Source organism: Photorhabdus laumondii subsp. laumondii (assembly GCF_003343245.1).
GTDB classification, from domain to species: domain Bacteria; phylum Pseudomonadota; class Gammaproteobacteria; order Enterobacterales; family Enterobacteriaceae; genus Photorhabdus; species Photorhabdus laumondii.
Window position 1 is genome coordinate 4,959,052 of the sequence record NZ_CP024901.1, and the last position, 115,343, is coordinate 5,074,394.

Genomic DNA, 115,343 nt, shown 5'->3' on the forward strand with positions numbered 1-115,343 from the left:
GCCTTTCTTCAACAACCATTAATATTCATAATTAATCCAAATCAAGCGTTAATCATTTTTTTAGGATTACAAAAAAGTTGAGCATTTCGCTGATTTTAATAACCTATTCTGAAATAACCCATAAAATTATGAAACAGAATAATTAAGCCAGGGTAATTTCAGTGTCATACTCATTGTTAAAAATAAACCACAAACATTAAGGATAAATTATGGCAGATATACTTAAATATGGCGATACAGTAAGAATATTAAATGGTTACAATAACTGGCAAGGAGGATATCTCAGTACACATGGAAGTAACGACATCCCAGGAGCAAAACATAACGTATTAACTGTAGCTCCTTCCTTTTCTGATCTAGGGGTAATATGGCGAATACAATCAGGAACGGGAAAAGCTATCGGCAGCGAAATAATTAATGATGATATTATTTTGCTTCATAATCTGGCTTTCTGCGATGGTGGTTATTTGGGATATTATGATGGCCCAAATCAACCGGTACCAAGTGGAGAAATACATCCGATAGTCACATCTGATATAAATACATATTCTCCAAAAACATTAGAGTGGATTATTTATTGCGAGACACCTTATTCTATAAAGGGAAATATCATAGAAGGAGCAATTATCAGCCTACATAATCGATGGGGAAATAAAGGTTTCCTTAATAGTTATGGTAATGCCAACAAACCAAACACGTTATATGGTGTATCTCTTTCTGGTAATAGCGCTCGTAAAGTACATAAGGTAGACCAGTGGAAGATGGAAAAAATCAATGACCCTTGTCCGCCTACCAAACCCTCAAATTGTGGTGGAGAATGTGGTACTAGCGACACTGGTAAACACTGTTTCCAATTGCCTCAAAGTATTCGATTTGGCCTGACAGCTTACAATAATACGAACATTCAGCAAACGGTAAAAGTCTATATTGACGACCTTCTGGTAGACACATTAACCGGCAAAGGAACAAATAATCCGATGGCGACCAAAACCTACACATCAGGTACAGGAAAAGTTTGTATTGAAATTGAAGGAGATGGCAAACCTAGCAAACTGCGTTATTTCGATAACACCCTCGATGGAAAACCGGGAACAGCCATTATCGGCGCTGAAAATGGCACCAATAATAATTACAATGATTGCGTAGTAATATTAAATTGGCCGCTGGTGTGAATTAAAAATACTTTGAAAAATTTCACCACAAACGAAAATAATATTTACCAATCAATTAAAGCGGTATTATGCCGCTTTTTTATGCCACATTTAGCAACGCTAATAAAATTATCATCAAAATCATTTTTCGATATTACAATAATTAGGGGCTAATAAGGAAGCCCCTTGGTATATATCATACAAGATGGTTAAATAACGTTTCGTAATTATGCTACACATAGCCCCATCCAACCAATTGTTATACATAGAATTATGAGTGGTATAAGATGTAGCGCTATTTTGAAATCTTATTTAAATAATCAGACTCAGTATTCCATATTAAAAATCTTGAAAAAATATCGCTCGATCAAACGGTGTTCGGTAAAGAGAATTTTGTTGATCTATTGTAGTAGCCTGAGAAGACATACCAGAAATAATCCCTATTTGACCAGCCGCAAGATTTCCCGTCATCAGCGTGTTCATATTATATTGGCAAAGCTCTACCTTCCATTTATCTGCCACAACATTATACCACTCGACGATTAATGTACCATTATTTGCCGCAAGCAATCCAATTCGCCAGCGGGACCAAGTATTTTTTGGCCATTCATAACTCAGTGGAACACCATGAGCATCACCTAGCGTCGGTTGTCCTTTATAAATACCATCCGTTTGTTTACCAACAAAATTGACTGCCTGAATCAAATTAGCCTGAAGATTCCAAACCATGATATAAGGCGTCGCCGTGTCAATCGAAGTCCCTAACGAAATATTTGATGGCATCCATTGAGGCTTACCTTGATATCCCCCAGTCAAATGAATCGCCATATAGCCGTAACCAATATTTTGATATGTACCGCTTGCGCTCGTTTTCTTGGATAGCACACTTACTGAAATGTCAGGATATGGATTACAAAACAGGTCAAGTTCACAATAACAATGTCTGGCATCAACCGGTGTGTCTGTTGCAATCCCGAGACAGTGACTGCCAATATTGCCAAATTTAGACAAAGTTTGTGCCTTGAAAGCTTTCCTTCCCCCAACACTGATGATATCCCAAGCGCTAGTCCCGTAACCTGAGTCCTTAAACAACACACCAGCTCTCTGTGTTGTCGCATCTACCCACATCGACCTTCAGGATATAAATTTGGTTCCCATACCGTTATTGGAACCGCAGTGGAATTAGATGAACTTTCAATTGAGATTTGACGTTCATGTTGTTCTAATTTCATAACTAAAATATCTCCTATAAAAAATAAAATCACACTTCAATCTTATTTTTATACCTAAAATCAAGATTAATTTTAATTCTAAAATGAATAAAAACCCTCATGCTTATCAAAAAAACATTAAATTCACCAATGAATTGTTAATATATGAATTTACTTATAATCCATTAATGGCATTAATTTACCCATATGCAAAATAATTTTTCAAAACAGTAGATCACTTGGAGATAATTAAATCCAATTTCAATTATCTATCAGTTAAATATAAACATTGAGTTAAAATCAGAAAAAAATAATATAAATTATCTATCTATTAGTTGAGCCAGATCTTTATTTATAAAAAATAATGATGTTTGTTTAATTTTAAAAAAAGTAAATAATAGAGTCTTATGATAAGGTGATTTGTATAAATTAAGAATTAGGATAAGTATTTTAGAGGGAACTAAATAAGAAAAAACGAAAATAACTAACCTAGGAGTATTAATCATGTCAATTGTTTTTGCATCAATAGATCCACGTAGCAATCCGCTACAAACATCAAGTCAAAATTATGTTGATATACCCGGTTTGAAACTTGATGTTTCAAAGTATTCGAACTCACCATGCTTAACAGCATTAATCACGTTAAATATACCAACGCCCTATGCTTCAGGTAACAATTTTCCTGGAGGGAACTTTGCTATTGTAACTGATCAAGGCGAACAATTGGCTTACGGTGGATTTACTTACAGCAGTAAGATCCCAGAAAATTCTGGACGTATGCCATTCACACTGGTTGCCCGTTATTCTCTTGCATCTAATGTTTCTACTATAAAAGCTCAATGGAGTAATATACGTGGTAGTACGGTACATATCGATTCATATGCATCTATCTCTGCGGTTATTCAGTGCAATCAGTTAGTTTAGTTTCAATGATTAAGTGCTGTGTCATACACAGTGTATAGAATTAATTTGGAGTTAGGCCGCTACCGACATTTTCTATTCATAAATGGAAACATTAGTGGTGGCTTAACCTCAGAAAGATAATTTTTATCAACTCATAAAACAGCGATCAATTTTATTTCATACTCTCGCCTTTCAATGTAATATATATTTAAATGTATCATAATATAATATAATATAATATAATATAATATAATATAATATAATATAAACTTATATTAAAAACGACTATCTTCCCAGTAAGCCATTAATTATTCACATACTGATTATTTAAATTTTTCAAAACAGTAGATAACTTTGAAGTAACTTATTCCAATTTTTCCGATCTGTTTAATTGCAAAAAACCAAACTTTTATCATTAAAACCAATACATTTTGAAAGATAACGGATATATGGGGCTAATAAGAAAGCCCCTTGGTATATATCCTACAAGATAGTCAAATAACCAGATTCAATATTCCATATTAAAAATCTTGAAAAAATATCGCTCGATCAAACGGTGTTCGGTAAAGAGAATTTTGTTGATCTATTGTAGTAGCCTGAGAAGACATACCAGAAATAATCCCTATTTGACCAGCCGCAAGATTTCCCGTCATCAGCGTGTTCATATTATATTGGCAAAGCTCTACCTTCCATTTATCTGCCACACTATTATACCACTCAATAATTAATGTTCCGTTATTTGCCGCCAGCAATCCAATACGCCAACGTGACCAAGAATTTTTTGGCCATTCATAACTCAGTGCAACACCAGAATTAGCACTGCCTAGCGTCGGTTGCCCTTTATAAATACCATCTGTTTGTTTACCAACAAAATTGACTGACTGAATCAAATTAGCCTGAAGATTCCAAACCATGACATAAGGCGTCGCCGTGTCAATCGAAGTCCCTAACGAAATGTTTGATGGCATCCATTGAGGCTTACCTTGATATCCCCCAGTCAAATGAATCGCCATATAGCCGTAACCAATATTTTGATATGTACCGCTTGCGCTCGTTTTCTTGGATAGCACACTTACTGAAATGTCAGGATATGGATTACAAAACAGGTCAAGTTCACAATAACAATGTCTGGCATCAACCGGTGTGTCTGTTGCAATCCCGAGACAGTGACCAAATTTAGACAAAGTTTGTGCCTTGAAAGCTTTCCTTCCCCCAACACTGATGATATCCCAAGCGCTAGTCCCGTAACCTGAGTCCTTAAACAACACACCAGCTCTCTGTGTTGTCGCATCTACCCATCGACCTTCAGGATATAAATTTGGTTCCCATACCGTTATTGGAACCGCAGTAGAATTAGACGAACTTTCAATTGAGATTTGACGTTCATGTTGTTCTAATTTCATAACTAAAATATCTCCTATAAAAAATACAATTACACATTAATCTTGTATTTTATACCTCAAATAAGTTCATCTTTAATTCTTAAATAAAGTAATCCACATAAAATCCAACAATATTAAATCCATTAATGAGTTGTTAATATATAGTCTTGCTTATAACCTATCATCAGGATTAATTTAAATAATATAAATTTCCCTATTCACCAGACAGATGATCAATATGATAGAGTTAAATTAGCGTATCTTAATATTATTCTCACCCTATTTCAGTGGTAAAAAAATTCAAACGAAATATTAAATCCCAATCACCAAAAAGGATATATATAAATGAATACATCAAGTTATCTTTTTCTTGGCTCAGAAAATATTAGACACAATCAGAAGTCGTATGAATCTGATATCGGTTATCCCCAGCCTATAAATAACGATTGGCCTGATCTTCCTATTGAATTTCAAAGGCATATTGATGATGTGATTAATTTAAATGGTTTTTTGTATTTTTTTAAAGGCTCACAATATCTTAAATTTGATATCGCAAAAGCAAAAGTGATTGATGGACCAAAACCTATTATAGCAGGATGGCCGGGATTAGCCGGAACGGAATTTGAAAACGGGATAGATGTAGCCATAGAATGGCCCTATGTAGCAAAAATGGGTATGACAGATGTCGTCTGTTTCTTTAAAGGTAGTGATTGTATTGATTATACGGTGAGTTCACATACTGTTAGCAAGAAAACTATCGCAGACAGATGGGGGATAACAGAACAATACTCAGAATTTAGTGAAAATCTGGATACAGCTATTTTATGGATAAATATTGGTAGCCCTTTTCTTTTCCTTTTCAAAGACAATTCGAACATCAGGATTAATCTGAAATCGAATACCATCGATGGTCAAGCACCCATTGGTGCTAATTGGCGGGGTGTGACCTTCAAAAGAGTTCAAGCTGCGGTGCCAATTGATATGGATTTATTAGGCAGCGAGATGGGCAATGACAGTAATACCAATACCTATTTCTTCCTTAATTCAGAAAATATTAAATATAATGATCCATTAAATAACATCGATACCGGTTATCCTCAACCTATCCGTAATAATTGGCCTAATCTGCCTATTGAGTTTCAAAGGCATATTGATGATGTGATTAATTTAAATGGTTCTTTGTATTTCTTTAAAGGCTCGCAATATCTTAAATTTGATATTGCAAAAGCACAAGTGATTGACGGACCAAAACCCATTATAGAGGGATGGCCGGGATTAGCCGGAACGGAATTTGAAAACGGGATAGACGCCGCCACAGAGTGGATAGATGTAAAAGAAGATATCGTTTGTTTCTTTAAAGGCAAGGAATGTATTAATTACACTGTGAGTTCACACACCATTGATAAGAAAAATATCGCAGAAAGATGGAGAATTACCGGAGAATACGCAAAATTTAGTGCAAATTTAGATGCCGCTATTCTATGGCGGAACTCCGGTTATTTTATTTATCTTTTTAAAGGTAATGAGTATCTCCGCTTACATCTCATGTTGAATAGTATGTATGGTGAACCCGAGCTTATTCAAACTAAATGGAAAGGCGTCACTTTCAATAAAATTCAAGCAGCAGTGTCCGTTGATCCCAATGTATTGGGGAGTAATATCAATATAAAATGCGGTGGAACATGTGGGATTAATAATACCGGTAAACACTGCTTTCAATTACCTCAAAGTATTCGATTTGGCCTGACTGCCTACGTAAATAGTGATGTTCATCAACAATCAATCAATGTCTATATCGATGACCGATTGGTCGATACCTTAACCGGTAAAGGAATAAGTCACATAACAGATGTTAGGACCTACACATCAGGTACCGGCAAAGTCTGCATCGAGATGATAGGAGAGGGTAAACCCGGCAAACTCCGTTATGCCTATAACACTCTCGAAGCAAAACCCGGCACAGCCATTATCGGCGCTAACAATGGTTCCAATGACAATTATGATGATAGTGTGGTAGTGTTGAATTGGCCATTATCATGAGACAAAAATATATCGCAGTGATATCTGAAAATAGAAAATCGAGTAAACACATCAAAATGACATTCAAATTAACCATTATTAAGGATGTAAAAAATGAATTCAAACACCTATTTATTTCTTAACTCAGAAAACATTAGATATAACGACTCAGAAGATAAAGCAGACACGAGTTATCCCCAAACTATCAGCAATGATTGGCCTAGTCTCCCTATCGAGTTTCAAAAAGATATTGACGATGTGATTAATTTAAACGGCTCATTATATTTTTTTAAAGGCTCTCAATACCTTAAATTCGATATAGCCAAAGCCTTGGTGATTGATGGGCCAAAACCCATTATTGAGGGATGGCCGGGATTGAAAGGTACCGGATTTGAAAATGGTATCGACGCAGCCACAGAATGGGTGGATACAAAACAAGATGTTGTCTGTTTCTTCAAAGGCAGAGATTGCATCGATTACACCGTCAGTTCACATTCGATTAATAAGAAAACCATTTCAGACCGGTGGGGCACTATCGGGAAATATGCAGGATTTAGTGAAGACCTCAATGCCGTTATTTTATGGAAAAATACCGCCGGCGCTACTATTTACTTTTTCAAGGATAGTTATTACATCCAATACAATACAAAATCTCATGCTATCGATGGTGAACCCTCCTTTATTCAAGCTTACTGGAACGGAGTTACTTTCAAAAAAGTTCAAGCCGCCGTATCGGTTGATATTGATTCGTTAGGTAGTGAGTATAGAAACTGTGGCGGAATATGTGGCAGCACAAATACCGGTAAACACTGTTTCCAGTTACCTCACAATATAAAGCTTAGCCTGTCAGCCTATGGTAATACTGCCCACCAGCAAACGATAAAAGTGTATATTGACGATCAGTTAGTCGATACATTAATCAGCCAAGGTGCCAATAGTGTGTTGGGCTTTAAAAATTACTCATCGAGTACCGGCAAAGTCTGCATTGAAATGATAGGCGACGGCAAGCCCTGCAAACTCCGTTACGCCTATAACACCCTTGACGAAAAACCGGGAACAGCCATTATCGGTGCCAGCAATGGAGGCAATAATAATTACAATGACAGCATAGTCGTGTTAATTTGGTCACAGTCCTGAATAAAAAAGCCAAAATACACTACGCTGGCAACATCAGTAGAGATGACATTTATCAATAAATTAAAGCGGTATTATGCCGCTTTTTTCTGTATATCACGGCAGATATATCGGTAAAATGATACCGTTTTTGCTGATATGAACAGGGTTAAAAACAAAAAAAACATGGCTTACCTTTTCAAGTAACATGATAATAAGCCAAACTCACTCATCCTCCAAATAATCCCCTATCTGATAAAAATTAACTTTTTGATCTTTTCTTTTCCTATCTCCCATTGCTATGAATATTCAACAGTGCAGGAATTCAACCCTATTTTAGGCCCACAAGGGATCAGATAAAAGGCAAGATAACCTGTTGATGGCAATAACCGAATCCTGAAATGACACCAGAAGTTATGCACTAATAGCATAATCGGAGGGGAAGTCATTTCAGGGTAAGTATCAGTTGTTTGAAAGGCAATAACATATTTTCCGAGGAAATGATGGATATGGATAATGTACTTAAATATGGCGATACCGTGACAATATTAAACAGCTACAAGAATTGGAGCGGGGGGTATCTCAGTGTATTTGGCAACGGTAATAAACCCGGAACAAAATATGGCGTGGTAACTGTAGACGCTTCTTTAGCTATTTATGGCGGTGCCTGGCGAATTGAGTCAGCAACAGGAAAATCTGTCGGCAGTGAAATAATCAATAATGATATTATTTTACTGCACAACCTGTATTACTGTGATGGCGGTTATTTACGATATTATGATGTGGTGGAGCAAAATGAACAATTAACCGAAATACATCAAGTCTACACCTCAGATATCCGCAAAAAAGCGGCATTAGAATGGGTTATTTATTGTGAAACCACACCACCAAATGCAAACATCAGAGAAGGCGATAGTATCTCCCTCTATAATCGATGGGGAAATAAAGGTTTTCTTGATACCCATAATCATGCCGGCGATACAGGCTCGTTATATCAAGTCTTCATGTCCAATAATGCGGCCCGTAAAAGCCACACCGGTTTGTGGAAAATGGCAAAGGTGAATGATCCTTGCCCTCCCCCTGATGTGTTGACCAATATCATGCCATTGTGGCGTAAGATGCGGTAATAACGACTCACTTTATCGCTCAAGACAGATACTCGCCCAATGCGACATAAGTATCTCCATAATTTTCGTCAAAAATGGAATGGTATTGATATTCAGTATGCTTTCAACTTTTCTATCGCCGGGCTCAATGCCCGGCGGAGGAATGAAGAATATGATTCTATTGCGCTGTAACAGGCGATTATTAATCTGAATACCGCGTTCGATAACTTCTTTAATCCGAATTTAATCCGAAGTTGCGGGCAAAGTTTCCAACGTTTAAACGTCAACATGGAAAACAGTCAAATCATCATTGTGTTGGCGTGAAGGTACTGGATAATGCGATTAAACAAACGCGACTGGCAGTGTCCGATATGCCAAATTGAGCCTGATCGTGCTTGTCATACTCCAGCGGCGGCCTTTGAAGTGGGAAGCTTCTCGCGATAGGATGAGGAGCAGTCACCAAGATTAAACTTATTACCAACAAATAAGTGACCCACTGTCGCCAAGAAATAGCGACCACAACGACGCCCAAGGTGATAATCCCGACTCAGCGCTGGCAAACGGCTGCCTAATGCACTGGCAGTTAATGGTGCAGGCGGATAAATTTCAAAAATCTGCACATCATCAGGTGGATTTTCAATAAATTTCTGGGTGTGGTGGTAGCTTTTCGCATGTTGTTGTAGCATCCGTACCATCTTTTGCAGACCACTATCTCCCAACCAACGTTCCATTCGTTGCATCCAATCAGGCGTGTAATAGAGCTGTGAAGGGACCGTACGGATCACCACGATGGTATCTGCACCACGCCGATACGCCTCTTCTACTGGAATCGCATCACTGATGCCACCATCATAATAAACAACATCATTGATCGTCACACCATTGCGATAAAACCCAGGAATGGCACTTGATGCCTTAATCACTTCCAGCCAATTATTCTCATCAGGCTGGAAATAGGTAGGTTCAAAATTATCTGAACGACATGCGCACATGTAAAACTCACATCCAGCCTCAAATTTGCGTAAAGCTGTCGGGATATCCAATGGCAGTTCCTGTGAAGCGGCCTGCACAAACCAATCTAAATCAACTAAATGACCACCACGTACAAAACGCAAAGGGTTAAAGAAGGCTGGATTAGTTGTATAGCGACTGATCGCTCGCCGGGCATATCCACGCTGTCCACAAATATAAGCTGAAAGGTTCTGAGCGCCTGCCGAAGTGCCAAGCAGCAGATCAAATGGGTTGAATTCAACACGCATAAATTCATCCAGCACACCCGCAGTAAAAATGCCGCGTTGCCCTCCACCTTCACAAACCAGTGCAACCTTTCCAGATTTAATAGACGACTTATATTTATAGGATAATAGATCAATATTCCCCAACGTTATCGGTATACGTTTCCCCACACAGCCCCCAAGAAAATAAATGACGGATAGAGAGCATAACTTGGAAAGTTATTATCCGTCATTATATTATGGTGCTACGTAGCCAATATTTTGATAAAAGTACCCCTGGTGAGGGCGCATATCTGGTTAGTGCTATTCAGTTTAGTACAACGTAAAATTATCTGAATGGAAAACAACCACTCATAACAAAATATATTATTTTTTTATGGTCAGACCGTTTTGAATCGACTTGACCCCTTTCACTTTAGAGATAATCTCTATAATTTCTCTGGATTGTTTCTCGCTTTTCACAAAACCAGAAATATAGACAACTCTCCTCTCTGTTTTTACTGAGATATCACTACTGTTGATCCCTTTTGCTGCCAACAACTCACTTTTAATCTTCGCTGTGGTCGCACTATCACCCATATAACCATCGATGTTTTTCATTGAATCATCGATTTTCTGACCAGCACTGTCGAGTGCTTGTGTCGCTTTATTTTTAAAAGACTCCTCCGCCAGTACACTATTGCTAACGATAGCAGTACCCAAGGCAATAGCCACCAACAAATGGGCCAATTTAACATTCTTCATCCTATACCTTCCTTAATTGCCGGTTAGATTTCTGAATCTATAAAGCCATTCAAACCGTTTTTACGCAGTGTGCTTTTACACAGGTGTTTTTACACAATGCATCTTTACACAATGTATCTTTACACAATGTATCTAAGTAGAATCGTAATCTAAGCAGAATCACAATCTACATTAGAATTAAAAACAGGTTATCACTCCCAATAGCTGAGAGGCTAAATCGGGAAATAAGCACATCAATACAGCAAAGACCGAGGAAATAGTAACAGGAAAATAAAGCAAAGTGCTATAAAATAAGATGGATCTTACCCGACTAAATTATAAATTATTCTTGTGTTACATATATTTTTGTAAAGAAAAAGGCTAACTTGTTGTTAGCCTTAAAAATATTAATGTTCCCGTGTTTTACGGAAATTGATGTCAGGATAACGTTCACGGGTCAAATTTAGGTTAACCATCGTTGGGGCAATATAGGTCAGATTATCACCACCATCGAGCGCCAGATTTTGCTCACTCTTACGCTTAAACTCTTCCAGCTTCTTAGCATCATGACACTCAACCCAACGCGCTGTTGAGACATTTACTGGTTCATATAAAGCTTCAACGTTGTATTCGCTTTTTAAACGGGCAACAACCACATCAAACTGGAGAATACCAACGGCTCCCACAATCAAATCGTTATTTGCCAGTGGACGAAATACCTGTACAGCACCTTCCTCAGATAATTGAACCAATCCTTTCAGCAGCTGTTTCTGTTTCAGAGGATCACGCAAGCGAATACGACGGAATAATTCCGGCGCAAAGTTAGGAATGCCGGTAAATTTCAGATCTTCCCCTTGAGTAAAGGTATCACCAATCTGAATTGTCCCGTGGTTATGCAAACCGATAATATCTCCCGGATAGGCATGATCCACATGAGAACGATCACCCGCCATAAATGTCAGCGCATCAGCAATCACCACATCTTTCTTAATTCTTACCTGATGCAGCTTCATGCCTTTTTCATATTGACCTGACACCACACGCAAGAAAGCCACACGGTCACGGTGTTTAGGATCCATATTGGCCTGAATCTTAAAGATAAACCCGGTAAATTTATCTTCCTGAGCGGAGACTTCGCGAACATCTGTCTGACGCGGCATCGGCGCAGGTGCCCATTTAACCAAACCATCCAACATGTGATTTACGCCGAAGTTACCCAGTGCAGTACCGAAAAATACCGGTGTTAGTTCACCTTGCAAAAATGCCTGATGATCAAACTCATGAGAAGCCCCCTGCACCAGTTCCAGCTCCTGACGCAATTGTTCAGCCAGATCTTCACCAATCGCAGCATCCAGTTCAGGATTATTCAGCCCCTTAATTGCGCGGACTTCCTGAATCGTGTGCCCCTTTCCGGTCTGATACAGGTAAGTTTCATCAAGATAGAGGTGATAAACCCCTTTAAAAGACTTACCGCACCCAATCGGCCAAGTGATCGGGCAACAAGCGATATTCAACTCATTTTCCACTTCATCCATCAGTTCCATCGGATCACGGATATCGCGGTCAAGCTTGTTCATGAATGTTAGAATCGGGGTATCGCGCAGACGGGTCACTTCCATCAATTTACGTGTCCGCTCCTCAACCCCTTTAGCGGCATCAATGACCATCAAACAACAGTCAACCGCCGTCAATGTACGATAAGTATCTTCGGAGAAATCTTCATGCCCCGGCGTATCCAACAGGTTAACCAGGCAATCTTGATAAGGAAACTGCATCACAGAAGTGGTAATGGAAATACCACGCTGTTTCTCCATTTCCATCCAGTCAGATTTCGCGTGCTGGTTTGAACCACGGCCTTTCACCGTACCGGCTTTCTGAATCGCCTGCCCAAACAGCAATACTTTTTCAGTAATCGTCGTTTTCCCTGCATCAGGGTGAGAAATGATAGCAAAAGTTCGCCGTTTAGCGACTTCCTGCTGAAAAGGGGAATTTGACATCAATAACAATCTTCTGCTTTATATACGGGCTTGTATTCAACATCAGACGCTTCCCCGCAAGGAGAACAGTTGCCAAACCCGTGGGTGAATGAAAAATTGGCGCTCATTTTCGCTGAAATTGGTGCTATAAACAATCAATCAATTTTATAGCGCTTATTAGGCAAACAGCGGCAACGCCATGATGATGGCATCTTCTTTACCTGTCGCAGTAGGATAGTAATGCTTACGAACAGAGACTTGGTTAAACCCTGCTTGTTCATACAATCTAATAGCAGAATGATTCGATTGTCTGACTTCAAGCCATAAGGTATTCACCCCTTTGCCCGGTAAAATTGACATTAAATACGCTAATAATGCTTTACCATAACCCTTACCTTGGTAGTCAGGATCAATAGCAATATTAAATAGGGTTGCTTCATCTAATATCACTTGGGTTATGGCAAAACCAATAAGTTGTTCATTAATCGCTATTTTATAATTCAAATACCGCTCCCCCTGATTACCGAAAAATGTTTTTTCACTCCACGGGAACGCATGACTGGCTTTCTCAACCAGAAAAGCGGACGGGAGATCAGCGGGAGTTAATAGAGAAATGTTGTTCATGTTGAGAAATCTGTTGCCAAAGAGAACGTTTTGCCTGTCCATCACAATATAAATCATTTAATGCCGGGCTTCTCAAAGAAATTCCCGGCCATGATAGTGTAATATCCACCCCTAACAACCAATATGGGCACTTAACCTGTTCCGGTAACATCGCAACATTATTTGTTGTAATGCAGTAAACAGAGGATTTATCCAACCCCATAGCGGTGAAAATATCTATTAATAATGAATTAGTTAAATCAATGTGGTCATTGGTAATAATCAGCAGACGAGTGGTGTCAGGTAAGTGAACAGCTAATTCACCTTGCAAAACCGTAGGGTTACGTAAGGTCCATTGGGTAATCCCCAATTGAGCTAATAACCTGTCGCGCCGGGTTACCATATCTATATTACCTGCTGTAAAAAATAATCGGTAACATGTTATCAGAGGCCACGATCTGCGCCAATATTGGGTTGAGATTTATCACTATCTGATACTTGAGCACAGAACCATTGAAGGAGCTTATAGACAAATGTCTGCGTTAACCCCCGCCAGTGAAGTTATTTTACGTCACCGTGAGCAATTTAGCTCTCACCACCTGCTCTTCGCCGGTGATATTCAGGATACACTGGCAACCCAAATTGATGCTGCCAGTGTGCGAGTGCACACTAACCAATATCATCACTGGCAATCACTGATCCGCACGCTGGGTGAGAGTGCCTGGTTTGGCCTGGTAGCCGAAAAAGCATTTACTCAAGGTTGTGACACCCTGATCTACTACTGGCCTAAAAGTAAGCAGGAAGCTCGCTTTCAATTACGCAGCCTGTTCTCTGTTTTGCCAAAAGGTATCAATATTTTTATTGTCGGTGAAAACCGTAGCGGAGTACGTAGTGTAGACAAACTGATGGACGGCATGGCAACGTTTCGAAAAATCGATAGTGCCCGTCGTTGCAGCCTGTTCTACGGCCAGTTAGAACATGAGGTGCAGTTCGAACAGGATAACTGGTGGAACAGTTATCAGGTGGAAAACGTCATAGTGAATACGTTACCGGGTGTATTTAGCCAGGATGAATTGGATGTTGGTAGCCGTTTATTGCTTTCTACCTTTGACAAGCCTCTCTCCGGCAATTTACTGGATATCGCCTGTGGTGCGGGTGTACTGGCAGCGGTATTGGGTAAGAAAAACCCTGAGTTAGCACTGACGCTCAGTGATGTTAATGCAGCAGCGATTGCCTCCAGTAAAGCAACCTTAAAAGCCAATAAACTGGAAGGCCATGTTGTTGTCAGTAACGTTTATTCCAATATCGAAGATAAATTCGACTGGATTATCTCTAATCCTCCTTTTCATGAAGGATTAAAAACCAGTTTACTGGCAACCGATGATCTGATCCGCCAAGCTCCCAACCACCTCAAACCCGGAGGAAAATTGCGGATTGTTGCCAATGCTTTCCTGCCTTATCCCGACTTACTGGATAAAACTTTTGGTACTCATGAAGTCATTGCTCAGACGGGGAAATTCAAGGTTTATCAGGCAACAAAAAAATTCTAATTGACTCAGCCTGTCCTTGATTCAAGGACAGGCCATCTTTGATAACAAACAAAGAGGCAACTTGAAAGATAACGGGTATAAATAAATAATGATTGACGTCGGCTACAAAACCTCTAAAATGCGCCTCCGTATTATCAATGTATTATCAATCAACAGATTGATAATGTCTGAATTTGCGAGGGTGGCGGAATTGGTAGACGCGCTAGCTTCAGGTGTTAGTGTCCTTACTGACGTGGGGGTTCAAGTCCCCCCCTTCGCACCAAATCAGACAACCGCTGATTGAATTCGGCCAGTTTAGATTAAGCAATAAAAAGTAAAATGACAGTACCTGCGAGGGTGGCGGAATTGGTAGACGCGCTAGCTTCAGGTGTTAGTGTCCTTACGGACGTGAGGGTTCAAGTCCCTCCTTTCGCACCAATCTGTCTGTTTTTCTTATCGAACTTCTCTCCATTTATTCTGCTATAAAACGTCAAAAACAACCCAGTCGATATGCTCCAGCCAATAAAGCACATAACACAGCAAACCCTGATGGTATTAATAGAAAATGGCGTGACTTCTGGTTTAGCAGCATAAATAGCGTCAGCAACATCGCTAATACTACCCCAATTTTAAACTGCTCAATTCCGGGATTGATGATGACGAATAGCATGCCAGCCAAGCTAGATAAACCTATTCCCCACAAGCTGGTGATACCCTGCCAGAAAAGCGATCTCTCTCTGTCTTTAACCCTGATCATAACTTGCACCCAGACAAATGATAATGATTACCAATATCATATACAAAAAAGCGTGAAGTACAAGTCAGTTGAAATAGCTAATCTGGCAGATCAAATCAATATCTTGTGACACCCGTTCAAACTATTACGATTCAACATACTACAGAGTTGAAAAACCGTGGTTCGAAAATATCACAAAGCACTAACTCAAGCACTCAATATTGGGATGACAATTACACAGAATTAAGAAGAAGGCCGCTTAATGCAACTAATCTCCCTTTCTCTTAAATCCAACTTTGGATATTCCAAACGACTGTGGGTAAGACCAGCTCTTATCATCATCTGTAAATAACCCAATGCAACTGCTGTAGGATCAATTACTTGAATCGGCATTCCTACAGCCTTCATCTCTTTGGATAAGTACTTTGCCATCCCCATCATGCCGGTACAACCTAATACTATGGCTGTTACCTGCTCTTCTTTAATCAGCTAACATGTGATTCATCATTAATTCTCCTATTAACTACATTGTTTCGCAAATCAATTAAGACAAACAATGAAAATAACAACCCCATAGCAATTATTGATGATACTACAATTGCTGAATTAAACAGTTTTCCAGTAAATGCCCATCCTGAAATAAGGACACTGAAACTGAAGAAAATAAGTCGAAAAAAAGTTAATAAGGATGATGCTGAACCAACTAATTCAGGGTGCAACGCCAAAGAACGAGAAAACACCATACTATATTGAAAAGCAGAACCTATACAGATAACGGCCATCGACAGTGTAAAAAGTATTGCAGATTCGGGATAAATATGACTAAATATCATTAATGAACCACAACCTATCAAACAAATTATAATACTCAAATAGATACAATTAGCTGATCCAATCTTTCTATTCAAAGCACCTGAATAAAATCCAGCCACCGACAAACATATTCCTAATATCGCTTGATGCACTGCAAATATGTAGTAACTCATTCCCATTTTATCTATATATAAAAAGGGAACAACAGATACATATGCAATACATGCAGATACTAATAGCCCAGGTGTAAAAGAATATATTAAGAAACGCGTATTGAATATAAGTTGGCAATAATTTTTGATGACCTTATTTACACTCAACTTTACCGTATTACGATTTGTTTCAGGAACGATGAACACAGCCATAAGAGAAAGAAAGCTCAGTAAAGCCACTAAGTGGTAGGTAAATCTCCAATTATAATGTGCAACAATAAGAGAACCCGCAATGGGAGCTATAATGAGGGCCATTGATATTGCCGCGTTGAGAATGCCAAAAACCTGTACTGATTCCTCATCTTTATAAATATCCGAACAAATTATAAACCCGACAATCCAAATAGCACTGCATCCTGCCCCTTGGATAAATCTAAATAAATACAATTGATTAAGATCAACCACGGTTGAACAACCTATGCTCCCAATAAAGAACAGAGTAGCGCCGATTAAAATTATTTTTCTTCGCCCATATGATTCTGAAAGTGGGCCGAAAATAGGTGTGAATATACATAACCCTAAGAAATTTACTATTAGAGTAAATTGCACTGCCGATTCAGCTGCAGAAAAAAAATTTAGCATTTGGGGAAATGCTGGCAAAGTGATATCAACTTCTATAAATGATGGAACCATTCCAATGATAAGTATTATTGGTAATAACCTTAATATTAACGGTGGCATAAATCAATTCACCTCTGAACATTATGAATCCTATCTAATATAAACACAAAAAGCTGCCATCAAACAACACCTATACCCGTTATCTTTCAAGTTGCCTCTTTGTTGGCTGCACTCACTCACCCCAGTCATATACTCCCGGGGATTCGCTCCCTTGCCGTCGCGATGCATCTTGAAATCCATAGGGTATATATTTCCCTTGGATTACTGTTTTGCTGAAAATTTTATCTGCAATTTATATTGCCTTTTTATCAACAAAAAAATTAAGGCCAGAGAATATCCGGCCTTAACTCTTTATTCCTTAACTCTTTATTCCTCAACCACTTATTCCCCAACCACCCAAAAATTACTTTAACTTCATCGCATCACGTATCGTGAAGAATAGATCTGTCTGGTCAGTCAGACCTACAACATTGGCTGCCTGAGGGCCATAAGCGGCCACTCGTAGCTGAGTACCCGTATGTTCCTGTTCCTTACCCTCAGAAGTACCGTAGCTAACTGCCATCACCGAACCATCTTTCGTGATTAATGCCTGAGTCAGCCCCGGAGATTTTATATCAGCTTCAATAATCTGACTGGCGTGAGCATGATCAGCGGTGACAATAACTAATGTATCACCGTGTTTACGCGCATATTTCAAACCAACTTGTACCGCCTCATCCAATGCGACAGTTTCACCAATCTGCCCACAAGGATTAGCTTTGTGATCCTGCTTATCAATCGAAGCGCTCTCCACTTGTAAGAAGAAACCTTTCTGATTTTCTTTCAACAGATCAATGGCTTTCTCCGTCATCTGTGCCAACGTCGGCGCATCAGGATTCCGTTTCGAGTTGACTTTACAAGTCACTGGGGGATTATCAATATTACCGTGATAAACGGCTTTAGGTCCTTCCCAAGCAATGTCCATATTGTCTTCATGGAACAAGCCCAACAACGGTGTTTTCTGATCCGCTCTAGTCACGGATGCCAGTGACTTAGCATCCCTGACCAACTGATAACCCTGTTCCTGTGCCTGCTGTTCCAACGTTTTATCCTTGCCAGTACCAACAACCGATTTCTGGGCGAAAATCTTGGCACCTCCACCTAATGTGATATCAGCACGAGCCACTAATAATTGCTCGGTGATCGAACCACGCCCGCCATTTTCTAGCGCATTCGTTGGACATTTTTTTATCGTCTCTTGCGGACCATAACAGCCACGGTCAGTGACATGCGCATACAGTGCTGCTGGCGTGGCATCCTGCACCCTGGCCGTCGTTACGTTACCTGTTGCTTTACCATTCGCTTTTGCCAGCTCAAGCAGAGTTTGATGATCTTTACCAAATACATCAACACCCAATGCGCCATTATAGGTTTTTACACCAGAAGCCCAAGCGGTGGCAGAAGCGGCTGAATCCGTCGCATAGTTGGGTTTACGGCTCTTTTTATCCAGAGAATAGTGAGTGTATTGGCCGGTAAATGGCAAGGCATCAATTCCTTTGAAAAATCCACCCGCACCTTCTGCATAGTTACGGGCAATAGTAATCTCAGAATCTCCCATACCATCACCAATAAATAAAATAACATTTTTAGCTTTATGATTATTTATCGCCGCTTTTAATGCCTCAGTCTGATTTTGAGTCATACGGCGAGCACCACCAAATTCCGTAATATTACCTTTTACTGCCCGACCTTCCGCCATAATTTGATTTGCATTTTGATCATCAGCCGCCGATACCGGTAAGCTGACACTTGAAATTAAGGTTGAGACCATGACTGCAACCAAACTTTTCTTATACTTGTTTGACATTAAGGTTTCCTTATTAAAACGTAATCGGAGTAAAAATTATCTTTATCTGATAAAGGGATACTAAAGAAACTATGTGACAATTATGTGAAGAAAATAGAATTAACTTACCATTTCGTTACTAACGACCGTGTTCCATAGTACAAAGTTTCACACCACGAAATGTAATTGTGACCACTAGAAATTTCACTGGATTCAACCAGATAACCTTTCTGTAATAACGTCTGTTTCATGCGGCGATTATTATATAAAATACCTTCCAATTCCCCGCGATTGGTTTCAAATAATCCTGCCTGTAAATAGAAACGCAGTGGTTTTTTCTCTGCTTTAGCAAACTCACGGATCAACCATTCAGGCGCTTCTCCCTGAGGAGCCCACCAATATGAACCAGACATACTGAGAACATTGCCAAACAATTCAGGATGATTAAATGCCACCCATGAAGACGCCAATCCACCATAACTGGAACCTGAAATAATGGTACGCTCTGCCGGTGCTTTAATACCCTGAGCAGCCAGCCACGGTATTAATTCACTCGCCATAAATTCAGCAAAATTAGGATTAGGTGGTAATTCCTGACCTCGACGTGCACTATCCAGGCTATCAATAAACACCACATACATAGGTGGGATCTTGCCCTGTTCAATCAGGGAATCGAAAAATCTATCAATATAATACTGTTTACGGTAAATCTGCCCATCAAACAGCACCAACATAGCAGGCTGTTTCATCGGAGTAACCGGTTGATAAATCGCAATTTCTCGACTGTTACCCAAAATCTTACTCTCAAGCTGATGAAGTTTAGTCGCTCCCTGAAAAGGCGATTGCTTAAATTGTGCGATATCACATAGAGTTGGCCTTAGTGCCAGCAATGAATCATGGTTAAACACATCCTCTGATACAGCCGGCACAACCTTTTTATTCAATGGATCGGCCTGTGCCGTAATCAAAATCGATCGACGCTGTTCGTCAGCCGTGCCTTCGACTCGCGGTAAATCCGGTGCCAATCTATATTGCATCAAGGTATCTGACGGAACGATATAGCTGCGAAACCAAACATCAGTACCAACCAAATGTGACATCGGATCATGATCACCACTCGGTGCCCCCAGAATAAAGACATTCGCTTTTGCGCCGCGCCACAGGAAAGTGACTCGCTTATTTTTATCATCATAATCTTCAATTAACGGCGTACCCTTGCGGGTTATTTCCCGCCAGAAAGCATGGGTGCCTTTTCCTTGTGCGATTTCAGTTTGAAGTTGTTTCAGACGCAAACTTTCTGGCTGCTGCCGATAATCATTATCCTTGGGAATATAAGATGGAAATGACAATGTAAGCTGCCACGGTTCCCCTGTTTTGCCCTTGGCTGCCAACCGATATTTTCCTACCTGAGGAACGGTAAAGCCAATTGATTGACGAGCATCCACCGGGTTATCAGTAAATAGCGTACGAATATGTTGTTGATTACCCTTCTGTACCACCAATTTCTGCATACCCAATGCCAATCCACGTACATAATGTTCAGGCAGAATATTAAACTCAATACACGCTTCCCTCTGAGAATTAAAATTCCCAGTTATTGTTTGCTGATCTTGCTGAAATTTTATTTGGTGACACTGAGAAGCAAAGGCATTAAAGGAAGCCATAAGAGCACATATCATTATGTTTACTTTCATTTTTTTCTCTTCTTTAATTGTTGATTGTTGGTATTCAATTTTTTTGACACGGCAAATCATGCACTAAATTTTTATTTAATAATAAGAACAATTACTATTATTAATAGAATAAATTGTATGCTAACTTTCACTAATTACACGTAAATATGTCAAAACATTTCAGAGAAATGATTCTTTAACAAGATGCGATAGTTTATTAGCAGATATATAAATGGCTCGATACGTTGATATAATATTAGTCAAACCATCCCACATATTAAAAAATAAAATAGAAAAACGGGATATAATCTATCCCGCCACTTCAAATTTGATAAAAATAAAACAAGTTAGTTGCATCTGAATTAAATACAGAACTCAACTAACATCAATAGAATCTAAAATCCCTCGGCTCATATTCTTAGCAAAATCCCAATCATATTGATCATATAGACGAGACAGAGCAACATAATGCGCTCCTGAATAAAACATTTCATATTGAGTATGACGTGATGCAAACTCAGAACCGATAGCATCCCACACTAATTTCAGTAATTTCACACGTTCAATGGGTGGCAGTAGAGTTGAATATTGTGTTTTTTCTATTAAGTCACGGATTTCTGGATTTGCTAAATCAATATAATTTGACGGTAACATAATCACACCACCACCAGAAAGTTTTCTGATGCTTTCTATCACCTTTGGATAAGTTGACTGTAATGCAACCTGACAAGCATATAGTTGTAATCGATTGGGAATATAGTACTCATTATGTCGATCAGGATTGCTAATTAAACCACGAAACAGCCCTTCAATATTAGTGGCATAGCAAGCAAGCTCAGCTAATGATTCACGAACAGCAGGAAACTCATTGACGCCTGTAGTTTCAGTAAGCTGATGAGCCAAACCCGTTAAGAAATGCAGCTTAACGGCATACCGAGCCATACCCTGAACATCCATTAAAACGTCAGCGCCAGTTGCCAGAAATTGCCGGCGACACATATCCGTATTTTTATAAACAAAAACTCTTTCCCACGGAACAAAAACATCGTCAAAATAAATGACTGCATCATTCTCATCAAACTGATGCGCTAAAGGGGAATCAAATTTATTACTGCCTGTTTCATAGGATTTTCTGGAAAGAATTTTTATTCCTTTAGTATTCAACGGTAATGCAAAAGATAGAGCATATTTATCATCAACGCCCTCTTTGAGTGGATTAAACACGCCAACAACCACTTCCTCTGCAAGGACAGCCGCTGTTCCTAACATCTTTGCCCCGCGAACAATTATTCCTTGCGGTTTCTCCTCCAATACACCAAGAGTATGAAAGACGTTTTTTATATGTTCACTGGGCGTTTTGGATCGATCACCTTGTGGATTGACTAATGTAAAAGCCAAATAAATATCTTTATCACGGGCATATGAATAGTAATTTTTTAATGCCTCAGCCCTATCCTTAGAATATTCCTCAAAGACTTCCAGGTAAGTCATCATTCCGGTCAGAGCAGCAGAAACATGATCTGGGCTTCTACCTAACCAACCACAACTCTGCATTGCCCAGGCATACGCCGCCTCACCTCTGGCAATTAATTTCTCTCGGGTAGTAGGAAGTTCCCAATATAAACCAACGCGCTTACCACCAGATGTTTCGAACGTCATCTGATCAGCATGTGCTGCCTGATAATCATAAAGTGAAGCTACGGTTCTAATTGCATTCCGAAAAGCAGGGTGATCCACGTGATTAGTGATCTTTTCTCCATTCAGAAAAATAGTTCTTCCATCACGCAAGCTTTCAATATATTCCTCACCAGTTCTAGACATTAACAATTTCCTCCGAAATATATCCGTTATCTTTCAAATTGCCTCTTTGTTGGCTGCACTCTCTCACCCCGGTCACATCGTTCTCTATGCTCCCGGGGATTCGCTCCCTTGCCGTCGCGATCCATCTTGAAATCCATTGGGTATAGAATTGATTTTAGGTAAATCGATCTTCAAAGGCATGACAATTCCTTGCCCTATTGTCGGGCATTGCCATTTAAGGGCCGGTTGCCGGCTCCGGTATCATAATCCCACGCTGTACTGCGGGCCTTAAGGCAATACGATCATGCCAGGCACTTAAATATTCATGATGACTAAAATCAAAGTCAATAATTCTGGCAATATGGGTCCAGCCAAAATTAGCAATATCAGCAATGGAGTACTCATCTCCGGCGAAAAAGGGGCGATCACTAAGCCGTTTATTCAACGTAGAGAAAGCCTCTTCCGTTAAGCGACGATATCGTTGTATAGCCATATGATTTTTTTCAGTTACAAATAATTCAAAATGAACCCGTTGTCCCAATATTGGCCCGACGCTGGAAGAATGAAATGTTAGCCATGTAATCGCTTCCCAACGGCTTTTAAAATCCTCCGGCAACAGTTGCTGAGTTTTCGATGCCAGATAAAGCAGAATCGCCGACGATTCAAAAAGGGTCGTCTCAGTACTTTCATCAACAAGTACGGGTATACGCCCGTGAGGGTTTAATTGTAAAAACTCAAGCTCCCTATTTTCACCCTTTTCAATTCGTACATGCTTTAATGTGTATGGCAATCCCAACTCTTCCAAAGCAATTGTGATCTTATAGCCATTTGGTGAACTATCAGTGTATAAGTAGATCATCTCTATACCCGTTATCTTTCAAGTTGGCTCTTTGTTGACTGCACTCTCTTGCCGTCGCGATGCCTCTTGAAATCCATAGGGTATATATCTCCCCTCAAGACAAACGCTTAATAATTTAACTGCTAAAATATCACTCGCATTTAAAATATTACTAATAAAGAGCCAGCATTCAATTTCTCTCTATACCCGTCATCTTTCAAGTTGCCTCTTTGTTGGCTGCACTCTCACCCCGGTCACATAGTTATCTATGCTCCCGGGGATTCGCTCCCTTGCCGCCGCGATCCATCTTGAAATCCATAGGGTATATACCGCTAACTAAATGAAAATAACATTAATTCTCAGAAATTGAAAATGAATATCACGGTGTTCCTTGCTACACGCATAAATTACATTTATTGATTTATTGTGTTGTCAGTAAAGAATGCGAACATAAAAGTACACAAGAAAACTATTTATCTTCTTGTGGATCAATTAATCGTGAAAAACCGCAATAACATATCACAATGACTCAGATTGGTTCCAAGCTAATGAACATTCTCCCACGCAATCGTCAGACAAATTAGATTGCTCAACAAGCCAATCAATAATATTAACAATTTCAGGTCGGAACAAGGTTTCTGGCAATGTCACCGCATAATAAGCAAATCGGGAAGGCCATTTTTTTTCCAGTGCAACGTTAAGCCGACCGGAACGCAATTCCTCTTCAACGCAAAATTCAGGCACCAATGCTAAACCCTGACCGGTTAAAGCGGCGCGAGCCAGTAAAAAATCATCTTCGAAACTGGAGCCCTGTCTTGCTTTCGCCCCTTCATTAATTCCGTGTGCTTTTAACCATAAATGCCAATCAGATCTATCTGAATCCTGTAACAAAGGGTAATTCAGACAATCTTCAACATGGTTTATCGGTGGTCCTGATCCTAAAAGTTCCGGCGTACCCACGGGAATTAATACCGGTGCAATTAACCTGGTAGATATTAAACCTGGGTAATTACCAAGCCCATGCCGTACAGCAATGTCTGTAGAACTTCTTTTTAGGTCTACCAATTCATTGGAAGCTTCTATATTAACTTCAATATTAGGATATTTCTCATTAAAATTTTTTAGTCTGGGAATCAGCCACGATGCGGCAAATGACGAAGTGGTATTTATAGAGACTTTATGTTCGAACTGCATTGCTTTAAGAGACTTAATAGATTTGTCAATATTATCAAACGAAAGTAATAACGTCTCATAAACCCGATCCGCTTTAGCCGTAAGCTTTATACCTTTAGGCGTTCTTAAAAACAGCGCAAAACCAATTCTATCCTCCAAAATACGAATCTGTTGACTGACCGCCCCAGGAGATACACCCATTGCAGCCGCCGCAGCTTTAACACTGCCCCGTCGACCAACTTCAGTAAAAGCTCTGAGAGCTAACAGAGGCAAAATAGAACTCATATTTTATTCTCCAGTGTGCACTGTATGTCCTCTATACCCTTGGATTTCAAGATGCATCGCGACGGCAAGGGAGCAAATCCCCGGGAGCATAAAGAACGATGTGACCGGGGTGAGTGAGTGCAGCCAACAAAGAGGCAACTTGAAAAATGACGAGTATATATGACAAAGATACTACCATGCCAATTACAGATATCAATATATAAAACTGAACTTCAACACCCATACGGGAAAATGGTAAATGTAAACAGAATAAGACATGCAAATTTAGAAAAACTACGGTTGGCGTTTAAATAATATAGCTTTAATTCACTTACTTTTAATGCTAGTTTCTCGATAATTATTAATAACTGAAATAATTATTCAAGTCAGCTAAATGTTAAAATAGCATTGAGGATTTATTATGTTCAATTATTCAAAGCATAAGACGTATACCAATTTATTCAAGGAGAACAAAATCAGCATCGGCATGTTTTTACCTCTCAGAGCGTTAAATCAAGAAGCTGATATTAAACCTGAAATCGATCTCATTCGTGAAATCGAACAACAAAACTTTTCCGCCATTTGGCTAAGAGATATCCCGCTGTTCGATCCCAATTTTGGCGATATAGGTCAGGGCTTCGATCCATTTGTCTATGCCGCCTGGCTAGCCGCATTAACCAGCAAAATCGCCATCGGTTTCGGCAGTGCCATATTTACGCTGCGACACCCCATCGATTTAGCCAAGAAAGCAACGTCTATTGATCAATTATCAAATGGCCGGTTAATACTGGGTGTCGCCGCAGGAGACAGAATGTCAGAATTCCCTGCCTATAACATACCTTATAATGAAAAAGGGATGCGGTTTGTCGAATCAATCAATATGTTCAGAGCGCTGTTGGATAACAACAATCGCACCATTAATAGCCCATTAGGTTATATTGATGGGAATTTACGCCTAATACCCAAGGCGGTCAATGATTTTATCCCCCTGATAGTCACTGGGCGTGGGCAACAAGATATTAAATGGATCGCGGAAAATTCGGATGGATGGTTTACCTATCCTATTCAAACCCATAATAAAGAGGGCGTCGCCAAACTCGGTAAGAATATTAGCGAATTTAGACAAAATATCCCAGGAAATATGTTCAAACCGCACTTAACTAATGAATGGATTGATTTAGTTGAGGATAAATATTATCCCAGAACCCCCACGAATGGCGGATTTATCCTGAAAACCGGCCGCCTGGGACTGATTGAATTGTTGGAAGAGTGGCAAGAAGTCGGAGTTAATCACGCCGCTCTTGGTATTCAGTACGGCAAAAGGCCCCCTAAAGAGGTTATTCAAGAAATCGGTGAAGAAGTATTACCTGCTTTTATCTAAAAAAATAAAAAAATTATTACTAATAAAAGTTTAAATATTTAAGGAATTTTACATGAACCAGGTGGAATACGATATCATAGGCGTAGGATTTGGGCCATCCAATATTTCATTAGCGATAACACTGGAGGAAGAATTACCCCATAAAAAAGTGCTTTTCTTTGAAAAAGAGCCATCATGCGAATGGCAGGCCGGGCTGTTATTAACAAATTCCGATATCCAAAACCACCCTTTACGGGATCTTGCGACACCAAGAAACCCCAAAAGCCACTATTCATTCATCAATTACCTGTTTGAAAATAACAGGTTATTTGAACATTTAAACTTGGGATTATATTTTCCATATCGTTATGAATACCGCGACTATATCAAATGGGCGGCCAAACATTTCGATAAAGTCGTTCGCTATTCAACATCGATAACATCCGTGAAAATTATTGATCATTATCATGGGGAAAATACACTCATTGAAGTCAAAACAGATGGAGGAGAAACCTATCAATGTAAAAACCTGATAGTCGGAACAGGAAGAACCCCCTATATTCCTTTATCTCTGCGACAACTTGACCATAACCATTTAATTCATGGTGCAGAATTTAACAACATTATTAGTCATATTTCCAGTGGGAAAGTAAAAAGTATCGCGGTAGTCGGTGGCAGTCAATCTGCTATCGAAATCATGATATTTTTAGCAGACAAATTTCCTCACCTTGAAATTCACGGTGTATCAAGGAAATTTGGCTACCGACTGAAAGATACCTCGCCATTTACAGGTGAAGTTTATTTTCCTGAATTTGTAGACACATTTTTCAACAGTAAAGAGGAGCATAAAGCGAGATTAAAAAGAGATTTAAATCTGACAAACTACTCTGCCTCCGATGGTGATGTTCTCGATGAACTTTATCGGACTATCTATAGAGATAAATATTTTGGTCAGCATAAAATCAAAATTCATAACTCTGCGGATATTGTTGAATCTAGCGTGAAAGATTCCATTGTTTCATTACAAATAGTAAAAAATCATGGGTTAGAAGAAACATATCAAATAGATGTCGATATGGTTGTCTCCGCCACAGGTTTTAAAGATATTGGCAGGGAGGAATATCAGGAAATCTGTCCACCTCTTCTGGCAGAACTCTATCCATTAATGAGTAAAAATAGCCATAACGGGATCATCATCAACAGGGATTATAAGATAGATCTGATTAATGCTACCGATATAGGCATTTATCTAAACGGATTATGTGAATCTTCACACGGCTTAGGTGATGCCGGCTCATTGAGTTTAGTTTCTATTAGATCCAAACACATTATTGATTCTATCGAAAAAAATATAAAAATTAAAAGATCTATTCATAATAAAAATAAAATCGAGGCTTAAAATGAATAAGGTTAATATTCACACCACAATACCAGGTCCCTTTTCAAAAATCGCATTAGCAAAACAGCTAGAGCAAGAATCAAGTGCTGTGTCATATCCTAAAAGAATTCAGATTTCGCTAGAAAAAGGCAATGGTTGTTATGTTCAGGATATCGACGGTAATGTATTTATTGATTTTTTATCCGGTGCCGGCTCTTTACCTCTGGGACACTCTCACCCTGAATTAATTGCCGAAGTAAATGCACAAGTATCAAAACTCTGTTTGGGCTTGGATTTTCCCACGCCTGCCAAAGAACTTTTTACCGAAGCGCATTTAAGTATGCTACCTGAAAGCCTGCGCAACAAATACAAAATACATTTTTGTGGGCCAACAGGTGCGGATGCCATTGAAGCAGCCATTAAGCTGGCAAAAATAGCTACCGGAGCTGACGAAATTATTAGTTTCAGGGGTGGCTATCATGGATGTACCCATGCTGCTATTGCCGTTACTGGCAATAGAAGTATGAAGAAAAATATTCTGGGAAAAATGCCGGGCGTCCATTTTTTCCCCTATGGCTCAGAATCTCAATCTTCGGAAAGTTGGGTACTCAATTCAGATCATCTTGATGCCGGATTATATCTTGAATCCGCCTTAAATGATGCAAACTCTGGGTTAGGAAATATTGCCGCAATCATTCTGGAGCTTATTCAAGGTGAAGGTGGCGTTTATTCTGCACAAAAATCATTCGTAGACAGTATTATCCGTGTTTCAAAGACATATTCTATTCCGGTTATTATTGACGAGATCCAAACCGGTTGCGGCAGGACCGGAACCTGGTATGCTTTTGAACAGTACGCAATTGAGCCTGATATATTTGTTACCTCAAAAGGTACCAGTGGAATAGGGTTACCCTCTTCCCTTATGTTCTATAAGAAAGATTTCAATAATTGGACATCAGGTATTCATATTGGCACATTTAGAGGAAATCAGTTGGCATTCGCCTCAGGTACAAAAGCCATTGAAATAATAAAGCGTGATAATTTATTAGAGAATGTCAAACAGAGATCAATACAAATTAAAAAGCATCTCGCCGCGTTGAAAAATAATTTTAACATCATTGGTGAAATTCGTGGTAAAGGCTTGATGCTAGGTGTTGAAATTCTTAACGCCAGCACAGGTAAAGCATGTGAAATAACAGCAAAACATATTCAAAAAATAGCATTAAATAAAGGATTAATAACAGAATTAGGTGGCAGAAACGATACGGTATTACGTATTCTTCCGCCACTCAATGTGAGTAGTGATACCATTGAAGAAGCCATAGAGATTCTTCGAAATACATTTCGAGCCTATATGAATGAATTTCAACTTTTAGAGGAAGGTGTATGATGAATATTATTCGTAAAATGGATTGGGATTCAATGGTTCATGAATATGATCTGGACGGTTCAAGACTTTTACCGTGGGAGGGGCTAAATACGCCATTTGGCGGTGCATGGTGTATTGTACGACCAGAAACCAAAAGTTTCCGCCATTCCCACAATGAATATGAATTATTTATTGTTATCCAAGGTAATGCCATTATAAGAATAAATGACGAAGATTTCCCTGTCACCAAAGGGGATTTAATTATTATTCCATTAGACTCTGAACATCATGTAATAAATAACAATCAGGAAGATTTCCACTTTTACACAATATGGTGGGACAAGGAAAGTACATTGAACTTTCTTACCCGATTAGAGCAGGATTAATAATGAATAAATACATTGTCACCATTACGCCACCAACACCAAATGGCGATCTGCACGTTGGTCATATAGCAGGACCATTTTTAAGTGCAGATATATTTACTCGCACTCAGCGTTTAAAGGGTAAAAAGTGTTATCTGATATCCTATTCAGATGATTATCAATCTTATTTACAGCGCAAAGCAGAAGAAATAGGCATAAGTGCACCAGCACTGGCAAAAGAGAATTCGAAAAAAATACAGGAATCATTGATCTTAATTGATATAAAACTGGATCATTGGCTAGAGTCATACGATAACCGCTATTTTGAAGATGCCGTCAAGATGCTCTATCACTCTTGTTTGGACCAAGGCATTATTGCACCAAAGGTGAGTTTAGAACCTTATTGCGAAAAATGTGAAAAATGGGGCTATGAAGCCTTTGCCAGAGGTGAATGTAATCATTGTGGTGAAAGCTCAGATCCAAGCCAATGTGAATCCTGCGCAATGGCACCGGACGCATTTGAAATGAAAAATTTGCGCTGTATTTTGTGCAATGAAAACGTTGTTTATAAACATGTTGAGCGCAACTTTCTATTACTGCCGGTAATTGCCGAAAAATTAAAAGAGAAAATTCTTAGTTCTCCTATGAGGCCACAATTAACAGCATGGGTCGAGGAAGTTTTTGCGCATGGTATAAAAGAGTGGGGCGTGACTCGCCCCAATGAATCAGGGCTGAAACTCTATTCTGATGAAAATCACCGTATTCATACCTGGTTTATGGGATTAGCCGGATATTTAGCAACACTGAAAGAGCTTTCTGAAAAAAACGCCGATACAGAGAGTCCTTATGACCTTATTTATGATGATAATACTTGCATGGTCAATTTTTTAGGTATGGATTGTTCTTACAGCCATATTCTTGCATACCCGGCTCAAATATTATTGAACGACGAATTACACTTTAAACATGCTTTCTATACTAACTTTTTCTTAAAATTAGATGGAAAAGATTTTTCAACCAGCCGCAATCATGCGATTTGGGTGAAAGATATCGTCAAAAATGCCTGTTCTGACAGTGTCAGGTTCTATGTCTCTCTAATATCGCCAGAACACGCTTCTGAAAATTTTGTCGTAGAAGAGTTCTGGACATGGCGGAATCATATCTTTAATTATCTGCTGCCCAAAATATCTGATAATTTGGAAAAAATGAATTCTGATAATATTACCAGCCCTATCGTATTATCAGAATCAGAAACAAAAATTATCGAAAGATGGCAAACCTATTCCAGATACGATAATTTTTCGATTAAGGAAATTGCCGCTGAATTAATGGAGATGTTAGATTTATTAAACGCAAAATTAAATTACAATATTTTAGACAAGAATCTTGCTATTTTATTTGCAATTTTGTCTGAACCGATAATACCCAAAACATCCCAAAAATTAAAAGAATATATTACTCACCATGATATAGAGGCTTTCTGTTCATTGTTAAATTTATCAAGACCAGGTGTTTGATTATGCAAACAGATAAAACCATACGCATTACCATTATAGGAGGGGGAATAGTTGGCGCAACAGTTGCTGCAAACTTGGCATTGAAAGGACTCAATGTCTCCCTCATTGAGCAAGAGACTATTGGCGGTAATGGCGCGACTAAATTCTCCGGTGCATTATTCCGCGTACATGATCCTGATCCGGAAATTGCCAGGCTCACACGAAGAAGTGTCGAGCTAATGCAAGAGAGTCAGGTAGGAAAAATATTTAAAAAAACGCTCAAACAGACAGGTATTATTTATGCCGCCGAACTCAATCAGAAAAATATTGAATTAGTCAAAACAAGTATCAGGGATTATTGCGACAGTCTCTATCCTTTAGAGCTCATATCCGCCGAAAAAGCTTTCGAATTAACCAATGGATGTTATTCCAAGCATAACAACCGAATTATCCTTTTTGAGCCCAATGGCGGATTTGGCTATATTAGACATACAGCCTCAAACTTAGCACAAGTTGTTAGAGATACGGGGAATCTAGTATTAGAGAATACCAAAGTACATGCAATAACAACCGAAAATGGTAAAGCCATCGTTCAACTTGCTCACTCAACCATTGAAGCAGACTATATTGTTTTAGCCATCGGTGCATGGACAAAAACACTGGCATATAAACTGCCCGTTAATGCTAAAAGTATCCCTCTGGCAAATATCCGTACCTCCTACAGTACAAATATGCCAATTATAGATACCGAAACTGGCACGCATATCGTGCCACTTGCTGAATATTTCTATCAAGCCGGATCTAAGATTAGAAATGTGGCCGAGACACCAGAAGATATAGAATATAATGATAATATTATTGAAAACGATATCAGCGAAAGGCTCCTAAAATCAAAATTTAAACATGAGCCAAGCAATATTCTCTCTATCATTAAAGGATATGATTCATATACACCAGATGAACGCCCTATTCTTGACTTTATCGATGAAGAAAAGAGATGTTTTGTTGCGGCTGGATTCTGTGGTATAGGATATAAAATCGCTTTAGCGGTGTCTGAGATTATTACATTAAACCTATTGCCAACTGAACTTTCGACTGATTTTCTCAAACAGAAAAATCAGATTTTCTCCTATTCACGATTTACTTATTAAGATAAATAAAATGAATAGCAAGCTTATTTGTGGCATTTCCGCCATTTTAGATCCTGAGAGATCGGTACATGCATTAACTGTCATGCGTGCTATTGAGATATTTAAAGATCTACATAACAATAGCACACTGGAATTTATCTTCAGTGAAGATTATGGCTCAATTGAAGGAGGTGCTAAAGCAGCACACTATAATATTGAGAACAATGTCGATATGGTCATAGGTCATTTTTCAAGTAACGCGGCAATAGGTGCGGCGGAAGTCTACTCACATCATAACATTCCTGTTCTGTTACCTACTGCAACTGAAACTACCTTGACCATAAGAAATAGCAATATATTCAGAATTTGCTTCAATAATAAAAATATTGCCCATGCACTTACTGTATTAACAAAAGAAGATGGAGATCACTATTATGAAATAAAAACCGATGGCTCAAAATATAGTGATAATCTGGCAGAAGATATTCGCAGAATGTTGAGCAGAGACGATGCTGCGGTAAAACCCAATGACAATACCGATCAAATTATTTTTATTGGTACTATCGGTAAAAGTGAAAAATTTCTTCATCATTATTTCTCTGAAAAGAAAAATGGAAAAATTATCCTTACTGATGATGCTGCATGCAAGCAACTTAATTTGCCAGAAAATGTGGAAAATGGACAAATTACCGGTATCGGATTTGCTCCAGTCGAATTCATTAACCCACTGGAATCCTGTATCCAACACTATATCCAACAATACCAGCAATTCCCTAACATCTTCTTTCTTGAAACCTTTGCCGCATTGGAGATTGCCCATCAATTAGCGATTCCCGATAAATTATTGCATCGTTTGAATAGAGAGACATTCCAGACAATCCTCGGCCATATTAAGTTCATTAAAGGGGAATGCTCAGCCGCTAAATTATGTTTATGGATGAATGAGAACTCCATTATGAAGCCACGCTATATTTTACCCATTAATTCGAGAGCTTAACAATGAATACAAATAATAAAAAATTTATAGATGTACTCAGCATTGGCTTTGGGCCCGCAGGTATCGCATTAGCTTGTATATTTGATGAGAAAAAAATCGAACACCAGTATCAATTGCAAAATAATTTCTTAGCACTTGAAAAAGCAGATTCTTGTGCCTGGCATCCTAATTTATTATTGCCAAGCACCGATATTAATCATCATGTTTATCGGGATTTAGTGACCCCCAGAAACCCACAAAGTCCTTATAGTTTTGCCATGTATTTGAAAGAAAAAAATCGCCTGTTTAAATTTGGCTTATTAGGTCGTCCAGCAAGTCGCTTTGAATGGTCAGATTACATGATCTGGGTTGGACAAAAACTGGAAAATTATGTGCAATACAAAAAAAATGTGACTCATATATATCCGGTTATCAACCGTGGATTACTGGATGGCTTTAGTGTCTCCGGGGAAGATTTTGAGTATGTTACCAATACGCTGATATTATCCAGCGGATCAACGCCATTTACGCCAAAAATGTTTGATAACTTGTTAGGTGATCATGTTTTTCATACCTCTGCATATTTAGAAAAAATAAATAATTTCCAAAATAACATACCCCGAAGATGGATGGTTATTGGTTCTGGTCAAAGTGCCGGCGAAGTGATTGCTGACTTAATCAATAAAAAAGATGATATTGACATTCTTTCACTGCATCGTTCAATCGGCTTTAAGATCGCGCAACTAGGCCAATTCCCCAATCTGGTATTCTTACCAGAAAATATCGAATACTTTAAATCTTTAAGCCCGGAGAACAAAAAAGTATTTTTCGAACACGTTAAAAGTACAAACTATTCAGGCATTGATATTGATGAGAGCCAATCGCTATTTTCAACGATGTATGAAGATGAAGTCATTGGCAAAGAACGTCTTCACATGATGGTCAATTCAGAAATAATTACGATTGACCACTCTCACGAAGAATACCAAATTGTTATTAAAGATACATTTACTGGTGAAGAGACTAACCATATTTGTGACGCTATCGTGTTAGGCACGGGATATTATCAAAACCCGCTACCTGATCTACTGGCAAAATTCGATCAATTTTTGGTAAAAGATTTTGAAGGTGGGCTTACCATCGACAGTGACTATAAAGTGAAATTAAAAAATTGTGGTACCGCTCATCTTTATGTCAATGGCCTTTCAGAACGAACTCATGGTATTAGCGATGCTCAATCTTTTTCCGCAGTCGCGATAAGAGCAGAAAGAATATATGAGTCTATTAAAGCGAATACCGGAACGACTGATGATTACGCTATTTAATTTTTACAGGAGGAGATCAATCAAATGATAGACACAAATGACAGATGGGATATCAGCAAGGAAATCATCTCTTCACTATTTCCTGAGATACATCAACGTAATGATATTATTGAATTCATAAAGAATTCAGTTAACAATCACATTGCTGAGTTGCCGACAATGGGAGTTAATCCTTCACTTTCCAAAACTGATATTTCCCACGCTTTATCAAAATACACCTTTGATGGCAATTTTTCGCCAACAGATGTTTTAAATGATGTATTACATCTTATGGAAAAAGGAATTGTTCATGTCACCAGCCCGCATTATTTTGGGCTATTTAATCCATCATCAACTTTCTGGGGTATTATTTCTGACTTCATTACTGCGCTATATAACCCACAATTAGCGGTCTGGAGTCACGCCCCGGCCTGCGTTGAAATAGAGGAAAAATTAATTAAATATTTTGGTGGCCTGGCAGGGTTTAATGCTGATAATAGCGGAGGCACATTTACTACCGGTGGTGCAGAAGCAAATTGTACTGCGCTTATTTGCGCCCTGACAAAACATTTTCCCGATTATGCCCAACAGGGTTTACAGTCAATAAATGGGCAACCTATTTTTTATATCTCTTCAGATAGCCATCTTGCCTGGTTAAAAATAGCATTACAATCTGGTTTGGGACACAGTGCTGTCAGATTAATAGCGGTTGATCATACAGGAAGAATGGATATTTCAGGTTTAACCCGAGCTATTGATAATGATATAGCGAACGGCAATAAACCTTTCATGATTGTTGGGACCGCTGGAACGACAAATGCAGGTATTATCGATCCGCTGCCAGAGCTTGCCGCTGTGGCAAATAAATATCAACTGTTCTTCCATATTGATGCAGCATGGGCAGGCGCAATCCTGTTAAGTGATCAATATTCTCATCATCTCAAGGGTATTGAACAGGCTGATTCCATTACCATTGACGCCCATAAATGGCTTTCTGCCCCAATGGGTACTGGCATGTTTATATGTGCAGATAAACATATTCTGACAACACCTTTTGCTGTTTCCACCAATTATATGCCGGTTAGTGATGATATTAATTCCGATCCCTACATTCACTCCATTCAGTGGTCTCGACGTTTTAACGGATTAAAACTATTTATGCCTCTGGCAATTCTTGGCCGAACGGGATTTAGCAATATGATTGATTATCAGATCAATCTTGCTGATTATTTAAGATCACAACTGGCGAAAAATGATTGGCAGATATTGAATCCCTCTGCTTTGCCTGTTATTTGTATCCGTGATAATGGAGATTTTGATGTTAATAAAATTTTAGAGAAAGTATTAGAGATTAATCAATGCTGGATCTCAATAACCACCTTTGCCAATACAAAAGCCCTGCGCCTTTGTATATCCAGTTTTAGATCCAGCAAATCAGATATTGATCAGCTTGTCGATACTTTAAATATGGCGCGAAATTCTGTGCCAATGTAAATATCTATTTTCGCTCACATCACCACCGACAACTCTTGAATAAAGAGCGGTGGTTTTTTTTAAGTCTAATTTGCGATCCACACTATGTTCACTGAAATAGGAAAACAGGTTATACCCGTTATCCTTCAAGTTGCCTCTTTGTTGGCTGCGCTCACTCACCCCGGTCACATAGTTATCTATGCTCCCGGGGATTCGCTCCCTTGCCGTCGCGATGCATCTTGAAATCCATTGGGTATATACTGCTTTTCGCCCGATATCTCCACCCGAATTAGGCCAAGATTTACAGTGAATTTTACTAACAATAACCAATATCTGTGTAAATGCGTTCACCAATCAGACAATTTAGTTCAGCTCATTCAGAACAGATAAAGCCGTCTGCCGGAAACAATCGTAAGCTTCTGCCCAAGGTATTCTACTATGTTCAAAGACCATTGGGATCACAAGTTGTTGATAACGTTGCTGATAGATGGGATTACTTCCCAACTCTTCCAATCCAGCTCTCAGTTCATTAATCGACGAAATCTGAAACTGAGGATACTGGCGGCCATAGCGCTGAATATCCTGTTCAATAGTTTGTTGTACAAAACCAGCAAGTTGACGGATATCCACTCCTATTGCATTCACAATGCAGTAGTTATCATGCAGATGACGAACCAGTGACTCGTCATCCTTTCTATCAATATTACGCATAAACACAGCAGTCCGTCTCAGCATAGCTACCAGCTTTTCAGCTTGAGTGCTGATAATCGTCGTGCAGGGGAACGCTTCAACCGCCCGACCTTTTCCTGTTAGTTGCGTGACAAATGAACGAATATCGCGCCGTTCTGCCGCTTGCAGCAAATCAGACTCCATCAACTCCAGTTTGATAAATGGCCTGAGGTAGGGAACCTGTACAACACGTTGGGGATAGCGGACCGAAATATCATTGTAGCGATATTCATCCCGTGTGATCTTAGGGTTGCTATCGTCAATCCCCAAAAAACCAGATGCTGCAATAGTCGCTGATATCGTCTGAACAATATCCTTTCTGATATTTTTGCGCTGAGATCGGGAGTACTGAACACCCACCAAAAATTCAGGCTGTGGAACCAGTTTGATATCCACATCTTCCGACATCCGATCAAGTGAAATTCCGGCTTTTGCCAACGCTGTTCCACCAGCAAATACCAGTTTATGGGTATCAAACGCTAAAGGCTGTAGCAGACGAAGCAGTTCAACAACATAGTAATCTTTTTCCACAATAGAAATAGTACCGATACCTAGTACATCGGCAACATCTGCAAATAAACCTGATAAATCATCCATTTAACCGGCTATTCCCCACCGATAACACCCGTTTAAAACGGAATGTGGTTTTAATTTGGGTATAAGCGGGAATCTGTGTTGATTTACCGTCAGTATAGGCAGCAGAAGCTCCATCCAAATGGTATTTCACCTTTAAACGCTCTAACGCTTCAAGAATAACCGCATCAGAGCCTCCCGGAGAAGCAGGCATTATTTTCCCAGTAACGCTATTTTTCCGAGCCTTGGTGTAAACACCGTATCCCACTTTCAGCAATTGACCTTCTTTGACCAAACCGCGCAGTATCCTTCCTACCTGATCGTAACCAGCAATATCTTTAAAGTCGTCACGAATGAACACATAACGTTTTGATCGCTTCAAACGCGCCTGAATACGCTCTTTAATAATCATGGGGCTCTCCAGAAATTATGATCGACAAGCGTAGCAAACATACGACATTTTTACTAGCAAACAAACGACATCCAACACTGTAAAATATTAGATCTTTTCCATGAGTTGACTAAACATCAGCAACGAACTGAGCAACAAATAACGCTGCTCAGAAGTCAAACGCAAATAACGACGACTGGCCGGCAATCGGCTGACAATCTCAGAAGCAGCAAAATGTTCCACCTCAAGTTGCCATTGCCCTTGATGAATATTCAATACCAGATCCCGGAAATCCAGCTCTGCTAATGTTTCTCCAATTAATGGATATTGATTGAGTAAATCAATAATCTGTTGCCCATATTCTGCACCATGATAACAGTAATAAGTCACGGTTTTTCGCCGAAATATCCCCTTTATCTTGGCTTTAATAACGATTTTTTCCTTGAGTGAAGTCATTCCCTGCAAACGAAAACAACAACTGACAATATAGGCCAGAAACAGCGTCTTCGGCTTTTCACAAACGTCAATCTGCAATCCATCAGGTAACGTCACTTGCAAACTTTCCGCTGATAAACGCTCACAACAGTAAGGCGATAAATTCTGTTCCAACCGGTTTAGCGTTATACCTGCCTGATAGCCAGTAGGATAGCGGGGTTTATTTAACCGCCGCCAAATACCCTCAATTAAGAGAACGAAGTGGCTCAAGCTGTACCTCCGGCAATTCACCCTTAGTGAAAGTATGTGAAAGTACCTGCTCAACGGGTACGGGTTTAAACGGATTCACCCGTTGTACACAGAGCGTCCAAAACAGGGCATAGCTAGCGGTCAGACCCAACATGATGGCGAATGGAATGTACACATCACCGGGATTCATTCCCGGAGGTGTAATGTGAATAATCGCCAAAATAATTCCTACACTAGAGACAATTTGAGGTAATGGGAAAAAAGGGGATTTATAAGCACGATGTAAATCAGGTCTGCGAATACGCAGTAATATCACAGAACATGTCACCAGCAAATAAGCGACACACCAGGCACATACCGCTGCCAGCACCAAAGGCATAATCCGACTCAAATCACCTTGAATAATAAAGGCATGTAAGCAGGGGATCATTACCGCAACCAAAATCCCAAATATTGGCGTTTTAAAACGTGGATGTAGATAAGCAAAAATACGCGGTAACGCACCATCCAATGCCATACCATAGAGAATACGTGGGACCGCCGCCATCAGGGTATTAATCGTTGCCGCTCCCGCCAATAATAACCCGATACCAATCCAATATTTACCAAAATCCCCCATCACCTGGCTAGCAAAAGCAGGAATGGCCATTGGCGTTTCTAGCAAGCGAACATTATTTTCTACATCCACCAACACATTTTCTACCTGATGACTGATTGACGCCCCATATAGACCCATACAGAAAGCCACCCCACACAGGCCCGTCATCATTGCTCGCGGCAAAACTTTGGCAGAATTTTTAATTTCCGGTGCCATTGGCGTCACTAGTTCACAACCGACAAACATAAACATCGCCATACCTACCAGACTCAGCACTGCCAAGGGATCGCTTACATTAAGCCCCTCACCAAACCAACTCTCCAGCGGCACAGCAAATGGCATTAATAATCCGCAAATACTGAAAATAACCAAAGTACTCCACATGCAGAATGTCAGCACAATTTCGACTTTACCGAACGCTTCAATACCCAACGCATTCAGTAATCCGAACGTAATAACGAGCCCAACACCGACCATCCATGAAGCGTTATGACTTTCCACCATCGTATTAAGGCTGTCAAAATTCACTAATGCCATAATACCAGAGAGGATCGTTTCTGCCGTACCCGCAAAAATATGAACAATCAAATACGCCGAAAGTGCGCCAGTAATTGCCCAGAACCGCCCCATGCCACAAGAAATATAGTCATAAACAGAGCCGGAAGTAGGCAAAATAGCGGCTGCCTCCGCAAACGTCGTCACTTGGGCCTGCATCATGATAAAACTGATCAACATTGCCAGTACGAAAGTGTCACCGCCAATCCCAAAGCCACTGGTCACGGTCAAAATAACCGGGCTCGCCATGATCACCCCGATGGAACTTGCCAGTGCGGTAGGAAATCCCACCACTCCCTTTTCAATATGCGAAGTCAGTCGTGTTGACATATTCATTTATCTTCCCTTTTACTTCCGGTCGTAGAAATAACGCTCACAGCGATTTACTTGTGAATTTTTTGTACAATTTATTGAGGATAAATACACTATAGAAAGTGAAACGGAATACCGACTATCGTCCTGAAGAACGATACCTAAAGGGGGATTCATAGCCGAAAAGCTGTGACGAAAAACACCAGAAAAAAACAAAAATCAAAAATAATCACTTAAATATCAATCAATAAAAAACAGATTACTTAATAAGTGCATTAAGAAATTATTTCAGATATATACCAAAACCTCTATTCTTAACAGGTGATCATCACGGTGAGAAATTTCATTTATTGCAATCTATATCACGTTATTAATATGTTTATTTTGTGTTGATTTTGCATTTTAACTAGCATTCGATTAATCTTCATTATTGATTTATCCAGTTAGATATTATTCTATATCCTATGAATTTCAAGATGCATCGCGGCGGCTAGGGAGCGAATCCCCGGGAGCATAGATAACGATGTGACCGGGGTGAGAGAGCGCAGCCAACAAAGAGGCAACTTGAAAGATAACGGGTATAAAGGGAGAACTTCCTTGTCTACTGTACTACCGAATAGCCGTGAAAATGCTTTAATCTACAGTTGCTTAAATACCATTGCACATCTGGTTCCTATCTCAGCCGCAGCATTCTATCTGGTGAATAATGAATTACGCCCTGAAAATTACATTCTGTACGGCATCTCAGACGAAACCCACCAGAATTATCTGGCTCATTTTCAGCATTTAGATCCATTAAAACCAGCTAATTATCAACAAGGTGATATTAATATGGTTGGCATGGATCAGAAAATACTGACGAAACATAATAAATATTACCATGAATTTATGCAGCCAAATAATATACAGGACATCGCCGAAATATTTATCCGTCAACACAACCAAATTATTGCCGGCGTCTCTTTATTACGAGATACCCTATTTACACCAAAAGACTTTAACCGCCTCAGTGCTATTCTGCCATTAATTGAATTAGCTGTCAGAGATTTGCTTCCTGAAACACCAACTATTCTGACAGCTAAAGAGCAAGAAATTATTAATTTAATAAGAGAAGGATCAAGTAACAAACGTATTGCACAGATACTTAATATTTCCCTGTCTACCGTCAAAACCCACCTGCGCAATATTTTTGCCAAAACAAAAGTGACTAACCGTACTGAACTCGTTTCCAGTGGGTTTATTACTCGGTATTTGTGATTGGTAGGATTTGATAAATTATCTGCAACAATAACCCAGTTAAATGGCTTTCCAAAGAATGTTATTACACCATCTGCTATGCACTGAGCGGCAACTGGGTAAACAAGACTACTCCGGCAACAGAGCCAGTTCAATGAGATTAAGTTACGGTAGATCATAATCAAGCCGGAAGATCGTGAGGATATTCCGGCTCTTAACTTTATTCTTCGATAGTGAACATATTAATTATTTCATCTTTAGATTTATTATATGGAGGTATCCCGATGGCTGACACCCACCAGTTGAGCATGTTCATTGTAGTGATAGCGACAGAGCAGTACACGGTTGCCGTTATACAATACCTGCCAGACGGCGGTCAGGCGGGGGAAGAGAGATGCGCTCAGTGTTATTTGATCAAACCGGAAAATCACAGAGATCTTCCGGCTTTTATATATTAACCCGAATTCTGCTTAAGCCGTCATTAAAATATCTTTCTCTGAGTAGAAAATTTTCAGTGATGGCTTTTTCAATTTAAGGCTGTAAGCAATCAATCCACCTAAAACACACAACAGAAAGCCTTTTATACTTCGGTGGCGCGAGTGCTCAATTTGAGAAATGGTCTTTAATTGCCCGTTAATCGTTTCGATGATAAATCTCTTTTTTAACATTAAGTTATTCCACTCAGACAGCGCTTGTGCTTTCATATTACGGCGTTTCTTCGTGATGAAAGTCACACCGATTTTGGCTAAATCATCGGCCAGTTCCTGACTGAGATAACCTTTATCACCGTAAAGATAACCCGTTAACGATTTTGATAATTCGCGTACAGGCTCTCGATCATTCACATTACCGGGAGTCACTTTTAGCGCGAGAATTTCGCCCTGATGGTTAACAACCAAGTGTAATTTGAAGCCGTAAAACCAGCCCATTGATGTTTTTCCGCGCTGGGCTATTCCCTTAAAAACCTTATGACGCGGGATACGGATGTTATGACAGACGCACAAACTCGTGGAATCAATAAAAGCAATCTTGGTCGGTTTTCCTTTTAATTGAGTCAGATAACTACATAGTGGGACCAAAACGGAAGGGGCAACACTGACAAAACGGGTATAACTGAGCAGGGTGGGGAAATCTTTGTGGTGATATTTCCAAATATGTTCCAGATAAAAATGTTTAAAATCACGGTAATGCGCCATATGAAAAAGGATCAAAATAGTCATGATTTCACTGGGGTGCATATGGCCTTGCCGATGACGCTGGCGGTACCCTTTTTCGAAACAAAATAATTCCCATTGAGGAATGAAGAAGCGGCAAAAATCATCGACATCGCAGAAAATTTCAACTAACTTGTTCATAGCCTGTTCCTCCCCGGAGCTGTTTCGGCGTGCACCAAAACATTGCTCCTGGAACAGGCTTCATGTCAATTTCTTATCCAGAATTCGGGTTATATTATCTATTTATCGTAGCGGTACCGGTAAACGACTGGTCAAGGGCCTTAATTGCTCTCTGTCATCCCACAGTCCCGGAAACACCTCGAATTTCAGGTCATCACGGTTAATACCGGTATCAAAATAACGACACAGACGTTCTGCTAACTCTTCATGTGACCACATATTGGTTAGTTCATATTTTTCAATGAGTTCCCGATCGTTTGGTAAGGTTAAGTCTTCTTTTAATACGGGTGCCAGTGTGGTTCCGATATTACCCTCAGGACCGATATCAATCAGTTTACCGCCCATAAATAAAAAAGAGTTTTTACCTCCAGGATAATGATCACCATCGAATGAAGAATAAGGCTTTATCCAGTAATTATTATAGGATTGAGTATTAGGAATAACTGATTTATCCTTAATTTTATCTGGCATCAATTTATAAACAGCATTGACAACTAAAATCCGAAATAAAGTAGGCACTTGATTTAAATCAATATTTTTCCAGACTCCATCTGTATTACAGATATCATAAAACTGCATTTCTACACTATTAAGCATCTGTCCAATGGTATACAGATTATCCCTCAGTTTAATATTAACCAGATGGTTATGCTTCCAGACAATTCGTTTCACCATTGATCAAAACAGCCGTCAGCAACGGCTGCCTCCTTTGCCGTTGCGTTTAGTTGTTTGCCCTAGATGTTCGTCCGCCGCAGCCAGATAATCAGTCCGGCGGGTATTGTTTGGTCCCACTGGATTTTGTTTATTAGCTGTACCCTCAAGACCACCCAGATTTTCAAATCGCCGTTGTTCTAATCCACGAGCAGTATCTTTACCTGCTTGAGAATAACCTTCATAGATAACTTCAGGTGGTTTACCACCAAAGCGACCAAAACCGTTACCATATCGATATTTCAATATCTCTTGGGCTGCCTGTCGCCCCTGCTTACTGGCATAGCCCACATACGGTTTGCCAGTTTCAGCATCAATACCCTGATAAGTGATATGCGTTGCCGTTTTAGGATTGCCCGCCCAACCTAAAGGATCAATCCAAGTCACCGGATTCGGCGCATACTGATATAAGTTCAGTCCGCCTTTTAGCCCGATCGGATCGGGTGTGATAAACCGGCCAATCTCCGGCGCATAATACCGATACGTATTAAAATGCAGCCCCATATCTAAACTTCAGTTAGCGCCGGCTTGCCGTGGCTATGCACCTCGGTAAATCATGAATAAGGCCGGAAGATCATAAAGATCTTCCGGTTTGCGGCTTAATCTAGAAAATCATCGTATACAAGATAATGTATCACTGCTTCAATTAAATCTTCTTTAATCGCATTAGGATTGTGTTCCAGTTTGTTATCGATAATATCTGCAAACATGGGGCATTCTAGAAATGTTCCATGAGTTTCATCCATATCAAACTCTTCATCATCATTTTCAGCCAGATAATAATTTTTATTTAAAATATCTTGGGTAGATTCTGTATCAAAATCTTTATCAATATAAATCCAACCAACATCAGGCAGTTGTTTATAAAGACTAAGTAACTGATCGAAACCACTAATTGTTTTCATATAATAACTCCATTACTTGCGGCATTTATTCCCACCTCCCCATTTATCTCTACCACCTGACCCATCAGGATGATAAATCTTGTGATAGGACTTATGGTCATATCGGTCAACCAGACTTAATTTCCCTGGCTGATTCTCATGATGCCAAGTCATATTCTTTGGTGAAGTCCCTCTAAAGTTCCCTTTAGAATTTGGCTGAACATGTTCCACCACTCCCGGATATTTAGTCTGCATTTCACGTCTGAATGCCGGATCGCGCTGCATTCTTTCGTACACAGATTGGTTGCCCCGTTTAAAGTGCTGACCATCAGATAATTGATATTCCGATGAATTCAGGGTGTGTTCATGGAAGACATGGTACTTCCCTAAACCCCGTTGTCCCTCACCCTTGTATAACCCCCACGGATCGATCCAACTCATTGGGTTAGGCGCGTAAGTATATAAGTTTAATCCACCTGCTAATCCAATGGGGTCAGGTGTGATAAACCGGCCAATCTCTGGGGCGTAATACCGATACGTATTAAAATGCAGCCCCGTCTCTTTGTCAAAATATTGCCCTGCATAACGCAGGTTTTGCTTGAAATCATGGAATGAACGATCAGTATCGACAAAATAGGCCAGCGCCAGACCACTAATTTTACCCAAGGCATCGTATTTCCCCGACCACACGATTTTTCCCGCCTCATTCGTGACTTCCAGTGGCGCGCCATTAATATCGGTGTGATACCAAAAATACTCACGCACGGTCCCTCTTGATTCAATACACGCCAGCGGGGTGTAGCTGTCATGAGATTCATAACAGTAGGTTTGCCTCTTACCGGTTTTTAACTCATGATCCTGCAACAACCTCAAACCATGCCAGACAAAATCCGTTTGTTCATAACGTGCCTGTCCACCAATCCCGGTTTTCACCACCTTACTGATACGGCGTCCAAGCGCATCATAGTGATAGACAACCTTCATACTCAGCTCTTCCACTGTCGTCAGTCGGTTGTCGCCATCGTACCGGTAACGCTGCCCCTGCATATTTTTACGGCTAATCACGTTGCCATGTTCATCATGCTCGTACTGCCAGTTGTTCCATTGACTTAATCTGTCTCCCGGGGGAGTAAGGCTCCCTACCGGCTGCCTCTCTCTCTGTGATTGCGGGTGTTCAAGCAGATTATCCGCCCCGTCATACCAGAACATTTCCTGATAACTATCCGTGCTATCTACGCTTTTCAAACGGCCTTCTAAATCATAGGAGTAATTCACCCTCCCCAAGTAATGATCTTCCCTTAGGAACAGCTCATCCTGAATGTCATAATGCCACGCCCGCCAGGGTTTACCCTGCCAGATTTCCGGTTTTATATCCGTCTGAACGTTAGCCTGCGGCACACTGTACTGGCTGATACAACGACTCAACGGATCATAGCGGCGATACTGGAATAAGGCCCCCTGTGTGCGACAGGTTTCCCGGTGCAAGGCATCACGTTCAAATTCCGTTATCAGTTGCTGGTTGTAACGAACAGCGCTGAGATGACCGGAACCATAATAGAGCCAGTGCAACGTCTCTCCCTGCGGTAAGGTCAGTTCCGTCAGGTTATCTAATTCGTCATAACCAAACTGGAGGATATTTTCACCATTTTGTTCCCGGGTTACCCGCCCCAAAGCATCGTATTCAAAACACACCGTATTCGGCAGAATATCCAGTTTTTTTCCAACTTCATTGGGCTGGCGCTCTGCCTGTCGCAGCCGCCCCAAGCTGTCCCATTGATATTGATAGTTATCAGTATACGTTTCCCGCTGAATAAGATTTCCAGCGCCATCATAACGGTGGTGTACCCGACGCTCCGGGTACTTAAACACTCTATCACCCATGCGTCTTTCGGTACTGAGTAATCCAGCGGCGTTGTATTCATAATAAATCAGGGTTTCATCCGGCCGAATTTCTTCCGTTAACCAACCTTCAGCATCACGGGTCAGGATGTAACTGTCACCATTGGCATTGTCAATTTTGACCAAATATCCTTCGGGAGTGTAATGATAACGGATTTGCCGCTGTAAACGGTCGGTAGTACAAACCACCTGCCCCAATACATTATATTCCCAGTAACGGGCTTCGTTTTCGTTACGCTGGTAACTCAACAGTTGACCGGCGCTATCCCAAGTCATTCGTTCAGTAGAATCATCAGGATAGGTAACCTGTGTTAGTTGTCCATCATCGTGATAATGATAGCTGGTCGTTTCCAGCAAGGCATTGGTAAAGCGACTGACACGGTATTGCATATCATAACCCCACTCACTGGCCTGGCCCGAACAGTCGGTTCGCCGAATAAGCTGCCCCTGATCGTTCCACATAAAACGGCTCTCTCCGCCCCGGGCATCGATACGCAGGTAAGGACGCAAGGTCTGATTGTGACCATAACAGTAACGGGTAGTCTGTTTCAGTGGCGTGGTTTCACTCACTAATCGACCACGGTCATCATACTCAAAAACACTCTGGCAGCCATCCGGCCACAAAATAAACGTCACCCGATCAGTGTCATTTTGATACTGCCAGCCCGTCTGATGACCATTGCCGTCAGTAAAACTCAACCGTCGTCCCAGAGTATCCCACTCACACCGTCGCGTGTTACCATCGGCATCTCGATAGCCTGTCGGTAAGCCAAATTCATCCCATAACAGATGGTGCTCCACGCCCGCACGGTCCATACAGTGAATAATCTGATGCTCTTCGTTGAGTGTCCAGACCGTCGTTGTACCGTCATACCATTGCGCAGTACGAACACGGTGTTCCTCATCATAATGCAGACGGTAACCCGCTCCCTCGCTGGTCTGCTGTGAAATCACCCGCCACAGCGCTTCTTCCGTTTGCTCCCATTGGTAGTCACAGCGTAACCCACGTGCATCCTGATGCCATGCCAGTAATCCCCCTTCATGCCAGCCAAACTGGCGCTTAAGATGGTCATCCCGATGGCTGACACCCACCAGTTGAGCATGTTCATTGTAGTGATAGCGACAGAGCAGTACACGGCTGCCGTTATACAATACCTGCCAGACGGTGGTCAGGCGGGAAACGGATTTGCCGCCAAGTTCAATGAGAAGATAGTCACAATGCAGGTTTAATTTACCACTGCCAGTAATATTCACCATCTGCTGCAATTCGTTGTAATGGAATACCTGTTCATTACCGACGTTATCACTAATACGGCTCAGCCGGCTGGTACTATCAGCTCCAAATTCAGGATAATGATAAATATGTTCACTGGCATCACGAATTTCCCAAGTGTCTTCTGGGGTATGCATCAGCCAGCTTTGTGCTTCCGGGCAGAAACAGCGATAGCCGATGGGCACATCAGGAAAAGGGATAATTTCACCCAGTGGTGAACGCCATAATATTCCCTCTTCAATAGACGTAAGCGTGCTTTCCCAAGACAGGCTCCAGCTACGCCCTAACACACTGTCATAGTCATAACTACTCAGGTACGAACGCTGCCAATACAGCGGCAATTCTCCTTCAATGATAAAGTCCAGTTCGTCGTCGTCATTAAGAAATTTCTGTCCGGCTACCACTTCTACTGGATTCATCAGGATACCCACTACTGACGCACCAATAGCCAACGGACTCAGGCGGCACAGTATCCTGCCAATTTTCCCCGCGCCAGGGATTTTACTAAACAATTTCTTTACAGCACTGGGGCCGTTAGCCGCTGCCCCGCCAAAACTAATAAGCCCAGCCGCCAATATCGTGAGGTCAGACACCTGATACGCCCAATGCGGCACTTCTGGCGTCACCGCTTCGGTAGGCTTCGTGCCGCCGCCGATAAAAACATTCGGAGAACCGGTCATGACTACCGCATCACACGTAGTCTTATCCCCGACCCGTGCTAATGGGTAACCATTAACAAAAACAGAACTGGAGCCTTCAGCCATCTGGCGCGTGCCATCCTTGTCACACCCAACCTGACTATAGGTTGCGATAGCCGCCGGTTTGCCATTGATAAATACATTAGAGGAACCACGGGTAATTGTTCCACAGGGACTTCGCGACGCTGCCCCCGATTTGGTACAGTTATCTCGGGCCATTTCCCCCAGATGGCTTGCCAACATCCCAACCGCAACAGACAGGCCAATAAGTAGAATACCTACCCCCAAGCAGGAGGACGCAATACCCGCAGCAAACAGCGCTCCACCTACAATACCGCCAATTGCAGAGATAGCTGCTCCTAAAATCGTCCCACCAATCAATCCAGCTAAAGCGCCAGAATGGCCTATTGTATCACCCAACCGTGCCGCTTCTGGCATGGCGATATCCCCTTATCAAAAAAATCAGTGTGGTAATTGAAAACTCTTCAGACAACCATCCAGCCATTGGCGCTCTGACTCAGATAGGGCCTGATGTGCCGACAGAGTGAAAATCAGCGCCTTACGGTCATCTAATAGAAACACCGCCTGATATTGATAAACTTGTTGCTCTTTTTTGGGACGATAACGGGAAAACAGCGCGGTGCCGGATAACAGGTTGTCACCAAGAACCGCAGGCTGTTCGTCAAGTAATTGCCAATCTCGCAATCCTTTTTTTAGTAACTCTTTTTGACGAACCAAGTAGTCGGTCAGGCTTTCACCTTCATCCAAACTATCACGGGAAATGTTCAATGCAGGGGCATTAGGGGCTGTAATGATGTTGACGGTTTGCTCTTGATAACCTTCTGGTAGGGTAATGCTGCCTTCACTAAACCGACAACGGAGATGATTATCCATCTATTTTTACCTCCGTCATCACCATAGTATTATTAGTTAAAACCACCATGATTAAGTATTCTCGTATAAATGAAATATCCTTATTGGAAGCACCAGAGTCGTTAATTCCTATTAATCAACAAGCTAATTTACGAATAAAAATCTATCAATCTTTTTAACATATCAATAACTATAAAACAAATTATACCCTATGGATTTCAAGAGGCATCTTGAAATCCATAGGGTATATACGGACTTCTGTATCATCAATAATCTGAAAGAAAACGACATAGCGACCATAAGCGCTGCTTCTGACCCCTTTCCCGAGCTCAGGTCTTTCCCTATAAATTGCGGGTGCTTCCGCTAATAACAAGCATTGCTGGTATAACTCTTTGGTAAAGCTGAGCGCTCTTACAGGATTATCTTGTGCAATCCAATCGCCGATTTCTTCAAGGTCGTGTTCTGCCAGAGGCGAAATACTCAGTTTCATTTACCCTGACTACCTTCGGCCATGTTCTTGTATTTTTGCGTAAGGCGGTCAAAAACATCTCCCGCATCTCGACTTTCACCGCTTTGGATGCCAGCCATTATAGCGCTTTTGAGTGATTCAACTTTTACTTGCTGCTCTCGCTCTTCTAACGCACGAAGACCGGCGCGAATGACTTCGCTTGTATTGTTATAACGGCCGCTATCAATCTGATTGCGGATAAATGCTTCAAAATAAGGGCTTAGTGCTACACTTGTCGGCATAGTCATGCCTCCACTGTTTTTAATATCTATTAATAACTATTAGTATAATTTAGAGGCATCATTTCGGCAATATTTTGACAGGCAAGAGACTTAATTATTTCCCGATATTGGTGATTTCACCTCATGTTGACAAAATACCAGGCGAAAAGCTCAGAATGAGTCAAATGACATTGCTATTTGCCTCATTTGATGAGTAGAATAAAAGCCTTATTTGACTCACAGGTGAAGCAAAGCCAATGTGGATATGGGAACAACCGAACTGGCCGAAATTCCATTGGAATGCCGATACTATTGCACCATTACTGCGAGATGTGCACTTCAACCAAGGATTGTTATTAGGCAAATCTGATTATGAAGACACCAAGCAGGCAACGCTTGATAGCCTTCTATCTAGCATACTCTATTCAAGTGAAATTGAAGGCGAAAGATTGAATGCGGCTTCGATACGTTCATCATTGGCAAACAGACTAGGCATTACGGAAGAAAAACCTTATCCAATCATAGAGAAGAGTGACGGCATTACAGAGGTTGCCCTTGATGTGATAGAAAATAGCCACTCCGATTTAACCCTTGAGCGTATCCTCAGATGGCATCAGTTGATATTCCCTGAAGGTTATACCATGTTCAATCCGATACAAGGAGGTAAATTACGCAAAGGGATGATAGAAGTGATATCCGGTCGTTTAGATAAGCCAACCGTTCACCTTGAAGCGCCACCGCCAGAAAGAATGGTCGACGAAATGCCCCAATTTATAGAGTGGTTCAACCAATCCCGAACAGATGCCAGTCTCGATCCCATCATCAGAGCAGCAATTGTTCATTTATGGTTTGTAACAATTCACCCTTTAGAAGACGGAAACGGGCGCATTACTCGATTTCTAACAGACCTTGCACTTGCTCAAGCCGAAAACCGCTCAATCCGTTTCTATGCAATGTCGGTAAGTATTTGTCATCATCGTAAGGCGTATTACGAACTCCTTGAAAATACTCAACGTGGCGGCTTGGATATTACTGATTGGTTGGTTTGGTTTCTGAAAATATTGAATGAGACCTTAATAAACAAACTGCAAGAAATTAATCAGGTTGTGCAAAAAGCTAAGTTTTGGCAGCGAATAGACCAGACTCAACTTACCGCAGAGCAAACTAAGGTGCTAAACCGTATGCTGGACGGCCATTTTGAGCAAGGCATTAGCAGCAGCCAATATCAAAAGGTGGCGAAGGTAAGTCGCGCCACTGCAACCAGACACTTGGCACATTTGGTTGAGCTAAATTGTTTAGAAAGCACCGGGGCCGGTGGTCGTAGCACTCGTTACGTTATTAATCACAAAGGTTGAATCAATGCCAGTGATGACCTTAGGTTTGACAATGGCCCCTTTCAATCAAGGGGCCTTGCTTATTTTGATCCGAATATCAAATCAATAGCGAACCATCACGGATTTCAATTCAGTATAGTGCTCAATAAAGGCGCTACCGAATTCACGACCTATACCTGAGGATTTGGTACCACCAAATGGTAATGCCGGATCGAGGAATGTATGCATATTAACCCAAACAGTTCCTGCTTCGATACGTGGGATCATGCGCATGGCTTTGCTGAGATCATTGGTCCACAAACTCGCCGCTAAACCAAACGGAGTGCTATTCATCAAGCCAATCAGCTCTTCCTCATCGTTATAGCTGAGGAAAGTCCCAACAGGACCAAATGTCTCTTCCTTCATCAATGAATCTTCAGGGCTGTTAGCACGAATCACGGTTGGTGCCACAAAGAAACCCGGTCCGGCCAGAGCATGACCACCGTAAACAATCTCACTGCCTTCTTGACGCGCTTGCTCAAACAGGGACAAGATCTTGTCATAGTGTGCTTTGTTTGCCAACGGACCCATTTCTGTTGAGTCATCCAGAGGCGAGCCAATTTTCATTGCCGCGAGTCTTTCAGACAACAATTTCAGCACATCATCCATATGGCTTGCGGGAATATAGAAACGTTCCGCTGCCGCACAAATCTGCCCTTGATTGAGATAACCGGCTTCCAGAATACCATCGACAATTTTTTCAACAGACATGTCCGCTAAAAACGCCGCACCGTTCTTGCCACCCAATTCCAACGTGGCGCGAGTCAATCCCTGTTCCATTGCTGATTTACCAACAGCAATACCCGTTGGCACCGATCCGGTGAAAGTCACCTTGGCGCATAACGGATGACCTATCAGTGCAGGCCCAAGCACCGAACCGGAACCATTAATCACATTAATGACACCATCAGGAATACCCGCTTGTTTGGCTAATTCAGCCACTCTGAGCATGGTCAACGGGGTGTATTCACTGGGTTTCAACACAATGGTACAGCCGCAAGTCAGTGCAGCCGCCATTTTCCAGATGGCAATCATGATGGAGAAATTCCACGGAATAATCCCTACCACAACACCAATCGGCTCGCGACGGGTAAACGCCGTGTATTGTTCACCCTTAAAAGAGGGCAAAGAGACATTCAAGGTTTCGCCACTGATCTTACTTGACCATCCGGCAAAATAACGCAGGAATTGAGCAGAAGAATCAATTTCCAGCATACGGGATAACTGGATGGTTTTACCGGAGCAAAGGGTTTCTAACTGCGCCAACTCTTCCCGATGTGCCAGTAATAGATCTGCCAGACGATTCAGGCAATGACCGCGCTCCATCGGTGAAGTTTGGGCCCATACCCCATGAAATGCCGCCTGTGCCGCTTGCATAGCAGCATTAACTTCCGCTTTACCGCCTTGATTAACAGTTGCAATGATTTCATCAGTCGCAGGATTTATGACAGAAAATGTTTCACTCCCCTGACCACTGACTGGCTGACCATTAATATAATGCCCATGATTGTGTTGCAAAAAGGCCATCACTGGCTGTAATAAGTTTATATCACTCATTATTTACCTCTATAAAATATACCCGTTATCTTTCAAGTTGCCTCTTTGTTGGCCGCACTCACTCACCCCGGTCACATCGTTATCTATGCTCCCGGGGATTCGCTCCCTTGCCGTCGCGATCCATCTTGAAATCCATTGGGTATAAGTGTTTTTTAACCTTTATTACAAGCCAGATAATGCTTCACAAAACGGTCAGCGGTGATTTCCCACAGTACTTCCGTTCCTTTCGGCGCAAACCAGGAATCTCCCGGATGATATTCAACGGTTTCACCGCTCTTCACGTCGGTCAATTTTACCGAGCCTTCTGTCACGGTTGCGTGCTCATCAAACGGATACACCATACTGAACTTGCCATGAGTACAAGCGAAAATACCACATGTCAGGTTATCCGTTGGTTCACCAAATATCAGTGCCATACTGGCCTGCGGATCGCCTTCCAACACAGTCGCTCCCAGATTGCTTACGCTACCAATGTCCAATAATTCAGGCAGGGATTTGTTCAGTAAAAGTGATTTAATCATAATGTTCTCGCTCCAAATAAAATAATTTATGAATTTCCCAATGAATACTATTGATATCAATAAATTAACGGCGACCTTTCCAATACCCTGACGTTTGATGCCAAATTTTGCCCGCTGATACCATCAGATGTCGCAACTTATCTTTGCCAATAATATTCGCATGAGGAATTGAACTCATCAGGTCATAACGTTCAGATCCTTCACTCATCCCTTCAGCCAACACTTTACAAACGATATGGCTTGGAGTGACCCCAAAACCGGAATATCCCTGCACATAGAACACATTATTGTGCTGCGGCAAAGAGCCAATCTGTGGGAACAAGTTTGCACTGCAACACAACGGCCCTCCCCATGCCAGTTCAACTTTCACATCTTTCAAATAAGGGAAAACTTTCAGCATCAAGTGGCGGTTCCAGGCTTTCAAATCAGATGGGATATGCTCAATGAAAGGGGTTGCACTACCGAACAAGAGACGGTTTTCTTTCGTCACACGGAAGTAATCAATAACCGGACGAATATCACTGTATGCACCGCGAATCGGGCTGATTTTCTCAATCAAATCGTCCGGCAACACTTCCGTCATTAATTGGAAGGCATAAGTGTTAACCACCTTTTTATAAATATATGGCTCAAGACCACTATTAAGAAAGGCGTTACAGGCCCACAGCATTTTATTAGCACGAACCGATCCCATCGCGGTACGAACCGTTACTCTAGGACCATATTCAATATTCAGTACCTGGCTGTTCTCAAAGAGCTTTACGCCCAAATCTGTCGCAGCCTTTGCCTCTCCTAACAACAGGTTTAGGGAATGAACATGCCCTCCCCCCATATGCTTCAACACGCAAGTATAAGCATCAGAACCAATCACCTTTTTCACATCAGCGCCGGTGTAAAGCTCAATCTCTTCATCAGGAGAAACCGCCTTAAAATCTTGCAACCAGCTACGTAACGTCTTTTCCTGCCTCTTATTCATGCCAAGATAGCCATAACCACGGCAGAGATCCGCATCAATATTATATTTAGCGATACGATCACGAATGATGCCAGCACCCAGATTGCTGATCTGAAAGATCGTTTCTAACCCTCGCTCACCAATATGGCGTTTGATCACCTCCAGATCATGACCGATACCCGCCATAACCTGACCACCATTACGACCTGTACTGCCATAGCCAAGATGACGGCTTTCCAAGATCGCAATATTAGTGATACCTTTTTCCGCCAGTTCAAGGGCAGTATTGATACCGGAAAATCCACCGCCGATAATCACGACGTCTACATCCAGATCTTCTTGTAATGCGGGAAAACGAAGATCATATTTCTTGGTCGCAGCGTAATAAGTTAATGAATCAAGATGATTGTTCATGTGATAGCCCGTTATCTTTCAAGTTGCCTCTTTGTTGGCTGCACTCTCTCACCCCGGTCACATCATTCGCTATGCTCCCGGAGATTCGCTCCCTTGTCGTCTCGATACATCTTGAAATCCATAGGGTATAGCCCGATTAGCATCCAACATAATCACCCGATTATCTGTAGCGCAGAGTCACATCGCCATGTCCCCTTAGGGATATTTGCAACACAGTTTTAGCATTTGTGACTTAGGCAAAATAACGGACAGGAGGCATCATAAACAGGCTAAAAAGTTCTGCTTGTGATCTGATTTGTAACTTTTGATAAATATTTTTCCGATGGTTTTTCACCGTCCCCGTACTGATAAAAAGTTTCTCGGCAATCTGTGGTGAACCTTTACCTTGCAATATCAACTCCACAATCTCACATTCTCTCGGAGTCAAGGCATAACGAGTCTGAGTATCCAGACAAACCATCTCAGCAGCAGGTGGTTGCTGAGTCATATCATCATGTAATCGCGCCACACTGCGGATAATTTCCAGTACAGTTTTCAGGTTTTTCCAATGTGGTTTCTGGATGAAAAATGGCTGATTTTCCTTACCAAAAAACAGGCCAAGCTGCCTCTGGGGGGAGAGCTTCAATAACACCCCCGTTTCATCCTGCCAACCGGTCTTACGATAAAAATTCAGATAATAATCAGTATGATAAAACCCTGAAGGGACAAGTTCCCGTAAGGTAAATAGATCAGTGCCAGCCCCATCTATCAAGGCTTGATAGAATGGATCTTGCAGATAAGCACCCTGTTGATAAATCTGATTTATTGCATCGCTGTTTTTCTTCTCAGTTTTGCTCAAACAACGCGGAGGAGAACCTTGCTCGAAGGCATAGACAATGGCGTTATCAAAAGTAATAAATTGCTCCAACCAAGTCAGTAAATTAGGATAAAATTCACTGGTTGCCACCGACTCAATCACTGTTGATAATCTATCTACATGAATATCCATTCAAGCCCTCGCAATTATTCACAAATTAATAATAAATCCGAAGCAGATATAGCCCGCCAATTCCATAGCGAACCTATATAAAAATCACACTAAAACTAGCTCCACAACTCAACTATCGTTTATGTGTTAATCAAATCACAATTATGAAACATTTTACTAATTATTTATGAGAGCACTCACCCAGATCTAAGATTTTGTCACGGAATAGACGTTTTAACTGGATTATGCTCATTTTTTATATCACTTTCTCTAGCAAGGAGTAAAAATGACCACCAAAAAAATTATTCTTGATTGCGATCCGGGACATGATGATGCCATTGCGATGTTATTGGCGCATGGCAACCCTAATATTGAGCTATTAGCCGTCACGACGGTTGTCGGGAATCAGACACTGGATAAAGTCACTCGCAATGCGCTGGCGATAGCGCATATTGCCGGTATTACCGGCGTGCCCTTTGCCTCAGGCTGTCATCGGCCACTCGTTCGCGATATCGAAACGGCATCGGATATTCACGGCGAATCTGGTCTGGGTGGCGTGAAGTTGCCTAAACACTCCCGAACACTTGATCCCCGCCACGCAACGGATCTGATCATTGATACCATCATGTCTCACCCGCCCAAAACGGTGACTTTAGTCCCCGTTGGCAGCTTAACCAATATTGCTCTCGCCGTCCGTAAAGCACCGCAGATCGTTGAGCGGGTAAAAGAAGTGGTATTAATGGGGGGTGGATATCACACCGGCAACAGAAGTGCAGTGGCAGAATTCAATATCAAAACCGATCCGGAAGCCGCACATATTGTTTTCAATGAAAAATGGCCGCTGACCATGGTCGGTCTTGATCTGACACATCAAGCTCGCGCCACACCAGAAATCACCAAAGCAATTTCACGTATCAATACCAAAGTGTCTCGGTTTGTCGTAGAACTACTGGATTACTATGGTCAACGTTATCAAGAGAGACATGGTTTCAACTGCCCGCCAATACATGATCCTTGTGCCGTCGCCTATGTTATTGATCCTACAGTGATGACAACGCAAAAAGTCCCCGTCAATATTGAACTGAACGGTACCTTAACCGTAGGAATGACAGTGGCGGATTTCCGTTACCCGCCAACAGAAGATTGCCATACCCAAGTTGCTGTCAAACTCGATCAACAGCGATTCTGGCAATTGATTATTGATGCATTGAAAAACATCGGCGATACCTGCGATTAAGATGGAAAATAACCACAGGTAGGGAACGATTATTAAAGCCGTTATTTTCACTCTTAAACGGCTTTTAACACCGCTCGAAGTCGCGGATAACGACGAGCCAAACGCCAACGCAATCTAAATCCACGGGCATTTTTCCAGATCATTGACCAAATACCGCGCTCAAACAATTCATGAACGATTTGTTGTTTTATCGTAGAGGATTCTATCTCATTAATGGTATGCAAAATCCCTAGCCCCTCTTTCGCAATTTGCCAATGACATGCCGGCACCTGCTTGACTTGCTGTGGATAGCGCTGATTAATCTTATTCAGCATCTCCAAGATTTTCATATAGTGATGTGCTGTTCTTACCTTAATACGATCATCCGCAGGAACATGGGACACCGAAGCGGCGTGAATCAGATAATCATAAAAAGATTCATCAATATATTGCACCCGATTTGCCGTCAACAAGAGTTCTGTTGTCCACGGAATATCCTGATGATGCAACCCCGGTTCAAACTGATAATGATGTTTTGTCAGAAAAGCCCGTTTATAGATATTCAGCCAAGTTACATGCAAGAATTTGCGTGAACTCAGTGCTTGTTGCAACCATTCTGGTCCGCTCAGAACCGCGGTAGAAGAGAGGCGATCGGAAGGAAAAATCTTTCGAGCAGGCCGACCATCATCATAAACATAATGACCGTTGCAAGTAGCAATATCCAAATCATTATTCTGAGCAATCTCTAACAGCCGGTTATACATACCCGGATAAATGACATCATCAATATCAGGAAAAGCCACATAATCACCTCTGGCTTTCACTAACCCCGTATTACGGGCAACAGAAACCCCTTGATTCTTCTGCGCGATAATTTCTATCTTTGGGAATTTTTTGGCATATTGCTCAATAATCTGGCGACTATTATCCGTTGAACCATCATCAACCAAAATTAATTCAAAATTAGCTAGCTTTTGCCGAGATAAATTAACAAAAAACTGCGGTAAAAACCGCATTCCATTATAAATAGATACGACAATACTGAGTTTTAGTGATATAGACATAAAATCAATATATTCCTTTAGCCCAAAAGTGTTACTTTTTTATATTGACATCATCTAAATAGTTATCAGGAAAATAATTTCCACATATAAATATAAAACCAATAAATATTTATTACCTTTACATTATACCTAAAAATAAAATAATAATAATTTTTACCACTCAAACTTACCGACAGACGAAACTTTCACCAATATTACCCCTGAAACCAATAATAGTTCAACCGCAGTTAAACAATTACTCACTACATTTCACATTAACTAATGTAATGATGTTATTGTTCTTGAAATCCATTGGATATAGTAAAAAGCAGATAATAATGTGGGGTTTTACCGGACCCTGGATTTTTATCTTCCACTCCTAGAAAAGGAATCTAATATTATGAAAAAACAGGAAAAAACAACCTCCCGGGCAATTATCGCCGCCAGCATGCTGACGCTGATAACGGGCTGTAGCCATATGGAAAAAATCCATATGCCAGAAAAAAATAAACCTGTCCTTTCTACTAAGCTGAACATCCATCAGCCAACATCGATTATTGTTCCTGTCACTATCTCCGGTAAAAAATATCAATTCTTGCTGGATACCGGTGCCAGTTATACCTTCATCGATAATAAGCTGGCAAAAACGCTGACACAAACCACACCAGAATCAAAAATACCGGTTACATTCCACCGTATGTTGTCCGATGGACTGGTTACAACCAGTGAAAAACGCTTACACAAAGCTGACCTAACATTATGGCAACCTCTGGCGATTACCCTCGGTAATCATACAGTGCCGAGCTCCGATCCCTGGATTGGCATTGACATGAGTCTCTTTAATCAGTCCATTGGTCAGGAGCTGGATGGTATTCTCGGCATTGATACTTTTCGTCAGCTAAACTGGGAAATAAATAACCTGAACCACACATTGACAGTATGGCGACATGCACCTTCAATCCTAAATTATCAACAATGTGAACCTTACAGTGATAGCTACGGCAAATCTCCCGCAATCCAAGTTTCTAATGTCGTTTTTAATATAGATACCGGGGCCGATTACAGCTATGTTGCTCAGGAATTTATTGAATATCTGAAAAAAGAGCACAAAGATAAAATTTCTGAAGGAACCAGTGTCAAATACGCGTCCGCTAGTGGGCTTGATAGTAGTAAAGAGTATCTGATTGATGGCTTTTATTTACAGCAACTGCCGGTAGGTCGTCTGAGAATTGGCGAAAATAAAAGTGGTCTCTACAATCTCGGTATGAGTTTCTTCTCACGTTTTGATAATTATCTGTTTATCCCAAATAAAATGCTGCTCTGTTTTAACGCTAAAAATTTCACCCGTTATGACAGTCCATTACTTCGCACAATTGCAATCCGTTATTTTAATAACAAAGTAGAGATATTTTACAACGATCCCAAAGATATCGAAAAATTTGGATTAAAGAACGGTGATATTGTACTGGAAGTTAATGGTCAACAAGCCCTTCCTAAGGATATCACCTATCTTCGTAATCAGTTGTCAGAAACACCATCGGGTAAATTGACAATAAAAATTGAACGAGATAACACCCAGAAAATTATAACTATTTAATAAAGCCATTTATTGAGGGAGATATATACCCGTCATCTTTCAAGTTGCTTCTTTGTTGGCTGCACTCTCTCACCCCGGTCACATAGTTATCTATGCTCCCGGGGATTCGCTCCCTTGCCGCCGCGATGCATCTTGAAATCCATAGGGTATAGGTTCTTCCTCAATAAACTTATTTTTCAATTTGGTATTTATTCTGTTTATAAGCAAGATACGTTTTAGGTAAATTTTTTTCTTTCAACGCCTGCCATATTTCCAGTGCCTGTTTTTTCCCTTTATCTTTATTTTCCGGATCAGCAATGAAGTCACTAATAAAATTATTTAAACGGGCGGAAGGGATCTGTGGAAGCCTTCCTTCCTGCTGTTTCAGAGAAGCCAAGTGCTCAACCAAATCGCCATAGGTAATTTTGTTATTATTAGCAATTTGCGCCTTACGCCAATAATTTAACCAATACCATTGGCCAGATTTATCCGCTAATGGCCCATATTGGCGGTTCACCTGTTCTAATAAGAAATTTTTCGTTTGCTTGTCACTCACATAATTTATTACCAAACTTTCCAAGGCGAGTAAATCCCGACCAACACGATCTCTTTTGTTAGGAATAGCAATAGGCAAATCACCAGAATAACCAAACAAGCACGACCGAATATGTAACTCAAGCTCATTCTTTTTTAAGTGACTTGTTGCAATTCCTAAAGATTTAGCAAACTGCCGAAGTTCAGTTACGTAAAAATAACCATTCTCAAACGCTTCCTGACTCATGCCTTTATACAATTCACTCACAATGACATTTCCTTAATCGTACTTATCAGTTACCACCAACCCATTTTCTCAACCTTTATCAAGGCTAGCACAGTAATTCATTCCAACAAAAAGATAAGAAAATTTCTAAGAAATAAAGGGGAAAGCGACTATTTTAGCCTTTTGGTTTTGCACTGAAATCAAACAAATCTGTCAGCTCAATCTGCAAACCACTCGCAATAATATTGATGATTTCAAGCGTAGGATTTCTAACCCCACGCTCAATACCACTGATATACGTCCGATCAATTCCACATTTATCGGCAAAAGCTTCCTGAGACATGCCAGACGACTGCCTGAAATACCTAACTCTTTGTCCAAAAAGGAATTTTACAGCATTTGGCTTTTTCATCTGATAAGTATCGAATGATGTTACTTATCAGACCACGGACTATGAGTCACTTTTTATGGTAAGTTATGTTATCATATGTGACTTATAGTCTACTATGTAACGACTTACCTTTTCATATCAAAGTTATCCGTAACACGGAGGATTAATTAATGAAAAATCAAGACTGGCACCCAGCAGACATCATAGCTGAGCTGAAAAAACGTGGCACATCGCTAGCCGCCGTTTCAAGGAAAGCAGGATTAGCATCATCGACCCTTGCCAATACCCTGCAACGCCGCTGGCCAAAAGGTCAACGGCTTATTGCCACGGCTTTGGATCGCGATCCCGCTGAAATATGGCCTTCGAGGTACACAAAGTAGGTGGCTGTAAATTAAAGTGGAGTAGTTTATCAATGAGATAAGCTGCTCCAATCTACTTTATATCATTCGGTAAGAGTAATGATTACTTATAGCTGTTTGCATTTATCTTTTCCTGCTCGCAATCCATTTCCTCATGTTCATTTTAAGTGTGTTTCTGAGGTGTGCTATGAAACATAGAGTTAACGTAACTTTTGATAAAGAAAATTATCTGATCCTGAATTCAGCCGGTGTAAATATTTCAGGTTTTGTTAATAAAGCCATGACCAGAGAAGCTCAACGAATCAAAGCTGAAAGTTGGAAAGCAGATAATCGCAAAGGATTGGAAGAAATTGCTCAATTTATTGAACAATATGGCTCATTTGCTGATGAAAACAGGAACTGGTAAATGCAATTTGTTGTTTATCAATACAAACGGAGCGAAAGCAAATACAGTATGTTTGTTGATGTACAACGTGACATCATTGAAACACCAGAAAGGCGTATGGCTATTCCTTTAGTTGAAGCGCATCATTTTTCAAGCAAGGTGAGTCGTCATCTATTTCCCACGTCTGGCTCTCAGTTTTCTTCATTTGTGCCGCTCTGCTGCGTCTGTATGAATATTTTTCTGTAAACAGAGGGGGTGATGCCCGTATTTTTAACAAAGGCCCTGCGCATTACATCGCTGCTTCTGTATCCGCAAGCTCCCGGGATTGCCTTGAGCGGGAGCCTGCCTTCCTCAAGTAACGTCCGCGCTTTCTCAATACGTGCATGCTCCAGCCATACTCCTGCCTTCATGTTGAGCTCCTGACGGAACAGACGTCCCAGATGCCTGATACTCAGGTTCATATGTGTAGCCATGTCCTGCAAGCCACTTATGCCCTGTAGGTTTGCCTGCGCCCAGCGTTGTAAATCCTGAAAAGCGGCTCTCCCGGATAGGGATAACTGGCTCCTGCGGATAAAGTGCCCCTGACAGACCGGTCGCCTGAAAAACATGACGAGACTTGCTGCCACCTCCATCGCGATTTCGCGACCCAGATCCTCTTCAACCAGCCTGAGCGCCAGATCCAGCCCGGATGTCACACCTGCCGCCGTTCTCACGGAACCATCAGCCACATAGAGCATGTCCGGTTCGACAATGATTTCGGGAAAACGCATCGCGAGCAATTCGGCACACTCCCAATGGGTTGTCACCCGACGCTGCTTCAACAGTCCGGTCTGCGCCAACAACAGGGCACCAGTACAGACGGAGCCGTAACGCTGACTACGATGACACATTTCGATGATTGCAGAACACTCCTGTTCTGAAAGGGTATGGCTATGCGCATCCGGCGCACCAGCCACAAGAAATGTGTCTGCCGAGTGGCTGGTTGTATCGCTCAAAATCACATCAGCCATCAGCCTAACGCCAGAAGAAGAAGTGATGATGTCTGAACCGGTCGACATCACGCTCAGGGAATAGACCTGCCGGTGCAATATACGGTTCGCCTCAGCGAATACATCTAGGGGGCCTGAAACATCGAGTAGCTGAACGTCAGGCACAGCCAATATGGTGATGTTGTGAATCATTGCTCTACAGAAGTCTTATTTAATCTTAGTGTCCTGAATCATCGTTATAAGTTAATTCAGGACGGGTGTCATGTGTTTTATGCTGACCTTCACTTAATCAACCGGAGACAGCATATGAATTTTTCAATTAACGGCGTGAGTATTCCTGATACCCAAATAACCCGTGATGCAACCACGTTCATCCGCGATACGGAATCTGACCTGCTTTTTCATCATTCAAGTCGTGTTTACTACTGGGGTGCGCTCGCCGGTCAGCGTCTTGGGCTTAACGTGGATCATGAACTGCTCTATGTCGGATGTATGTTTCATGACATCGGCCTGACACATGAACACTGTAGCTGTGACAAACGATTCGAGGTTGACGGCGCGAATGCGGCGAAACATTTCCTGCAAGGATACGGTATCGCTCAGGCCGATATTGATAAAGTCTGGACGGCGATTGCTTTACATACCACGCCGGGCATTCCAGAGTTTATGGTACCCGAAATTGCGCTCGTTACTGCTGGCGTTGAAATGGATGTGTTGGGGATCAATTACGAAGCGTTCAGCGACAGTGAGCGCACTGCGGTTGTACAGCATCACCCACGTACTGACGGCTTCAAGGAAGATATCATTCAGGCTTTTTATGATGGCATCAAGGACAAGTCCCAGACAATGTTTGGTGGCTTCAATGTGGATGTCATACAGGATAAACAGCCGGGACTTGTTCCCCTCAATTACTGTAACGTAATCCGCAATTCCCGCTGGAAAGGCTAAATGTCCTATTGTGGCAGATGAAGGATAACCTGCTACTCAAATGCAGGTTATCCGTTTTGAGTCTACAGGAGCAGGCACAGAGAAGATCTGCCTGAAAAACAGGTATACCCGTCATCTTTCAAGTTGCCTCTTTGTTGGCTGCACTCACTTCCCCCAGTCACAGAGTTATCTATGCTCCCGGGGATTCGTTCCCTTGCCGTCGCGATGCATCTTGAAATCCATAAGGTATAGATCACTAACTCTTTTTCTCCGCGTCAAAGTCAAACAGATCTTTTAATTCAATCTGTAAACCACTTGCTATGACATTGATAACTTCAAGCGTGGGGTTCCTGACGCCACGTTCAATGCCACTGATATAAGTACGATCAAGCCCACATTTATCGGCAAAAGCTTCCTGAGACATACCAGATGCCATTCTGATATATCTAACTCTTTGTCCAAAAATGGATTTTATCGTGTTAGGTTTTTTCATTCGATAAGTATCGAACGATGTTACTTATCAAACCACGGACTATAAGTCACGTTTTCCTGTAACTCGTGTTACTAATATGACTTACCGCAAAAATACGATGAATGATATTTTAATAACAAAGTGATCTTGTCATTGGGAGGATTAAAACGCTCAATTATCATGGCACAAAAGGCATATATAGCTTCTCTTATCATTCGCTTCCTTAATGGCATAGACGCTACCGCCTTTGTTTGGGATTACGCCAAACAAATATAACGTTACAAACCAAAAATATGAAAAATCTTCGAACACATTAATTAAATTAATTTATTTTATCAAGAAATTTGCCAATCTGGTCGCAAGTATTATTTATTAAGTACGATTTTTGCGCGTATAAGCCGCTAATACCGTACGTTCTGACTGCTCCAGATAGCTTTTTAACTCGGAGGCCGCACTTTCTGGTTCACCTTTCTCAAGTAACGCCAAAATATGGGCATTCTGATCAATATAAGGAACATAAAAAAGTTCAGGATCGTTCAGATAACCAAAAGCCAGCCGCAATTCCGCAGAAATATGCCCATAGAATGTTATCAGCCGTTCACTGTCAGTCAGTTCAACAATAGCTGAATGAAATGCCATATTTGCAGTTCCTACACCGATCCAGTCCTGAGTATCACGACACCGTTTAGCCATTTCGATTGCACCGCGCATGTGTTCAACCGCAGGATGCATAGGATAAGATTGCGCCAATGCCTGACACTCAATAAGCCGCCGGATTCGATAAATATCGATAATAGAAGCGATACTCGGAGTGGCGACGAAAACACCACGGTTAGGTTCATATCGCAGTAACCCTTCCTGAGTCAGTACCCGAAAAACCTCACGTAATGTATTACGCGATATTTCAAGTTGTTCGCTCAAAGCCGCTTCTGATAGTCGTTGACCGGGTGATAGCTCCCCAATAATCAATTTCTGCCGGATAATATCTGTAACTTTTTCACTTAACGTCTTAGGAGAGGAATTATTTTTTTTCATCATAATTAATTGAAAGAGCGGACCAAATGTCGCAAACCTGGCCACAAGCTCCCGGCTGCTAAAGATAAGAATGGCAGGCATCTTCACACATTCACCTACTGCCAGCAAGCATAGAGATTCCTCCCCACTGACTGTTTTCTACGCCAGAATGATTATTGCCTCATAATGGTGCATTAAACGCACCACCATAGAACATCACTATTATAAAAAGTGATCTGCATTTCATTTTTATCATTAAAAAATAATTTTATTTGCCTATTCTTTCGCCTCACTCTATTTATTGTTCAACAATAAAAAAACAATAATTTAACAATAAATGCAAATTATCCAACGATGGTACGCATATTGCTTAGATATATACCCTATGGATTTCAAGATGCATCGCGGCGGCAAGGGAGCGAATCCCCGGGAGCATAGATAACTATGTGACCGGGGTGAGTGAGTGCAGCCAACAAAGAAGCAACTTGAAAGATAACGGGTATACATTTATCTACTATCTACCACACAGGAATTCAACCTATGACGACACAGCAAGCAACCGCGATTTTTATCCACCGAGGTGACACACCATGCAACAGATTGTGAATCTATGGCCGTTGATTGGCATCGCGGTTATTGTCGTGGGTTTTTTACTTAGGTTTAACCCGGTATTGGTAGTGATTGTCGCAGGGATCATTACCGGGCTGGCCGCTCATATGCCGATCACAGCGATTCTGGAAAAACTAGGTTCCGGCTTCCTTAATACCCGAAATTTGCCACTAATTTTGCTGTTGCCGCTGGCAACTATCGGTCTTTTAGAACGGCACGGCTTAAAAGAACGAGCTCAAACCTGGATTAGCAATATTAAAACAGCAACCGCCGGACGTTTGCTGATCATCTATCTGTTCATTCGTGAAATAACCGCTGCGCTAGGGCTGACCAGTTTAGGAGGGCACCCGCAAATGGTGCGTCCATTGCTGGCACCAATGGTAGAAGGGGCTACGGAAAACCGTCATCATGACCTACCTGACGATATACGTTATCGCCTGCGGGCCATGTCAGCAGCAACCGACAATGTTGGCCTTTTCTTCGGTGAGGATATTTTCGTCGCCTTTGGTGCAATCATCTTTATGCATAACTTTATGCTAGAGTCTGGCGGTATCCAAACGGAACCGCTACATATCGCTATGTGGGGAATTCCTACCGCCATCTGTGCCTTCCTAATCCACGCTTTCCGCTTGTCTCGTCTTGACCACCAGATCGCTACCAAGCTGGCAGCACTGAATGGCATGGACAAAAATCGCAGTAAGGTGGAGTAATGTTTCAGCAACAATATCTTTATTGGCTGGCAGGCGTGATTCTGTTGGCCGTAGCCACAATGTCTTGGCGTGATCACACCAACCCCCGCCGCCTGACCACCAGCTTGTTCTGGGCGCTATATGGCATCGTATTTTTAGTAGGCGACTGGACTTACCGCTTAATAGCACTATGGGCAGACAGCGAAGCCGAGGCCCAAAAGATGCTACATATCGGTGTCGGGCTAATCGTCGTATTGATGGCACTGACGGCTGGTTTTGGCGGTGTGCGATTGGGTAGCTACCATCAACGCACACCTCAGCAACGGCAGGAAAGTGCCTCCCGTTTGGGTAATCGCCTCTTTCTTCCCGCACTGGCAATCCCTATCGTCACGGTGATCGGCGTATTACTGTTTAACCACATCCCTGAGTTACAACAGGCGCTGTTCGGTAGCGGCAACCATGCCACCTTGGTAACGCTGTTTTCCATGACAGTAGGCTGCTTAGTCGGATATGGCGTTGCACTGAAAATGACACGTGAAAATGTAACTCAATCAACCCAAGAGGCGCGCCGCTTACTGGATTCCATCGGTTGGGCGTTTATCCTGCCACAGATATTAGCGACGCTAGGACTATTATTTACCGTAGCAGGTGTCGGTACCGCAATTTCTCACCTGACTGAACATTATTTAGCGGTGGATAATCGATTGATCGCGGTAGCGACATACATACTCGGTATGGCGTTATTGACGATGATAATGGGCAACGCTTTCGCTGCGTTCCCGATTGTTACCGCCGGGATCGGCATTCCCATTCTAGTACTGCAACATGGCGGTAATCCAGCGGTCATGGCCGCCATCGGTATGTTCTCGGGCTATTGCGGTACATTGATGACCCCAATGGCCGCAAACTTCAATATCGTTCCAGCCGCTCTGTTGGAATTACCAAATCGCAATGCGGTCATTAAAGCACAAATCCCCACGGGAATAGCGCTGTTGATTGCCAATGTTTTTCTGCTCTATTTTTTGATGTTTTTGTAAGGATATCCTATGAAAACCGTTCTGATTACCGCTTTTGAACCTTTTGACGGTGAAGCCATCAATCCATCGTGGGAGTCGGTCAGGCAATTGCAAAACCAACAGCTATCTGGAGCACATATTGAGACACGCCAGCTCCCATGTGTATTCAATACTTCTCTCACCTGCCTGTACGCAGCTATTGATGAGATACAACCTGAACTCGTCATTGCCGTGGGACAAGCAGGAGGCAGGCCAGATATCACGGTGGAACGCATAGCGATTAACATCAACGACGCACGTATTCCCGATAATCAGGGCAATCAACCCATTGATACCCCAATCGTAGCAACAGGCCCGGCGGCCTACTTTTCCACCCTACCGATCAAAGCGATCGTCAGTGGCCTGCAAACCGCAGGGGTTCCTGCTTCGATTTCACAGAGTGCCGGCACATATATCTGCAACCATGTCATGTATGGCCTGCTGCACCATCTGGCACTGACTTATCCCAAAGTACGTGGTGGATTAGTACGTGGTGGATTTATCCATATTCCCTACCTGCCTGAACAGGCGGTAAAACACCCCGGTACGCCAAGTATGGCGCTGGAAACAATAACAATGGCACTGAAAATCGCTATTAATCAAGCATTAGAAAACAGTGGGGACATTGCTATTAGCGGAGGAATGACTCATTAGTTCAACGTCTACCGGCGTAACAGAAATTGCCTATCTGTAGAGCTGATAAGCATCCTGAATTTTTTACTACTTTTTTAGAGATCACTTTGATTGGGGTTACGACTATGAACATGATTGATTTAAACAGCGATCTTGGCGAAGGCTTTGGTCAATGGAAAATGGGTGACGATAATACCATGCTGAGCATTGTCACCAGCGCCAATGTCGCGTGTGGATTTCATGCTGGTGATCCCGCCGGGATCTTTCAAACCTTAAAATCTGCCCACAAAAATCAGGTAGTGATCGGTGCTCATGTCTCTTATCCAGATCTGGTCGGATTTGGTCGCCGTAATATGGATGTTTCCAGTAATGAGCTGATCGCGGATGTTATTTACCAGATTGGCGCGTTGAAAGGGTTGGCCGTGGCGGCAGGAACCACCGTAAGTTATGTTAAACCGCACGGTGCACTGTATAACACCATTGCCCACAATGAATACCAAGCCCTTGCCGTTATTACCGCGATTCGTGAAGTGGATGACAATTTAGTGCTGGTTGGATTAGCTGGCTCAAAACTATTGGATTTAGCGCAGGAAAACGGTTTACGTACCGTTGCGGAAGCCTTTGCTGACAGAGCTTACACTCCACAAGGCACGCTAGTTTCCCGCCGGGAAAAAGGGTCTGTGCTTCATGACGCTAATCTCGTTGCCCGACGCATGTTGCAATTGGTGACCGAAGGAGGAGTTGAAGCCATTGATGGTAGCTTTACCCGTATTCAGGCAGATTCCATCTGTGTTCATGGTGACAGCCCAGACGCGGTGGAAATGGCACGTCAGGTGAAACTAACCCTGCAACAAGCTGGGATCACCGTACGCTCCTTTATTTAAATACCCAGGGGTGCCTAGTGCGTTTTTTACCTGTTAATTTAGATGCCATTATTGTCGAGCTTCATGATCTGAATGAAACGCTGGCGTTATTTGATTCACTTAACGCTCATCCCATTCCAGGCGTAGAAGAAATTATTCCAGCGGCCAGAACACTGTTGATTCGATTTCGTCCCAATGTGGTTTCCACCGTCAAACTTGCCGGAAATATCAACGGCCGCAACCTGAATACACTGGATAGGACAACCGGGAAACTCGTTGAAATCCCGGTGTATTACACTGGTGAAGATCTGGAAGAAGTGGCAGAAATCCTCAGTATCACCACACAGGAAGTTATTCAGCGGCATACCGAAAGCGAGTACACCGTTGCTTTTACCGGATTCGCCCCCGGATTTGCCTATTTAGTCGCAGAGTCAGATCGTTTACATGTTCCTCGCAGGACAACCCCAAGAGCCCGCATTCCTGCGGGATCAGTCGGCCTAGCCGGAGAATTCAGTGGAATATACCCTCAAGCCACTCCGGGAGGTTGGCAAATCATCGGTATCACGCCAGAACGCATGTGGGATCTCTCACGTTCTCCCTCTTCCCTGTTACAACCCGGTTTCCGGGTACGTTTCAGAGATCAACGCAAAGGCGCAGCAATCTCTATCACTAAAGCCGAAATCCCTGTTGCCCCCATAGAGGACGTTCTACCTTCGCAAGTTGATAAACACGCCTCGCTGGAAATCCTAACCACTGGAATACAAACACTTTTTCAGGATTTAGGCCGTTCAGGACAGGCTAGTTTAGGTATTTCCGCTGCCGGAGCGCTAGATAAAACAGCGCTGAGAAGTGCCAACCGGATCGCCGGTAATCCTTCGGATAATGCCTGTCTGGAAATTGTGCAAGGAGGATTAAGCTTCATTTCTCATGGCAATGTCATTATCGCGGTTACAGGTGCTGACTGCCCAATCACTGTTCAAACAACATCTGGCCGAAAGTTTCAGGTTGATGGCTATCAGCCTATTGATCTGAGCGAAGGCGATAAAGTGACATTAGGAACGCCCAAAGCGGGAATGCGTTCTTATTTGGCGGTGCGTGGCAGCTTTGCCAAGCAACCTATTCTCTCCAGCCTCTCTTACGACACGCTGGCACACGTTGGCCCCAAGCCAATCGCTATAGGCGATATTTTGGATATTCTTACTGTGACGCAGGGTTGTGCGGTATCAATGGATGAAAGCCCGGCTTTCAATATGCCCACCACTGACGATATCGTTACACTGGACATTATTCTAGGGCCGCGCACCGACTGGTTCACCGCAGAAGCGCTATCCCTGCTACAAAACCAACTTTGGCAAGTTACACCACAATCTAATCGAGTTGGTATTCGTCTGTACGGAGACACACCATTATCGCGTCTTAACCATAAAGAGTTACCGAGTGAGGGAACGACCACCGGCGCAATTCAGGTTCCTGCCAGTGGTCAACCGGTTTTGTTTTTAGCCGATCACCCTTTGACCGGTGGCTATCCAGTCATTGGTTCCGTTGCCAACTATCATCTCGATCTTGCGGGACAAATTCCTGTCAATGCCCGTATCCGCTTCAACCCAATCACTGAATTTCATGAAATAAAAGAGAGCGATTGCCGCTTATGAGTACCGCAATGACCATGAATATTAAAAACTATCCCATAAAAAAAGTTTTGATTGCTAACCGCGGTGAAATCGCCGTCCGTATCATCCGTGCCTGCCGGGATTATGGTTTACAATCTATCGCCGTCTACGCTGATTCGGACATCAATGCACAACATGTACGATTGGCTGATGAGGCTTATAGTTTAGGCGGAAACCGCCCCGCTGATACCTATCTCAATATTCCCCAATTATTGGATATTGCGAAACGTTCAGGTGCCGACATGGTACATCCCGGATACGGATTTCTGGCTGAACGAGCAGAATTTGCCCGTGCAGTTATTCATGCAGGGTTGATCTGGGTTGGTCCTGAACCAGAGACAATTGATACTTTGGGTGACAAAGTTAAAGCACGCAAAATTGCCCAACAGGTAGGTGCCCCACAGGTTTCAGGTACAGAAGAACCGGTGAAAAACGCAGAGGAAGCTCTGGCGTTTGCCGAACAATATGGCCTGCCAATCGCAATTAAAGCGGCATATGGCGGTGGTGGACGTGGCATGAAAGTGGCATGGCGGCTTGATGAAGTCACCGAACTCTACAATTCGGCTGTTCGTGAAGCAACAGCGGCCTTTGGTCGTGGAGAATGTTTCATTGAACAGTTCCTGGATAAACCTCGTCATATCGAAGCGCAAATTCTGGCTGATAAACATGGCAATGTGGTGGTACTTGGTACACGTGATTGTTCACTGCAACGACGTAACCAAAAATTGGTAGAAGAAGCACCGGCCCCATTTTTGGCTGAACATCAGCGCCAGCGTATTCATCAAGCAGCACAAGATATTTGCACCGCTGCTGGTTATATTGGAGCCGGAACAGTGGAATTTCTCCTCAGTGCAGACGGCACGATCTCCTTTCTGGAAGTCAATACTCGCTTGCAGGTCGAACATCCGGTCACCGAAGAAACCACAGGGATCGACATTGTGGTAGAACAATTTCGAATTGCCGAAGGTAAACCTTTATCATTGACCTCAACGCCTATTCCTTTAGGCCATTCTTTCGAGTTCCGTATTAACGCAGAAGATGCGGGTAAAGGATTTTTGCCGACACCCGGAACCGTGACAGTATTTTCTCCCCCTTCCGGCCCAGGCATAAGATTGGATTCCGGTGTTGCAGCAGGTTCCACCATCCCTGACACTTTTGATTCGCTGATGGCTAAGTTGATTGTCACCGGAGCAACCCGCCAACAAGCTATTGCCCGTGCGCAGCGGGCATTACAGGAATTCAGCATTAAAGGCGTTGCCTCAGTATTGCCTTTTCATCGAGCAGTGATGGAGCATCCTGATTTTATTTCCGATGACACATTTAACGTTCATACTCGTTGGATCGAAACTGACTTTATCAATGATATAAAAATATCTCCGCGTCAGGAAAATCATTATCAAGAAAAGGTAACACGTACTTTTATTGAAATTAATGGCCGTCGGCATGAACTAGGGCTACCAGCCGAATTATTAAAAGGGCTTTCATTGCCTGATTCTGGGCGAAATTCCATCATTGAAAACAAAAATAGTGAAATGGAGAGGACAATAACAGCACCGAATCCCGTCTCAGCACCAATATCCGGCGTTTTACAATCCTGGTATGTGCAGGAGGGTGATGAAGTTAAACAAGGTGATGTCATTGCTGTCATGGAAGCAATGAAAATGGAAACGCAACTCACCGCACATCGTTCTGGAAAAATCGTTATCTATGTAGAAGAAGGCGGTTATCAACAGGCAGGAAATGTACTGGCAAGTATTAACGATGATTAATAATGACGATAATTGGCTAATTTGACACATAAATTCACATTACCCAATACAACATCAAATTGTACGGATAATTTCCGTACAATTTTAATGAAAAGATTAAAATTAAAATGCAAGCAATATCGTAAAAAAGAGGTTAATTAACCCCTTTATGGATAGAAAAAAATAACTATTAATGGCAATGTTTTTAATCATTTCGTTAATATTGACAATAAGATAAATAAGTCATCACACGATTTAAAACCTGTTTACTGGTTAGATTAACTATTAATAAAACGCTTTCATTTTTATCCGAAAGAAATATTTATTAAATATTTTGATATCATATATTTCAATTGAAAATTGAGGAGCTATTAAAACCAGCAATAAACATGAAAATATTTCAACAAAATAAAAAACAAAGATAATATCATTTACTAATGATTATTAAGCGATAAATAACATGATAATTTGTGACTGTTTTTACCTATATTTAAGCAATTAAGAAATCATTAACTCATTATAAATTATCGGTTATAAATAGTGCATGGATTTATTTTCTACATCTGACAATATAAATACATTTACCAAACAAAAAAAACAAAATAAAACATACAGTTAAAATATTGTGTTATATCAACAAGATATAAATAAAATTTCACAAAAATAAATCAATAAAAATATTATGAGCCATATACTATACATACTTATATTTTCAAGAAATATATTAAAGACAACCTCTGATTTTATTCAGACCATAGAAATATTATTTCATAAAAAGATAATGTTTCTCATTTAATAATCCATCATATAGATATGATAATTATGCACATATCATACACATCTATTTGAATAGTATATAAACGTACTATTACAACAATATCATAATATTAAATCATTTAATTGTTTTACATTTCCTTTACAATTATCAACACAATTTAAAACTATAATGAATTCATATATGTTCTTACAAACACATTTTTATATAGATTAGCATCACAATTTCAACATTACTCAACAAAATAATAAATCAAATAATTGCAATTACCATTAAACATAATACTATATTAATAGTGTAATAAAATTTTTATTTACAATATTTTCCTAATGGTTAAAAAATAAGACCAAGATAAAAAACAAATTCAGAAGCATTGATTAAAAAGGAAAAATATTCGTTACTTGAAATTATACCCAATGGATTTCAAGATGCATCCAAAGAGGCAACCTGAAAGATAACGGGTATATAATAACAGTGACGGCTAAGTAATCAGGAGAACAATGTGATAACAAACGATTACGAGTTAATGACTGCGCCAAACAGTGTACCAGTGAAAATGTGGACTCATGGCGTACCGGTAGAAGCGGAAGCTCGTGAACAACTGTTGAATACAGCAAAAATGCCTTTTATATTCAGACATTTAGCCGTTATGCCTGATGTACATCTTGGTAAAGGTTCAACCATCGGCAGTGTCATCCCGACTCGTGGGGCAATTATTCCAGCCGCGGTAGGCGTAGATATCGGTTGTGGCATGATGGCAGTACGTACCTCATTGAATGCCAAAGATTTACCGGACAACCTATATGCGATCCGCCATGCTATTGAAATTGCCGTACCACACGGACGCACAGCAAACCGTAGCGGTCAGGATAAAGGCGCTTGGCAGCAACCACCAGAAACCGTCGATCACCATTGGAGCGTGTTGCAAACCGGGTTTAAACAGCTAACCGATAAATATCCACAATTGCTGAAAACCAATAACCATCTGCACTTAGGGACACTAGGGACCGGTAATCACTTCATTGAGCTCTGTCTGGATGAATCCGACCGGGTATGGGTAATGCTGCATAGCGGCTCACGCGGTGTAGGAAATGCCATTGGTAATCTATTTATCACCCTTGCCCAACAGGACATGAAACAACATATCGCTCACCTGCCTGATCGTAATCTGGCCTATTTTGAGGAAGGCAGCCGTCACTTTGCTGATTATATGGAAGCGGTCGGTTGGGCACAAAACTTCGCCCGCCACAATCGCGAAGTCATGATGCAACATACACTGGCAGCATTGGCGACGGTAATAACAAAACCATTCACTGCCACAATGGAAGCGGTAAATTGTCACCACAATTATGTGCAACAGGAGCAGCACTTCGGCCAAAACGTGTTAGTCACACGCAAAGGGGCAGTCGCTGCACACCGAGGCGTCATGGGCATCATTCCCGGCTCAATGGGTGCGAAAAGCTTTATCGTACGAGGTCTGGGAAACAAAGAGAGTTTCTGCTCATGCAGTCACGGTGCAGGACGAGTATTAAGCCGCACGGCAGCGAAAAAACGCTTCACAATAGAGGATCAAAAGCGTGCCACGGCACACGTGGAATGCCGCAAGGACAGCGACGTTATCGATGAAATTCCGATGGCCTACAAAGACATTGAGGCCGTAATGGCCGCTCAGTCTTCACTAGTAGAAATCGTTCACACCCTGCGTCAAGTGGTTTGCGTAAAAGGATAATCAAGATGAAAGAAAAATTTGGTATCAGTGACATCATGAAGCAACACATATGCCAAAAACTGGCGCAACTTGAGACAGAGCTGCAAATACGAATACTCTACGCCTGTGAATCAGGTAGCCGCGGTTGGGGATTTGCCTCGACAAGCAGTGATTACGATGTACGTTTTATTTATGTACATGCGCCATCATGGTACTTACGCGTCGATCCCTCTCGGGATGTCATTGAACTACCGATCAGTAACGAGCTGGATATCTGTGGTTGGGAACTGCGTAAAACGTTAGGGCTGCTGAAACGAGCCAACCCGACACTGATGGAGTGGGCAGACTCACCAGTAATCTACTACGAAGACGTGGAGTTCATGGCGGCACTACGTGCCCTATTACCAGACTATTTCTCCAACAACAGAGCGCGATATCACTATCTGTCAATGGCAAAGAAAAACTTTCGTAGTTACCTGAAAGGCGAGAAAATTCGGCTGAAAAAATACCTTTATGTACTACGCCCATTGCTGGCGGTACGTTGGATCGAAGCTGGTAAAGGTGTCCCCCCGATGCGCTTCGACAGCCTACTGGCCGGAACGGTTACAGACGCGGGGCTGATGCAAGAAATACAGACTCTGCTTGCCATCAAGCGTAACACTGACGAAACGGAATATAGTCCACGTTTTAAACGCATTCATAACTTTATCTGCCGCGAATTGGATGATTCAGTTACCCGCCGCGAACTCAAAGACAAAAAACACCTCCCAGATACCGAATTGGATCTACTTCTGATGCGCACCGTACTTCACCATAATAATAAAGAAGAAGGAGAATACCTGTTAAAAAATGGATGAAAAATCATACAAAAATGACATTTCAGCAATCAAGTTGGATGTTTACTCAGAGCCAGAAAGCAGGGTCTTCCACCCTGCTCCAGAAATAAATATATACCCGTCATCTTTCAAGTTGCCCTTTGTTGGCTGCACTCACTCACCCCAGTCACATAGTTATCTATGCTCCCGGGGATTCGCTCCCTTGCCGTCGCGATGCACCTCGAAATCCATAGGGTATAGAGTTATTAACCTAAAATAATATGAGGCACAAATCGTGATGTATCTTTCGTGATCCTGCCAATATCTTCCCTAACCGATAGACCCGCAGGCGTATCATTAACGAGCCAACTACCGATAAGGACATGGCTATTACCGATCTTTGGCAATGGGGTGTACTGCTGCACAATGTAACCCTCCTCACCGTAAGGACCCTCTACCTTTTCAATCACTTTCCCGTCTTTGTGAATACTGATATTCGCGCCCTCACGGCTGAATATCGGCTTCATGACGTAATGAGTTAAACGCTTGGCTTTCGGATCATCAGCAAAATAAGCCTCAAGCAGATTTGGATGTCCTGGAAACATCTCCCAAAGCAATGGCAAAATTGCCTTATTCGAAGTGAGGCATTTCCACATTGGCTCAAACCAGTTAACACCCGCAGTGACCAAGTGTTGAGCATATTCTTCACGAAACATGAACTCCCACGGATACAACTTGAACATCGAGTCTATGATCTTGTTATTACTATCCGTAAATTGACCACACTCGCTGAGCCCGATGTCTTCAATGTAGACAAACTCGATATGAATACCGGCATCTTTGGCACAGTCAGCCATGTAATCAACCGAACCTTTGTCTTCTTCCGTACCCTTACAGCAGGCAAAATGAAGCGTGTTGAATGGCAAAAAGGGTTTCAGTTCACAGAAGCGATTAACAAGCAACTCCTGTAGTAAGTTGAACTGATCAGCAGCATGAGGCAATTCACCACGGTTAACCTTATCTTCCAACCACAGCCAGCTAAAAAAACCATGCTCATAAACAGAGGTCGGCGTATCTGAGTTAATTTCCAATAACTTAGCCGGGTTTTTACCATCATAGGCAAAATCAAGGCGACTATAGAGGCTTGGATCTCTGCGCTTCCAAGATCCACGAACCAATGACCACATGGCTTCTGGAATTTGGAATCTAGCCATCAACTCATCACTGTTAACCACGTGCTCTACTGCTTGAAGGCTCAAGCGGTGGATTTCCGCTGTCGGATCTTCAATATGTTCTTCAATCTGCTTGAGAGTAAACTGGTAATAACGGTCTTCCGTCCAGTACGGTTCATTATCGATTGTATGGAAACCAAACCCAAATTCTTTTGCTCGCACTTTCCAATCATGACGAGGTGTTGTTGGGATCTGAAGCATGACATTAACCCTTTGATAATGCTTATTTGAATCTTGGAACAAACCATCTCACAAATGCTTAATGCGGCAATAATGACTCCATGCAAGAGACTGGCCTGAGAATAAAATGCCAGCGCTGGTTAACCACCCCAACTGTATTTAGCGGAAGATGTTGAACCAAAACCACCAGAAGATTTGGTAGTGACAATTGGCTTGCTATCATAACCAGAATAACGGGAATCGCTACTTTTAAACTTTTGTTCCTTTTCACGTATCAAGCGCTCTCGATACATTCTCTCTCTATGCTTACGCGCTGAATAATCACCGATTTCATCAACGATCCCAGATGCGATATAAGCAGTCGATCGGGAGTTCAGTACAGGGTTTATACCTGCAACGACATTTGCATTTGTTCCAACTTGAGGAACTTCTCGTTTCTCCATTGGCAGGCGAACCGTTTCCAGCGGATGCAAATAACGTCGGTTCATCTCGTACTGGATATTGCCAATATCGGAATAATCGCCAATAACCTTACCATCAGCGAAAAAAAGCTTACGGTACAAGTCGCCATAGCCTGATGTTGAGGTAAATAGTGGCTGATAGAACACATTGCGATACTTTTCAGCAATATCGTACTGGTTAAACTGTTCTGGCTTCACCGCCGCCATCATAAAGGCGGCCATCTTCGGTCGATAACCTACGGCCCCCGGCATTGCTTCACACTCACCGTACTCAAGCTCACACATAGCTTTCTGGCGAAATTTCTGCGAAGTACGCTCCGCTTCACGTAATGCCGCTTGGTATGTGGTTTCACATTGAGCAGCGATCGTATTCTTCGGATTATTCTGACAAGACGCCAAATCCTTATAAACATGAATTGACAACTCATCCGCCGATTGACCACAACCCACGAGTGAACCAACACTGAGCGCCAATGATGTGAATGAGAAACCACGCCAATATTTACGTTTACTCTCAATGTTAATGGCGGTGCTGCGCATTCTGCGCTTTTTATTCCCGTTCGTCATACAATCCCTAAATCAGTAAGTCATGCAGGCTGCATTTAAAAGACCAACAGAAATTGACACCGACGCCAACACAATCGCAGCAGGGACCTCATTATTCTCAATGCGGGATACAATCTTTGGCATCATGAATATGCGAACCATGAAGAAGCCAGCAATTTGAGCCAACAGCGCAACAACACTCCACATCACGAAATCAATAACACCCACAGAGTTGCTTGCTGCACTTGCAATGGCAATGCTGTAACCAACCAGAGCGCCACCAAGCGATATCGCCGCGGCACTATTCTTCTCTTGTTTGATAAGCTTCCACTCATCATGCGGAGTAATTATTGTGTAGATGAATTTGAAAACGATGAAAAAAACCAGCGCCAGCCCAAAACACAAGCCAAAATTGCCTACACCATGCATAAATTGAGTAAAAGCCTGTTCTTCATTTTCCAATGTGATCATTTATGCCACCACTTTAAAATCAGTTTGGTTAAGTTGAATACCGGTGCTCAGTACCATCAATCTATCCAGGTGACTCCCTACAACTTTTTCTTCTCCCACAACCTGAAGTTCTTCTGTTCTGTTATGAGCAACCTGACGCGTATACACCATCACAAACTGATCAGTTTCGGTTATGTGACCTTCTTTACTGTAAGTTTTTTCGGTAACAGCCACCGGCTTAATGTTGTCCCATAACGGAGAGAACTGGGTACCATCGAGATCATATCGTCTGCTTGGTGTCACGATACCGTTTTCAATCAGCGCATCCCATTGAGCTTGTGAATCGATCGGTTTAGTTTCATAAAAATACCACAAACTCACTTCCTTCACGCCGTCATCCCCTTCACCTTCTTGAAGCACTTGAAGATAACCTTCGTCATCAGTGTAATAACGAACCAAACGCACGTTATCACCTAGATCGACTACACCAACGGAACATATAAGCTGAGTTGAAGCTGCATTTTCGATGGTTAGGTCAGATTCAATCAGTTTCAGCATCAGTGGGTCTATCTCAAGTGCCCCACCGATACGCAAACCTAATACTTCCGGCACCTTTGGAACAGCAGGCGCAACCGTCTTACCCCCGAATGCGCTCTTAAATGCATCTGCGATTTTGGAAAGCATAGAAATATCTCTTGATAGGAAGATCCCACTTTAAAAAGCAGGATCTTGATTTAACAACTGAGTATTTACTTGCCAAGGATACGAGCAAGTTCATCTTCTGCGGACATAGAACTTGACGTTATGCCAGCCTCTTTAAGCTTTTTATCCAGATCGCTAGAAGTCATACTATCGTGGAGCTCCTGCTGAGCCTCGAACTGAGCCGCTTTCTCAGCCTGACGTGACTTGATACGCTCAAGGGAATCAAGGGCGGTAGATGTTTTTGAAGAAGCGCCAACGACAGAACTGTGAGTCGCAGCTTGGGCTTTCTGCACCTGCTCAGTGGCCTTAACCAAATCAACCTGGTTCTCAAGCTGAGACACCTTCTTCTTCGCCTCTTGTACAGTGTGTCGGTGCGTCGTTTCAGCCTTCTGGAACGATTCAAACAACCCTTGTTCTCTTTCCAGTTCATCACGCAGGGTCGCAACTTTCTGAGCACACTCTAAAGCAAGCCCATTATCGCCTTTACCCGCAGCAGAGCGAGCATAACCCTCGTACTCGGTGATACTGTTTTTGATATCCGCAACCTTTTTCTCTGCCATTTTTCGCTTAGCAATGATGCTAACCAAGCTTTCATCCGCACGGCGGATTTCTGCTTTTGCTTCCCGGATTTCCTGATCAAGAATCGTCAGAGCATTGCCATCAGCAACAGCTTCTGCCGCGTTATTTACCGTTCCCTTGATTGCCTTAAAAAGCTTTTTCCACACGTTCATTAATATTTGCCTCTATATTGTTATTTTAGGAACTCAGAATACGCATCAAGAAGTTCAGTGATGTTGGCAAACAACGTAGAGACTTCGATAACAACGCTTTCTTGTTTTGATTCTGATGACAATGAACCAAAAGCAGTATAGTAAGATTGACCCTCTACTTTAGTTATTCCAACTGAAGTCAGAGGAATCATCTTGTGCGTTTCTAAAATAAACTGATTTAAAGAAGCGGGATCTAAAACATTCTCTTCCGAAAACAGTAATGCTTCCACTGTAATTTGCCTGCCACAAATAGCCAGATGTGCTTTAATTCCGTCTTCATTAGTAATTGCAAGACATTCACCTATTTGCTCTACACTCCAGTTATTACCGGATTCATTAAGCGCTTTAATCACTTGATTTAATTCCAAACTATCTACTCCACTGGTTTGTTTTATCATTAAAATCAGTATATTAAGTTTAAATTATCATCAGATTAAACATTTTTCAATAAGTATTGCGTTAAAATAGCCCAGTATTAAACCTAAGATATTCATAAGCATGGTAAATACTAAAAACGCATAAAACCTTAAATATAGCATTACTTAACATTATTAAAACTTTATACCCTTTGCTAAGTGACTTTGTGCTATCTCAATACCTCTTGCACAAAACACCATTAGAATACTCGCATGAAAAAACTTATCCTGGTGGATGATTAAAACCACTCTTAGCTAACCCGAATTCTGGATAAGAAATTGACGAGAAGCCTGTTCCAGGAGCAAAGTTTTGGTGTGCACCAAAAACAGCTCCGAGGGGGGAACAGGCTATGGACAACTTAGTTGAAATTTTCTGTGATGTCGATGATTTTTGCCGTTTTTTCATCCCTCAATGGGAACAATTTTGTCTCGATAGCGGGCATCGTTTACGCCGCCGACAAGGTCATATGTATCCCAGTGAAATCATGACCATTTTGATCCTTTTTCATATGTCGCATTACCGTGATTTTAAACATTTTTATCTAGAACATATTTGGAAATATCACCATAAGGATTTTCCAACCTTGCTTAGCTATCCTCGTTTTGTCAGTGTGGCTCCTTCCGTTTTGGTGCCATTATGCAGCTATCTGACTCAATTAAAAGGGAAACCCACAGGCATTGCTTTTATTGATTCCACCCGTTTGAGTGTCTGCCATAACATTCGCATCCCTCGACATAAGGTCTTTGCGGGGATAGCAAAGCGCGGAAAAAATTCAATGGGCTGGTTTTACGGTTTCAAATTACACCTGGTTGTCAATCATCAGGGTGAAATTCTCGCGCTTAAAGTGACTCCGGGTAATGTGGATGATCGGGAACCTGTTCGTGAATTATCAAAAGAATTAACGGGTTCTCTTTACGGTGACAAAGGTTACCTCAGCCAGGAATTGGCGGACGATTTAGCTAAAACCGATGTCACTTTCATCACGAAAAAACGGCGTAACATGAAAGCGAGTATGCAAGCTGAGTGGGATAAGATAATGTTAAAAAAGCGTTTTATCATTGAAACGATTAATGGGCAATTAAAAACTCTTTCTCAAATAGAGCATTCCCGCCACCGAAGTATAAAAGGCTTTCTGTTGTGCGTTTTAGGTGGATTGATTGCTTACTGCCTTAAATTGAAGAAGCCATCACTGAAAGTTTTCTACTCAGAAGACGATTTTTCAATGACGGATTAAGCAGAATTCGGGTTAGCTAAGGTTGCTTTATAGCCTTGGCATATCACAGTAAATAGAGCATTGCAGGGTAAAATAAAAACTTCCAGTAAAATCAACCGATATTGATAAAAGTATCCATTTTGGTTATCAACCCATTTAACCTTCTATACCCGTCATCTTTCAAGTTGCTTCTTTGTTGGCTGCACTCTCTCACCCCGGTCATATAGTTATCTATGCTCCCGGGGATTCGCTCCCTTGCCGCCGCGATCCATCTTGAAATCCATAGGGTATAATATTGAAGCTAAAATCTTTTTCAAATTCCCGTTTATCTCCGATATAAAAAACCTTTTCTACTTAGCATTTTTTACATTCAACAGAGATTAGCCTTATGCATTAACTATCAGATTTAACCTTTATTTACCGCCATAATCTTTTCATCACCATTTCAAGTATCTGTTTTCACTTCATTTGAAAACTAAGAAAGCCGATTTACACAATAAACAGAAAAGTAATAATGATAAAGATTAAAAGGGTGATAAAACGTTTATATTTTTACTATTTTACATTGAGATATCTTTTAACGACAGACAGTTAGGTTAACTGACAACAAAAACTTATCGGATTTATCCAGAAGCATTCAGTTTATAAAACCCTCGGTTAAATAAAGTTTAATATCTATCAATGATAACCACGATGTTATTTAACATCCGAGAATTATTTTACCTTTTCTTTTTTAATCGCGCTTTACTCACTTCCCAGACATACCGATTAAGCACTTTTTCAGTCAGTCCCAACAATCAAAAGGCCAAGACTTTACCCGCAATCTACGGCTCCCTTCATTTTTAAGGGAGCCCGTTTTAATCATTCTTTAATGTGGACAGATTTACCATTAAAAGTAACAACCTGCCCGGCTATCGCTTTGTAACGTTTACGGGTTTCTATCTGATTATTGACTTTAACCAAACCTTCAGCAATAACCGCTTTAGCGCTAGCGCCACTTTCACTCCACCCCTGAAACTTCAACAGATCACACAACGCCACATAAGGGTGACCTTCTAAATAAAAAATTTCCATTAACAACCTTCAATTCTTTCCACATCGTGATATTCCTCGCAGGCTTGCAAGGTATTCTGGATAAGTGTAGCGACTGTCATTGGGCCAACCCCTCCAGGCACCGGCGAGATCCAGCTTGCCCGCTCTGATGCAGTTTCAAAATCAACATCACCAATCACTTTGCCATCTTCCAGGCGATTAATTCCGACATCAATAACAATAGCGCCGGGTTTAATCCACTCTCCGGGGATAAAGTTTGGTTTACCGACCGCCACAATGAGTAAATCTGCCTGCTCCACATGGTGACGTAAATCTTTAGTAAAGCGATGAGTCACCGTGGTAGTACAGCCAGCCAATAACAGCTCCAAGCTCATTGGACGACCAACAATATTTGAAGCGCCGATAATGACAGCATTCAGCCCATAAGTATTAATTCCACAACGCTCAAGCAACGTTGCGATACCGCGTGGAGTACAGGGACGCAGCTTTGGCGCGCGTTGACACAAACGACCAATATTATAGGGATGGAAGCCATCAACATCCTTATCAGGCTGGATACGTTCCAAAACTTTGACGTTATCAATACCGGCAGGTAAAGGGAGCTGAACCAAAATACCATCAATATCTGAATCATTATTAAGCTGATCGATAAGATTCAACAATTCTGCTTCGCTGGTGGTATCTGGCAGGTCATAGGAACGGGAAACAAACCCGACTTCCTCACAGGCACGACGTTTGCTTGCGACATAAATTTGAGAAGCCGGGTTTTCGCCGACTAAAACAACGGCAAGACCGGGAGCACGTCTTCCCGCAGCAACACGTTGTTGAACACGCACTGCGACTTCACTTCTGATTGTCTGCGCAATCGTTTTCCCATCAATAATTTTTGCTGGCATGTACGAATAAATCCATAAATCAAACATTGGGATACTGCCTATTTTGTCAGAACATGAACGTGCTGTCAGTTTTATTGATAATCAGAAAATAGCCAGATGAAGATTTATAAGCAGAAAAGCCATTGACTCAAGGAGTTGTCACCGTATAATCTCTCCCCGCATCAGAGCATTACTGATGCAGCTCATCTCTCAAGATGCGCCCTTAGCTCAGCTGGATAGAGCAACGGCCTTCTAAGCCGTAGGTCACAGGTTCGAATCCTGTAGGGCGCAAAACCCATAAAACCCCAGTAAATACGCAAAGTTAAGCTTTCCTTTGCTTATACTTATACTTACCGGAATACCATCGAATTGAGAGAATCAGAATGGACTGAATTCGATTTTGATAAAGATATCTGGCAAATACCCGCTGAACGAATAAAAATACGTCACCCTCACATCGTCCCGCTATCAAATCAGGTTAAAGCCATTCTTATCAAGCTGCACAAGCGCAGGAAATACGTTTTCCCCGGTCATAACGATGCGGGTAAGCCAATGAGTGAAACTGCTATTAATCAGGTTATTAAGCGTATTGTCTATGATGATTCGCAGTAACCTGAACCTGAATATTGGTACTGCTATCGAATGGCTGCCAAAACCGACAAGGGATAACCTGCCAGAAGAGTAATTTTTTCTTAACGTAGGTATTTTTCAGTTCTCCGAGTTAAGCAAACCAAAATTAGTCTGTCATATCAAGTTGCTATGAGCAAAATACAGGACAGGATTGCCTATCAGTGTTGGAAGCAGTCCCAAATGACCCAGATATGACGACTAAACTTGTCGCGATTCAAAATGATGAGAACGTCTTTACTCGTTATAATACTGGGATGATTATGGGCCGATGGCCATTCAAAAACGTATTAAAAGTGGAGTTTCACAATGACAAGTACCCAACAACGCGCCGAACTACAGCGTCAAATCTGGCAAATTGCCAACGATGTGAGAGGTTCAGTTGATGGCTGGGATTTCAAACAGTACGTACTAGGTACGCTGTTTTATCGCTTTATAAGTGAAAACTTTGCAAACTACATTGAAGGCGGTGATGAGAGCATTAACTATGCCGAGCTTTCAGATGCTGTTATCACTGACGATATTAAAGATGATGCTATTAAAACCAAAGGCTATTTTATTTATCCAAGCCAGCTGTTTGCTAATATTGCCGAAAATGCTAATAAAAATGATAACTTAAACAAAGACTTAAATAGCATTTTCGTCGCTATTGAAAGCTCAGCCAACGGCTACCCATCTGAAGCCGAGATTAAGGGTCTTTTTGCCGATTTTGACACCACCAGTAACCGTTTAGGTAATACCGTTAAAGACAAAAATACGCGTTTAGCCGCAGTCTTGAAAGGCGTGGCAGGGCTTAAATTTGGTCAGTTTGAAAGTAACAAAATAGATCTGTTTGGTGATGCTTACGAGTTTTTAATCTCTAACTATGCCGCTAATGCAGGTAAATCAGGCGGTGAATTTTTTACACCACAACACGTTTCCAGGCTAATCGCTCAGCTCGCCATGCACGGGCAAACCAGCGTGAATAAAATCTATGATCCCGCCGCAGGTTCGGGCTCTCTGCTATTACAAGCCAAAAAACACTTCGATGCCCACATTATTGAAGACGGTTTCTTTGGTCAGGAGATTAACCATACCACCTATAATCTTGCGCGTATGAATATGTTTTTACACAACATTAACTACGACAAGTTTAATATTATGTTGGGCAACACCTTAACCGAACCGCATTTTGGTGATGACAAACCGTTCGATGCCATCGTCTCTAATCCACCGTATTCGGTGAAATGGATTGGCAGTGATGATCCAACACTGATTAACGATGACCGCTTTGCTCCCGCTGGCGTACTAGCGCCGAAGTCCAAAGCCGACTTTGCCTTTGTTCTGCACGCATTGAGTTACTTATCCAGCAAAGGCCGCGCGGCAATTGTTTGCTTCCCGGGTATTTTTTACCGTGGTGGAGCTGAGCAGAAAATCCGCAAATATCTGGTAGATAACAACTATGTTGAAACCGTGATCTCATTAGCACCTAACCTGTTTTTTGGCACGACCATTGCTGTCAACATTCTTGTGCTGTCTAAACACAAAACCGACACCACTACTCAGTTTATTGATGCCAGCCCTCTGTTTAAAAAAGAAACCAATAACAACATACTTACCGACAATCATATCGAACAAATTATGCAGGTGTTTGATAGCAAAGATGATGTTGAGCATTTTGCTAAATCAGTCAGTTTTGAAGCCATCGCCGCTAACGATTACAACCTGTCGGTGAGTAGCTATGTCGAAGCTAGAGACAACCGCGAAGTAATTGATATTACAAAACTCAATGCTGAACTAAAGACTACCGTTAAAAAAATCGACCAGCTTCGGATGGATATTGATGCCATTGTTGCTGAGATTGAAGGAACGGAGAATAAAGCATGAGCAATATGAGTTTTATGGAGAAACTGCTTCAAGGGGCTGAGGTAGTATGGGAATCTTTGGAGCAAGTGGCGAAAATAAAACATGGCAAAGATTGGAAGAACTTGAATGCTGGCGATATTCCAGTTTATGGTTCAGGCGGGATAATGGGGTATGTCGATACTTATTCATATAATCAGCCAACAGTTTTAATCCCCCGTAAGGGCTCGATAACAAATATTTTTTATATTGAGTCACCATTTTGGAACGTTGACACAATTTACTATACAGAAATTGATGCTAAGAAAATCATCCCTAAATTTTTATATTATTTTATCAAAACTATCGATCTGTTGGCGCTAGACACAGGTGCAGGGAGACCTAGCCTGACACAGGCTATATTAAACAAAATACAAATTCCCATCCCATCTCTCAATATCCAAACCGAAATCGTCCGCATTTTGGACGCCTTTACCGAGCTTACCGCTAAGCTTACCGCTGAGCTTACCGCACGCCAAAAACAATATGAATATTATCGCGACCAATTGTTAAGTTTTGAAGAAAATGAAGTGGAGTGGAAGACTTTGGGGGAAATTGCAACCATTGGAACGGGCAGTCGTAATACAAATGAAGCTGTTTTAGATGGGCAATATCCTTTCTTTGTTCGCTCTCAGGAACCACGGGCGATAGATAGTTTTGAGTTTGATGAAACTGCAATTATTACTGCCGGAGATGGAGTAGGTGTAGGTAAAGTTTTTCATTATGTTTCAGGAAAGTATGCTCTGCATCAAAGAGCATATCGTATTGTTGTTAGAGACGACCGTTTTAATTCAAAATTTCTATTTTATTATATTAGAAATAATTTTGCTCATTACTTAACCAAAGTATCCGTCCACGCTTCGGTGACATCACTTAGAAAACCAATGTTTGAGAAATATCCAATTCCTATCCCCCCACTTGTCGAACAAGACCGCATAGTAGCTATATTAGATAAATTCGACACTTTAACCAGCTCCATCAGTGAAGGTCTACCACGAGAAATTGAATTACGTCAAAAGCAATATGAATATTATCGCGATCTGCTGTTGAGTTTCCCCAAGCCAGAGGTAGAAGCATAATATGAGCAAAACGCTAACGGGAATAGCCCAGCAGCTAAAAGATGCCAACAAGAAAGTACAACTGATCTATGCCTTTAATGGTACGGGTAAAACCCGGCTTTCACGGGAATTTAAACAGCTAATTACGCCTAAAAATGATAATGATAAAGGTGGCAATAATGAAGAACTATCATTGACCCGTACTAATTTTTTGTATTACAACGCCTTTACCGAAGACTTGTTTTACTGGGATAACGACTTATCTGAGAATACCGAGCCTAAACTCAAAATCCAGCCGAATTCATTTACAGATTGGGTGCTGAAAGATCAGGGGCAAGACCGAAATATCATTGCTAACTTTCAACACTATACGGATGAAAAATTAACTCCACATTTTAGTGAAAATGGTTCGGAAGTTACATTTTCTTTCGAACGTGGCAATGAAGCACCAACTGAAAATGTTAAAATATCAAAAGGCGAAGAAAGCAACTTTATCTGGAGCGTATTTTACACACTGATTGAGCAAGTCATCAGCGTGCTGAATGTTGCTGAACCCGGTGAGCGAGAAACAGATCAGTTTAATCAATTGCAATACGTCTTTATTGATGATCCTGTTAGCTCGTTAGATGAAAACCATTTGATTGAGCTGGCAGTACATCTTGCTAAACTTATTAAATCTAACGAGTCTAGCGTTAAATTCATCATCACGACGCATAACCCTCTTTTCTATAACGTGCTACACAATGAGCTAAACAGTGATGATAAAAGCTATAAAAAGAAATGGTTTGAGAAATACAGGCTGACAAAGCATGAAGATGGCACATATCAGCTAGCAATCCAACCGAATGATTCACCATTTTCATATCATCTTTATCTGAAGTCAGAACTCGAAAAAGCCATTGAAAACGGTCAGTTGAGCAAGTATCACTTCAACTTTCTAAGAAATATATTAGAAAAAACCTCTACTTTTCTTGGCTATAAAAAGTGGGGTGATTTATTGCCAAAAACCGGTGATGGCAGACCTAACCCTTATGAAGCCAGGATTATTAATATCTCTAGTCATTCAAAACATGCAGGTGAAGAGGTCGCTGAGCTTACGGAAGATGACAAGCGTGTTTTGCGCTATCTGGTTAATGAAATTAACACTATGTACCGCTTCCAACAGGCAGAAAATTAGAGTGAATCGAATTTATAGGTGAAGTATGTACGAATACAAAACTGTTGCTGAATCAAATAACTTTATCGTACTGGATAAATACACTAAGGAATTGCAGCTAAATGAAACCTACCAAAGCGAAGGTGATTTAGAACGGGAATTAATCGACGATTTAGTCAACCAAGGTTATGAATATGTTTCTGGCTTAAACACGCCCCAAAACATGCTGGCCAATGTGCGTGAGCAACTGCAGATACTGAATAATGTTAATTTTTCAGAAAGTGAGTGGCAACGATTTGTTGAGCAATACTTAGATAAGCCCAGCGATAACAACATAGATAAAACTCGTAAAATTCATAACGATTATATCCACGACTTTGTTTTTGATGATGGACATATCGAGAACATCTATCTCGTGGATAAGAAAAACATTGCCCGTAATAAAGTACAAATCATTAAGCAATTCAAGCAAACAGGGGCGCAAGCGAATCGATACGATGTAACCATTTTGGTTAATGGCCTGCCATTGGTACAAGTTGAGCTTAAAAAGCGCGGAGTTGCTATTCGTGAAGCCTTTAACCAAGTGCATCGTTATAGTAAAGAAAGCTTTAATACAGAAAACTCGCTGTTTAAATACTTACAGCTTTTTGTGATTTCAAACGGTACAGACACGCGCTATTTTGCCAATACTACCAAGCGTGATAAAAACAGTTTTGACTTCACCATGAATTGGGCCAAATCTGATAATACGCTGATTAAAGACTTAAAAGATTTTACAGCCACATTTTTTCAGAAAAATACCTTGCTGAATGTGTTAATTCATTATTCTGTATTTGATGTTAGCAATACTTTATTAGTGATGCGCCCCTATCAAATAGCGGCTACTGAACGTATTTTGTGGAAAATTAAAAGTGCATATCAGGCTAAAAATTGGAGTAATACTGAAAGTGGTGGCTACATTTGGCATACCACGGGGTCAGGCAAAACCTTAACTAGTTTCAAAGCGGCGCGTTTGGCTACTGAGTTGGATTTTATCGATAAGGTGTTTTTTGTGGTCGATCGTAAAGATCTGGATTACCAGACCATGAAAGAATATCAACGTTTTTCACCTGACAGTGTTAATGGTTCGGAGAGTACCGCAGGGCTAAAACGGAATATTGAAAAAGATGACAATAAAATTATTGTTACTACCATTCAGAAATTTAATAACTTAATAAAAAGTGAAAGCGATTTACCAATATACAATAAGCAAGTAGTGTTTATTTTTGATGAGGCACACCGCAGCCAGTTTGGTGAAGCACAAAAAAACCTAAAGAAGAAATTTAAAAAGTATTATCAATTTGGTTTTACGGGCACGCCAATTTTCCCGCAAAATGCTTTAGGAGCAGACACCACCAGTAGTGTATTTGGCCGAGAATTACATTCGTATGTGATTACCGATGCCATTCGTGATGAAAAAGTATTGAAGTTTAAAGTTGATTATAACGATGTAAGACCACAGTTTAAGTCCATTGAAACCGAACAAGACGAGAAAAAGTTAACAGCGGCAGAAAACAAGCAAGCTTTTTTACATCCTGTTCGTATTCGTGCAATTTCCCAGTATATTTTAAATAACTTCAGGCAAAAAACACATCGTCTCCAAGCCGGTGGCAAGGGGTTTAATGCCATGTTTGCTGTCAGTAGCGTGGATGCCGCCAAAGCTTATTATGAAGCGTTCAAGCATTTACAAAAAGAGACTGAAGAAAATAAAGCAAATAAAAAACCGCTTAATATTGCCACTATCTTCTCTTTCGCCGCTAATGAAGAGCAAGATGCTATTGGTGAGCTTATTGATGAAAGTTTTGAGCTCACCGCAATGGACAGCAGTGCCAAAGAATTTTTAAGCGCAGCCATTGATGATTATAATGCAGCGTTCAAAATGAATTTTGGTGTAGATAGTAAAGGTTTCCAAAACTACTATAAAGACCTCGCTAAGCGAGTGAAAAATCAAGAAGTAGATTTACTGATTGTTGTTGGCATGTTCTTAACAGGATTTGATGCGCCGACATTGAATACTTTATTTGTCGATAAAAATCTGCGTTACCACGGCCTAATGCAAGCTTTTTCACGTACTAACCGTATTTATGACGCCACGAAGACCTTTGGCAATATCGTCACCTTCCGTGATTTAGAACAGACTACGGTTGAGGCTATCACTTTATTTGGTGATAAAAACACCAAAAACATAGTGCTGGAAAAAAGCTATAAAGAATACATGGAAGGCTTTACCGATTTAATCACCGGCGAAGCACGTCGCGGATTTTTAGAGGTAGTGACAGAGCTACAAAGACGCTTTCCTAATCCTGATGATATTGTTAAAGAACAAGATAAAAAGGACTTTGCCAAACTATTTGGTGAATATTTACGTGCGGAGAATGTACTGCAAAACTATGATGAATTTGCAGGATTAAAGGCTCTACAACATGTAGATATTAGTAATCCGGAGGCTGTTGAGGCATTTAAGGCTAAATACTACCTGAGTGATGAAGATATCGCCGCGATGCAAGCGATTGAGATGCCAACTGAGCGTACTATTCAAGATTATCGCTCAACCTATAATGATACGCGTGATTGGTTACGCCGTGAAAAGTCGTCTAACGAGAAAGATAAATCTACTATTGACTGGGATGATGTCGTCTTTGAAGTGGACTTGCTCAAATCGCAGGAAATTAATCTAGATTACATTCTTGAGTTGATTTTTGAAAACAATAAAAAGAATAAAAATAAGGCAGAGTTAATTGATGAAGTTCGCCGTTTAATTCGTTCCAGCCTTGGCAATCGAGCAAAAGAAAGTCTAATTGTTGATTTCATTAATCAAACTAACTTGGACGAAATTATCGACAAGGCCAGTATTATTGATGAATTTTTCAAATTTGCTCAAGCTGAACAAAAACGTGAAGCAGAAGAGTTAATTAGCTCGGAGAAATTAAATGAAGATGCGGCTAAGCGCTATATTACAGCATCATTAAAACGAGAATATGCAAGTGAAAACGGCACAGAGCTCAATTCCACTCTACCTAAGTTAAGTCCACTTAACCCGGAATACAGAACGAAAAAGCAGGCTGTTTTCCAGAAAATTGCTGCATTTGTTGAGAAGTTTAAGGGAGTAGGTGGGCAAATATAGGTGTGAGCTAATATACAGAATTATTTACAGGGTCCAGTCGATCTACTATTCGCTATTATAAGCCACTTACCAACCATCTAAACACCTTGACGTTTAGATGGTTAATACGCTATTTTTCCCTCTTCCATTTGTATCATTATCTCACCTTTCCTCGGCTCACAAATTGATGCGTCTTAATAGTTTTAGACACCACAACAGACTGTAATTATTGTGAATTTTTATGAAGCTATTTTTACCATCAAACAAAAGCTGGCCCCGACAAATCTAATCGATAACGTATTAACCTGTTACTACAAAGATCCCATCGCTTGCAATGGTGATTCAGGCAGGAAAGGCTTAGCCTTGCCGGTCATAATTACCCTGTCCACGAACACTGTCTGAATCGCCACCATCAATATTAATTAATGGAAGGGATAACAGGAATAAATAATGTTAGAAATGGCTGGCATCAAGCGGATATAATTGCTGCATTACGTAAGCGTGGAACAACCTTAGCGACTGTTTTTCGTGAAGCGGGACTCAGTTCATCATTAGCCAATACGCTCAGTCGGCCTTGACCTAAAGGCGAATGGATTATTGCTAACTATCTCGAAATTCATCCCCCTGGAATTTGGCCTAGTCGGTATTTTGATATGTACGGTCAACTTATTGAGCGAAAGGCTAGAAAAGTATTCAACTAGAAGAGGCTCGATTTAAATGGATATTTTTTTGTGGGGGTACTAAGCACCCCACTAATTTTTATTTAGAGCTTTTCTTTTAGTTAAGAGAAGCTTAGTCACCTTTATTTAGCAAATCTAAACTTACATCTCCATATGTTAATAAATCAAAAGCTAAAAATAACTTTCTTAAGTTTGATTTTAAATGATCATCCTTTCCATTTATTTTAAATAATGGAAAGGCTTCTTCTTGGATATATTTCCTTAATTCATCTTTACTTATTGATTTTATGTTCTTTATTATAACCAATAATTCTTTGTTTTTTAATAAGTTCTCGGCTTTGATATCTTCAATTGATCTAAACCCAATACTTGAGTATTTTTTATCCAGATTAACAGATTTAACTAAGTTATCTATTTTTCCATGCATATTTATTCTTGTTTCTATTTTTTTCATTTCTTTTTTTGATATTTTTATATTATGGAAATCACAAGATTTTATTAACTTTGAGAAAGGAGTTCTGGCATGAGGAGGACAATCGATAAGAAATTCAATAGCTGATTTATTTGGTATTTCACTTTTATCAAAGATATAATCTTCTAAATATTCCATTTCTTTTACTCTAATATAAACAAGTTGTTTATCACCTAAGGCAACAACTAAATTTTTACCAGAATTGGCATGTTTCTCTAATTCATCCAAATCAGAAGGTGTGACTAATAGACTACCTAGATTTCCTTTCTCCCCTTCTTCTAGTATAAGTTGCTTTATTACCCTTTGATATCTAAGAATATCATATGGCGGCAACCCTTCATCTATATTACTTATTTCATCATATATCTTTTTATAATTATCTGTTTCTATAGATGTATACGTTATTTGTGATTTATCATCTGTTCTATGCGTTTTTATAATATCCATTTCATCTTTTTTGAACTCAATCAGAATAATTCTTTCAGCAGATTTTCTTTTGTCTTCTTTCGGAAGTTGTGAAGAAAAATCAGTCAGTAGTTTTTTTACATTTCTATCTGTTAATGAATATCCAATAAAAATTATCGAGCTTTTTATCATGCTTGACAATATTTTTGCGCTAATCAGTATAGATTTATCATCATATCTTTCATAATCATAACTATTAATTACTATTGAATTAGGTAATTCTATATCTCCGTGTATTTTATATAACTCACTCCATCCAATAGTATCATCAAAAAAACCTTCATTGCCAATATACATTTTAGGTTCAACATTTTGTTCTGACAAAAGTGTTTCAATAAATGAATCATAATTTGTTGTAATAATCATTTTTGCATTTTTTAAAAACTTCTTAAATGATTCAAATTCATCTTTTTTAATATTTTGTCTTAATTTATCTTGCTTGAATCTTTGACATAAAGAATATTTAAATGGTGATATATCCTCGTCAAAAACTCTTTTTGATGTTAATCCTTCTAATGATATTTTCCCTGAATTAAATAATTCCTTGAATTTTTTTTCAATGTAAGTTGCTGCGTCCGAATATACTTTATGATTTAAATCAGAGTCATTTTGTTCTTCTTTATATTTATCCTTTATTTCCGATAAGTAATTATAAAAACCTTGACCATTGTTATCAATTTTATTCCAGTATTCTTCCAGCAACTCAGGCCATGTTGGAGAATTTTCCAAGTATCTTTTAGACATTCCAGATCCAATAAATACTATTGGATAATTTTTAAAGTTAAAAATAGAGTCAGACATTTTAAGCCCTTTTCATAAAGATCAGCGGACCACTGGTATACTGCATATAGTAAAACATATTAAATCACTTTTTCTAATATTTTGATCAGAGCTTACTTAATTTGTGAGATATGTTGGCGATTAAAAAATAAACCAATGTTATAATAATGATGATTATTAATTTATGAAATAAATTCCTGTTACATAGTAACAATTTGTTATTTTAAGGTGCAATATATTGACTCAGAGAAAGTAATACCATAATGATACTATCAGCACAAAGTTTGACAACCTCTTTTATATGGCAGACACATATATGAGTTTATCCAAGGATAACCAAAACTCTAATAAAGAGTGGGTAATGAACTACTCTGAATAAGAAAGAATCAAATGCAAGATATAGTTCAATGATTATTTTTATGCAATATTACTGTAGCTTACCTTTCTCATCGATTTAAATAATAAGAAAGCCCCCATTCTTTATATTGCTGATTAATTTCTTTCACTGACATGAGTTTTATCTTGGGGATTGACAAGCTTTCGTAGATTTCAATATGACGTTTTCTGCTTTTGGGTACGGCGAAAATAATGTGATGTATCATCTCCCATTTTATGCGTTCTTTAGCTCCGAAAAGACCACCATGTCGGTAACTTTGGAGTAAAGTCCTGTTCATATATCGAGACAAACTCATACGATTTGGATTGATATTACAGTGGTATGGAGTTATTCAGATGGGATGGAAAAGGGCGGGAGAGATAATGTGAGAGATTTGGAGAAAAGCGCATGATATAACCATCTAAACATCAAAATACCTAGACGGTTAATACCTGCAACACAAATCGACTTTATCTATGTCTTAAACACCTGAGTCTGATGCCATTCAATAAATCTATCTGCCGGATAGTACTGACGATTACGCGGAAGATAAAGGCTTTCGCCATCTCTGGCCCAGAACAATTGCTCAACAACCGGACTACGATTGACCCCATCAGAAATTTTAATCTTCAGATTCTCGTCTATGCCGATTGCACCTCTATCAAAAGCGGAATGATGAAGTGTGCAAAGTGCCAAACCGTTCTCCACAAGGCAAGGGCCACCAAACTGTTTCCATTTGATGTGGGCGGCTTCCAGACCGACCAGAGAGCCATCCAGACGTAAATCATAGCCACAAACGGCGCAGCGGTAGTGATAAGCGCGTAAAACCACATCACGAAAACGTGGATCACGGCTATTTAACCTCTTGTTAATATCAAAACCTAGTCGCTCAACCAGACTTACCTGAACGCTTTCAGGGAAATGTTCATTGAGGATCTGTTGTGCCAGTTCATCAACAAGCGCAGGCTGACGGCGCAGTAACTGGAAACTGTCTGAATCAAAACCTCCGGCAACCTGATACTCAATCAGCTCTCGTTTTGGCGGTTCCTTGCTTCCCCGACGTGGTGTGCAATGTTCTGCATTTTTCAGTTCCCAAAAGCCATCTCTCCGTAAACGCCAGAAAGGCATTGAAGGATAGTGTTCTTTGCGGCTGGGGCCAAAATCAGTGAGTAATTGTAATAGTGGTTGATGGATTTCATCACCGTATTTAAACAATTGCCCATGACCTTTTTTGTACTCAGACAACACATACAATAGCAGTAATGGCTTATGTGGTGCGCGTTGATCGCCTTTACGCCAGACGGTGAGTTTTGATATCGCTGTTTGCAGTGCTGCGAGTGAAGTCATAACTATTAGCTAAACTGGTGAATGAACTGCGATCATGCTCGCAAAAGTGAATAAGTTCAATACTTAGTTGATGCTGAGTATTCATACTGCCAACAAACCCGGTTATATTAAACTAGGTTTGTCAGCAGTCTGGGATATCTAACATTAAAGTTAGATATCCTTTGCTCTTACTCAGAAAAATCCTAGAGTAGATTATATTACAAACTCCAAGAGCGAGGTATCAAGCCATCTCCTTCATCCTTCCAGCACGCGGCTTCACATGTATTTTTTACTTGCCCCCATATTGATTCATCAGCATGCTCAAGCACTATTACTTGAAAAAAATAGTTATTTTCTTCAATTGCGACTGCCAACATTTCAAAAATTCTCCGTGTAGCGACAACATCATTTTGTCTGGTTATCTGGAGACTTTCATCTTCTGCCATTACATCTAATATATTATCTCCGGAAGCAGCACTAGGGAAATAAACTTGACTAGGCTGATCAATCACTAAAAAGCTAAACGGAGGAAGACGAGTACGATCTTTATGAGATAGAAATTCATGCAAAGCTAAAAAGACAGATAAATGATATCCCATCCAATTAGCTCCACTGCCGACTTCCCATAAAAATTCATTTCTTCTATCATTATCTACATTAAAACATAATGTTAACTCATTTTTGTCAAGTTTAATATTGCCTCGACGTTCAAGCCTAAAATTATCAGCATACTTTTCTATAAGTGAATTTATCTCTTGGTAAACAATATATTCTGTTCTGCTTTTATTAGACTGAAAAAAGAATTTCTCTATTTCATTGAATTGATCATCTAATTCTTTTATTTTCTCACTTATATCATCAGTGTTATTTACTTTTTTAAGTGATGATAATGTTTCTTGGATACGCCCAATTAAAACATATACTTTATTCATGGAATTGTTGGTAGATTTATCTATTTTTTCTAGATTAAATTTTTCCTTGCGGATTTTTTGAAGTTTATCTTGCTGAATTCGTAATTCTTTTTTTAATTTATCAATTTCTTTATCTGCTATGGGGTTTTCAAAAAGAACCTCGGAGATAGAGTTAATCCGGGAAATTTGTTTTTCAAGATTATCAACAACTGTTGATAATATATTTGTTTTTGATCCACATGCGATACATTCACCTCCTGGAGACAAATTATTCTTAAGCCAGTCAAATCCAACAATATGCTCTTTTTCTTTCTGTATTGCCTGTGTAAAACCTTGACCTCTGGAAAATAGTTGCTCATAGTTTCTGATTTGGATCCGTAATGTATCAATATGCTGTTGGATCTCCTCTCCTTGAGCAACAAGTGCTTTTAAACGCCTATTGGTATACTCATAATTAGGAGTACCCAATAGATCACCGATACGCCCTTCAGTATATATATCATTAATGTAATTTAATGATTTTACTTTAGCATCAGTATCCTGATTTTCTGTTTCTGATAATAACCCCAATTCCACACATGCCTTCCATAGGCGATCAACATCAAAAGCCCAACTTGACAACGCTTTTTTGTTTACCTCTTGCTGTTTATATAGTGAATCTCGCTGCTTCTGTATATCTATACGCTCTTTCTCTCTAATCATATATTGACGATCAATAATGCCTAATGCAAACGGCATTACCCTTTTTAGTCTTTCTTTATTCTGGTAAGAGTCGGCTTTAAAAAATAGAGTATATGGATTAGCCACAATATGTTGTGGCAAGTAATTAAAAGCAGCCATATCTCTGTAGGAAGCTCTTCCATCAAATCCAGTTTTTTCGTTATTTTCAGACAGAGGGAGATCAGTCAGATTAACAAGTTGATTAAATTTATTTTTAAAAACAGCATCTGAATGAGTTGAAGTAAGAGTCAAAGGAAGTTCTTCAGGATAAGGGGAAAGATGGTACTCATTGCTAACCGATCTTTTACTGGGTGTTTTCCTTGCTATAAGATATTTATACCCTCGAATATTAGCTTTAATCGCAAACCACATAACAGACTCTCGAATAATACCTACAGGAATAGCACACTTGCTTGCTCCAAGACAATAATCAATTATTGATATAATTGATGATTTTCCTGTGCCGCTAATCCCATGAACTATATTTATTTTATCGCTTTTAAAGGGGATTACCCGAAGATTATTATTGGGATTAACAGGCCAAAGTATTAATGCATCAATAGTGAATTTCATAATTAGTTACCCAGAAGAAGACGATAAATGGAAGGTGTATCTACACAAGAAAACCAGTTTGCCAATCGTGTTATGGTTTGAACCATTTCTTTAGGAAGCAACTTATTTATTCCTCCCGGCCATTTTGAGAAGTTTGTTGCAAACCGCGTTTCACCGTGTTCAATCAATCGCATTAGCAAACCAGAGGAAACAGCTAAATTCAGCCCCTGAATGGAGGCTCCTGCATATTCTGAAACACGTTGCGCTAAGTTAGATTTAATCAAAAGTGATTCCTGTACTACGGCAATTAGAGGTGTTGTTCTTTTCTTTTTTTTGATTGATTCCCGACTGACTTTATGCCATACAATAGGAAGTACAAGTAATAGTTTCATTAAATCAGGATGATCATCATTCACAGAACAGCTCTCATATTGTTCTACAAAATAGACAAGCAGAAAACAGGCGAGTGAACTGTTATTAATTATATTGCTATCTTTATAAATCATAATTATTTCTCCTTAATCTTCAGGAAATCATTATGCCAGTGTATAAATGTTTCCTTTGAAGGGGAATTGGCTAAATCGTGGTAATTTCCTGTCGTAAAATAAAGGTTCTCAGTTCGTTGACCAGCCAGTGAAGCCGTATAATTGGGATCCGTTGTATCAGTATAAATTTTCTTCAACATATTCAATTTTTGGCTATTTCCTTCTGATTCCAGTCCAAGTTCAATGCAATCTTTAATTTGTAACCAACGATTATAAAGTACATCATCACGGGCTCGCCATGCTGAAAGAGGAATTTCACCTGCCTGTTGTAATCTGACCCTTTCAGCATAAAATGCCCAATAGTGCTCTAATGCTCGATTACACATCGTTGTACTTATATCAATATGTTGAAGTTGTTTGATAAATAAATGCTCTGCATTATCTTGCTTAAGATAATTTTTGAAAGCGGTTTGGAAAAAAGGTTGCTCAGTAAAGTTTTTACGTTTAATTAGACTTATTTCAGAATTCAAGAGATTAGCAAAAGGTTCTTTAGTCAGCTCGACAGGTTGTTTAACTTTCCAAGCAGTATTACATTTGTCGATCATAAATCCAAACAACGTCTGATAGATATTATCTCCATGTTCCTTTACTTCAGATGGTAAATGTAGTAACTGAATTGTAGCTTCCTTTGGGGAAATACCAGAAGCCGTTCCATGACTATCAAGAAGTTCTATATTTTTAATCAGGAATATTAACTCTTCATCAGAATAAGTTAACACTTCCTCTGCAATAGATTTAACTTTCCCCGTAATTTTTTTCGCCTGTTCTTTTAACATTGCTAAAGCAGTATTAATCTGCTCTTCACTTTTCGCTTCAGAAAGAAATACTACAAGATTTTTTTTATCAATAATTCGGTTCGTGACTAAACAATAGGTAACTTCGTCATATCTTTCACGGGTTACTTTCATAGCATCCAGCCAGATATGCAAGGTATGCCACAAATTCTTGCTACTGTCCTGATAAGGCTGAGCTCTGGTATCTAAACTATGTTTATCCTGTTCGAAAGTAATGCTTGGTAATCCACTAGCTAATATAGCCTCCTCTACCACATCATCTACTGTTTCTATCCCAAATACAACAGAATTATGTTCACTTGAGAATATGCGATATAAGGCACGCTCGAACTGATACAGGAAACCGATAAGTTTTGAACTAGCATCTTGGGTAATCATTAGCTTATTTCACATTCTGTACAAAAGCCATTGAAAAACTACTTACTTAACTTATGTGGATGGACAAAAACTAAACCTCACCACAATCAGAAAGATATTCAAACTCAGATTAATACAACATGCAATACATTATTGTTAATATGTTTCCTAGGTTGGTCATAGATATCTCCTGCAGTAGACTTTAGCATCCACTACTACTGGTACATATAACCAACTTATCACCGATTTTGGCTCTGTCAGGTCTGATATTATCTTCTTACAGACATACTCATCAACGTAGGTAGTAATGTTATAACTTTAATGTCAATGGCAGCACTCGAACCAGAAGTAATTTCTGAGGCATCTCCCATCACGTAAACTTGGAGGAGTGGGAATAACGTAGATAACCGAAGTAAATTCTGCCTTTATATTTCATAATATACCCAATGGATTTCAAAATGCATCGCGGCGGCAAGGGGGTGAATCCTCGGGAGCATAGATAACTATGTGACCGGAGTAAGTGAGTACAGCCAACAAAGAGGCAACTTGAAAGATGACGGGTATATCTTCAGTTATGTGGTAATGACCATTAGTGTCAATAGCCATAAATGATTTCAGTATTCTGTGATTGTTCTCCGACTCTGCCAGCTTCCAGTACCAGTGATGAGCTGGCACAACAATATGTGCCAATATGTTAGCGAAAATAAGCATGGGTCCTAATACTACAGCCGTACTTACTTCTCTCAATAGAAAAGACACTCATAGAAAAGCTTAATTCATGCGGTTTCTCAGAGTTGTGAGTATCAAGGGAAATGCAACTTTCTGGTATCTACGGCTGTAGTACTAGAATCCAATTTAGTTATATGGATAGCGACGGTGAAAAATATTTAAGTAATAAAGGTAATGATATTAATCTTGGCGCAACAAAAACTACTGACCCAGGCGATCTTGGTGTTCCTGATGGAGCGATGATTTTTATGCATGTGTCTGTAGTATGGGGAAATGATAATGAAGCTCGTCAAACTTTTTTATACAAAAAAGGAAGTCAATCGACTGCGAGTTATGTTATCAGTGGTACAACATTAAATAATAATCTCGGCTTGATCGATGTTGCGTAATACATATAGGTCCTCTATTTATGAGGGCTTGTTCAGTGAATAACTCCCAAGAATCTCATTACTTAACCGATACTTTACCAGCCAGTAGAACTATGTTGGATATTATGGAACTCGCAATGGTTGGTGCAAAGTTAGGTTATTTCTCCACAACCCGCCTTTTCCTGAAAGGACATCTGTGACCATGACAAATCATAGTTTCCCAATTATCTCTAGTACGCTATTTTAAAAACATGTATTAATGTTAAAATTTTTGTACCATTTCTACAGAGGCGAAATCATATTCTTAACAAACTATTACAAAGATATCTTCGCTGATAACCCGATTGACTTTATTAATCTATACCCAAGGGATTTCAAGTTGCATCGCGACGGCAAGGGAGCGAATCCCCGGGAGCATAGGTAACTATGTGACCGGGGTGAGTGAGTGCAGCCAACAAAGAGGCAGCTTGAAAGATGACGGGTATATATTCGCAAACGCGTAGCACTGTCTATTCAAAAGGAGAGCTTATGAAATCAAGAGCTGCTGTTGCATTCGGACCGGGCCGTCCCCTTGAAGTCGTTGAAATCGATGTAGCCCCGCCCCAAGCCGGTGAAGTGCTGGTCAAAATCAGTCATACCGGTGTGTGTCATACGGATGCCTTCACCCTGTCAGGGGATGATCCAGAGGGCGTTTTTCCTGTCATACTCGGGCATGAAGGCGCTGGCGTAGTCGTTGAGGTTGGTGAAGGCGTCACTAGCGTCAAACCCGGTGACCACGTTATCCCTCTTTATACCGCAGAATGCGGAGAGTGCTTGTTCTGCAAATCAGGAAAAACCAATCTGTGTGTGGCCGTACGGACAACTCAAGGAAAAGGTGTAATGCCGGACGGCACAACCCGTTTTTCCTACAAAGGGCAGCCTATTTATCATTATATGGGATGCTCCACATTCAGCGAATATACAGTCGTAGCCGAAGTATCACTGGCAAAAATCAACCCGGAAGCAAATCATGAAGAAGTGTGCCTGCTAGGCTGCGGTGTCACTACCGGCATCGGTGCAGTGCATAATACCGCTAAAGTACAGTCCGGTGATTCCGTTGCCGTCTTTGGGCTCGGCGGCATTGGCCTTGCCGTTATCCAGGGCGCTCGTCAGGCAAAAGCAGGCAAGATCATTGCCATCGATACAAATCCGGCAAAATTTGAGCTGGCAAGGCAGTTCGGTGCAACCGACTGCCTGAACCCAAATGATTATGACAAACCTATTCAGCAAGTCATTATCGAGATGACGGAATGGGGAGTGGATCATACCTTCGAATGTATTGGTAATGTCAATGTGATGCGTGCTGCGCTCGAAAGCGCACACCGTGGCTGGGGGCAATCAGTGATTATTGGTGTGGCCGGTGCAGGACAGGAAATATCAACCCGACCATTCCAACTGGTCACCGGTCGTTCATGGCGAGGCACCGCCTTTGGTGGTGTTAAAGGCCGCAGTCAGTTGCCTAAAATGGTGGAAGAGGCAATGAAAGGTGAAATTGAGTTAAAACCTTTTGTTACTCACACCTTGCCGCTCGAACGCATTAATGAAGCATTCGATCTAATGCATGAGGGAAAATCCATTCGCACAGTCATCCATTACTAAGCTGTTTTACGGGAGTTAAAAACCGTGCTGTGACAGGCGGTTTTTAATAAAACAGGAAACGATAACCCTAGGTTTACCGTCAAATGAGTAAACCTGTAGGTAGGTTTTACAGAGGAAAAAGAATGGAGAGGATTGAACGCCACACTTGTTTTGGGGGATGGCAGGATGTTTATCAGCATGAATCGACCGTGCTTGACTGCACCATGAATTTTGCTGTCTACCTTCCTCCTCAGGCTGAACATCAGAAATTACCGGTGCTGTATTGGCTCTCAGGTCTAACATGTAATGAGCAGAATTTCATCACAAAATCAGGCGCTCAACGCTACGCTGCCGAACAGGGTATTATTCTCGTTGCCCCAGATACCAGCCCTCGTGGTGAGAAAGTTGCAGATGATGACGCCTATGATTTAGGTCAGGGAGCCAGTTTTTACCTCAACGCAACACAAAATCCTTGGGCGCCGCACTACCGTATGTATGATTATGTGGTGTCAGAGCTACCAATACTGATTGAAGCACACTTTCCGGTAACAACCGCTCGGGCCATTAGTGGTCATTCGATGGGAGGCCACGGCGCACTGATGATCGCACTACGCAATCCAGATCGTTACCACAGCGTATCGGCCTTTTCACCGATTGTTGCTCCTTCTCAAGTTCCTTGGGGAGAAAAAGCTTTTCGCGCTTATCTGGGCGAAGATCGTGACACATGGAAAGCCTATGACACAATCGAGCTGCTGGCTAATAACGCCGAGCCATTGCATATGTTAATTGACATCGGTACCGATGATCCGTTTCTTGAAGAGCAACTACGTCCTGAACTGCTGAAGGATGTATGCGAAAACACAGGACATCCCTACACACTGAACCTGCGCACTGGTTATGATCATAGCTACTATTTCGTCTCCAGTTTTATCGGTGAACATATCGCATATCATGCCAATGTATTGAAGGAGATTTGTATTGATAATCAATAAATTACATACGAATCCATTAATATTTTTACGATAAAAGGATGACTAAACCAATACACGGGTGGTCATTTAGTCGATTTGATACAAATTCAGACAAAAAAACCTACGTTAATAAGGTATTAAAGAAATTTTTTACTCTATTTACTTTGGGTCAATCCTGTAGAGTAGGCCGCTGATTTGAAGTGAGTTCTCCAGCGGCATCCCATCAACCCCCTGCAACAACTTTATGAAGAGTTACTTGAACAACTTAAAAGGGCAGAAGATATTAGGAAACAGACTTTTCATCGGCGACAAAATGGAACATAAGATTCTTTATGAATAAACTGAATAATCGCCAACGTCAGACATTGGGATACTAAACACTTAATGAATTATTTTTAAATCAAAAAAATTATCTTATAGTATTAGATAAAGTCATTTTCACTTATTTATAAAAATATATAGATTTTAATTAAGCATTAAGAGACAAATTATTGTCATAAACTAATGAAATAATCGACTGAGAAAAAATCAAGATGGAAAAATATCTAATAATTCATTAAATAAATACGAAATCATTTATTCACAGCGTCATGATGTTGCAATTACTATTATAAAAAAACATTATAAATTGAAATCATTACTAATCAAAACAATAAAGTCATTTTGTATAAAAATAAATATCTCATTTTATTGTGTTATAAAGAAAAAATAGGAACCATATTACATATCTAATGAAAGAAAATTACTTATTCTGGTACTTGTTAAAATAATTTTTGTTTTTTATAAAACACACATAACAATTATTTGTCCTAGTGGTTTTAATGTGTTATTTATTCCACTCGTTAAGATTTATTTTTTATTTAACACATCTTAGACGACTTACTTATTTGAATAGCTAAATGTTATTAGTTTTTTCTCAAAAGGAGACTGTAATGACATTGCAAGAAATTGGCAAGATGAGTCTTAAAAACTCAGGTGGATTCGTTGCTAGAATCCAATTTAGTTATATGGATGGCGACGGTGAAAAGCATTTAAGTCAGCAAGGTAATAATATTACTCTTGGATTAACAGATACTGTTGACCCTGGCGATCTTGGCGTTCCTGATGGCTCAACAGTTTTTATGCATGTATTTGTAGTATGGGGAAATGATAATGAAGCCCGTAAAGCTTTTTTATACAAAAAAGGAAGTCAAGTACTTGCCAGCTACAATATCAGTGGTACGACATTAAGCAATGATCTTGGTTTGATTGATATCTCGTAATACATACAAACCCACCATATTTAAATTGTCCCCCTATGTACGGATTGAAGTCCAACATTTGGGGGACAGTTCATGCTTGCACTCTCTCACGTTCCAAGCCTGAGTACACGTTTATCTGGCGTTGCTCCTAATGTTTCAGTCACCCTTCTACATGTACGCCATCACATCAAAGGTGTGTTACTGTTTATAGTTATAGAAAAATTCTTCTTCGTGATTTCAGTTACAAAAATCCCTTTGGAAAAAAATAGTTCTGTTCATCTTCAATAAAGTACTGTTATTTTAGTATAGTTATATCTTCTTATAGAGCTCCGGTATTAAATCATTACCTATTATTCGGTTGGAAATATAGAGGTGAAGGCTTGAGCGACGTTGTATTATCGAAAAACCATATTAATCCCTTTCAATCTCAGCTGGAGGAACTTGATTCAAAATTAGTTCCTATTGAGGGAGAGGCTCCTTCAGAGTTAAAAGGTACTTTCTTTAGAATTGGTCCCGGTCGCCTGCATAGGGGAGACGAATATTATAATCATCCATTTGATGGGGATGGAATGATATTTAAAGTAACGTTCAGTGATAATGGGATATTCTATAGAAACAGACATGTGTTAACAAAGGAATACTTAAAAGAGGAAGAAGCTCAAAGGTTACTGTATCGCTCGGTTGGAACCGTCCCCAAAAAACTAAAACTCAGGATGAGATTTTTTATTATTAAAAATCCGGCAAATACAAATATTGTATATCATTCTCATAAGCTTCTGGCGTTGTGGGAAGGAGGGATGCCACATTTAATTAATCCGGTAACTCTTGAGACAATTTCAAAATATGACTTTTCTGGAAAGCTAAAAGCACGATTTTCTTTCCTTCCCAAACTTAACCTTCGTGAAGTACCATTTACAGCACATCCTAAAAAAATACCAAATGATGATAATTTATATGGATTTGGTGTGACATATGGTATTGGATCTAAGTTAACGCTATACAAAATAGACAGTGCCGGCGATATGATGGTTATACGCAAAATTTCGCTTAAGAAAAGGTATTTAATTCACGATTTCATAGTGACAAAAAATTACTTTTTATTTTTTTTAGGTGGGCCGCATATAAATCTTAAGTTGAGCAATGTAATTGGCAATGAAAGCATCATTGCATCCATGAATTCACGTGAAAGTGAAGATGGCCGGGTTCTTTTAGTTTCAAGAAAATGCCATGATGTGAAATTCTATGATGCAGTTCCTGGATTTATTTTTCATTTTGCAAATGGTTATGAAGATGCCGATGGGAATGTGATTTTCGACGCCTCATTTTGGCGGTCATTCCCAGTATTTACACAGAATATATTTAAAAATAATAGTTCAGAACTTTGTCGTTTTACTTTATGCACAGCATCCGGGAATGTTGATAAAGAAATTTTATTCAGGGGGAATACTGATTTCCCAGCCATAAACCCTACAGTCTGTGGTAGACAGCACAGATATGCCTGGTTCGTTTGCTGGGAGGATTCTGACAGTGAAGGGAGATCAATAATTAAATTTGATTGTTTTGATAAGAGTGTATTAAGCCACAGTTTTGATAATGATTTGCCGGAAGAACCTGTTTTTGTAGCCAAACCGGGTGCTGTTAAAGAAGATGATGGTTGGCTTATTTTTAAGGTTTATGTCGAAAAATTGCACTGTACAGATATCGTAGTTTTAAATGCTGATGATCTCTCAATGGTGTGCAGATTACGTTTGCCGCACCATATTCCAATGGGAATGCATCACTGCTGGATAAATGAAGTTATGCTATACCCTATGGATTTCAAGATGCATCGCGACGGCAAAGAAGCAACTTGAAAGATGACGGATATATACCCTAAAGATTTCAAGATGGATCGCGACGGCAAGGGAGTGAATCCCCGGGAGCATAGATAACGATGTGACCGGGGTGAGCGAGTGCAGCCAACAAAGAGGCAACTTGAAAGATGACGGGTATAACGGGTATATAAGCCTGAAGCCTATTGTAATATAAGCTTATCATTGTTTTTCAAATGGCTTAGTGAAATTATTTACGTGATTCGGGAAATATTTATGAACGTCAGTACTGCACGAGCTATGAATTACGAAGAGACATTACTGGAGCTACAGAGTGCACTACAACAACACCTAGAACTGGTACTTCCTTCAGGAGCCCCAGATGATAAAGTCTGCGCAGCCATGCGAGAAAGTACACTGGTGTCTGGAAAACGTATCCGCCCCCTCTTATTGCTACTCATAGTCCTGGATCTTGGAGAAAACCCCTGGAAGACTGACTTTCTACAGCTGGCATCTGCAATTGAAATAGTGCATGCCGCCTCATTAATTTTAGACGATCTTCCCTGTATGGATAATGCGGAGTATCGGCGCGGACGCCCGGCTATTCATCGGCAGTATGGTGAAAGTGTAGCGATCCTAGCGGCTGTAGCCTTGCTGAGCCGGGCTTTTGGCCTCATTGTAGAAACAAACCTTTCTGAATACGATAAATCTGCTGCTGTCGCCATACTTTCCCATACAGTGGGTTTAAACGGTCTTGTCCAAGGGCAGTTTCGCGATCTGAACAATACATTATGTGCTGGTAATTATCATGCCATTGCTACCACCAACGATTTAAAAACGGGTTTGCTTTTCGACACAACATTTCAGTTAGCGGCAATTGCTGTGAATGCACCTGATATAATTCGCCAGGCATTGCGTCATGTATCACAACATCTGGGGCAAGCGTTTCAATTACTGGATGACTTGAGCGATGACCTGAATAATACAGGGAAAGATATGTATCAGGATAAGGAAAAGTTAACAATGGTTACGCTGCTCGGAAAATCTAAAGTGCATAAACAATTACGCAGGCACATCAGATACATTGATAAATATTTGGCAATAGTGTATCGCAGAAATTTAGCTTCACGATATTTTATACGACACTGGTTTGATAAAAATATTGCGATGTTTAATTAATTTCAACCTTGGCCCGAAAAAAATGAAAAAGATCGATCACACTCAGCGCAAGAATGAGCATCTGGATATTATATTCCGTCCTCCTCAAACGGAGTCCCAAGTAAGTACGGGGTTTGCTGAGTGGCGATTTCAGCATTGTGCTCTGCCAGAATTGGATCTAGACAGTATAGATCTTAAGTGTTCCCTCTTTGGAAAAATTTTGCAGGCACCACTGCTCATAAGCTCTATGACTGGAGGGGTTCATCGTGCTCATGCGATTAATCATCATCTTGCAGAGGCAGCTCAAGTACTGGGCATTTCAATGGGAGTCGGGTCGCAACGTGTTGCTCTTGAAAATGAAGCAAACGATGGGCTTAGTCGCTCACTACGCCAGATAGCTCCTGATATTCTCCTTTTCGCTAATCTCGGGGCAGCCCAAATTCGTGGCGAGCGCGGGTTTAATTAACCCGAATTCTGCTTAATCCGTCATTGAAAAATCGTCTTCTGAGTAGAAAACTTTCAGTGATGGCTTCTTCAATTTAAGGCAGTAAGCAATCAATCCACCTAAAACGCACAACAGAAAGCCTTTTATACTTCGGTGGCGGGAATGCTCTATTTGAGAAAGAGTTTTTAATTGCCCATTAATCGTTTCAATGATAAAACGCTTTTTTAACATTATCTTATCCCACTCAGCTTGCATACTCGCTTTCATGTTACGCCGTTTTTTCGTGATGAAAGTGACATCGGTTTTAGCTAAATCGTCCGCCAATTCCTGGCTGAGGTAACCTTTGTCACCGTAAAGAGAACCCGTTAATTCTTTTGATAATTCACGAACAGGTTCCCGATCATCCACATTACCCGGAGTCACTTTAAGCGCGAGAATTTCACCCTGATGATTGACAACCAGGTGTAATTTGAAACCGTAAAACCAGCCCATTGAATTTTTTCCGCGCTTTGCTATCCCCGCAAAGACCTTATGTCGAGGGATGCGAATGTTATGGCAGACACTCAAACGGGTGGAATCAATAAAAGCAATGCCTGTGGGTTTCCCTTTTAATTGAGTCAGATAGCTGCATAATGGCACCAAAACGGAAGGAGCCACACTGACAAAACGAGGATAGCTAAGCAAGGTTGGAAAATCCTTATGGTGATATTTCCAAATATGTTCTAGATAAAAATGTTTAAAATCACGGTAATGCGACATATGAAAAAGGATCAAAATGGTCATGATTTCACTGGGATACATATGACCTTGTCGGCGGCGTAAACGATGCCCGCTATCGAGACAAAATTGTTCCCATTGAGGGATGAAAAAACGGCAAAAATCATCGACATCACAGAAAATTTCAACTAAGTTGTCCATAGCCTGTTCCCCCCTCGGAGCTGTTTTTGGTGCACACCAAAACTTTGCTCCTGGAACAGGCTTCTCGTCAATTTCTTATCCAGAATTCGGGTTAATTATGCTCTGCGAGCAGTACAGATGATTGAAGCCGATGCTCTAATTATCCATCTGAATCCGCTACAGGAGGCGCTGCAACAGGGAGGAGACCGTAACTGGTGCCATATTCTATATGCTATTGAACAACTCGTAACAAAACTTGGGGTTCCTATAATTGTTAAAGAAGTAGGTTCAGGCTTATCGCTTCCTGTCGCACGCCAATTGGCAGAAGCTGGCGTCAGTATGCTGGATATAGCCGGGGCTGGGGGAACCAGTTGGGCAGCGATTGAAGCAGAACGAGCATCCACACCGTATCACCGCGCATTGGCCATGGCATTTGCTGACTGGGGAATTCCGACCGCGACAGCACTGCGTGAAATACGCGAGGCACTTCCAAATATGCCACTGATCGCCTCTGGCGGTATCAGAAATGGTGTTGATGCCGCCAAAGCTTATTGCATGGGGGCACAATTGGTCGGCCAAGCCGCTGCCGTCATACATAGTGCAGCCCTCTCCACAGATGCAGTTATAGAACATTTCCAATTAATTATTGAGCAGATAAAAGTCGCCTGCTTTTGCACAGGGAGCGCCGATATTGCTGCGCTGCGTACAGCTGTTTTGCTACCAACATGAGTCTTTCCGCTATGACTGAATATCTTTAATCTCTTTCAACAAACACGAATTTCCGTGATGTATATGACTCTTGATGAGGTTAATAACTGTGTGATTGTCGGAGGATCAACAAAATGATGTACGACTGGGATCTGATTCTGGTGGGAGGAGGATTGGCCAACGGACTGATCGCAATGCGTTTCCAGCAGTGTAAACCACATCTGCGAGTGTTGCTTATTGAAAACACAGAAACAATAGGAGGCAATCACACGTGGTCATTTCATCAACATGATCTTACTGAGGCGGAACATGAGTGGATAGCACCGCTGATTACCTATCGCTGGTCAGGTTACGACGTCATTTTTCCAGCATTTCAACGCACATTGCCACATTCATATTTCAGTATCACATCCCAACACTTTGCAAGCATACTCCATGCATATTTGGGCGAACGTATACAGACTCGTTTATTGGTACAGGAGCTGACTCCACAGAAAGTTTACTTACAGGACGGCTCGTCTCTAAGTGCTGGCGCAGTCATTGATGGGAGAGGCTGGCGACCAGGACCATTTATAGGGAGTGGCACCCAGGCATTTTTTGGTCAGGAATGGGAGCTGGAAGAGTCGCACTCTTTAACCCACCCGATTTTAATGGATACTAGTGTGGGACAGGATACAGGTTATCGATTTATCTATGTCCTGCCGTTCTCCTCAACTCGTCTGCTGATAGAGGACACTCATTACGTTGATCGGGGGCCACCTGATAAGGCTTTGTCGCAGGCTACTATCGCAGAGTACGCGAAGAAACATGGATGGAAACTGGGTAAACTCATTCGAGAAGAGAGCGGTTGTCTTCCAATTACACTTACGGGAGATTTTACCTCTTTCTGGGCACAGCTAGCAGGACAGCCCACCTGTGGGTTACGTGCAGCTTTGTTTCACCCCACAACAGGCTACTCTCTGCCACACGCTATTCGGTTGGCAGATCGTATTGTTGCTCTGCCGGAGCTTACCGATACCTCCTTATTCATTACCCTCAGGGATTACGCACGACAACAGTGGCAACACCAGCGCTTTTTCCGTCTTCTAAATCGCATGCTCTTCCTCGCTGGGGATCCACAACAACGTTGGCAGGTAATGCAACGTTTCTATCAACTTTCCCCAAATCTGATTGCACGTTTTTATGCGGAGCAACTTAATTCCGTCGACAAGGCCCGGATTCTCATAGGTAAACCACCAGTGCCGATAAAGGGTGCTCTAAAGGCAATGTTTAAACAACACAAGAAGCTTCAGGGTTTTTATTATGATTAAAGCGCTGGTAATTGGTGCTGGTTTTGGTGGGCTGGCACTGGCAATAAGGCTCCAGTCTGCGGGGATTCCGACATGTATTTTGGAGCAACGGGATAAACCAGGTGGACGCGCTTATGTTTATAAGGAACAGGGATTCACCTTTGATGCCGGCCCCACCGTAATCACCGCTCCTAATGTCATTGAAGAATTGTTTACCCAGGCTGGTAAACGTATGGCTGATTACGTCGATTTACTTCCCGTACACCCTTTTTATCGGCTCTGTTGGGAGTCGGGTAAGATGTTTGATTACGACAATGATCAGCAACATCTGGAAGCACAAATCCATACGTTCAATCCAAGAGATGTTAACGGGTATCGACGCTTTCTAGACTATTCCCGGGAAGCCTTTAATGAAGGCTACCTGAAACTTGGAACGGTGCCCTTCCTCTCTTTTCGCGACATGTTGAGTGCGGCTCCACAGTTGATACGTCTACACGCATGGCGTAGTGTTTATAGTCAGGTGGCACGCTTTATCAAGGATGAGAGCCTGCGCCAGGCATTTTCATTTCACTCGCTATTGATAGGAGGTAACCCCTTTGCTGCATCTTCTATCTATACTTTGATCCACGCACTGGAACGAGAATGGGGAGTCTGGTTTCCGCGAGGAGGAACCAGCGCTCTGGTTGAGGCAATGGTGAAATTGTTTACTGACATTGGTGGAGAAATTGAGCTTAATGCAAAGGTAAAACGCTTCACCACCCATGGCAATCGGGTCACAGGTGTCCAATTAGCTGATGGACGAAATATGACATGTGACGTTGTGGCCTCAAATGCCGATGTTATTCATACCTATAAGCACCTGTTAGGTCAGCATCCGGTCGGAATAGCCCGCGCTCGAACACTGGTGCGTAAACGAATGAGCAACTCACTGTTCGTGCTTTATTTCGGTCTGAACCATCACCATACGCAATTAGCCCATCATACAGTTTGCTTTGGTCCACGCTATAAGGAACTCATCGAAGATATTTTTTATCATGACCGACTGTCAGAGGATTTTTCACTCTATCTCCATGCCCCCTCTGTTACTGACCCATCCCTTGCTCCCCGAGGATGCGCAAGTTACTACGTTCTGGCCCCTGTACCACATTTGGGGACAGCTAATTTAAACTGGGATATAGAGGGGCCACGCTTACGTGACCGTATTTTCGCGTATCTGGAAAAGTACTATATGCCCGGTCTGCTCAAGCAGTTAGTCGTTCATCGTATTTTTACCCCATTTGATTTTCGTGACCAACTCAATGCCCATCTCGGTTCGGCCTTCTCCTTTGAACCGTTGCTGACACAAAGCGCTTGGTTCCGACCACACAATCGGGACAACCGCATTGATAATCTGTATCTCGTCGGCGCAGGCACGCATCCTGGAGCAGGTATTCCCGGCGTGATTGGATCAGCAAAAGCCACCGCCACATTGATGTTAGAGGATATCGCTAAATGAATCCTGCGCTACTTAAACACGTTACTCAGATAATGGAGCAAGGCTCAAAAAGTTTTGCCAGTGTCACCCGACTTTTCGATACAGCAACACGACACAGCACAATGATGCTGTACGCCTGGTGCCGTTATTGTGATGATATAATAGACGGGCAAGAGCTGGGGAGACAAATAAGCAGTGTTGATAAGTATAGCGCCCGCGAGAAACTTCAAATGCTGCAATACCTGACAAAGCAGGCTTACGACGGTTTGCCGATGACCGAACCTGCTTTTGCAGCCTTTCAGACAGTAGCTCTGAGTAATGAAATCCCTCAGCAACAGGCCTTCGAACATCTGGAAGGATTCGCAATGGATGTACTCTGTGAGCCTTACAGAACGTTGGATGATACTCTGAGATATTGCTACCATGTCGCGGGAGTAGTTGGGCTGATGATGGCAAGGGTTATGGGGGTTCGCGAGGCGAGTGTGCTGGATCGGGCCTGCGATCTAGGAATTGCTTTTCAGTTAACTAACATTGCTCGGGATATTATTGAGGATGCGAAGGCCGGGCGTTGCTATCTTCCGCTAGAATGGCTTCACCAAGAAGGGCTAATGCCAGACACACTTATTTATACCGAAAACCGTCCTGCGCTAGCTCGGGTGGCATCCCGATTGATTGTGGAAGCGGAATCTTATTATACCTCCGCTCTGACAGGGCTTGTTGGTTTACCTTTGCGTTCAGCCTGGGTCATCGCTTCTGCTCATGGTATCTATCGTGAAATCGGCATTAAAGTGCAACAAGCAGGAGTACGGGCCTGGGAATGCAGACAAAGAACTAATCGTGGAGAGAAGGTTACCTTATTAATGGCTGGCGCAATGAAGGCGCTTATATCTCGGGTGGCGATAACAACGCCTCGCGATCCCAAATTGTGGCAGCGACCTCATTAAAAATTAACTCCACTTTGTGGTAAAAGAACATCTATTTATGTAAAACAAAAGTGGCTGGCGCAAAGTAAATTATTTCCCCGCAACCAGCCTTTTCCTGACATGCTGCACTTCCCTTCCTCTTTCGAGGTTCAAACCCATTACTGGGTAAGGATTAGTCAGGCTCGCAATAGGTACTCCAACGGACTATGATTATCACGACATTCCGAGATAACCATTTGTTTTAAAAGTAAAAACTTTACACTCAAAACGGTTATGATGACCTTAATGACTGGCCTACCACCATAACACATTGTTTTAAAAATCAATTAAAGAAAAATATAACAAAAACGTTAAAGTTTTCGTTAACTTTTATCATCTTAAGGAACAATCTTTACAAAATAAGTAGTCAAACCGCATGAAGCTCTTGTGCTTAACACAGAGTTGGTCGAAATTATTTCATCGGTCAAGAAGGATAATAATATATAGATTGTCTTAATTTTTCATTCCTACCGAACCTTGGAATACATTGCTTCCTTTCCAATGCTAAGTTGGAACGAATAATCAACCAGCAAAGCACAGTTCTTAATTACCATCTAACTCTACGATATATGTAAGTTTAAAATCATTCCTTACCCCGTTTTTAGGTTCAATAAAGGAAGTAAAGTGAATGACTCAACATCTTCCGAGCATTTTCGCACTTGAGCAGTTTTCCTCTCATCTGATTCAATAAGATGAGAGGACTAAGCAGAAAATGACTATGAGTTAAACTATGCATAAGTTACACCTATGCATCGGAACTTACTTTTCCAAAAGAGCTTAATCTCAAAAATTTAGAAGAAAATAGATCGCTTGGCATCTTTTTCTTGAGCAACTCATGAAAATTCTCATCATGAGTTGTCACTATAATTTGCTTATTGAACATAATAGAAAGCATTCGAAGAGTATCGATCAAACCTAAAGTATTGATTGCATCAATTGACTGAACAGGATCATCTATCAGTATGCAATCAACAGGATTGCCTTCATCGTCCTTTGAAGACAAGGCTCTCGCAAGAAAAATACTCAAAGCTAAGACATTAATTTGAGCAGAACTAAAACTCAAAGTTGGAGACATTAGTTTGTCATTTTTTTCACTTTGTGCAGATATTAATAACCTTGGATTATCATCAGACGTACAAGTAAAAACAATTTTTTTATACTCAGGATGTGGATCAATGCTGCTATATATCTTATTTATCAATTCTGTATTGAAGAAAGAATCAACTCTTAATTTTATTTCATTCCCGAGTTTTCTTATATCACTGTCAAGTTCAACAATTACTTCACTCAATTTAGAAACTTTAGAGGATATACTATAAAGTTCTTTCTCTAGTAAGCTGGTATCAGAGTAATCAACGATCTTTGATGAAATGCTCTCAATAGATGAAAATTTGGCCAAGCAATCAGATAACGTTCTGTTTTTAACATTGATACCAGTGACTTGTAACTCTAGAGAATCTTTCACTTTTGTGTAAACCACAGAGTTATCCTCATTATCAAATGAGTCTGCCACACTAATAAACCATTGGTTTTCCTTAGATAATAAAGACATCTTATCTTCCAAATCAACCAATAAGGCGTTCATCTTTTCCTTACTAACACCTTTAAATTGTGAATCTTTATTCTCACTTTCAAGCTTGTTAATTTTAATGACAATTTTTCCGATTCTATCCTTTAGCCCCTTTTGACTATCATTTAATTTGTCAGTTTTAAGCATAACAAAAGAAATAAAGTCATCCTTATTTACGCCTTCACTTAATTGATTAGATTTAATAAAATCAGAATACTTAGATAAATGTACCACCAATTTAAAACGTTCATTTTCTAGGTCAATTATTTTCTTATTAAGCTCTATTTGATTAACTCTTGACTTTATCGACTCTTTTATGTCCTCAATCTCTTTAGATATAGAATGCTCTCTATCTCTTTCACATTGCACTTTTGAAATCAAATGTTTTGAATAGTCATACTTTGACATAAACATTACAGATGAGTTAAATTTATTTATTTCAGATATAAAGATATTTTTACTTTCTACAAGAGTAGATTTTTTCTGAGAAGATTCATTTATTAAATTCTCCAAGGAAGAAATTTCATCTTTTAAACCATTTGATATTGATTTTTTCTTTTCAATAAATTCAACATTAAATCTATCCAACTTCATAGATAATTGTTCTAGTTCTTCCATCAATGAACTTTTCGAGGCATTTTTTTTCTTTTCTATATCTGATAGCATAGAATTGTTATTAATTCTAGAAATAAGCTCATCATAGGTTTCGTTATCTCGCTCACATAAAGGACAGTGAGATTGTTTTGTACTTATGACAATACTACTTGCTTTATCTATTAAAAAAGATATGTCAGTTTGTTGTTGATTTATACTTTCTAACTCTTTATTTATTGATTTTATTTTACCATCAATCTCAACCTTACTTTTGTAAACGTAACAATACTTAGCATAAATATCAGATAACTCATTTTTATTATCTTCATGGATAATAAAAAATTCAGGCAGCCATTTAAAATCAAAAAGGGTCAACTTCTCTAATGATGATAAACATATGTCTGCCACATCCTTCTGGCCTTTATTTTTTTTAATCTCTATTTCCATATTAGCTAGTTCTTTTTCAACACCATCTAAACTTGTTGATTTATCTTTTATAGTATTAAACACAAAATATAAGTTGGCTTGCTCTTTACCTAATTGGTCAATATTCTCACAAACCTTTTGGTGAAAAATGATTTTTTCATTGAGTGAATCATTTAAACTTTTGATTAAAGCATCATTCATTTTTAACTTCAGCTTTAATTCTTCAATCTCTTTGAGAGTACTATCTAACTTTAACTTATAGGTAAAATATTCATGGGCATTTTTGTTTAATTCTCTGAGGCTTAAAATAACATCCTGATTTAATAATAACTCTTTCTCTAACGTATTAAAACTTTCTTTGAGGGCACCAACTTCATCATAAAACTTAATTTTGTCTAAAATTAATGACCTTTCATTAATACACTCTTTGTATTTATAATAGATCGATGCACCAAGTTTTAATTGAGATAAATTAACCTCTATTTTAGAAAGCTTTTCATCATTTTCTTTAACTCTATTTTTAATTATATTTTCAGCTTCTTTTAAACGAGCTGAAAGGTGA

At 40.8% G+C, this 115,343-nt stretch carries 98 protein-coding genes, 3 tRNA genes and 6 pseudogenes (1 of these 107 running past the window's edge); 54 read left to right on the forward strand and 53 right to left on the reverse strand.

The genetic code is table 11. From position 1 onward, the window contains the following. Positions 1-209 precede the first annotated feature (209 nt). Positions 210-1,172, forward strand: coding sequence for a fucose-binding lectin II (locus PluTT01m_RS21730; protein WP_011148336.1), 963 nt, complete (start codon positions 210-212; stop codon positions 1,170-1,172). A 318-nt stretch (positions 1,173-1,490) separates the two neighbouring features. Here PluTT01m_RS21730 and PluTT01m_RS21735 read toward each other — a convergent pair whose 3' ends face one another. After that, positions 1,491-2,279, reverse strand: a complete 789-nt coding sequence (locus PluTT01m_RS21735) for a hypothetical protein (RefSeq protein ID WP_011148337.1) — start codon at positions 2,277-2,279, stop codon at positions 1,491-1,493. A gap of 587 nt (positions 2,280-2,866) precedes the next feature. On the opposite strand from PluTT01m_RS21735, the gene PluTT01m_RS21740 reads away from it, so the two are divergent. Next, positions 2,867-3,286, forward strand: coding sequence for a hypothetical protein (locus PluTT01m_RS21740; RefSeq protein ID WP_011148338.1), 420 nt, complete (start codon positions 2,867-2,869; stop codon positions 3,284-3,286). 500 nt (positions 3,287-3,786) lie between these two features. Here the strand turns inward: PluTT01m_RS21740 and PluTT01m_RS21745 are convergent, their stop codons facing one another. Beyond that, the gene (locus PluTT01m_RS21745; RefSeq protein ID WP_011148339.1) at positions 3,787-4,668 is read right to left on the reverse strand and encodes a hypothetical protein; all 882 of its coding nucleotides are present in this window, start codon (positions 4,666-4,668) and stop codon (positions 3,787-3,789) included. A 324-nt stretch (positions 4,669-4,992) separates the two neighbouring features. Here PluTT01m_RS21745 and PluTT01m_RS27985 point away from each other — a divergent pair, with 324 nt between their 5' ends. The 4 genes and pseudogenes from PluTT01m_RS27985 to PluTT01m_RS21765 all read left to right on the forward strand — a co-directional run. Beyond that, a complete protein-coding gene (locus tag PluTT01m_RS27985) occupies positions 4,993-6,687 on the forward strand; it encodes a hemopexin repeat-containing protein (RefSeq protein WP_011148340.1) in 1,695 nt (564 codons plus the stop codon). A gap of 93 nt (positions 6,688-6,780) precedes the next feature. After that, on the forward strand, positions 6,781-7,803 hold the full coding sequence (gene ppxB, locus PluTT01m_RS21755; RefSeq protein ID WP_011148341.1) for a photopexin PpxB: 1,023 nt from the start codon (positions 6,781-6,783) through the stop codon (positions 7,801-7,803). Positions 7,804-8,288: 485 nt separating this feature from the next. Then, positions 8,289-8,906, forward strand: a complete 618-nt coding sequence (locus tag PluTT01m_RS21760; protein ID WP_011148342.1) for a hypothetical protein — start codon at positions 8,289-8,291, stop codon at positions 8,904-8,906. Between the two features lie 144 nt (positions 8,907-9,050). Beyond that, positions 9,051-9,232, forward strand: a pseudogene (locus tag PluTT01m_RS21765) (RNA-guided endonuclease TnpB family protein); the annotation flags it as partial. A gap of 141 nt (positions 9,233-9,373) precedes the next feature. Here the strand turns inward: PluTT01m_RS21765 and PluTT01m_RS21770 are convergent. The 5 genes and pseudogenes from PluTT01m_RS21770 to PluTT01m_RS21790 all read right to left on the reverse strand — a co-directional run. Then, positions 9,374-10,291: pseudogene (locus tag PluTT01m_RS21770) on the reverse strand (patatin-like phospholipase family protein); the annotation flags it as partial. Positions 10,292-10,486: 195 nt separating this feature from the next. Further along, positions 10,487-10,864, reverse strand: a complete 378-nt coding sequence (locus PluTT01m_RS21775) for a BON domain-containing protein (protein ID WP_011148345.1) — start codon at positions 10,862-10,864, stop codon at positions 10,487-10,489. Between the two features lie 386 nt (positions 10,865-11,250). Beyond that, the gene (prfC, locus tag PluTT01m_RS21780) at positions 11,251-12,840 is read right to left on the reverse strand and encodes a peptide chain release factor 3 (protein WP_011148346.1); all 1,590 of its coding nucleotides are present in this window, start codon (positions 12,838-12,840) and stop codon (positions 11,251-11,253) included. A gap of 156 nt (positions 12,841-12,996) precedes the next feature. Then, positions 12,997-13,443, reverse strand: a complete 447-nt coding sequence (gene rimI / locus PluTT01m_RS21785; RefSeq protein ID WP_011148347.1) for a ribosomal protein S18-alanine N-acetyltransferase — start codon at positions 13,441-13,443, stop codon at positions 12,997-12,999. Further along, positions 13,412-13,825: a DNA polymerase III subunit psi gene (locus tag PluTT01m_RS21790; RefSeq protein ID WP_011148348.1), complete on the reverse strand. Its 414-nt coding sequence runs from the start codon at positions 13,823-13,825 to the stop codon at positions 13,412-13,414. Before PluTT01m_RS21790 ends, rimI begins: the two co-directional genes overlap by 32 nt. Before the next feature lie 130 nt (positions 13,826-13,955). Here PluTT01m_RS21790 and rsmC point away from each other — a divergent pair, with 130 nt between their 5' ends. The 3 genes from rsmC to PluTT01m_RS21805 all read left to right on the forward strand — a co-directional run bounded on the left by rsmC (position 13,956) and on the right by PluTT01m_RS21805 (position 15,389). Continuing rightward, positions 13,956-14,972, forward strand: coding sequence for a 16S rRNA (guanine(1207)-N(2))-methyltransferase RsmC (rsmC, locus tag PluTT01m_RS21795; RefSeq protein WP_011148349.1), 1,017 nt, complete (start codon positions 13,956-13,958; stop codon positions 14,970-14,972). A 175-nt stretch (positions 14,973-15,147) separates the two neighbouring features. Further along, a tRNA-Leu gene (locus tag PluTT01m_RS21800) sits at positions 15,148-15,234 on the forward strand. Between the two features lie 68 nt (positions 15,235-15,302). Continuing rightward, positions 15,303-15,389, forward strand: a tRNA-Leu gene (locus PluTT01m_RS21805). 52 nt (positions 15,390-15,441) lie between these two features. Here PluTT01m_RS21805 and PluTT01m_RS21810 read toward each other — a convergent pair. The 8 genes from PluTT01m_RS21810 to PluTT01m_RS21845 all read right to left on the reverse strand — a co-directional run bounded on the left by PluTT01m_RS21810 (position 15,442) and on the right by PluTT01m_RS21845 (position 24,927). Further along, the gene (locus PluTT01m_RS21810; protein ID WP_041380391.1) at positions 15,442-15,708 is read right to left on the reverse strand and encodes a DUF1435 family protein; all 267 of its coding nucleotides are present in this window, start codon (positions 15,706-15,708) and stop codon (positions 15,442-15,444) included. Positions 15,709-15,930: 222 nt separating this feature from the next. After that, positions 15,931-16,176 (reverse strand): aspartate/glutamate racemase family protein, encoded by a 246-nt coding sequence (locus PluTT01m_RS21815; protein ID WP_267478664.1) that lies wholly within the window; start codon positions 16,174-16,176, stop codon positions 15,931-15,933. Continuing rightward, positions 16,173-17,393 (reverse strand): MFS transporter, encoded by a 1,221-nt coding sequence (locus PluTT01m_RS21820; RefSeq protein WP_011148352.1) that lies wholly within the window; start codon positions 17,391-17,393, stop codon positions 16,173-16,175. The genes PluTT01m_RS21815 and PluTT01m_RS21820 overlap by 4 nt, the downstream gene beginning before the upstream one ends. 343 nt (positions 17,394-17,736) lie before the next feature. Beyond that, positions 17,737-19,179: an alkaline phosphatase gene (gene phoA, locus PluTT01m_RS21825; protein WP_011148353.1), complete on the reverse strand. Its 1,443-nt coding sequence runs from the start codon at positions 19,177-19,179 to the stop codon at positions 17,737-17,739. Positions 19,180-19,283: 104 nt separating this feature from the next. After that, positions 19,284-20,852 (reverse strand): alpha/beta hydrolase-fold protein, encoded by a 1,569-nt coding sequence (locus tag PluTT01m_RS21830; protein ID WP_228956908.1) that lies wholly within the window; start codon positions 20,850-20,852, stop codon positions 19,284-19,286. A 354-nt stretch (positions 20,853-21,206) separates the two neighbouring features. After that, entirely contained in the window at positions 21,207-22,652 is a 1,446-nt protein-coding gene (locus PluTT01m_RS21835) for a 4-hydroxyphenylacetate 3-hydroxylase family protein (protein ID WP_011148355.1), read from the reverse strand. A gap of 214 nt (positions 22,653-22,866) precedes the next feature. Then, positions 22,867-23,490, reverse strand: coding sequence for a glutathione S-transferase family protein (locus tag PluTT01m_RS21840; protein ID WP_011148356.1), 624 nt, complete (start codon positions 23,488-23,490; stop codon positions 22,867-22,869). 498 nt (positions 23,491-23,988) lie between these two features. Beyond that, entirely contained in the window at positions 23,989-24,927 is a 939-nt protein-coding gene (locus PluTT01m_RS21845) for a LysR substrate-binding domain-containing protein (protein ID WP_011148357.1), read from the reverse strand. Positions 24,928-25,327: 400 nt separating this feature from the next. Here PluTT01m_RS21845 and PluTT01m_RS21850 point away from each other — a divergent pair, with 400 nt between their 5' ends. From PluTT01m_RS21850 to PluTT01m_RS21890, 9 genes are read left to right on the forward strand one after another with little or no spacing between them, the layout of a single operon-like run. After that, entirely contained in the window at positions 25,328-26,287 is a 960-nt protein-coding gene (locus PluTT01m_RS21850) for an LLM class oxidoreductase (protein ID WP_011148358.1), read from the forward strand. Positions 26,288-26,339: 52 nt separating this feature from the next. After that, positions 26,340-27,665 (forward strand): lysine N(6)-hydroxylase/L-ornithine N(5)-oxygenase family protein, encoded by a 1,326-nt coding sequence (locus tag PluTT01m_RS21855; protein WP_011148359.1) that lies wholly within the window; start codon positions 26,340-26,342, stop codon positions 27,663-27,665. Between the two features lies 1 nt (position 27,666). Then, the gene (locus tag PluTT01m_RS21860) at positions 27,667-29,034 is read left to right on the forward strand and encodes an aspartate aminotransferase family protein (RefSeq protein ID WP_011148360.1); all 1,368 of its coding nucleotides are present in this window, start codon (positions 27,667-27,669) and stop codon (positions 29,032-29,034) included. After that, on the forward strand, positions 29,031-29,399 hold the full coding sequence (locus tag PluTT01m_RS21865; protein WP_011148361.1) for a cupin domain-containing protein: 369 nt from the start codon (positions 29,031-29,033) through the stop codon (positions 29,397-29,399). The genes PluTT01m_RS21860 and PluTT01m_RS21865 overlap by 4 nt, the downstream gene beginning before the upstream one ends. A gap of 2 nt (positions 29,400-29,401) precedes the next feature. Next, the gene (locus PluTT01m_RS21870) at positions 29,402-30,895 is read left to right on the forward strand and encodes a methionine--tRNA ligase (protein WP_011148362.1); all 1,494 of its coding nucleotides are present in this window, start codon (positions 29,402-29,404) and stop codon (positions 30,893-30,895) included. Positions 30,896-30,897: 2 nt separating this feature from the next. Continuing rightward, positions 30,898-32,025, forward strand: coding sequence for an NAD(P)/FAD-dependent oxidoreductase (locus PluTT01m_RS21875; protein WP_011148363.1), 1,128 nt, complete (start codon positions 30,898-30,900; stop codon positions 32,023-32,025). Between the two features lie 10 nt (positions 32,026-32,035). Then, positions 32,036-33,001, forward strand: coding sequence for an ABC transporter substrate-binding protein (locus PluTT01m_RS21880; RefSeq protein WP_011148364.1), 966 nt, complete (start codon positions 32,036-32,038; stop codon positions 32,999-33,001). Positions 33,002-33,003: 2 nt separating this feature from the next. Then, positions 33,004-34,305 (forward strand): SidA/IucD/PvdA family monooxygenase, encoded by a 1,302-nt coding sequence (locus PluTT01m_RS21885; protein WP_011148365.1) that lies wholly within the window; start codon positions 33,004-33,006, stop codon positions 34,303-34,305. A gap of 24 nt (positions 34,306-34,329) precedes the next feature. Continuing rightward, a complete protein-coding gene (locus tag PluTT01m_RS21890; protein WP_011148366.1) occupies positions 34,330-35,778 on the forward strand; it encodes a pyridoxal phosphate-dependent decarboxylase family protein in 1,449 nt (482 codons plus the stop codon). A 342-nt stretch (positions 35,779-36,120) separates the two neighbouring features. Here the strand turns inward: PluTT01m_RS21890 and PluTT01m_RS21895 are convergent, their stop codons facing one another. The 4 genes from PluTT01m_RS21895 to PluTT01m_RS21910 form a co-directional block, all read right to left on the reverse strand. Continuing rightward, complete coding sequence (locus PluTT01m_RS21895) at positions 36,121-37,083, reverse strand: nucleotidyl transferase AbiEii/AbiGii toxin family protein (RefSeq protein ID WP_011148367.1); 963 nt, start codon at positions 37,081-37,083, stop codon at positions 36,121-36,123. Continuing rightward, a complete protein-coding gene (locus tag PluTT01m_RS21900) occupies positions 37,076-37,471 on the reverse strand; it encodes a DUF6088 family protein (RefSeq protein ID WP_011148368.1) in 396 nt (131 codons plus the stop codon). Before PluTT01m_RS21900 ends, PluTT01m_RS21895 begins: the two co-directional genes overlap by 8 nt. A gap of 87 nt (positions 37,472-37,558) precedes the next feature. Continuing rightward, positions 37,559-38,155 carry a DUF3156 family protein gene (locus PluTT01m_RS21905; protein WP_232507885.1) on the reverse strand — a complete coding sequence of 199 codons (597 nt, stop codon included), beginning with the start codon at positions 38,153-38,155 and terminating at the stop codon, positions 37,559-37,561. After that, on the reverse strand, positions 38,130-39,623 hold the full coding sequence (locus PluTT01m_RS21910) for an APC family permease (RefSeq protein WP_011148370.1): 1,494 nt from the start codon (positions 39,621-39,623) through the stop codon (positions 38,130-38,132). Before PluTT01m_RS21910 ends, PluTT01m_RS21905 begins: the two co-directional genes overlap by 26 nt. Positions 39,624-40,196: 573 nt before the next feature. On the opposite strand from PluTT01m_RS21910, the gene PluTT01m_RS21915 reads away from it, so the two are divergent. Further along, positions 40,197-40,856, forward strand: coding sequence for a response regulator transcription factor (locus PluTT01m_RS21915; protein ID WP_011148371.1), 660 nt, complete (start codon positions 40,197-40,199; stop codon positions 40,854-40,856). Positions 40,857-41,101: 245 nt separating this feature from the next. Here the strand turns inward: PluTT01m_RS21915 and PluTT01m_RS27045 are convergent, their stop codons facing one another. From PluTT01m_RS27045 to PluTT01m_RS21955, 9 genes and pseudogenes are all read right to left on the reverse strand, one after another. Then, positions 41,102-41,266: a hypothetical protein gene (locus PluTT01m_RS27045; RefSeq protein ID WP_157852095.1), complete on the reverse strand. Its 165-nt coding sequence runs from the start codon at positions 41,264-41,266 to the stop codon at positions 41,102-41,104. 39 nt (positions 41,267-41,305) lie between these two features. Continuing rightward, entirely contained in the window at positions 41,306-42,190 is an 885-nt protein-coding gene (locus PluTT01m_RS21920) for an IS982-like element ISPlu11 family transposase (RefSeq protein WP_011144722.1), read from the reverse strand. Positions 42,191-42,292: 102 nt separating this feature from the next. Then, positions 42,293-42,904 (reverse strand): hypothetical protein, encoded by a 612-nt coding sequence (locus tag PluTT01m_RS21925; RefSeq protein WP_011148372.1) that lies wholly within the window; start codon positions 42,902-42,904, stop codon positions 42,293-42,295. Positions 42,905-43,297: 393 nt separating this feature from the next. Further along, positions 43,298-43,447 (reverse strand): annotated as a pseudogene (locus tag PluTT01m_RS27755) (RHS repeat-associated core domain-containing protein); the annotation flags it as partial. Between the two features lie 92 nt (positions 43,448-43,539). Continuing rightward, positions 43,540-43,845, reverse strand: coding sequence for a hypothetical protein (locus tag PluTT01m_RS21935; RefSeq protein ID WP_011148374.1), 306 nt, complete (start codon positions 43,843-43,845; stop codon positions 43,540-43,542). Positions 43,846-43,857: 12 nt separating this feature from the next. After that, on the reverse strand, positions 43,858-48,132 hold the full coding sequence (locus PluTT01m_RS21940; RefSeq protein ID WP_011148375.1) for an RHS repeat-associated core domain-containing protein: 4,275 nt from the start codon (positions 48,130-48,132) through the stop codon (positions 43,858-43,860). 24 nt (positions 48,133-48,156) lie between these two features. Next, positions 48,157-48,588 carry a DcrB-related protein gene (locus tag PluTT01m_RS21945; protein WP_011148376.1) on the reverse strand — a complete coding sequence of 144 codons (432 nt, stop codon included), beginning with the start codon at positions 48,586-48,588 and terminating at the stop codon, positions 48,157-48,159. A gap of 181 nt (positions 48,589-48,769) precedes the next feature. Beyond that, positions 48,770-49,057, reverse strand: a complete 288-nt coding sequence (locus PluTT01m_RS21950) for a type II toxin-antitoxin system RelE/ParE family toxin (RefSeq protein ID WP_011148377.1) — start codon at positions 49,055-49,057, stop codon at positions 48,770-48,772. Then, entirely contained in the window at positions 49,054-49,317 is a 264-nt protein-coding gene (locus tag PluTT01m_RS21955) for a type II toxin-antitoxin system ParD family antitoxin (protein WP_040148927.1), read from the reverse strand. The genes PluTT01m_RS21950 and PluTT01m_RS21955 overlap by 4 nt, the downstream gene beginning before the upstream one ends. A gap of 236 nt (positions 49,318-49,553) precedes the next feature. Between PluTT01m_RS21955 and PluTT01m_RS21960 the strand changes: the two genes are divergently transcribed. Then, the gene (locus tag PluTT01m_RS21960) at positions 49,554-50,651 is read left to right on the forward strand and encodes a Fic family protein (RefSeq protein ID WP_011148379.1); all 1,098 of its coding nucleotides are present in this window, start codon (positions 49,554-49,556) and stop codon (positions 50,649-50,651) included. A gap of 81 nt (positions 50,652-50,732) precedes the next feature. Here the strand turns inward: PluTT01m_RS21960 and PluTT01m_RS21965 are convergent, their stop codons facing one another. From PluTT01m_RS21965 to PluTT01m_RS21980, 4 genes are all read right to left on the reverse strand, one after another. Then, positions 50,733-52,226: an aldehyde dehydrogenase family protein gene (locus PluTT01m_RS21965; protein WP_011148380.1), complete on the reverse strand. Its 1,494-nt coding sequence runs from the start codon at positions 52,224-52,226 to the stop codon at positions 50,733-50,735. Positions 52,227-52,378: 152 nt separating this feature from the next. Continuing rightward, positions 52,379-52,747 carry a cupin domain-containing protein gene (locus tag PluTT01m_RS21970; RefSeq protein WP_011148381.1) on the reverse strand — a complete coding sequence of 123 codons (369 nt, stop codon included), beginning with the start codon at positions 52,745-52,747 and terminating at the stop codon, positions 52,379-52,381. A 64-nt stretch (positions 52,748-52,811) separates the two neighbouring features. Continuing rightward, positions 52,812-54,116 (reverse strand): NAD(P)/FAD-dependent oxidoreductase, encoded by a 1,305-nt coding sequence (locus tag PluTT01m_RS21975; protein ID WP_011148382.1) that lies wholly within the window; start codon positions 54,114-54,116, stop codon positions 52,812-52,814. 232 nt (positions 54,117-54,348) lie between these two features. Further along, positions 54,349-55,104: a helix-turn-helix transcriptional regulator gene (locus tag PluTT01m_RS21980; RefSeq protein ID WP_011148383.1), complete on the reverse strand. Its 756-nt coding sequence runs from the start codon at positions 55,102-55,104 to the stop codon at positions 54,349-54,351. 265 nt (positions 55,105-55,369) lie between these two features. Between PluTT01m_RS21980 and uriH the strand changes: the two genes are divergently transcribed. Next, entirely contained in the window at positions 55,370-56,320 is a 951-nt protein-coding gene (gene uriH, locus PluTT01m_RS21985; protein WP_011148384.1) for a uridine-preferring nucleoside hydrolase UriH, read from the forward strand. Positions 56,321-56,373: 53 nt separating this feature from the next. On the opposite strand, the gene PluTT01m_RS21990 is transcribed toward uriH, so the two are convergent. After that, positions 56,374-57,363: a glycosyltransferase gene (locus PluTT01m_RS21990; RefSeq protein ID WP_011148385.1), complete on the reverse strand. Its 990-nt coding sequence runs from the start codon at positions 57,361-57,363 to the stop codon at positions 56,374-56,376. 379 nt (positions 57,364-57,742) lie between these two features. On the opposite strand from PluTT01m_RS21990, the gene PluTT01m_RS21995 reads away from it, so the two are divergent. Further along, a complete protein-coding gene (locus PluTT01m_RS21995; RefSeq protein ID WP_011148386.1) occupies positions 57,743-58,939 on the forward strand; it encodes an aspartyl protease family protein in 1,197 nt (398 codons plus the stop codon). Between the two features lie 169 nt (positions 58,940-59,108). Here the strand turns inward: PluTT01m_RS21995 and PluTT01m_RS22000 are convergent, their stop codons facing one another. Next, complete coding sequence (locus PluTT01m_RS22000) at positions 59,109-59,720, reverse strand: hypothetical protein (RefSeq protein ID WP_011148387.1); 612 nt, start codon at positions 59,718-59,720, stop codon at positions 59,109-59,111. A gap of 133 nt (positions 59,721-59,853) precedes the next feature. Then, positions 59,854-60,090: a cell morphology transcriptional regulator XreR1 gene (xreR1, locus tag PluTT01m_RS22005; RefSeq protein ID WP_011148388.1), complete on the reverse strand. Its 237-nt coding sequence runs from the start codon at positions 60,088-60,090 to the stop codon at positions 59,854-59,856. A gap of 149 nt (positions 60,091-60,239) precedes the next feature. Here xreR1 (PluTT01m_RS22005) and xreR2 point away from each other — a divergent pair, with 149 nt between their 5' ends. From xreR2 to PluTT01m_RS22020, 3 genes and pseudogenes are all read left to right on the forward strand, one after another. Continuing rightward, positions 60,240-60,449, forward strand: a complete 210-nt coding sequence (gene xreR2, locus PluTT01m_RS22010; protein WP_011148389.1) for a cell morphology transcriptional regulator XreR2 — start codon at positions 60,240-60,242, stop codon at positions 60,447-60,449. Positions 60,450-60,615: 166 nt separating this feature from the next. Then, complete coding sequence (ccdA, locus tag PluTT01m_RS22015) at positions 60,616-60,834, forward strand: type II toxin-antitoxin system antitoxin CcdA (RefSeq protein WP_011148390.1); 219 nt, start codon at positions 60,616-60,618, stop codon at positions 60,832-60,834. Continuing rightward, positions 60,835-60,993 (forward strand): annotated as a pseudogene (locus tag PluTT01m_RS22020) (CcdB family protein); the annotation flags it as partial. It lies immediately after the preceding gene. A gap of 11 nt (positions 60,994-61,004) precedes the next feature. Here PluTT01m_RS22020 and PluTT01m_RS22025 read toward each other — a convergent pair. Next, positions 61,005-61,994, reverse strand: coding sequence for a GlxA family transcriptional regulator (locus PluTT01m_RS22025; protein WP_011148392.1), 990 nt, complete (start codon positions 61,992-61,994; stop codon positions 61,005-61,007). Between the two features lie 114 nt (positions 61,995-62,108). Here PluTT01m_RS22025 and PluTT01m_RS22030 point away from each other — a divergent pair, with 114 nt between their 5' ends. Beyond that, positions 62,109-62,750, forward strand: coding sequence for an HD domain-containing protein (locus PluTT01m_RS22030; RefSeq protein WP_011148393.1), 642 nt, complete (start codon positions 62,109-62,111; stop codon positions 62,748-62,750). A 235-nt stretch (positions 62,751-62,985) separates the two neighbouring features. Here PluTT01m_RS22030 and xreR1 (PluTT01m_RS22035) read toward each other — a convergent pair whose 3' ends face one another. Further along, a complete protein-coding gene (gene xreR1 / locus PluTT01m_RS22035) occupies positions 62,986-63,222 on the reverse strand; it encodes a cell morphology transcriptional regulator XreR1 (protein WP_011148394.1) in 237 nt (78 codons plus the stop codon). Between the two features lie 351 nt (positions 63,223-63,573). After that, the gene (locus PluTT01m_RS22040; RefSeq protein ID WP_041381184.1) at positions 63,574-64,236 is read right to left on the reverse strand and encodes a GntR family transcriptional regulator; all 663 of its coding nucleotides are present in this window, start codon (positions 64,234-64,236) and stop codon (positions 63,574-63,576) included. A gap of 569 nt (positions 64,237-64,805) precedes the next feature. On the opposite strand from PluTT01m_RS22040, the gene PluTT01m_RS22045 reads away from it, so the two are divergent. From PluTT01m_RS22045 to PluTT01m_RS22080, 8 genes are all read left to right on the forward strand, one after another. Further along, entirely contained in the window at positions 64,806-65,534 is a 729-nt protein-coding gene (locus PluTT01m_RS22045; protein WP_011148396.1) for a DUF969 domain-containing protein, read from the forward strand. After that, a complete protein-coding gene (locus PluTT01m_RS22050) occupies positions 65,534-66,550 on the forward strand; it encodes a DUF979 domain-containing protein (protein ID WP_011148397.1) in 1,017 nt (338 codons plus the stop codon). The genes PluTT01m_RS22045 and PluTT01m_RS22050 overlap by 1 nt, the downstream gene beginning before the upstream one ends. A gap of 9 nt (positions 66,551-66,559) precedes the next feature. After that, the gene (gene pcp / locus PluTT01m_RS22055) at positions 66,560-67,222 is read left to right on the forward strand and encodes a pyroglutamyl-peptidase I (RefSeq protein ID WP_011148398.1); all 663 of its coding nucleotides are present in this window, start codon (positions 66,560-66,562) and stop codon (positions 67,220-67,222) included. 104 nt (positions 67,223-67,326) lie between these two features. After that, positions 67,327-68,085: a LamB/YcsF family protein gene (locus PluTT01m_RS22060; protein WP_041380395.1), complete on the forward strand. Its 759-nt coding sequence runs from the start codon at positions 67,327-67,329 to the stop codon at positions 68,083-68,085. 17 nt (positions 68,086-68,102) lie between these two features. Then, a complete protein-coding gene (locus PluTT01m_RS22065) occupies positions 68,103-69,716 on the forward strand; it encodes a 5-oxoprolinase subunit B/C family protein (RefSeq protein WP_011148400.1) in 1,614 nt (537 codons plus the stop codon). Between the two features lie 14 nt (positions 69,717-69,730). Then, positions 69,731-71,503, forward strand: a complete 1,773-nt coding sequence (locus PluTT01m_RS22070; protein ID WP_041381186.1) for an acetyl/propionyl/methylcrotonyl-CoA carboxylase subunit alpha — start codon at positions 69,731-69,733, stop codon at positions 71,501-71,503. Positions 71,504-72,759: 1,256 nt separating this feature from the next. Continuing rightward, positions 72,760-73,986: an RtcB family protein gene (locus PluTT01m_RS22075; protein WP_011148402.1), complete on the forward strand. Its 1,227-nt coding sequence runs from the start codon at positions 72,760-72,762 to the stop codon at positions 73,984-73,986. Between the two features lie 5 nt (positions 73,987-73,991). Continuing rightward, positions 73,992-74,822 carry a nucleotidyltransferase domain-containing protein gene (locus tag PluTT01m_RS22080; RefSeq protein WP_011148403.1) on the forward strand — a complete coding sequence of 277 codons (831 nt, stop codon included), beginning with the start codon at positions 73,992-73,994 and terminating at the stop codon, positions 74,820-74,822. A 224-nt stretch (positions 74,823-75,046) separates the two neighbouring features. Here the strand turns inward: PluTT01m_RS22080 and PluTT01m_RS22085 are convergent, their stop codons facing one another. The 6 genes from PluTT01m_RS22085 to PluTT01m_RS22110 all read right to left on the reverse strand — a co-directional run bounded on the left by PluTT01m_RS22085 (position 75,047) and on the right by PluTT01m_RS22110 (position 79,489). Further along, entirely contained in the window at positions 75,047-76,213 is a 1,167-nt protein-coding gene (locus PluTT01m_RS22085; RefSeq protein ID WP_011148404.1) for a glutathionylspermidine synthase family protein, read from the reverse strand. 119 nt (positions 76,214-76,332) lie between these two features. Beyond that, positions 76,333-77,220: a DUF1190 domain-containing protein gene (locus PluTT01m_RS22090; RefSeq protein WP_011148405.1), complete on the reverse strand. Its 888-nt coding sequence runs from the start codon at positions 77,218-77,220 to the stop codon at positions 76,333-76,335. A 12-nt stretch (positions 77,221-77,232) separates the two neighbouring features. Beyond that, a complete protein-coding gene (locus tag PluTT01m_RS22095) occupies positions 77,233-77,670 on the reverse strand; it encodes a DUF350 domain-containing protein (RefSeq protein ID WP_011148406.1) in 438 nt (145 codons plus the stop codon). After that, positions 77,671-78,333, reverse strand: coding sequence for a YjfK family protein (locus PluTT01m_RS22100; RefSeq protein WP_011148407.1), 663 nt, complete (start codon positions 78,331-78,333; stop codon positions 77,671-77,673). A gap of 65 nt (positions 78,334-78,398) precedes the next feature. Then, positions 78,399-79,082 (reverse strand): PspA/IM30 family protein, encoded by a 684-nt coding sequence (locus PluTT01m_RS22105; RefSeq protein WP_011148408.1) that lies wholly within the window; start codon positions 79,080-79,082, stop codon positions 78,399-78,401. A 20-nt stretch (positions 79,083-79,102) separates the two neighbouring features. Next, positions 79,103-79,489, reverse strand: a complete 387-nt coding sequence (locus tag PluTT01m_RS22110; protein WP_198408819.1) for a DUF2170 family protein — start codon at positions 79,487-79,489, stop codon at positions 79,103-79,105. Positions 79,490-79,887: 398 nt separating this feature from the next. Here PluTT01m_RS22110 and PluTT01m_RS22115 point away from each other — a divergent pair, with 398 nt between their 5' ends. After that, complete coding sequence (locus tag PluTT01m_RS22115; RefSeq protein ID WP_011144786.1) at positions 79,888-80,772, forward strand: IS982-like element ISPlu6 family transposase; 885 nt, start codon at positions 79,888-79,890, stop codon at positions 80,770-80,772. An 840-nt stretch (positions 80,773-81,612) separates the two neighbouring features. Here PluTT01m_RS22115 and ybcJ read toward each other — a convergent pair. Then, the gene (gene ybcJ, locus PluTT01m_RS22120; RefSeq protein ID WP_011148410.1) at positions 81,613-81,825 is read right to left on the reverse strand and encodes a ribosome-associated protein YbcJ; all 213 of its coding nucleotides are present in this window, start codon (positions 81,823-81,825) and stop codon (positions 81,613-81,615) included. Next, positions 81,825-82,700, reverse strand: a complete 876-nt coding sequence (gene folD / locus PluTT01m_RS22125; protein ID WP_011148411.1) for a bifunctional methylenetetrahydrofolate dehydrogenase/methenyltetrahydrofolate cyclohydrolase FolD — start codon at positions 82,698-82,700, stop codon at positions 81,825-81,827. The genes ybcJ and folD overlap by 1 nt, the downstream gene beginning before the upstream one ends. Positions 82,701-82,896: 196 nt before the next feature. On the opposite strand from folD, the gene PluTT01m_RS22130 reads away from it, so the two are divergent. The 7 genes and pseudogenes from PluTT01m_RS22130 to PluTT01m_RS22160 all read left to right on the forward strand — a co-directional run bounded on the left by PluTT01m_RS22130 (position 82,897) and on the right by PluTT01m_RS22160 (position 91,244). After that, positions 82,897-82,970 (forward strand) — tRNA-Arg (locus PluTT01m_RS22130). A 69-nt stretch (positions 82,971-83,039) separates the two neighbouring features. Then, positions 83,040-83,276: pseudogene (locus tag PluTT01m_RS22135) on the forward strand (tyrosine-type recombinase/integrase); the annotation flags it as partial. Between the two features lie 339 nt (positions 83,277-83,615). Continuing rightward, complete coding sequence (locus tag PluTT01m_RS22140) at positions 83,616-85,172, forward strand: type I restriction-modification system subunit M (RefSeq protein ID WP_011148412.1); 1,557 nt, start codon at positions 83,616-83,618, stop codon at positions 85,170-85,172. After that, positions 85,169-86,266, forward strand: a complete 1,098-nt coding sequence (locus PluTT01m_RS22145; RefSeq protein ID WP_011148413.1) for a restriction endonuclease subunit S — start codon at positions 85,169-85,171, stop codon at positions 86,264-86,266. Before PluTT01m_RS22140 ends, PluTT01m_RS22145 begins: the two co-directional genes overlap by 4 nt. A gap of 1 nt (position 86,267) precedes the next feature. Continuing rightward, positions 86,268-87,422: an AAA family ATPase gene (locus PluTT01m_RS22150; RefSeq protein WP_011148414.1), complete on the forward strand. Its 1,155-nt coding sequence runs from the start codon at positions 86,268-86,270 to the stop codon at positions 87,420-87,422. 25 nt (positions 87,423-87,447) lie between these two features. Further along, on the forward strand, positions 87,448-90,564 hold the full coding sequence (locus PluTT01m_RS22155; RefSeq protein WP_011148415.1) for a type I restriction endonuclease subunit R: 3,117 nt from the start codon (positions 87,448-87,450) through the stop codon (positions 90,562-90,564). 404 nt (positions 90,565-90,968) lie between these two features. Next, positions 90,969-91,244, forward strand: a pseudogene (locus PluTT01m_RS22160) (helix-turn-helix domain-containing protein). A 91-nt stretch (positions 91,245-91,335) separates the two neighbouring features. On the opposite strand, the gene PluTT01m_RS22165 reads toward PluTT01m_RS22160, so the two are convergent. The 5 genes from PluTT01m_RS22165 to PluTT01m_RS22190 form a co-directional block, all read right to left on the reverse strand. After that, complete coding sequence (locus tag PluTT01m_RS22165) at positions 91,336-92,961, reverse strand: SIR2 family NAD-dependent protein deacylase (RefSeq protein WP_011148417.1); 1,626 nt, start codon at positions 92,959-92,961, stop codon at positions 91,336-91,338. A gap of 829 nt (positions 92,962-93,790) precedes the next feature. Continuing rightward, positions 93,791-94,663: a phosphorothioated DNA-binding restriction endonuclease gene (locus PluTT01m_RS22175; RefSeq protein WP_011148418.1), complete on the reverse strand. Its 873-nt coding sequence runs from the start codon at positions 94,661-94,663 to the stop codon at positions 93,791-93,793. 197 nt (positions 94,664-94,860) lie between these two features. Then, on the reverse strand, positions 94,861-96,846 hold the full coding sequence (locus PluTT01m_RS22180) for a DUF3732 domain-containing protein (protein WP_011148419.1): 1,986 nt from the start codon (positions 96,844-96,846) through the stop codon (positions 94,861-94,863). Between the two features lie 2 nt (positions 96,847-96,848). Continuing rightward, positions 96,849-97,331: a three component ABC system middle component gene (locus tag PluTT01m_RS22185; RefSeq protein ID WP_011148420.1), complete on the reverse strand. Its 483-nt coding sequence runs from the start codon at positions 97,329-97,331 to the stop codon at positions 96,849-96,851. Between the two features lie 2 nt (positions 97,332-97,333). Next, positions 97,334-98,542 carry an ABC-three component system protein gene (locus tag PluTT01m_RS22190; RefSeq protein ID WP_011148421.1) on the reverse strand — a complete coding sequence of 403 codons (1,209 nt, stop codon included), beginning with the start codon at positions 98,540-98,542 and terminating at the stop codon, positions 97,334-97,336. A 791-nt stretch (positions 98,543-99,333) separates the two neighbouring features. Between PluTT01m_RS22190 and PluTT01m_RS22200 the strand changes: the two genes are divergently transcribed. The 8 genes from PluTT01m_RS22200 to PluTT01m_RS22230 all read left to right on the forward strand — a co-directional run bounded on the left by PluTT01m_RS22200 (position 99,334) and on the right by PluTT01m_RS22230 (position 106,882). Continuing rightward, positions 99,334-99,639, forward strand: coding sequence for a hypothetical protein (locus PluTT01m_RS22200; protein WP_011148423.1), 306 nt, complete (start codon positions 99,334-99,336; stop codon positions 99,637-99,639). 35 nt (positions 99,640-99,674) lie between these two features. Beyond that, entirely contained in the window at positions 99,675-99,818 is a 144-nt protein-coding gene (locus tag PluTT01m_RS27050; protein ID WP_157866911.1) for a hypothetical protein, read from the forward strand. A 328-nt stretch (positions 99,819-100,146) separates the two neighbouring features. Next, positions 100,147-101,256, forward strand: coding sequence for an S-(hydroxymethyl)glutathione dehydrogenase/class III alcohol dehydrogenase (locus tag PluTT01m_RS22205; protein ID WP_011148425.1), 1,110 nt, complete (start codon positions 100,147-100,149; stop codon positions 101,254-101,256). 122 nt (positions 101,257-101,378) lie between these two features. Continuing rightward, on the forward strand, positions 101,379-102,227 hold the full coding sequence (gene fghA, locus PluTT01m_RS22210) for an S-formylglutathione hydrolase (protein WP_011148426.1): 849 nt from the start codon (positions 101,379-101,381) through the stop codon (positions 102,225-102,227). 911 nt (positions 102,228-103,138) lie between these two features. After that, a complete protein-coding gene (locus PluTT01m_RS22215; RefSeq protein ID WP_011148427.1) occupies positions 103,139-103,468 on the forward strand; it encodes a hypothetical protein in 330 nt (109 codons plus the stop codon). Between the two features lie 359 nt (positions 103,469-103,827). After that, positions 103,828-105,300, forward strand: coding sequence for a carotenoid oxygenase family protein (locus PluTT01m_RS22220; RefSeq protein ID WP_011148429.1), 1,473 nt, complete (start codon positions 103,828-103,830; stop codon positions 105,298-105,300). Positions 105,301-105,534: 234 nt separating this feature from the next. Next, a complete protein-coding gene (locus PluTT01m_RS22225) occupies positions 105,535-106,437 on the forward strand; it encodes a polyprenyl synthetase family protein (RefSeq protein WP_011148430.1) in 903 nt (300 codons plus the stop codon). 22 nt (positions 106,438-106,459) lie between these two features. After that, positions 106,460-106,882 (forward strand): beta/alpha barrel domain-containing protein, encoded by a 423-nt coding sequence (locus PluTT01m_RS22230; protein WP_049789804.1) that lies wholly within the window; start codon positions 106,460-106,462, stop codon positions 106,880-106,882. A 12-nt stretch (positions 106,883-106,894) separates the two neighbouring features. On the opposite strand, the gene PluTT01m_RS22235 is transcribed toward PluTT01m_RS22230, so the two are convergent. Then, positions 106,895-107,779: an IS982-like element ISPlu6 family transposase gene (locus PluTT01m_RS22235; protein ID WP_011144786.1), complete on the reverse strand. Its 885-nt coding sequence runs from the start codon at positions 107,777-107,779 to the stop codon at positions 106,895-106,897. 117 nt (positions 107,780-107,896) lie between these two features. On the opposite strand from PluTT01m_RS22235, the gene PluTT01m_RS22240 reads away from it, so the two are divergent. The 4 genes from PluTT01m_RS22240 (at position 107,897) to crtB (ending at position 112,173) form a co-directional block, all read left to right on the forward strand. Next, positions 107,897-108,487: an alpha-hydroxy-acid oxidizing protein gene (locus PluTT01m_RS22240; RefSeq protein WP_082303141.1), complete on the forward strand. Its 591-nt coding sequence runs from the start codon at positions 107,897-107,899 to the stop codon at positions 108,485-108,487. Between the two features lie 113 nt (positions 108,488-108,600). Further along, positions 108,601-109,776, forward strand: coding sequence for a lycopene beta-cyclase CrtY (gene crtY, locus PluTT01m_RS22245; RefSeq protein WP_011148431.1), 1,176 nt, complete (start codon positions 108,601-108,603; stop codon positions 109,774-109,776). Then, positions 109,769-111,250 (forward strand): phytoene desaturase, encoded by a 1,482-nt coding sequence (locus tag PluTT01m_RS22250; RefSeq protein ID WP_011148432.1) that lies wholly within the window; start codon positions 109,769-109,771, stop codon positions 111,248-111,250. Before crtY ends, PluTT01m_RS22250 begins: the two co-directional genes overlap by 8 nt. Continuing rightward, positions 111,247-112,173 (forward strand): 15-cis-phytoene synthase CrtB, encoded by a 927-nt coding sequence (crtB, locus tag PluTT01m_RS22255; protein WP_011148433.1) that lies wholly within the window; start codon positions 111,247-111,249, stop codon positions 112,171-112,173. Before PluTT01m_RS22250 ends, crtB begins: the two co-directional genes overlap by 4 nt. Before the next feature lie 763 nt (positions 112,174-112,936). Here crtB and PluTT01m_RS22260 read toward each other — a convergent pair. Then, a protein-coding gene (locus tag PluTT01m_RS22260; protein WP_011148434.1) for an AAA family ATPase crosses the window boundary here: on the reverse strand, positions 112,937-115,343 show its 3' portion. 752 nt of this gene lie beyond the right edge of the window; 2,407 of the gene's 3,159 nt are visible here — the last part of the coding sequence; the start codon falls outside the window, past its right edge; its stop codon occupies positions 112,937-112,939.

Excerpts from the sequence above, each read along its gene's own strand:
- PluTT01m_RS21730 (WP_011148336.1), top strand. The coding sequence starts at position 210 with ATGGCAGATATACTTAAATATGGCGATACAGTAAGAATATTAAATGGT.
- PluTT01m_RS21735 (WP_011148337.1), bottom strand. The coding sequence starts at position 2,279 with ATGTGGGTAGATGCGACAACACAGAGAGCTGGTGTGTTGTTTAAGGAC.
- PluTT01m_RS21740 (WP_011148338.1), top strand. The coding sequence starts at position 2,867 with ATGTCAATTGTTTTTGCATCAATAGATCCACGTAGCAATCCGCTACAA.
- PluTT01m_RS21745 (WP_011148339.1), bottom strand. The coding sequence starts at position 4,668 with ATGAAATTAGAACAACATGAACGTCAAATCTCAATTGAAAGTTCGTCT.
- PluTT01m_RS27985 (WP_011148340.1), top strand. The coding sequence starts at position 4,993 with ATGAATACATCAAGTTATCTTTTTCTTGGCTCAGAAAATATTAGACAC.
- ppxB (WP_011148341.1), top strand. The coding sequence starts at position 6,781 with ATGAATTCAAACACCTATTTATTTCTTAACTCAGAAAACATTAGATAT.
- PluTT01m_RS21760 (WP_011148342.1), top strand. The coding sequence starts at position 8,289 with ATGGATAATGTACTTAAATATGGCGATACCGTGACAATATTAAACAGC.
- PluTT01m_RS21775 (WP_011148345.1), bottom strand. The coding sequence starts at position 10,864 with ATGAAGAATGTTAAATTGGCCCATTTGTTGGTGGCTATTGCCTTGGGT.
- prfC (WP_011148346.1), bottom strand. The coding sequence starts at position 12,840 with ATGTCAAATTCCCCTTTTCAGCAGGAAGTCGCTAAACGGCGAACTTTT.
- rimI (WP_011148347.1), bottom strand. The coding sequence starts at position 13,443 with ATGAACAACATTTCTCTATTAACTCCCGCTGATCTCCCGTCCGCTTTT.
- PluTT01m_RS21790 (WP_011148348.1), bottom strand. The coding sequence starts at position 13,825 with ATGGTAACCCGGCGCGACAGGTTATTAGCTCAATTGGGGATTACCCAA.
- rsmC (WP_011148349.1), top strand. The coding sequence starts at position 13,956 with ATGTCTGCGTTAACCCCCGCCAGTGAAGTTATTTTACGTCACCGTGAG.
- PluTT01m_RS21810 (WP_041380391.1), bottom strand. The coding sequence starts at position 15,708 with ATGATCAGGGTTAAAGACAGAGAGAGATCGCTTTTCTGGCAGGGTATC.
- PluTT01m_RS21820 (WP_011148352.1), bottom strand. The coding sequence starts at position 17,393 with ATGCCACCGTTAATATTAAGGTTATTACCAATAATACTTATCATTGGA.
- phoA (WP_011148353.1), bottom strand. The coding sequence starts at position 19,179 with ATGTCAAACAAGTATAAGAAAAGTTTGGTTGCAGTCATGGTCTCAACC.
- PluTT01m_RS21830 (WP_228956908.1), bottom strand. The coding sequence starts at position 20,852 with ATGAAAGTAAACATAATGATATGTGCTCTTATGGCTTCCTTTAATGCC.
- PluTT01m_RS21835 (WP_011148355.1), bottom strand. The coding sequence starts at position 22,652 with ATGTCTAGAACTGGTGAGGAATATATTGAAAGCTTGCGTGATGGAAGA.
- PluTT01m_RS21840 (WP_011148356.1), bottom strand. The coding sequence starts at position 23,490 with ATGATCTACTTATACACTGATAGTTCACCAAATGGCTATAAGATCACA.
- PluTT01m_RS21845 (WP_011148357.1), bottom strand. The coding sequence starts at position 24,927 with ATGAGTTCTATTTTGCCTCTGTTAGCTCTCAGAGCTTTTACTGAAGTT.
- PluTT01m_RS21850 (WP_011148358.1), top strand. The coding sequence starts at position 25,328 with ATGTTCAATTATTCAAAGCATAAGACGTATACCAATTTATTCAAGGAG.
- PluTT01m_RS21855 (WP_011148359.1), top strand. The coding sequence starts at position 26,340 with ATGAACCAGGTGGAATACGATATCATAGGCGTAGGATTTGGGCCATCC.
- PluTT01m_RS21860 (WP_011148360.1), top strand. The coding sequence starts at position 27,667 with ATGAATAAGGTTAATATTCACACCACAATACCAGGTCCCTTTTCAAAA.
- PluTT01m_RS21865 (WP_011148361.1), top strand. The coding sequence starts at position 29,031 with ATGATGAATATTATTCGTAAAATGGATTGGGATTCAATGGTTCATGAA.
- PluTT01m_RS21870 (WP_011148362.1), top strand. The coding sequence starts at position 29,402 with ATGAATAAATACATTGTCACCATTACGCCACCAACACCAAATGGCGAT.
- PluTT01m_RS21875 (WP_011148363.1), top strand. The coding sequence starts at position 30,898 with ATGCAAACAGATAAAACCATACGCATTACCATTATAGGAGGGGGAATA.
- PluTT01m_RS21880 (WP_011148364.1), top strand. The coding sequence starts at position 32,036 with ATGAATAGCAAGCTTATTTGTGGCATTTCCGCCATTTTAGATCCTGAG.
- PluTT01m_RS21885 (WP_011148365.1), top strand. The coding sequence starts at position 33,004 with ATGAATACAAATAATAAAAAATTTATAGATGTACTCAGCATTGGCTTT.
- PluTT01m_RS21890 (WP_011148366.1), top strand. The coding sequence starts at position 34,330 with ATGATAGACACAAATGACAGATGGGATATCAGCAAGGAAATCATCTCT.
- PluTT01m_RS21895 (WP_011148367.1), bottom strand. The coding sequence starts at position 37,083 with ATGGATGATTTATCAGGTTTATTTGCAGATGTTGCCGATGTACTAGGT.
- PluTT01m_RS21900 (WP_011148368.1), bottom strand. The coding sequence starts at position 37,471 with ATGATTATTAAAGAGCGTATTCAGGCGCGTTTGAAGCGATCAAAACGT.
- PluTT01m_RS21910 (WP_011148370.1), bottom strand. The coding sequence starts at position 39,623 with ATGAATATGTCAACACGACTGACTTCGCATATTGAAAAGGGAGTGGTG.
- PluTT01m_RS21920 (WP_011144722.1), bottom strand. The coding sequence starts at position 42,190 with ATGAACAAGTTAGTTGAAATTTTCTGCGATGTCGATGATTTTTGCCGC.
- PluTT01m_RS21925 (WP_011148372.1), bottom strand. The coding sequence starts at position 42,904 with ATGGTGAAACGAATTGTCTGGAAGCATAACCATCTGGTTAATATTAAA.
- PluTT01m_RS21935 (WP_011148374.1), bottom strand. The coding sequence starts at position 43,845 with ATGAAAACAATTAGTGGTTTCGATCAGTTACTTAGTCTTTATAAACAA.
- PluTT01m_RS21940 (WP_011148375.1), bottom strand. The coding sequence starts at position 48,132 with ATGCCAGAAGCGGCACGGTTGGGTGATACAATAGGCCATTCTGGCGCT.
- PluTT01m_RS21945 (WP_011148376.1), bottom strand. The coding sequence starts at position 48,588 with ATGGATAATCATCTCCGTTGTCGGTTTAGTGAAGGCAGCATTACCCTA.
- PluTT01m_RS21950 (WP_011148377.1), bottom strand. The coding sequence starts at position 49,057 with ATGAAACTGAGTATTTCGCCTCTGGCAGAACACGACCTTGAAGAAATC.
- PluTT01m_RS21955 (WP_040148927.1), bottom strand. The coding sequence starts at position 49,317 with ATGCCGACAAGTGTAGCACTAAGCCCTTATTTTGAAGCATTTATCCGC.
- PluTT01m_RS21960 (WP_011148379.1), top strand. The coding sequence starts at position 49,554 with ATGTGGATATGGGAACAACCGAACTGGCCGAAATTCCATTGGAATGCC.
- PluTT01m_RS21965 (WP_011148380.1), bottom strand. The coding sequence starts at position 52,226 with ATGAGTGATATAAACTTATTACAGCCAGTGATGGCCTTTTTGCAACAC.
- PluTT01m_RS21970 (WP_011148381.1), bottom strand. The coding sequence starts at position 52,747 with ATGATTAAATCACTTTTACTGAACAAATCCCTGCCTGAATTATTGGAC.
- PluTT01m_RS21975 (WP_011148382.1), bottom strand. The coding sequence starts at position 54,116 with ATGAACAATCATCTTGATTCATTAACTTATTACGCTGCGACCAAGAAA.
- PluTT01m_RS21980 (WP_011148383.1), bottom strand. The coding sequence starts at position 55,104 with ATGGATATTCATGTAGATAGATTATCAACAGTGATTGAGTCGGTGGCA.
- uriH (WP_011148384.1), top strand. The coding sequence starts at position 55,370 with ATGACCACCAAAAAAATTATTCTTGATTGCGATCCGGGACATGATGAT.
- PluTT01m_RS21990 (WP_011148385.1), bottom strand. The coding sequence starts at position 57,363 with ATGTCTATATCACTAAAACTCAGTATTGTCGTATCTATTTATAATGGA.
- PluTT01m_RS21995 (WP_011148386.1), top strand. The coding sequence starts at position 57,743 with ATGAAAAAACAGGAAAAAACAACCTCCCGGGCAATTATCGCCGCCAGC.
- xreR1 (WP_011148388.1), bottom strand. The coding sequence starts at position 60,090 with ATGAAAAAGCCAAATGCTGTAAAATTCCTTTTTGGACAAAGAGTTAGG.
- xreR2 (WP_011148389.1), top strand. The coding sequence starts at position 60,240 with ATGAAAAATCAAGACTGGCACCCAGCAGACATCATAGCTGAGCTGAAA.
- ccdA (WP_011148390.1), top strand. The coding sequence starts at position 60,616 with ATGAAACATAGAGTTAACGTAACTTTTGATAAAGAAAATTATCTGATC.
- PluTT01m_RS22025 (WP_011148392.1), bottom strand. The coding sequence starts at position 61,994 with ATGATTCACAACATCACCATATTGGCTGTGCCTGACGTTCAGCTACTC.
- PluTT01m_RS22030 (WP_011148393.1), top strand. The coding sequence starts at position 62,109 with ATGAATTTTTCAATTAACGGCGTGAGTATTCCTGATACCCAAATAACC.
- xreR1 (WP_011148394.1), bottom strand. The coding sequence starts at position 63,222 with ATGAAAAAACCTAACACGATAAAATCCATTTTTGGACAAAGAGTTAGA.
- PluTT01m_RS22040 (WP_041381184.1), bottom strand. The coding sequence starts at position 64,236 with ATGAAAAAAAATAATTCCTCTCCTAAGACGTTAAGTGAAAAAGTTACA.
- PluTT01m_RS22045 (WP_011148396.1), top strand. The coding sequence starts at position 64,806 with ATGCAACAGATTGTGAATCTATGGCCGTTGATTGGCATCGCGGTTATT.
- PluTT01m_RS22050 (WP_011148397.1), top strand. The coding sequence starts at position 65,534 with ATGTTTCAGCAACAATATCTTTATTGGCTGGCAGGCGTGATTCTGTTG.
- pcp (WP_011148398.1), top strand. The coding sequence starts at position 66,560 with ATGAAAACCGTTCTGATTACCGCTTTTGAACCTTTTGACGGTGAAGCC.
- PluTT01m_RS22060 (WP_041380395.1), top strand. The coding sequence starts at position 67,327 with ATGAACATGATTGATTTAAACAGCGATCTTGGCGAAGGCTTTGGTCAA.
- PluTT01m_RS22070 (WP_041381186.1), top strand. The coding sequence starts at position 69,731 with ATGAATATTAAAAACTATCCCATAAAAAAAGTTTTGATTGCTAACCGC.
- PluTT01m_RS22080 (WP_011148403.1), top strand. The coding sequence starts at position 73,992 with ATGAAAGAAAAATTTGGTATCAGTGACATCATGAAGCAACACATATGC.
- PluTT01m_RS22085 (WP_011148404.1), bottom strand. The coding sequence starts at position 76,213 with ATGCTTCAGATCCCAACAACACCTCGTCATGATTGGAAAGTGCGAGCA.
- PluTT01m_RS22090 (WP_011148405.1), bottom strand. The coding sequence starts at position 77,220 with ATGACGAACGGGAATAAAAAGCGCAGAATGCGCAGCACCGCCATTAAC.
- PluTT01m_RS22095 (WP_011148406.1), bottom strand. The coding sequence starts at position 77,670 with ATGATCACATTGGAAAATGAAGAACAGGCTTTTACTCAATTTATGCAT.
- PluTT01m_RS22100 (WP_011148407.1), bottom strand. The coding sequence starts at position 78,333 with ATGCTTTCCAAAATCGCAGATGCATTTAAGAGCGCATTCGGGGGTAAG.
- PluTT01m_RS22105 (WP_011148408.1), bottom strand. The coding sequence starts at position 79,082 with ATGAACGTGTGGAAAAAGCTTTTTAAGGCAATCAAGGGAACGGTAAAT.
- PluTT01m_RS22115 (WP_011144786.1), top strand. The coding sequence starts at position 79,888 with ATGGACAACTTAGTTGAAATTTTCTGTGATGTCGATGATTTTTGCCGT.
- ybcJ (WP_011148410.1), bottom strand. The coding sequence starts at position 81,825 with ATGGAAATTTTTTATTTAGAAGGTCACCCTTATGTGGCGTTGTGTGAT.
- folD (WP_011148411.1), bottom strand. The coding sequence starts at position 82,700 with ATGCCAGCAAAAATTATTGATGGGAAAACGATTGCGCAGACAATCAGA.
- PluTT01m_RS22140 (WP_011148412.1), top strand. The coding sequence starts at position 83,616 with ATGACAAGTACCCAACAACGCGCCGAACTACAGCGTCAAATCTGGCAA.
- PluTT01m_RS22145 (WP_011148413.1), top strand. The coding sequence starts at position 85,169 with ATGAGCAATATGAGTTTTATGGAGAAACTGCTTCAAGGGGCTGAGGTA.
- PluTT01m_RS22150 (WP_011148414.1), top strand. The coding sequence starts at position 86,268 with ATGAGCAAAACGCTAACGGGAATAGCCCAGCAGCTAAAAGATGCCAAC.
- PluTT01m_RS22155 (WP_011148415.1), top strand. The coding sequence starts at position 87,448 with ATGTACGAATACAAAACTGTTGCTGAATCAAATAACTTTATCGTACTG.
- PluTT01m_RS22165 (WP_011148417.1), bottom strand. The coding sequence starts at position 92,961 with ATGTCTGACTCTATTTTTAACTTTAAAAATTATCCAATAGTATTTATT.
- PluTT01m_RS22175 (WP_011148418.1), bottom strand. The coding sequence starts at position 94,663 with ATGACTTCACTCGCAGCACTGCAAACAGCGATATCAAAACTCACCGTC.
- PluTT01m_RS22180 (WP_011148419.1), bottom strand. The coding sequence starts at position 96,846 with ATGAAATTCACTATTGATGCATTAATACTTTGGCCTGTTAATCCCAAT.
- PluTT01m_RS22185 (WP_011148420.1), bottom strand. The coding sequence starts at position 97,331 with ATGATTTATAAAGATAGCAATATAATTAATAACAGTTCACTCGCCTGT.
- PluTT01m_RS22190 (WP_011148421.1), bottom strand. The coding sequence starts at position 98,542 with ATGATTACCCAAGATGCTAGTTCAAAACTTATCGGTTTCCTGTATCAG.
- PluTT01m_RS22200 (WP_011148423.1), top strand. The coding sequence starts at position 99,334 with ATGCAACTTTCTGGTATCTACGGCTGTAGTACTAGAATCCAATTTAGT.
- PluTT01m_RS22205 (WP_011148425.1), top strand. The coding sequence starts at position 100,147 with ATGAAATCAAGAGCTGCTGTTGCATTCGGACCGGGCCGTCCCCTTGAA.
- fghA (WP_011148426.1), top strand. The coding sequence starts at position 101,379 with ATGGAGAGGATTGAACGCCACACTTGTTTTGGGGGATGGCAGGATGTT.
- PluTT01m_RS22215 (WP_011148427.1), top strand. The coding sequence starts at position 103,139 with ATGACATTGCAAGAAATTGGCAAGATGAGTCTTAAAAACTCAGGTGGA.
- PluTT01m_RS22225 (WP_011148430.1), top strand. The coding sequence starts at position 105,535 with ATGAACGTCAGTACTGCACGAGCTATGAATTACGAAGAGACATTACTG.
- PluTT01m_RS22230 (WP_049789804.1), top strand. The coding sequence starts at position 106,460 with ATGAAAAAGATCGATCACACTCAGCGCAAGAATGAGCATCTGGATATT.
- PluTT01m_RS22235 (WP_011144786.1), bottom strand. The coding sequence starts at position 107,779 with ATGGACAACTTAGTTGAAATTTTCTGTGATGTCGATGATTTTTGCCGT.
- PluTT01m_RS22240 (WP_082303141.1), top strand. The coding sequence starts at position 107,897 with ATGATTGAAGCCGATGCTCTAATTATCCATCTGAATCCGCTACAGGAG.
- crtY (WP_011148431.1), top strand. The coding sequence starts at position 108,601 with ATGATGTACGACTGGGATCTGATTCTGGTGGGAGGAGGATTGGCCAAC.
- PluTT01m_RS22250 (WP_011148432.1), top strand. The coding sequence starts at position 109,769 with ATGATTAAAGCGCTGGTAATTGGTGCTGGTTTTGGTGGGCTGGCACTG.
- crtB (WP_011148433.1), top strand. The coding sequence starts at position 111,247 with ATGAATCCTGCGCTACTTAAACACGTTACTCAGATAATGGAGCAAGGC.